Origin of the sequence: Citrobacter sp. CK194 (assembly GCF_030333395.1) — a bacterium.
In the GTDB taxonomy this organism is placed as follows: Bacteria; Pseudomonadota; Gammaproteobacteria; order Enterobacterales; family Enterobacteriaceae; genus Citrobacter_B; species Citrobacter_B koseri.
Genome location: NZ_JAOWGA010000013.1, coordinates 1 through 115,343 on the forward strand (window position 1 = coordinate 1; position 115,343 = coordinate 115,343).

Sequence of the window (115,343 nt, forward strand, 5' to 3'; positions counted from 1 at the left end):
GCTAACCGGTACTAATGAACCGTGAGGCTTAACCTTACAACGCCGAAGATGTTTTGGCGGACTGAGAGACGATTTTCAGCTTTGATTACAGATTAGTGTTTAATGCGAGAGGCATTAGACGAACAGAATTTGCCTGGCGGCCGTAGCGCGGTGGTCCCACCTGACCCCATGCCGAACTCAGAAGTGAAACGCCGTAGCGCCGATGGTAGTGTGGGGTCTCCCCATGCGAGAGTAGGGAACTGCCAGGCATCAAATTAAGCAGTAAGCTGGTGTGAAATCAGTGGATGTAGAGAAATTCGGTGGAGCGGTAGTTCAGTTGGTTAGAATACCTGCCTGTCACGCAGGGGGTCGCGGGTTCGAGTCCCGTCCGTTCCGCCACTTATTAAGAGCCCTGAGCTAACGCTCAGGGCTTTTTTCTTGCCTGCTGTTCCATTATTGCTTATTTCGCAAAAATCCTCTGCGTTCTACGATCTTTTTCCGCATAAAAACAACTGTGATAATCCTCCTCAGTTAACGACACAACAATTAATGAGGAATTCAATGACAATCCCTGCATTTGGTTTAGGTACTTTTCGCCTGAAAGACGATGTTGTTATCGCATCGGTCAAAACAGCGCTGGAACTGGGCTATCGTGCAATTGATACTGCACAAATCTATGATAATGAAGCGGCTGTTGGTCAGGCGATTGCCGAAAGTGGCATCCCGCGCGGCGAGCTGTACATCACCACCAAGATCTGGACTGAAAATCTCAGCAAAGAGAAGCTGATCCTGAGTCTGAAAGAAAGTCTGGAAAAACTGCGCACTGATTATGTGGATCTGGCATTGATCCACTGGCCGTCACCAAACGATGCGGTATCTGTCGAAGAGTTCATGCAGGCGCTGCTGGAAGCAAAAGAGCAGGGACTAACGCGCGAAATCGGTATTTCTAACTTTACTATCCCGTTGATGGAAAAAGCCATTGCCGCTGTCGGCGCAGAAAACATTGCGACTAACCAGATTGAACTGTCTCCGTATCTGCAAAACCGCAAGGTTGTGGATTGGGCAAAACAGCATGGAATTCACATCACCTCTTACATGACGTTGGCTTATGGTAAAGCACTGAAAGATGAAGTGATTTCCCGTATTGCCGCTAAGCACAATGCGACTCCGGCGCAGGTGATCCTTGCATGGGCAATGGGAGAAGGCTACTCCGTAATTCCTTCTTCTACTAGACGTGAAAATCTGGCAAGCAACCTGCTGGCGCTCGATCTGCATCTGGATGCCGAAGATAAAAAGGCGATTGCCGCACTGGATTGCAACGATCGCCTTGTCAGCCCGGAAGGTCTGGCGCCAGAGTGGGACTGATCGACTAACCCTCTCTCTGTATCCTTAACCCTCTTTTACAGCTCCTTCGGGGGCTGTTTTTACATGATCGCTGAGAAAATCGATAAATGCCCGAATGCGGGTACTGACCGCACGATCGCTGTAATAAACGGCACTGAAAGGCATCTCTACCGGTAGGCGCTTATCGGCCATCAGCTCCACAAGCTCTCCCCGCGCGATTTCTTTATCAATCATATAGTCAGACAGGCAGGCGATCCCGTTACCACTCAGACAAAGCTGCTTGAGCGTCTCACCGCTATTTGACGACAGACCGCTGCTGATTTCATGGAGTTGTCCGTCGCTGCATGCTACAGGCCATGTATTGAGCGAAGCCGGTTCAGTGAATCCGAGACATAGATGCTGTTTTAACTCTTCAATGGTTTCGGGTTTGCCAAAGCGGGCAATATAATCCGGCGACGCGATAATCTTTCGATAACTGGTAAAGAGCGGGCGGGCGCGCAGGCTTGAATCGGTCAGTGTCCCGGCACGTATGGCGACATCGACCTTTCGTTCAATCAGATTGATGAATGTTTCTGAGGAAACCAGTGATAGCGTCATTTCTGGATAACGCTCGCGAAAAGGCTTAACCAGCGGCATCAGAAAGTGCAGTATCACCGGCGTGGCGGCGTCGATACGCAACAGACCGCGTGGAGTGCTTCGCGTTTCCATCACCTCCGTTTCAGCGGCGGCCATGTCTTGTAGTATCGACTGCACGCGACGAAAATAACGTTCGCCTTCTTCCGTCAGACTCAACTGGCGTGTTGTGCGATTAAGCAGACTCACGCCCAGTTTCATTTCCAGCTTTTTGACCGCTCGGCTGACCGCAGAATTCGCCTGTCCAAGTTGCTCCGCAGCGCGGCTAAAGCTACCGCTTTCGACTACGGCAACAAATATCACGAGTTCTTCTGAAGTGGCTTTCATTTTTGCACCTGAAGCAAAATTACATTGATATTTTGGCTATTTTTTCATTAAAACATCCTGGGCTGTTGGTTTCAATCTGCGCGTGAGGTGTGGTGGCCGGAGCGCCTGTTCTGACGGCGTTAACCTGTGATCGGTTGGATAGGCCAGTTCGCGCTGTTCCTGGTTAAATTTACGGAGGTAAGCGCTTGCTTACAAAACAATATGTAACTGCTCGTTGAAAGTGTGAGCTAAAATCCCTATAACAGAATAACCAGTCCGTGCCCGGGCTGGTTGACGTTACAGAGGTTTTAAAGTCAAACGTGCGAAAAAATACTTATGCCATGCGCTATATTGCCGGACAACCCGCCGAGCGGATTTTACCGCCTGGGTCGTTTGCGAGTATTGGCCAGGCATTACCCGCTGGAGTGCCGTTAAGCAGTGAAGACCGCATTCGGATTCTGGTGTGGAATATCTTTAAACAGCAGCGGGCCGAATGGTTATCGGTGCTGAAAAACTTTGGCAAAGATGCGCACCTGGTTTTATTACAGGAAGCGCAAACCACGCCCGAACTGGTGCAGTTTGCGACCGCTAACTATCTTGCAGCCGATCAGGTTCCCGCTTTTGTGTTACCTCAGCATCCTTCGGGTGTTATGACGCTTTCTGCTGCTCATCCCGTCTACTGCTGCCCGCTGCGCGAACGTGAGCCTATCTTACGTCTGGCGAAGTCAGCGCTGGTGACTGTTTACCCTTTGCCTGATACGCGATTGTTGATGGTGGTAAACATTCACGCCGTTAACTTCAGTCTTGGGGTGGATGTGTATAGTAAGCAGTTACTTCCTATTGGCGATCAAATTGCACATCACAGCGGCCCGGTGATTATGGCCGGTGATTTTAATGCCTGGAGCCGACCACGAATGAACGCGCTGTATCGCTTTGCGCGCGAGATGTCCCTGCGGCAGGTGCGTTTTACTGACGATCAGCGCCGACGGGCGTTTGGCCGTCCTCTTGATTTTGTGTTTTATCGAGGTTTAAACGTTAGCGAGGCTTCCGTACTGGTCACGCGCGCGTCCGATCATAACCCGCTACTCGTTGAATTCAGTCCCGGCAAACCTGAGCAATAAGGTGTGTCAGGTCTGCCGTGGGGCAGACCTGAAGTGGTGCTGCCCTTTATTTTGCAAACAACCAAAGGACAACACGATGACAACACACTCCCACCATGACAACGTCGAAAAGCAGTTTGGCTCTCAGGCAAATGCCTATTTAACCAGTACCGTTCATGCTTCTGGTCGTGACTTACAGCGACTGGCGGAACGGCTGTCCTCTTTTCCGCATGCCAGCGTACTGGATATGGGATGTGGCGCCGGGCACGCCAGTTTTATTGCTGCGCAGAACGTAAAGCAGGTGGTGGCTTACGATTTGTCTTCGCAGATGCTTGAGGTCGTCGTACAGGCGGCGAAAGAGAAAGGTTTAGAAAATATCGCGACCCGACAGGGGTATGCTGAAAATCTGCCGTTTGAGGATCACGCTTTTGATGTTGTGATTAGCCGCTATTCTGCACATCACTGGCATGATGTTGGGCTGGCACTGCGTGAAGTCAACCGGGTTCTGAAAGCGGGTGGCGTGTTGATTATGATGGATGTGATGTCGCCTGGGCATCCGGTGCGCGATATCTGGTTACAGACTGTAGAAGCGTTACGCGACACTTCTCATGTACGTAACTACTCCAGCGGTGAGTGGCTGTCCCTGGTGAATGATGCGAATCTGATTGTCGATACGTTGTTAACGGACCGCTTACCGCTGGAGTTCAGTTCATGGGTAGCGAGAATGCGTACGCCTGCGGCGCTGGTTGAGGCTATTCGTTTGTATCAGAAGAGCGCATCCGCGGAGGTAAAAGCGTATTTCGCTTTGCAGGAGGACGGTTCGTTTACCAGCGATACGATTATGGTTGAGGCGCATAAAGCGGCATAAATAAAAAAGGCACTGGGGGGAAACCAGTGCCTTTTCTGAGTCATGCTATCAGGAGTCAGGTGTGCTGCTGTTCTTCACAAACAACGTTAGCTGATCGCCTGGTTGCAGATTTGCTGTATCGCTGTTCCAGCGCATCACATCTTTGATGTTCACCCCGTGACGTTTGGCGATACTCGAAAGCGAATCACCTTTCCGCACACGATAGGTAATGCTATCGCTGTTGTTGGCCAGACGCTGTGCGCTACTGCCTGCGCCAATCGTCAGACTTTGGCCCACTTTCAGGTTAGATCCGCGCAGACTATTCCACTGCTGCAAATCTTTCGTGCTCACGCCAAGGCGTGCCGCGATGCCGGAAAGCGTATCGCCAGAGCGAACTTTGTAGCTACGGCTGTTCAGCGGCGTATTGTCTGCGACCAGCGTAGACTGTACGGCAGCAATTTCGCCTGAAGCCAGAGACTCACGCAGTTGTTCTGCATGCTTCTTTGGCACCATCACGTACTGTGGGCCGCTAACGCCTAGCGTAGAGCCTTTCACGCCAGCATTAAACGCCTTCAGCTTGGTGACGGACATGCCCGCCATATCTGCAACTTGTGCCATCTCAACCGGGCTGCTCAAACGAACGCGCGCCAGCGCACGACTTTCGTCTGTGGTTGGCAGACGCACGCCATAGCGTTTGCTGTTTTTGAGAATATCACTCAATGCCAGCATTTTTGGCACGTACAGCTTCGTTTCCTGAGGTAACGAAAGCGACCAGAAGTCGGTGGCTTTGCCACGCGCCTTATTCGCTTTGATTGCCTTCATCACGCGACCTTCGCCGCTATTATAAGCTGCAACGGTCAACAGCCAGTCGCCATCAAACATCTTATTCAGACGCTGCATCATGTCTAACGCGGCCGTTGTGGAAGCCACAACGTCACGACGCGCATCATAATTGCGGGTCTGTTTCAAACCATAATTGCGCCCTGTGCTCGGAATGATCTGCCAGATGCCTGCGGCATTGGCGCCAGACGTTGCGTGTGGGTCAAAAGCGCTCTCCACTATGGGTAGTAGTACCAGTTCCATCGGCATGTTACGTTTCTTAACCTGCCCGGCTATCCAGTACATATACGGCTCTGCCCGTAAAGTTACATCGTGGAGATAGCTCTTATTGCGTAAATACTTCTGTTTCTGTTCGCGTATCCGGTTGTTCTCCGGAATTCCCATCTTTAGCTCGTCGCCAATGAAAGCCCACAAGTCTTGATCCGGCGCGAGAGACGTCCCATCGTCCATCCATCGTGCCTGACTCGTAAACTTTCCTGCTTCCCCTTGACCAGCTGCAGAAAGGCTCTGTGCGTGCTGTTGGACGTTGCCAGTGTTCTGAGACGACTGGCACCCCACAAGCAGGACAGAGGCGAGTAATATCGCTTTTGCCTTCATGTGTGTGTCAATAGTTGCTTAAAAGACGACCGATCATAACGGCGAAGTTCGCCAATGACAAGTAGGAATTGTCAGAAGCTGTCTTTCTTTGACCTTAACCAGGCAAAACGCTCTTCAGGTTGTTGCAACTTTGTTTCTTTGTTTATTTCATTAATTAAATCAGGATCTTTCGTTCTCAAAAAAATATTATTTTTCCGCTCATTTTTCAGAATTACGGGGAGTGTAATTTGGTTTTTTGCGCGTAACTCATTAACTTTACGATAATATTCATTTATGAACGAATCGTGCGGTAGGATGCTCAATGCAAACTTCATGTTTGCTAAAGTATACTCATGTGCGCAACAAATCAGCGTATCGTCAGGAAGGGCGCTGATTTTTTTAATTGATTGATACATCTGTGAGGCTGTACCTTCAAACAGGCGTCCACAACCTCCAGAGAAAAGGGTGTCGCCGCAGAAAAGGTAAGGGTGGCTAAAGTAACAGATATGTCCTAAAGTGTGACCCGGTGTGGCAAATATACTAAATTCATGCCCTAAAACGAGGGCGCTATCGCCATCTTTGACTACGCGCGTGGTTCCCTTATCTTGTGTTTCTGCCGGTCCGTAAACCACTACGTGCGGAAAATGTTGAAGAAGTTCTTTCACGCCGCCAACATGGTCGTGGTGATGGTGAGTGAGGAAAATCGCTTCCGGCTGCCAGTTCTTCTCTTTGATGGCGTTTAGCACGGGAGCCGCTTCGCCAGGATCAACGATCAGACAACGTCCTTCATTATTACTCAGAACCCAGATGTAATTGTCCTGAAATGCGGGAATACTGTTAAGATTCATAAATTACCTCTTAGTGCGTAGCGGAAGGTTGTGATGAAACCGGCAAGGATCCCTCAAACAGTCATAGCTCCCCATCGCTGGGGCGATTTGCCCTGGGGTGAATACTATCGTGAGGCGCTGGAGCATCAGCTTAACCCGTGGTTCGCCAAAATGTATGGTTTTCATTTGCTTAAAATTGGTAATTTAAGCGCAGAAATCAACTCTGAAGCGTGCGCCGTTTCTCATCAAGTCAATATTTCCCTGCAAGGCGCGCCCGTCCAGGTTCAGGCCGATCCCTTACATCTTCCCTTTGCCGATAAGTCTGTTGATGTTTGTCTGTTGGCGCATACGCTACCGTGGTGCGTCGACCCACATCGGTTACTGCGTGAAGCCGACCGGGTGTTAATTGATGATGGCTGGCTGGTTTTGAGTGGTTTTAACCCGATTAGCCTGATGGGCCTACGTAAGCTGGTGCCCGTCTTGCGTAAATCTTCACCTTATAACAGCCGGATGTTTACGCTGATGCGCCAACTGGACTGGCTCTCGTTATTGAATTTTGAAGTGCTGCACTACAGCCGTTTTCATGTTTTACCCTGGTCAAAGCAAGGGGGAAAGCTGCTGAGCACGCATATTCCGGCGCTGGGCTGCCTGCAACTGATTGTGGCGCGTAAGCGAACCATCCCGCTTACGCTTAACCCGATGAAACAAAATAAAAGCAAAGCGCGGATTCGCCAGGCCGTGGGCGCGACCCGGCAATACCGTAAGCCAGACGCTTAAGCCTCTGCCTGATAGCCAACGTCTTCCTGCGTAGGGTTCATCGCTGCCGCACGCGCCAGCTCATCGCAACGTTCGTTTTCAGGATGGCCGGCATGGCCTTTTACCCATTCCCATTTGATTTGATGTTGGCCCAGCGCGGTATCAAGGCGCTTCCAGAGATCGACATTCTTTACCGGCTTTTTCTCTGCTGTTTTCCAGCCGCGCTTTTTCCAGTTGTGGATCCATTGCGTAATTCCCTGACGGACATACTGGCTGTCCGTGCTTAATGTGACTTCACAATGTTCTTTTAACGCTTCCAGCGCGACGAGGGCCGCCATAAGCTCCATGCGATTGTTAGTTGTGAGGCTATATCCTTCGCTAAAGGTTTTTTCATGGCCGCGATAGCGTAAAATAGCGCCATAACCACCTGGACCTGGATTTCCCAGGCAAGAACCATCGGTGAAAATTTCTACCTGTTTAAGCATCTCTGGTAGACTTCCTGTAATTGAAATCGATCGTAAAACGACAAGTCTGACATAAATGACCGCTATGAGCACTGCAATTACACGACAGATCGTCCTCGATACCGAAACCACCGGTATGAACCAGATCGGCGCCCACTACGAAGGCCATAAGATCATTGAGATCGGTGCAGTCGAGGTCGTGAACCGCCGCCTTACCGGCAATAACTTCCACGTCTATCTAAAACCGGACCGACTGGTGGACCCGGAAGCGTTCGGCGTACACGGTATTGCAGATGAATTTCTGCTCGATAAACCCGTTTTTGCCGATGTGGTTGACGACTTCCTGGAGTATATCCGTGGCGCGGAACTGGTGATCCATAACGCATCGTTTGATATCGGCTTTATGGATTATGAGTTCGCCAAACTCAGTCGTGGTATTCCGAAAACAAGCGAGTTCTGCAAAATCACCGATAGCCTGGCGCTGGCGAGGAGGATGTTCCCCGGCAAGCGTAACAGCCTTGATGCGCTTTGTTCACGCTATGAGATAGATAACAGCAAACGTACGCTGCACGGCGCATTGCTCGATGCCCAGATTCTGGCCGATGTCTATCTGGCGATGACCGGCGGGCAAACGTCGATGGCCTTCTCAATGGAAGGGGAAACACAGCAGCAGCAGGGTGAAGCGACAATCCAGCGTATTGTCCGCCAGGCCAGCAAGTTACGCGTTGTTTTAGCGACTGATGAAGAGCTGATGGCGCATGAGTCGCGTCTCGACCTGGTGCAGAAGAAAGGCGGAAGTTGCCTCTGGCGGGCGTAATTCGGGGTTTTACGACGTAAAAATAGCCGTCCGGGTGATTTTTACAGCAAACGATTCAAAACGTGAGAAAAACCGTTGACGAGGTGCAAGGCAATCCGTAATATGCGCTTCGTTCCCAAGAGGAACACAACGTGGAGCGGTAGTTCAGTTGGTTAGAATACCTGCCTGTCACGCAGGGGGTCGCGGGTTCGAGTCCCGTCCGTTCCGCCACTATTCAGAAAGCCTGAATCAGAAATGATTCAGGCTTTCGTCGTTTTAGCCTTCAACAAAAATTATCCTTCTCTGTAGAAATGCCAGAATCGTTGCAGAGAAGGATGAACAATCATCAGCGTAACGTGAACGGGTCGGCGTCCTGCCATGCCGGAAATTTCTCGCGGTATTCCCGTAACGCCGTGAGCGACAGGTCTGCATCAATACGTGTCGCCTGATGTGGTTCGGCGGTGGCGATAATCTCTCCTTGCGGGTTAATCACCCGGCTGTCCCCACGGTAATGGTGCCCGTTGCCGTCAGTGCCAACACGGTTGCAGCCTGCTACATAGGCCTGGTTTTCAATCGCGCGTGCGGTGAGCAGCGCCTGCCAGTGTAGCGAACGTGGAGCAGGCCAGTTTGCTACATACAGCGCCAGGTCATAATCATTAAGATTGCGGGACCATACCGGAAAACGTAGGTCATAACACACTAACGGCAAAATACGCCAGCCGCGCCATTCAACGACAACACGTTTATCGCCCGCCTGGTAATGATGATGTTCATCCGCCATGCGGAACAGATGGCGTTTATCATAGCAATGAACGTTGCCGTCAGGCTCAACCAGTAAAAAACGGTTTACCGGGCCACGTTCGGTTTGCAACGCAGCGCTGCCCGCAATCAGGGCATCAGTCTGTTGTGCTTTGGCCAGCATCCAGTCGATCGCATCTTCTTGCGGGAGTGACTGAAGTGCGGCTTCCATCGCAAAACCGGTGGTAAACATTTCAGGTAAAACAATGACGTCACGTCCGGTGATGGTTTCCAGCAGTCTGTCAAAATGACGTAAATTGGCCGGACCGTCCATCCAGACCAGCGGTTGTTGCAACAGGGTAATTTTCAAACCAGGCACGATCGGGGCTCCTTGTTGAACAGCATTTTTACACTGTAGCATGAGCATCAACGAAAATGTGGCAATAAAAAGCCCCGCAGAAGCGGGGCTTTCAGGGGAGGTGAGGATTAAGCGGCTTCTACTTTACGCACTTGCTTCTCTGGCAACTTTACCGGCTGAGTCGCCAGCGCGTCGGCATCAAAATCATCAACGTTAATGCTGCGCAGACGGCTTTCTTCCGCTTTCACCAGAATAGCGGCTTCATCGTTATCAATCAGCCCTTTTGCCAGCGCGTTATGCGCCAGTTCATCCAGACGGGTAAACGGCAGATTTTTACCCAGCTCTTTGCAGATCCGCTGGTGGATAGGATCTGCCGCTATTACGTCCAGCAGCGCTTCTTCCAGCAAGCCGACCGGGTTATGCTCGCTCGGCGTCAGGTATTGACCACGACCGATACGTGAACGGGTTGCGCTCGGTACTTGTAGAATCTGCGCGACCTTATGATCCAGCTTGTCGGAAGGGGCAAGGTAGTGACGACCGGTTGGGAAGATCACCACGTTCAGCAGACCCGCAACAAAACGGTTCGGGAAGTTTTGCAGCAGTTCATCCATCGCTTGCTCCGCCTGATACAACGCATCCTGTACGCCCCAGTGCACCAGCGGCAAATCGGCTTCGTTACGGCCTTCATCGTCATAGCGTTTCAGCACGGCGGAGGCCAGATACAGCTGGCTTAAAATATCGCCCAGGCGTGCGGAGATACGTTCACGACGTTTCAGGCTACCGCCCAACACCGCCATTGAGACATCAGACAGCAGGGCCAGGTTGGCGCTCAGTCGGTTAAGGTGCTGGTAATAACGTTTCGTTGCGTCGCTGGTCGGGGTGTAGCTGGTCAGGCCGCGGGTCAGACCGAGCCAGAAGCTGCGTACTTTGTTACTACCGACATGGCCGATATGTTTAAACAGCAGATTGTCGAACGCATTCACATCGTTGCTTTGCGCGGCGGCCATCTCTTCCAGAACATACGGATGGCAGCGAATCGCCCCCTGACCGAAGATCATCATGCTGCGGGTCAGGATATTCGCACCTTCAACGGTGATGGCGATAGGCGCCCCCTGGTAAGAACGCGCCAGGAAGTTGCTTTCGCCGAGCATAATGCCTTTACCACCGGTAATGTCCATTGCGTCGATGATGGACTGCTGGCCGCGATGGGTACAGTGGTACTTGACGATAGCTGACAGCACCGCCGGTTTTTCACCCAGCATAATGCCGTAGGTAATCAGCGACGCTGCGGCGTCCATTACGTAGGCGTTACCGGCAATGCGCGCCAGCGCCTCTTCAATACCTTCCATCTTGCCGATAGAGATTTTGAACTGGCGACGAATATGGGCATATGCCCCGGTTGCCAGCGCGACAGATTTAACCCCGCCGGTCGAGTTGGACGGCAGCGTGATACCACGGCCTACCGACAGGCATTCCACCAGCATACGCCAGCCCTGGCCTGCCATCTTCGGCCCGCCAATGATGTAGTCGATTGGCACAAAAATATCTTTGCCGTGCGTAGGTCCGTTCTGGAACGGTACGTTCAGCGGGAAGTGACGGCGACCAATTTCTACGCCAGGCGTTGAGGTCGGGATCAGCGCACAGGTGATACCCAGCTCTTCTTCGCCACCCAGCAGTTTTTCCGGGTCAGAGAGTTTAAAGGCCAGACCCAGCACGGTCGCGATAGGGGCCAGTGTAATGTAACGTTTGTTCCAGGTCAGGCGCATACCCAGTACCTGCTGGCCTTGCCATTCGCCCATGCAGACGACGCCGGTATCAGGAATTGCGCCTGCATCGGAGCCCGCTTCCGGGCTGGTCAGCGCGAAGCAAGGGATCTCCTGACCACGCGCCAGACGCGGCAGGTAATGGTTTTTCTGCTCTTCAGTACCGTAGTGTTGCAGCAGTTCGCCTGGGCCTAATGAGTTAGGCACGCCCACGGTAATCGCCAGAATCCCGGAAACGCCGGAGAGTTTTTGCAGCACGCGAGACTGCGCATACGCCGAGAACTCCAGGCCGCCATACTCTTTCTTGATGATCATCGCGAAGAAGCGATGCTCTTTCAGGTAGTCCCACAGCTCCGGCGGCAGATCGGCTAATTCGTGCGTGATCTGGAAATCATTCGCCATACGGCAGGCTTCTTCTACCGGGCCATCCAGGAACGCCTGTTCTTCAGCGGTCAGATGCGGTTGTGGATAGTTGTGCAATTTTTTCCAGTCAGGTTTGCCCTGGAAGAGATCGCCTTCCCACCATGTTGTACCGGCATCAATGGCCTCTTTCTCCGTGCGCGACATCGGCGGCATCACTTTACGGAAGCTACGAAACGCTGGCGCAGAGATCATCGACTTACGCATTGGCGTAACGTTAAACGGTACGAGGATAATGGCCAGAGGAACCAGCACCCAGATAGACCACAGGCCAGCAACGCCCAGCGCGGCTGTCCATGCGAGTAAAATCAGGCTGCTGAGGAATAAGCTCACGCGGTGATAAAACAGCGCGCCGAGCAGAACAACCGTTGCGAGAATACTCAAAATCATCATAACGAAAAGCTCCCTTGCTTGTAGGAGGTCTGACCACTTGTGATGATATGGTTGTAGTGGATGTCATTTCTTTTAGCAATGTGTTTACAAAATAATTACAACGAAGCTCACATTGTTGCCGTTTTCACCGGCACAAAAAATCAAAAGCCAGCGGCATTCCTGTGGCTTGTGCTTCTCGCTTTCTGCGCTATCCGGTACACTGCATCTGTCAATTACATTCATGCTGAAGGATATCCTCATGTACCAGGATCTTATTCGTAACGAACTGAACGAAGCGGCGGAAACGCTGGCCAATTTTTTAAAAGATGAAGCCAATATTCACGCTATTCAGCGCGCGGCGGTCCTGCTGGCAGACAGTTTTAAAGCGGGTGGCAAGGTACTTTCCTGCGGTAACGGCGGCTCTCATTGCGACGCGATGCATTTTGCCGAAGAGCTGACCGGTCGCTACCGTGAAAACCGTCCAGGCTACCCGGCGATTGCTATTTCTGACGTCAGCCATATCTCCTGTGTCAGTAATGATTTTGGTTACGACTATGTTTTCTCTCGCTACGTTGAAGCGGTTGGCCGTGAAGGGGATGTGCTGTTAGGGATCTCAACTTCGGGCAACTCTGGTAACGTGATTAAAGCGATTGCCGCAGCACGCGAGAAGGGAATGAAAGTCATCACCCTGACCGGGAAAGATGGCGGTAAAATGGCAGGGACGGCGGATATTGAAATTCGCGTGCCGCATTTCGGTTATGCTGATCGTATTCAGGAAATCCATATCAAAGTGATTCATATCCTGATCCAATTGATCGAAAAAGAGATGGTTAAGTAAGCGGATAATTCTTTACTGTGTTTTTGCCGGATGATGACGTTAAAGCGTCTTATCCGGCCTACATTTGATTTGTCCAGGCCTGATAAGCGCAGCGCCATCAGGCGGTTCAGCGTTTTAAGGTAGGTGATGTATGTGCGAACTGCTCGGGATGAGCGCCAATGTGCCAACCGATATTTGCTTTAGTTTCACCGGGCTGGTTCAGCGTGGTGGAGGAACCGGGCCGCACAAAGACGGCTGGGGCATTACGTTTTATGAAGGTAAAGGGTGTCGCACATTTAAAGATCCGCAACCCAGTTTTAATTCGCCCATCGCCAGACTGGTGCAAGACTATCCCATTAAATCCTGTTCCGTCGTCGCCCATATTCGCCAGGCGAATCGTGGGGAAGTGGCGCTGGAAAATACGCATCCGTTTACCCGTGAGCTTTGGGGGCGTAACTGGACGTATGCGCATAACGGGCAGCTCAACGGCTACAAATCGCTTGAAACCGGTAATTTTCGCCCGGTTGGTGAGACGGACAGCGAAAAAGCGTTCTGCTGGCTGCTGCATAAGCTGACGCAGCGTTATCCGCGCACGCCGGGCAATATGATGGCGGTATTTAAATATATTGCGACGCTGGCAGAAGAACTCCGTAAGAAAGGTGTCTTCAACATGCTGCTGTCAGACGGGCGCTATGTCATGGCCTATTGCTCGACCAATTTATTCTGGATCACCCGCCGCGCGCCGTTTGGCGTCGCCACGCTGTTGGACCAGGATGTGGAAATCGACTTCAGTTCACAAACCACACCGAATGATGTGGTTACCGTGATTGCAACGCAGCCGCTGACGGGAAATGAAACCTGGCAAAAGATTATGCCAGGCGAATGGCGATTATTTTGTCTCGGGGAGCGTATAGTTTGACGCCAGCTGTGGCTGAACCACTTCATGGCTCAACGGTTTGCTGACCACGTAACGGCCATCAACAACGGAAACCGTTGGTGGCTTACGGGTTTGCTCAAAGTAGTCGTAGCCCGGTTTTAGCTGCGTCCAGAAATCTTTGTAATACGAATACTTATGGCGCTGCATATTTGCATCGGTCATGCGGAAGGGATAGATGCTCACCTGTACGCTGGATTGCCCGAATACCAGGGCGCCGGTTACAAACTGGAAAATCTCATCAATGCCGCTGTCGGTCATGGCATAGCAACCGACAGAGACGCAGGCGCCGTGGATCATCAGATACTTACCTTCATAACCGTGTGCGCGGTCATAGGCGTTCGGAAAACCGATATTAATGGCCTTATAGAAACGGCTGTCCGGTTTGAGCTGATTACGCTGGACGCTGTAAAAACCTTCCGGGCTTTTAAAGTCACCCTGGCGCTGTTTGGGGCCTAAGCCACCGGAATAGTTGCAAATTTTGTAGCTGTCGAGCAATTGATATTGCTCACCCATCTTGACGTACAGATCGAGCGTACGCTCTTCTTTAAAGATCTGAATATAGACAGGCGACCCCATCAACTGCTGCTTATATTCTTTACTGACTGGCGTGGTTGGGCTGCTACTGCTTAGCAAACCGGCAAATGAGACGCACGGGATCAGAAGCATCGCAAGAAAAAATGCGATTTTACGCATACTGCTTATTCCTTGATAAAACGGTTACACACGCCAGAACGGCAAACAGAGTCCCCAAATCAGACTAATCCGTATTTGGTGCGCTCACATTATCACCACGGCAGTTTTTCGCAAGCCCCAGGCGATGCGTTTACAATTTAGTTTCTCTTTATACTGAAATTTAGCCGTCAAGGCAGTCAGAACCCGGCGCATTCTGCCGCGGCTTAATTTCCACTCGCTTCTCACAATACAAAATGTACTGTATACTTAAACAGTATTACGGAGGTGAGCCATGCGCAAAATCATACATGTTGATATGGACTGTTTTTACGCGGCGGTTGAAATGCGCGATAACCCGGCCCTGCGTGATATTCCCATTGCTATCGGCGGCAGCCGCGAGCGCAGGGGCGTTATCAGTACGGCAAATTATCCCGCCCGCAAATTTGGCGTGCGCAGCGCGATGCCGACCGGTATGGCGCTTAAGCTTTGCCCGCACCTCACGCTATTGCCGGGGCGGTTTGAGGCGTATAAAGAAGCGTCGCAGCATATCCGTGAAATCTTCTCTCGTTATACCTCGCGTATAGAGCCGCTTTCGCTGGATGAAGCCTATCTGGACGTCACCGACAGCACTTATTGCCACGGCTCCGCCACGCTTATCGCTCAGGAAATCCGTCAGACGATTTTTAACGAACTCCAGCTCACCGCATCAGCAGGTATTGCTCCGGTTAAGTTTCTGGCAAAAATTGCGTCTGATCTTAATAAACCGAATGGGCAATATGTGATTACCCCCGCCGATGTTCCTGAGTTTCTCAAAACCTTACCGCTGGGGAAAATTCCGGGGGTGGGTAAAGTGTCTGCGGCCAGGCTGGAAACGATGGGGCTGCGTACCTGTGAAGACGTGCAAAAGTACGATCTGGCGATGTTACTCAAGCGCTTTGGTAAGTTTGGCCGCGTGTTATGGGAGCGTAGCCAGGGGATTGATGAGCGGGATGTGAACAATGAAAGACTGCGTAAATCGATAGGCGTTGAACGCACGCTGGCGGAGGATATTCACGAATGGGCGGAATGTGAGGCGATCATTGAGCGGTTATATCCAGAGCTGGAAAGGCGGCTGGCAAAAGTGAAGCCTGACCTGCTCATCGCCCGTCAGGGGGTTAAATTAAAATTTAACGATTTCCAGCTGACCACTCAGGAGCACGTCTGGCCGCGTTTAAGCAAGGACGATTTAATCACGACGGCGCGTAAAACCTGGAATGAGCGGCGGGGAGGGCGGGGCGTGCGGCTGGTAGGGTTACACGTTACGCTACTGGACCCGCAACTGGAAAGACAGCTTCTGCTGGGGCTGTGACTTTGATGTATTGCCGGATGGCGGCGTAAACGCCTTATCCGGCCTACAAATCAGCGTGTAGGCCGGATTAGTTGTAGGCCGGATAAGCGTAGCGCCATCCGGCATTTAGCGCAGAATTTTACTTCGCCGGAATAGACTTCAGCAGTTCAGTCAGAAGCCGCCAGTAGTGACCGACGCTTTCGATATGAACCTGCTCATCTGGAGAGTGCGGGCCGGTAATGGTTGGCCCGATAGAGACCATGTCCATATCCGGGTACGGTTTTTTGAACAGACCGCATTCCAGACCCGCGTGAATAATCTGGATGTTCGGCGTCTTATTGAACAGACGCTGGTAAGTTTCACGCACCAGGTGCATTACCGGCGAGTTCGCATCTGGCTGCCAGCCCGGATAGCCGCCTTTTGCTTCGGTTTTCGCGCCAGCCAGTTTACCCAGTGAATCCAGCATGCTCACCACGTAGTCTTTACCGCTGTCGATCAGCGAGCGGATCAGGCAGTGGATTTCCACGTTGTTGTCGGTCATGGTCACAACGCCCACGTTCAGGGACGTCTCAACCACGCCTTTCGCTACGTCGGAATTGCGAATCACGCCGTTTGGCGTGGCGTTCAGCAGACGGATAAAGCCATCGCGGGACGAGGCAGTCAGCGCCGCTTTGTCGTTAGCGGCTGCTTCCAGCAGAACCACCAGATTCTTCTCTTTCTCTGCCAGCTCGTTTTTCAGGATCTCCTGATAAGCGTTCACCCGCGTTTTCAGCGCATCGACGTTATCTGCCGCTACAGCAACGGTGGCGAAGGCTTCACGCGGGATAGCGTTACGCAGCGTACCGCCGTTGAAATCAACCAGACGCAGACCCAGTTCTTCAGCATGATCCGCCAGGAAGCGCACCAGCAGCTTGTTGGCATTGCCGAGACCGACGTGGATTTCGCCGCCGGAGTGGCCGCCTTTCAGGCCTTTCAGCGTCAGTTTAAAGCTCTGGAAGCCCGCCGGAATGGCTTCACGGGACAGCGGCAGGTTAGAGGTAAAATCGATACCGCCTGCACAGCCCATGTAGATCTCACCTTCTTCTTCGGAGTCGGTATTGATCAGAATATCGGCCTGTAGCCAGCCTGGCTGAAGGCCGAATGCGCCGTCCATACCGGCTTCTTCCGTCATGGTCAGCAACACTTCCAGCGGGCCGTGCGCGACGTTGTCGTCAGCCAGAACGGCCAGCGCGGAAGCCATACCAATGCCGTTATCCGCGCCCAGCGTGGTGCCGCGGGCTTTTACCCACTCGCCGTCAATATAAGGCTGGATCGGATCTTTGGTGAAGTCGTGTACGGTGTCGTTGTTTTTCTGCGGAACCATATCCAGGTGCGCCTGCAAAACCACTGGTTTGCGGTTTTCCATACCTGCGGTGGCAGGTTTACGAATCAGGATATTACCGACCCGATCGCGCTCAGCGTGGAAACCTTTCTCTTTGGCCCAGCCCATAATGTGTTCAGCGAGCTGCTCTTCATGGTAGGACGGATGAGGAATAGAACAGATTTTTGCAAAAATATCCCACAGCGGTTGTGGAGATAATTGAGACAGTTCAGACACGATAAGTCTCCTTGACGATGTCCTGCAAAACTTTCTTGCAGGCCACAGGGTTAGCAGATTGATTGTCACCACAAGTCGGGCTTGCGAGATGCGATTGAGAATACCACTTTCCTGGTCTTCGGGTAGTATAAAGCACGTAAAAAGAGGGCTGGATTCCGCGAAACACTGGTTTTTAGCGCGTCAGGTCTCTATAATCTCGCGCAACCTGGTTCACCCTCAATTTTTAAGCCGTAGATAAACAGGCTGGGACACTTCACATGAGCGAAAAATACGTCGTCACCTGGGACATGTTGCAGATTCACGCACGCAAACTGGCAAGCCGCCTGATGCCTTCTGAACAATGGAAAGGCATTATTGCCGTCAGCCGTGGTGGTCTGGTACCGGGCGCATTGCTGGCGCGTGAGTTGGGTATTCGCCATGTCGATACCGTTTGCATCTCCAGCTACGACCACGATAACCAGCGCGAACTGAAAGTGCTGAAACGTGCGGAAGGCGATGGTGAAGGTTTCATCGTGATCGACGATCTGGTCGATACCGGCGGTACTGCTGTTGCTATCCGCGAAATGTACCCTAAAGCTCATTTCGTCACTATCTTCGCTAAACCGGCTGGCCGCCCGCTGGTGGATGATTATGTGATTGATATCCCGCAGGACACCTGGATTGAGCAGCCGTGGGATATGGGCGTGGTATTCGTCCCGCCAATCTCTGGTCGCTAATCACTGAAATTTTCAACGCCTGGCAATGCCGGGCGTTGTTTTTTTTAGCCGCACACACGTTACAATAGGCCTCAGTAAGTACCCTTGGAGGCTGCACGAATGTCACAGGCTAACCTCAGCGAAACCCTGTTTAAACCCCGCTTCAAACATCCTGAAACGTCGACGCTTGTCCGGCGCTTCAATCACGGAACGCAGCCGTCCGTGCAGTCCACTCTGGATGGTAAAAACGTGCCGCACTGGTATCGCATGATCAACCGTCTGATGTGGATCTGGCGCGGTATCGATCCGCGAGAAATCCTTGATGTGCAGGCGCGTATCGTAATGAGCGAAGCCGAGCGAACCGACAAAGAGCTGTACGACACGGTGATTGGCTACCGTGGCGGTAACTGGATCTTTGAATGGTCGAAACAGGCGATGGAATGGCAGCAGAAAGCCTGCCAGGAAACAGACCCACAGCGCAGCGGGCGTCACTGGCTGCACGCTTCCTCGCTCTACAACATTGCGGCTTACCCGCATCTTAAAGGGGATGAGCTGGCGGAGCAGGCGCAGGCCCTGGCGAACCGCGCGTATGAAGAGGCCGCGCAACGCTTGCCGGGCTCGCTGCGTGAAATGGCGTTTGCGATCCCCGGCGGCGCGCCTGTCACTGCGTTTTTGCATATGCCGAAAGGGGATGGCCCGTTCCCGACCGTACTGATGTGCGGCGGCCTGGATTCCATGCAAACGGACTATTACACCCTGTTCGAACGTTACTTCGCGCCGCGCGGTATGGCGATGCTGACGCTGGACGTGCCGTCGGTTGGATTCTCGTCAAAATGGAAACTCACCCAGGACTCCAGTCTGCTGCATCAGCATGTGTTGAAAGCGCTGCCTGGGGTGCCGTGGGTTGATCATACCCGGGTTGCGGCGTTTGGTTTTCGTTTTGGCGCTAACGTTGCGGTACGTCTGGCCTACCTGGAAGCGCCGCGACTGAAAGCGGTAGCCTGTCTGGGGCCGGTGGTCCATGCGTTGTTAAGCGATTCACAACGTCAGGGGACGGTGCCGGAAATGTATCTTGACGTGCTGGCAAGCCGTCTGGGGATGCATGATGCGTCAGATGAAGCGCTGCGCGTTGAGCTAAATCGTTATTCACTGAAGGTGCAGGGGTTGCTCGGCAGACGCTGCCCAACGCCGATGTTATCTGGCTTCTGGAAAAACGATCCGTTTAGCCCGGAAGAGGAGTCCCGGCTCATCACCTCGTCATCTTCCGACGGTAAGCTGATGGAGATTCCGTTTAATCCGGTGTATCGCAATTTTGACACTGCGCTGAAAGAAATTACCGGTTGGATCAATCACAGATTGTGTTAATGGATTGCTAAATTTTATTGTTTTGGTAAAACAGTTGCTTCACCAAAGGAGATCGCAATGACGTTACCGAGTGGACACCCGAAAAGTAGATTGATCAAGAAATTCACTGCGCTTGGCCCGTATATACGCGAAGGGCAGTGCGAAGATAATCGTTTTTTTTTCGATTGCCTGGCTGTTTGCGTCAACGTGAAGCCAGCGCCTGAGAAACGTGAATTCTGGGGCTGGTGGATGGAACTGGAAGCGCAGGAAAAACGCTTTACCTACAGCTACCAGTTTGGCCTGTTTGACAAAGAAGGTAACTGGACCGCCGTGCCGATTAAAGAGGCCGAAGTGGTTGAACGCCTGGAGTACACCCTGCGCGAGTTTCATGAAAAATTGCGTGCACTGCTGACTTCGCTGAATCTGGCGCTGGAACCCGCCGATAATTTCAAAGAACCGGTGAAGTTAACGGCGTAACATAGAATAATGCCGGATGACGCTACGCTTATCCGGCCTGCAACAGTGCAAAAGAGTAGGCCGGATAAGACGCCTGAGCGTCGTCATCCGGCAAATTAAGACAATCAGAACTGGTACGTCATACCAATCGCGACGATATCATCGCTGCTTACGCCCAGCTTGTTATCATCGTCAATCTGGTTGATTTTATAATCAACGAACGCGGACATATTTTTATTGAAATAATATGTTGCGCCCACATCGATATATTTCACGATATCTTCATCACCGATACCTTCAATATCTTTGCCTTTAGACTGAACATAGCCCAGGGAAGGACGCAGACCGAAATCAAACTGATACTGGGCAACCGCTTCGAAGTTTTGCGCTTTATTGGCGAAACCACCGGAAATAGGCGCCATGTTGCGGGTTTCAGAATAGATAGTCGCCAGGTAAATGTTATTGGCGTCATATTTCAGACCCGTCGCCCAACCTTCCGCGTTTTTACCTTGTCCGCGAGATTGCAGGTTCTGCTCATTGGTGCGGTCTGAATTGGCGTATGCGCCGATGATGGCGAAGTCGCTGCCGCCGAAGTCATAGCTCAGAGATGTGCCGAAACCGTCGCCATTCTGCTTTTTGACGTCGCGGTTTTCGTTTTTACCCTGATATTGCAGGGTTAAGTTCAGACCATCGATAACGCCGAAGAAATCGGTGTTACGGTAAGTTGCCAGGCCACTGGCGCGTTTGGTCATAAAGTTGTCGGTCTGTGCAAGGCCGTCGCCGCCGAATTCAGGGAACATATCCGTCCACGCGGCAACGTCGTACAAGGCGCCCAGGTTACGACCATAATCTAACGAACCGAAATCGTTCAGCTTCAGACCCGCAAAAGCCAGACGGGTTTTCTGACCGCCTTCGCTTTCTGTTTTGTTACCGGCGAACTCAGCTTCCCAGCGACCGTAACCGGTCAGCTGATCGTTAATCTGCGTTTCGCCTTTAAAGCCAAAGCGGATATAAGTCTGGTCGCCATCTTTGCTGTCATCATCACTGATGTAGTGCATCGCTTTTACTTTGCCATACACGTCCAGTTTATTACTGTTTTTGTTATACACTTCTGCTGCCTGCACGGATGCCGATGCAACAATACCCATCACCACTAATGCCAGAGTGCTCTTTTTCATTTTCATTCCTGATTTAAAATTACGCGCTAATATTCGCTGGGAGTGATCCCCGTGAAAAACAGGATGGTTTTTAACGCTCTGCAATGAAGGTTTTATGACAAATTAAGAATATTTTTAAAAAAGGATGATTTATTATTGCGGTAATAAAATTGTCAGAAACTGCCGCTACGCTTGCTGATCCTGCGCAACAAAATTTCATGCTTTGTGCTCTGGTTGTTGGCAACCGGGGCCAGTCCTGCTAAAACGTTCGTTTGATATCATTTTCCCCTATTTTGAATGGCAGAGAATCATGAGTGACAGCCAGACGCTGGTGGTAAAACTCGGCACCAGTGTGCTAACGGGTGGATCGCGCCGCCTGAACCGTGCCCATATCGTAGAACTTGTTCGTCAATGCGCGCAGCTACATGCCGCAGGCCATCGTATTGTGATCGTCACGTCGGGCGCTATCGCCGCCGGGCGTGAGCATCTTGGCTACCCGGAACTCCCGGCGACCATAGCGTCTAAACAACTGTTGGCTGCGGTGGGGCAGAGTCGTCTGATTCAGCTTTGGGAACAGCTATTCTCTATCTACGGTATTCACATCGGGCAGATGCTGCTGACGCGTGCGGATATGGAAGACAGAGAGCGCTTCCTGAACGCGCGTGACACCCTGCGTGCGCTGCTGGACAACAATATTGTCCCTGTCATCAATGAAAACGATGCCGTGGCGACCGCTGAAATAAAAGTGGGCGATAACGACAATCTTTCCGCGCTGGCCGCCATTCTGGCGGGCGCCGACAAATTGTTGTTACTGACCGATCAGCAAGGGTTGTTTACCGCCGATCCGCGAACTAACCCGCAGGCTGAACTGATTAAAGACGTGTACGGCATTGATGATGCGTTGCGTGCGATTGCGGGCGACAGCGTCTCTGGCCTGGGAACCGGGGGAATGGGCACCAAATTGCAGGCTGCCGACGTTGCCTGTCGTGCCGGAATCGACACCATCATCGCTGCGGGCAGCAAGCCGGGCGTGATTGGCGATGTTATGGCAGGCATTTCTGCGGGAACCCGTTTCCATGCGCAAGCCTCCCCGCTGGAAAACCGCAAACGCTGGATCTTTGGCGCGCCGCCTGCCGGTGAAATCACGGTGGATGAAGGGGCGACATCTGCGATTCTGGAACGCGGTAGCTCATTATTGCCAAAAGGCATTAAAAGCGTGACAGGTAACTTCTCGCGTGGTGAAGTGATCCGCATCCGTAACCAGGAAGGGCGCGATATCGCCCACGGCGTCACCCGTTATAACAGCGACGCGCTGCGCCGTATTGCTGGTCACCACTCTCAGCAGATTGACGCGATTCTTGGCTATGAATATGGCCCGGTCGCTGTCCATCGCGATGACATGATTACCCGTTAAGGAGCCGACGTATGCTGGAACAAATGGGCATTGCTGCCAAAGCGGCGTCCTACAAACTGGCGCTACTCTCCAGTCGCGAGAAGAATCGCGTACTGGAAAAAATAGCGGACGAACTGGAAGCGCAAACTGAAAGCATCCTGAGCGCTAATGCTCAGGACGTTGCCGAGGCGCGCGAAAACGGCCTCAGCGAAGCGATGCTGGATCGTCTGGCATTGACGCCGGCGCGCCTGAAAGCGATTGCCGATGACGTCCGTCAGGTGTGTAACCTGGCCGACCCGGTCGGACAGGTGATTGATGGCGGTCTGCTGGACAGCGGGCTGCGTCTGGAACGTCGTCGTGTTCCGTTGGGCGTCATTGGCGTGATTTACGAAGCGCGTCCCAATGTGACCGTTGACGTCGCCTCGTTGTGCCTGAAAACCGGCAACGCGGCGATTCTGCGTGGCGGTAAAGAGACATATCGCACCAATGCGGCAACGGTTGCGGTGATTCAGCAAGCGCTGGAAGCCTGCGGCTTACCTGCTGGCGCAGTCCAGGCGATCGACAGCCCGGATCGCGCGCTGGTCAATGAAATGCTGCGTATGGATAAATACATCGACATGCTGATCCCTCGTGGCGGCGCGGGCCTGCACAAGCTGTGCCGTGAGCAGTCGACGATCCCGGTGATCACCGGCGGGATTGGCGTATGCCATATCTTTGTTGACGACAGCGCGGAGATCGAACCGGCGCTGAAGATCATCGTCAATGCGAAAACCCAGCGTCCAAGTACCTGCAACACGGTGGAAACGCTGCTGGTGCATCAGGATATCGCTGCGCGTTTTCTGCCTGCGCTGAGCAAGCAAATGGCGGAAAGCGGCGTCACGCTGCATGCTGACGATGCGGCGCTGGCCCAACTGAAATCAGGCCCGGCGAACGTGGTAGCGGTGAAAGCCGAAGAGTATGACGACGAGTTCCTGTCGTTGGATCTGAATGTGAAAATCGTGGCCGACCTGGATGATGCGATTGCGCATATTCGCGAACACGGCACTCAACATTCCGATGCGATCCTGACGCGTACTCTGCGCAACGCCGATCGTTTTGTGAATGAAGTGGATTCGTCCGCCGTTTACGTCAATGCTTCTACCCGATTTACCGATGGCGGACAATTTGGCCTTGGCGCGGAAGTGGCTGTCAGCACGCAAAAATTACACGCACGCGGCCCAATGGGGCTGGAAGCGCTGACCACCTACAAGTGGATCGGCATCGGTGACGATACCATTCGTGCGTAATTAAAACCGGAGTGATGCAAAATCAGCCACTTGATTCACAAGGCTATTGACGCATCACCCGGTTAGTTTTAACCTTCTACCCCGTGATTCACACTCGTGGTCATGTCCTTTCAGGGCCGATATAGCTCAGTTGGTAGAGCAGCGCATTCGTAATGCGAAGGTCGTAGGTTCGACTCCTATTATCGGCACCATTTCAACCTCTTCCCAGGTCTACCGAAATCAACTTAAAGCCCGTATAATGCGGTTTCTGGCCCGTATCTTATCTCCTGTTATCAACTGGACTCAACCGGAATCAAGTTACAGTTGGGGGCATAAGTGGGGGCATTCTGTGTTCGGTCCAGGGAGATGCCCCCAATGAAGCTAAATGCGCGACAGGTAGATGCAGCTAAACCCAGAGAGAAAGCCTATAAGCTGGCAGATGGTGCTGGTTTGTATCTTGAAGTCGTTCCCTCTGGTTCCCGATACTGGCGGATGAAATATCGCTTTAATGGGAAAGAGAAGCGTATGGCTTTTGGGGTCTATCCGGCAGTGTCCCTTGCACAAGCGAGGGCACTGCGTGATGAAGCCAAGAAAAAGCTGGCCGAGGGCATCGATCCGTCTTTCGCCAAGAAAGAAGAAAAGCTGGTTCGCGATGTGCAGCTCAATAATACGTTTCAGGCTGTGGCACTTGAATGGCACGGAACAAAGGTGAGCCGATGGTCAGAAGGTTATGCCTCCGATATCATCGAAGCATTCAATAAAGATATTTTCCCCTATATCGGCCAGCAGCCGGTAAATGAAATCAAACCGCTGGTTCTGCTTAATGTGCTGCGTCGAATGGAAAGCCGTGGCGCGACGGAAAAGGCCAAGAAGGTTCGCCAGCGTTGCAGCGAAGTCTTTCGTTACGCCATTGTTACCGGTCGTGCGGAATACAATCCTGCAGCGGATCTAACCAGCGCGATGTCAGGGCATGAATCAAAGCATTATCCCTTCCTGACTGTTGAGGAGTTACCTGATTTCTTCAAAGCTCTCTCAGGCTATACAGGAAGTCCGCTGGTTGTTCTTGCCGCTCGTCTGCTGATCCTTACAGGAGTTCGCACCGGTGAGCTTCGAGGTGCTTTCTGGAGTGAATTTGATCTTGAAAAAGCGGTGTGGGAAATTCCTGCTGACCGAATGAAGATGAAACGGCCTCACCTTGTTCCCCTCTCTACCCAAGCACTAGAGATCGTACAGCAGCTCAAAGTGATGTCTGGGCAATATCCTCTAATGTTTCCTGGGAGAAATGATCCCCGGAAAACAATGAGCGAAGCGAGTATTAATCAGGTGTTTAAGCGGATTGGATACACGGGGAAGGTAACGGGGCATGGTTTCCGTCACACGATGAGTACGATTTTGCATGAGGAAGGGTTTAATACGGCATGGATTGAAACCCAGCTTGCGCATGTCGATAAGAATGCGATTCGCGGGACATACAACCATGCGTTGTATCTGGAAGGGCGAAGGGAGATGATGCAGTGGTATGCAGATTACATTGATAACATTGGTAAATTTAATCTAATCATAGCATCATAATTTCACCTACAAACTTAGCTACTTATTCGTTAGATAAAGTGAAAATACAAGCAGGTCTCCTCCAAAACGGAGGAGTTCCATACCAGAAAATTTCTTTTTTTGCTGAGTTTCATTTCTGCTTTCTGGAGAAAAATTACATTTACTTCTGAAGATCTGCTTAGTTATGTAAGTTCAAACGATAGATACAAACGCAGGCTATAACGCTCTGTGAGGGATTCAGAAAGTCGATTGAATGTAGTGCCAATGGGGCACGGTAAGATATGTGAGTTTTACCTTTAAACTGACCATGCTAATGGAGGCATAATGGCTCGTATCGCTTGTCTTGGATGGGGTTCCTTAATTTGGGAGCCAAGAGGTTTACCTGTTCAGGGGAAATGGTCTGAGGATGGCCCACTTATATCCGTTGAATTCGCCAGACAGTCGCTAGATGGACGGATTACGCTTGTGCTAGTCGAAACTGATCGATTAGTGCCTTCCCTGTGGGCGATAATGGAATCAGTGGATCTTACCTCTAGTATTGAGGCTTTGCGTTGCCGTGAAGGTATCCCAATAAAAAATATTGAAAAGCATGTTTGCAGGTGGTCTGCTGGTCAGCCTTCTCCAAAACTGATCCCAGGATTGTCTGAATGGGCTGATACCAATAACGTGGACCATGTGGTATGGACCGGTCTCCCTCCAAAATTCAACGGTAAAGAAATCCTTCCAACAGCCGAAAAAATTGTGAAGTATTTAGAACAACTATCTGGAGAACAAAGAGATAGGGCGGAGCAATACATTCGTCGTGCACCGCGTCAGATCGACACCATGTATCGGCGTATTATTGAATCATCGCTCCAGTGGCATTCAACGGGCGGTGAATAGGCATCTGGTCAGACCTGTGTTGAGGGCTGACATTTTAGCATGTGTTTGAGCTGATTAAGAGGAGGCAGGCTAGGATTTCGCGGGGTGCGTATAAACAGAATAAGATACCTTAACTCAGACTCGAGGACGTCCGTCATAAATGTCAGCCCCAAAACTACTAATTGCGGTGGCAAGTATGCCGTAAATTACCCCACTGCAAACCAGTAATTGTTTACGAGGTTACTATCCCCCGTTTAATCTAATGTTTTGACAGCATTGTTACAGTAGTAATGGATTGCCGATCTTGTTTTAAGGTGAATGCCCAACAAAAGGAGCTGTTATGCTACCCGACCATTTAAAAGGTTTACATTTAAGGTCAGCAGGTTTGATAACCGTTGAAGGCCGGACCATAAATGTTTGGGAGTTCTCGCCCCCAACTGATCCGGCGATTCTTGACAGTTGGGCACTGCATTTTCGTCGGCAATACTGTACAGACCAGGAGCTTCCTGAGCTCTTGTACGGGACAGGAATGACGATAGAACAGTATCTAAATGCACATATTTTCCCCGACAAAGTCAAGGCTCCCGGGCCATCAATTCGTTCTGGTGATTTCGCTGAATTTCTCATTTCCGACTACTTGGAGTTCACGCTCAATCTGTGGGTGCCCCGAGGAAAATACGCTGACAAAGCCAGCAACAATGAGTCCGTCAAAGGCGTTGATATACTAGGCTTCCATCAGTTGGATATTGCTACTCCCAATCGAGGGGATGCCCTTTATGCCTTTGAAGTTAAAGCGTCTCTTTCAGGTGGTATATATGGTGGCCAGCTCCAAAATGCTGTTGACGATGGTTCTAACGATCAACACATAAGGCAAGCTTTCACGTTAAACGCCACTAAACGTAGGTACCTTCGTGAAGGAAAGACACTGGAAGTGAGCCGAATTGCACGGTTTCAGAATCCTGCAGATAACCCTTATACATATTACTCAGGTGCGGTTGCTGTTCTTTGCAACACAGCTTTCAATGAAGAAGAGCTTGCCAAGACACTGGCCAACACGCACTCAAATGAGGCAGCACTTTATCTGATGGTTGTGAGAGCCGATCTTCAGATGAAACTGGTTCATGAACTTTACGAGAGGGCCTGCAAATGAAGGCTGGATTCAATAGCAAACGCCTCTTTGGCATAACACGCTCGAAAGGTAAGATGTACGAGTTTGGTCTGGATGAGTCTCTGCATCTCAGAATGCCTGAAGGTTCAGATCCTCTGCAGCTGTTTATTATGACCGTAGCAACCTTGGGCGACGTTACCGGGGTGCTGGCTGAGCTGTCACTGCCTTTAGTTTCTCTTCCCCCTGAGCCGCAAGCGGAGCTGAATTTCTGCGCCAGCTTTTTTGACGCAGTTCTGGATTCAGGATTTGCACAAGGCCTCGAAAGCACAACATTACTATTAGCCTCTGCCGCCTATTATGTGGCTCGACGCCCGGGAAGTAGCTTAGTCCTTGCCCGTCGAATTGAACCTAAAGAAGAAGACAACAATGTTGAGCATTTGCTTCAATGGTTGCTCAAAGCGGACTGGAGGACTTACTGGCTTTTAGACGACAAACGTTATGGACCGCTGCTAACATCGTTTTCGCGTGCTGTTGCTAACCATTTTGCCGAAGGTACCCAGCTACAAGAGATTGATGTACTGATGAAACTCCTCAGGAATGAGGCTTATAAAATGGGCACTCCCGAGGAAGTGCTTTATGCAGATGTCGCCATATCGATTTGTCGTATGAGGCTTGCAGCATCTGCTTGGGTAACCCTCTCCCAATATTCAGGTTTATCAGTGGATCATTGGCGGCCGGTCATTCAGAGGGAACGCTTTCCTAAAGAACTCTGGCCTTCTCAGATTCTTTTAGGGGAAAGAGGGATATTCAGAGGTGACTCGGGCTTGATTCAGATGCCTACAAGTGCCGGGAAAACTAGGTCGATTGAGTTAGTTCTGCGCAGTGCATTCATGTCTGGGCGCACGAAGCTTGCGGTTGTGGTTGCACCCTTTCGGGCACTCTGCCATGAAATTGCCTTATCACTTCGGCAAGATTTGGCCGGCGATGACATTAAAGTCAATGAACTGACGGATGCCTTGCAGATTGACTTCGTTGAACAAATTGCTGACCTTCTGGGAAGTGCCCCGCCCTCAACATCGAACGTATTAGTCCTCACACCCGAAAAGTTTCTCTATGTGCTGCGTCAGTCCTCTCAGGCTTTGAAACACATTGGTCTTGTCGTTTACGACGAGGGGCACCAGTTTGATACTGGCGTGAGAGGTATAACCTATGAATTGTTGCTCACCGAAATCAGGGGATTGCTGCCTGATACAGCGCAGACTCTACTTATTTCAGCTGTGATGCAAAATCCACAGGCCATTGCTAGCTGGCTGATGGGTGAGGATAAGGCACAGGTTATTGACGGCGCAACGCTATTACCTACGAGCCGGTCTGTTGCCTTTGCAAGCTGGACAGAGTCGCTTGGACAGTTAATGTTTCATGAAAATGGATATGACAAAGAGGACTACTTTGTTCCGAGAATAATCGAAGCGGCACAGCTATCGGGAATTAAAGCAGACAGCTCGATATTTCCGACCCGGACGAAATCGAGCGACGTATCGCTCTATTTGGGTCTACGCGTTATTAGTAAGGGATCCGTAGCTATTTTCTGTGGGACAAAGTTGATTGCAAATGGTATAGCAAAAAGGGCTGTCCAGATTGCGGATGCAGGATATAACACGTTATGGCCTTCAACCTACGCTAATCCTGAAGAAGTCATGGCACTGAAAACTATTATTGAGGGTAATTTCGGTAGCAATTCCTTTCTTTTAAAAGCTGCAAAGCTGGGTATATACACGCATCACAGTAATACACCTCAGGGTATACGCTTAGCACTAGAACATGGTATGCAGAAAGGACTGATTAACTTTATTGCATGCACATCTACGCTTGCTCAAGGTGTAAACTTGCCTATTCGCTATCTTATCGTGCAGGGAGTATATCAGGGGGTAGGACGTGTCAAAGTTCGCGACTTCCAGAATCTTATTGGGCGTGCCGGTCGTGCAGGGATGCATACTGAGGGGGTTGTAATCTTCGCTGATGCAACAGTTTGGGACAGAAGGAAAAATTGGCAGGAAGGATGGAAATTTCAAAGCGCTGTGGAGCTTCTCTCTCCTGACCGCGCTGAAGGCGTTACCAGTTCACTCCTTTTATTGTTAAAACCTTTTGCACTCCCCCGTAACCAAGAATTGCCCTTTGCTGGGGGCGATTTGCTGGATTTTATGGATAAGGAGGTTGAGTGGGAAGGCTGGGCTAATCTGGTGGCGGATTCAGACCCTCGCCTCAGTAAGTCGAAAAAAGATGCTCTAGTAAAAGCGCTGTTGAGCTCCTTGGCAGAACGGAAAAAGATGACGCATACACTTGAAAGCTATCTAATGGCAAACTGTGCTGCGATGGATGCAACCGCCTTTGAACAGAGGGCCGGGGAACTTGCACGCGAGACATTGGCGTACTCGCTTGCCTCTGCCGAAGAGGCTGAGAAACTTGAAGAATACTTCAGATTGGTTGCCAGACGTATTGAGTCGGTTGAGAGCTCACCCTTAAAGCAGGCATTCTTCGGCAAGACATTGCTGGGCGCAAAGCAGACTAAATTTATTGAAGTATGGTCAGGCGAACATAGAGCAATGCTGCTAGCGCTGGATTCCTCTAATGGATGGCTCAATGCCGTCTGGCCACTACTGACCGAGCTCTGCGACAATCGTTTTTTCCGTAGCGTCGAGCCTGCAGGTGCAGGGTTCGAGATCGCCCTTTCGTGGATGTGCGGAATGAGTTACGGAGAAATCTTCAAGAAAGCATCCCAGATGCAGGTTAAAAAGAAAGCCGGTAAGCGTAAACAAAAAGTGAGTGACGACGATATTCTTAAGTTTTTGGAGAGCACACTGGCATTTGATTGTTCGCTCATTCTGGCAGCTCTTGCACAATTCCTTTTTAGTCCAGAGGAAATAATCGGAGAGCAAGGGGCATCGCTCGCTCATTTTCAGAAGAGCCTAAAAAATGGTCTCCCTGACGCGCTATCCATGAGTATATTTGAGGCGGGATTTGCTGACCGTTTTATTTCTCAAGCTATTCGCGACGCTCTCCTCCAGGATGGATATGGAGGCAGCTCATTTGATGAGGCTAGGCAAAATCATTTAAGCGTTATTGAGCAAGTTGTCAAAGGAACCCCTGCTTATTTCAATTACGTTTTAAGCTCATACTGATGTCTGGTGGACTCGTAGCACGGTGTATTATGCTGCATGGGTTCCACCACACGATGCGTACCATTTTGCATGAATAGAAATTTAACACTGTCTTGATTGAGTTACAGCTTGCTCACGTCGATAAAAACTAATCCGCGAAACGTATAACACGCTAGCGCTTAGGTGGGTTATATAGTGATATAGAGAACTATTGTTTACTTTTAAAATACTAAGAGCTATATATTCTTGAATCTAATTGTAGCAATCCTTTGCTACAATTAGATTATTCTTACATTTTAAGTAAGCGATTATATCTTAAGTTGAAGGCCTCTTTACCACCTTCCATTATCTCACAAACATTAAGTCTGACATCAGTGTCACATAAACCACCTGCAGATAGTAATTGCACCTGACCGCCGTTAAAATGCATAACATTTATGTACTCAGCATCTCCATTTACAACTATGTTTGGGTTGTGGGTAATGATTATAATTTGTCTTCTTCTTTTATTGCTATGTATTTGAGATACTATTAACTTATTGATTAGAGCATTATCTAAATCATCTTCTGGTTGATCGACTACTATTGGATTATCTCCATGACTTAACAGGAATGCGAGAATTGCAGCGGCTTTCTGTCCCGCAGAACCTCTGTCAATTGAGGCGAACTTCCCTTTTTCAACATCTCTTGCATATTCTACCAGTAAACGGTCTTGTGGAAGCCAATTAATTATTCTTTCTAATATTTCTGGCTGCGACTTTATTTTTTCACATAACGATGTTTTAAATCTGCCATCGACTCTATGTATAGTTACATCTTCACTTGCTGCAATTTTGAATATAGTATCCTTTATTTCTGAGATATATTTTATCGTTTTTCTTAAATCTCCACCATCATTTATTACTTTATAAAGTAAACTATCTTCACGATCATCTTGATAAATGGATGAATTGAACCCATTGCTATAACCTAGAATAGAACGGAAATCATTTTCAATATTATTTTTATCTCCAAATGGAATGATTGACATTTTAACATATTTATTATTCCCAATTACTGAACGGATGAATTTCTCTCGTTTTTTTTGTAGGCGTCTACGTAAGATGTAACTCAAGGAAATCGAACGATTAAAATCTGTTTTGTAAGAATCAAGTTTATTTTCTTCTTCTACGATTTCATCTAACTGTTTTTGTGTGTTATTTCTTTTTTCGATCCATTGTTCATATTCTTGAGGGTTCAGTTCATGCCCTTTGCTTTCGTAAGTTTGAACAACTTCCTTATACCGATCAATGATTTTTTTACTATTTTTTTTCCATTCAGAGTTATCGAGTGCTTGTACGGTTTGCTGTACAATGTTGTCAATCTTTGCTTTTGATGATTTGATATCAGATATGACTTTATCAATTTCAGCAGTGAAATTTTTATGAATTTCACTTACTTCATTTTCATTTTCTAACTCATGTCCTAAATTAGATAAATCAAGAGGGACTGTGTTAAAATCAATAATTGATTGTAATGCATTGCTCAAACTTTCTATTTGGAAACTATCTTCTATTTTTGTTTGTTTTTTTGATAGCGTTTGATAGTTATTAAAAACATCTTTATGTCCACCCTTTTCAAAGCTGGATATATCAGAGTTTAAGTCATCAATTTGTGCTTGAATAGAGGTTTTTTCAAGAGCGCTCAGCTCAATTTTTCTAATGCTTTTTGCTAAATTAATTGATGTAACTTGTTGGGAAGCTAATTTCTGTTTCCAGCTGGAAATATCTACTTGTGGTGTTCGATCAACTATGTTTAGTAAACTTTCAGGATTAGATGCTAAGGCATTGATTTGCTTTTGGCTATAAATGCTTATGTTGAATCTTTCCTCTGGTTTGCCCGGAGCATCTTGCCACTCTTCATTTTCAAATTTCTTTATTTCAATGTCATTATTTTTTGTCCATATAACATTAAATAAATCATCACGCCTCTTTATTCCTACGCTGACTTCGGTATCATCTCTAGTAACTCCATCAATAAAAGAATCTAGATCTCTTTTTATAGATTGTAAGCCGACTAACTCTTCAGATCTACCCATCGCAATTCGTAGTGATTCAACAAATGTTGATTTACCAGCGCCACGTCCACCAATTATAGCATTGAAGAGAGGGTGCAGTTTTATCTCAACAGGTTTTCCTGGGATAATTCCACAGTGGGTCATTTTTTTAATTGTTAGGTTGTTAATTGACAGGTTTGGTAGAGAATTAGGATCGTCAATTTCGTTACTTACGCAGAATTTATTATCGTATAATGCAAGCCTTAAACCATCAATTGTTGGTTTTCCCATCTTGATCCAAGAGGTATTAGCTCCTAGTCTAGACTTTTCATGAGCATCAGAACCTTTAACTCTACCTATATCTTGAAATGTCTTTTGTAGTTCTACATCTACGCTATCAAGGAAGTTTAAATCGACAAATTCTGCTGCAACAATTTTTTTTGCCCATGTACTTATTTCTGAGTTGTTGTTTTTTATTCCCTTTAATAGCCCTTTAGGACCATCAATATGCGCAGGAATAGCAATTCCATTTTCCTTGCTTATCAGCTCAATTACTTTATCAACAGATTCGGTAGCGCATGTTGACTCTGCATCTCCATGTCCTTCCGTAATCCCACACATGCCAAGCACACCATTAATTTTAGCTGTGCCACAAGAGGGGTCAAAAATTGATAATATATGAACCCTAGATTGCCCGGTGCTTACGGTTATTTCACATCCTGGGAATAAAATTAATGGGCGATATTCTTGATAGGATGTTTCAAGCGCTTTTAGCTCTTGCTTCAAGATATCAATCCATGCCCCACTAACATGGTCAGTTACTGCAACGCAGTCAACCTCTCTTTCCATCAGGGCAATGAGCCACTCTTTTGCTGTTTCTGCTGGCGCTTTGTAATCTGATGAGGCAGGAGTGTGTGTATGAAAATCAAATTTATACCAATAGCTTCCTACATTAGTGTACATATCAAAGTCCTACTAAGTTATTAAGCTGAAACGTTTTATTGTTTTAAAACATGATGTTAAATCATATTTCCTATTCACATTTTTTACTATTAAATTTTAAAAATTTTGAGTTTTGCTTTCATATATGAAAAAATGCATGTGATGTTGATCGTTTCATTTTTCCGCGTGATAATGAATGTTTCCGTCAGAGGAGAAATTCCTATGAAGCCCCTACAACTCTTCAAAAACCTCTCCGATGAAACCCGTCTAGGGATCGTACTGCTGCTCAGAGAGATGGGAGAGCTGTGCGTGTGCGATCTCTGTACAGCGCTGGATCAGTCGCAGCCCAAGATCTCCCGCCATCTGGCAATGCTCCGGGAAAGCGGTCTATTGCTGGATCGCAAGCAGGGGAAATGGGTTCATTATCGCTTATCCCCGCATATTCCATCCTGGGCTGCTCAGGTGATTGAGCAGGCCTGGTTAAGCCAACAGGACGACGTACAGGCCATCGCCCGTAAGCTGGCATCGGCAAACTGCTCTGGTAGCGGTAAGGCTGTTTGCATCTAAAAAATTTTCCTGAACATATATGTTTTTCCAAATGTGAGGTATTCAGAATGAAGACGTTAACGGTGTTTGACCCGGCAATGTGCTGCAGTACCGGCGTATGTGGCTCAGATGTCGATCAGGTTCTGGTTGATTTTTCTGCTGATGTGCAGTGGCTGAAAGGACGTGGTGTACAGGTTGAACGTTACAACCTGGCGCAGCAGCCCATGAGCTTTGTTCAGAATGAGAAAGCGAAAGCATTCCTCGAAGCATCTGGAGCAGAAGGTCTTCCGTTACTGCTATTGGACGGTGAAACGGTGATGGCAGGGCGATACCCAAAACGCGCTGAGCTGGCTCGCTGGTTCGGTATTCCGCTGGAGAAGGTAGGGTTAGCTCCCACCAGTTGCTGTGGTGGTAATACTTCCTGTTGCTGAATATGTCAGGAGGACATATGAAATTCTTACAGAATATCCCGCCTTACCTGTTTTTTACCGGCAAGGGTGGTGTAGGAAAAACTTCTATTTCCTGCGCGACGGCTATCCGCCTTGCTGAACAGGGTAAGCGGGTTTTGCTGGTCAGTACTGACCCAGCCTCCAATGTCGGTCAGGTGTTCGATCAGGCTATCGGTAATACCATTCGCCCTGTGGCAGCAGTTCCTGGACTTTCCGCTCTGGAAATCGACCCGCAGGAAGCCGCCAAACAATACCGCTCCAGAATCGTTGATCCTATCAAAGGTCTTTTGCCTGATGACGTTGTTAACAGTATCAGCGAGCAGCTTTCAGGAGCCTGTACCACTGAGATTGCGGCGTTTGATGAGTTCACCGGCTTATTGACAGACGCTTCCCTGCTGACCCGCTTCGATCGCATCATTTTTGATACAGCGCCGACGGGCCACACGATTCGCCTTCTCCAGCTTCCCGGTGCCTGGAGTAGCTTCATTGAAAGTAACCCGGATGGTGCTTCCTGTCTTGGCCCAATGGCCGGGCTGGAAAAGCAGCGTGAGCAGTATGCTCATGCGGTAGAGGCGTTATCCGATCCTGAACGTACCCGCCTGGTTCTGGTTGCGCGACTGCAAAAATCTACGCTACAGGAAGTCGCCCGCACCCATGAAGAACTCGCCGCAATTGGCCTGAAAAACCAATACCTAGTGATTAATGGTGTGCTGCCTAAAGCCGAAGCTGAACATGACGCCCTGGCCGCTGCGATATGGCAACGTGAGCAAGAGGCACTGGCAAATCTTCCTGCCGGTTTATCTGGGCTACCGACAGATACCCTATTACTACAGCCAGTCAATATGGTTGGTGTTTCAGCATTGAAGGGACTGCTGGATACCGGTTCTGAGGCATTACCGCTCCCGGTAACGAACATCCAGTACACGCCTAAAAACTTATCGCTCTCTGGCCTGGTCAATGATATCGCTCGCAGCGTACACGGCCTGATTATGCTGATGGGCAAAGGTGGCGTAGGGAAAACCACGATGGCTGCTGCCATCGCCGTCAGGCTGGCGGATATGGGATTTGACGTACATCTCACGACCTCTGATCCTGCTGCGCACCTGAGTACAACGCTGAACGGCAGCCTCAAAAACCTGCAGGTCAGCCGCATCAACCCTCACGATGAAACCGAACGCTATCGCCAGCATGTTCTTGAGACGAAGGGAAGAGATCTGGACGAAGCCGGGAAACGGCTGCTCGAAGAAGATTTACGCTCCCCTTGCACCGAAGAAATTGCCGTCTTTCAGGCCTTTTCAAGGGTAATTCGTGAAGCAGGTAAGCGCTTTGTGGTCATGGACACGGCACCTACCGGGCATACGTTATTACTGCTTGATGCTACCGGGGCTTATCACCGTGAGATTGCCAAGAAGATGGGGGATAAAGGTCATTTTACCACTCCGATGATGCAGCTTCAGGACCCGGAACGTACCAAAGTCCTGCTGGTCACTCTGCCTGAAACCACACCTGTACTGGAAGCTGCAAACCTGCAGTCCGATCTTGAGCGTGCGGGGATTCATCCCTGGGGCTGGATTATCAATAACAGCCTTTCGATTGCACAGACGCAATCGCCGCTGCTTTGCCAGCGCGCCCTACAAGAGCTTCCTCAAATCGAGGTTGTGAAAAACCAGCATGCAAGCCGCATAGCGTTAGTACCGGTAGTGGCTGCAGAGCCCACTGGCATCGAGAAACTCAGAGAGCTGGCCGTTTAATTTTTTTTGTATACACAGGGCGGCAGAGCCGTCCTGTCTGGAGGATTTATGTTACTGGCAGGCGCTATTTTTGTCCTGACCATCGTTTTGATTATCTGGCAACCGAAGGGATTAGGGATCGGCTGGAGTGCGACGCTGGGCGCGGTACTGGCGCTGATATCTGGCGTAGTCCATTTTGGTGATATCCCTGTAGTGTGGAATATCGTCTGGAATGCGACGGCGGCCTTTATTGCCGTGATTATTATCAGCCTTCTGCTCGATGAATCGGGCTTTTTCGAATGGGCAGCGCTGCACGTTTCCCGCTGGGGTAGCGGTCGTGGACGTTTGCTCTTTACGTATATCGTTCTGCTCGGTGCGGCGGTGGCGGCACTGTTTGCCAACGATGGTGCGGCACTTATTCTGACGCCGATAGTCATCGCCATGCTGTTGGCATTAGGGTTCAGCAAAGGCACCACGCTGGCATTCGTCATGGCTGCCGGTTTTATTGCCGATACGGCCAGCCTGCCGCTTATCGTGTCGAACCTGGTGAATATAGTCTCGGCGGACTTCTTTGGACTGGGCTTCACTGAGTATGCGTCGGTAATGGTGCCGGTGGATATTGCCGCTATTATCGCCACGCTGGTGATGCTGCATCTGTTCTTCCGCAAAGATATTCCACCGACTTACGACCTGGCTCTCCTGAAAGCACCGGCAAAGGCGATTAAAGATCTGGCAACCTTCAGAACTGGCTGGATAGTGTTGATCCTTCTTCTGGTTGGTTTTTTCGTCCTTGAGCCGTTGGGTATCCCGGTCAGCGCGATTGCGGCTGTAGGGGCTGTCATTCTGTTTGCGGTGGCGAAACGAGGCCATGCCATTAACACTGGCAAAGTGCTTCGCGGTGCGCCATGGCAGATCGTCATCTTCTCTCTGGGGATGTATCTGGTGGTCTATGGCCTGCGTAACGCCGGTCTAACAGAGTATCTCTCTGGCGTACTGAACGTGCTGGCAAATAAAGGTCTTTGGGCCGCGACCTTTGGTACTGGCTTCCTGACGGCTTTCCTGTCTTCCATCATGAACAACATGCCTACCGTGCTGGTTGGCGCTCTCTCTATTGATGGCAGCACCGCAACAGGTGTTATCAAAGAGGCGATGATTTATGCCAACGTGATTGGCTGCGATCTGGGACCGAAAATTACACCTATTGGTAGCCTGGCAACGCTGCTCTGGCTGCATGTCCTTTCACAGAAGAACATGACCATCACCTGGGGATACTATTTCCGCACCGGGATCGTCATGACTCTGCCTGTGCTGTTTGTAACGCTGGCCGCGCTGGCGCTACGTCTCTCTTTCACTTTGTAATGAGATACTGATATGAGCAACATCACCATTTATCACAACCCAGCCTGCGGCACGTCGCGTAATACGCTGGAGATGATCCGCAACAGCGGTATTGAGCCGACCGTTATTCTTTACCTTGAGACTCCACCTTCACGCGATGAGCTGGTCAAACTCATTGCGGATATGGGCATTTCCGTCCGTGCTTTGCTGCGTAAGAACGTCGAGCCGTATGAGGAACTGGGTCTTGCAGAAGATAAATTTACTGACGACCAGCTCATCGACTTTATGCTGCAGCATCCAATTCTGATCAACCGTCCGATCGTAGTGACGCCACTGGGAACTAAACTTTGCCGTCCTTCGGAGTTGGTTCTGGATATCATTCCGGAACGTCAGAAAGGAGCATTTACCAAAGAGGATGGTGAGAAAGTCATTGGCGAAACGGGGAAGCGTGTTAAGTAATCTGCCCACTTTAAAATATCGGACGCCTGTTAACGCTATGCGGGTGTCCACCTTTCGCTCATAGCAGACCTCGCAACGCTTCAGGCGGTCCGCTTTGTGCCAAAAGCGGACGTCATGATGTTTATTCAGCGAACGCCAGTTGAACGTTTCATAATGATATCTCTCTGCGGATCTGACCCAACCTGGAAGATATGCTCACCCACCTCGGTAAACCCAAGCTTATGATAAAAAGAAATTGCCCTTGGGTTATGTTCCCAGACGCCTAACCAGACAACATCCGATCCCTTTGCCTCAAATTCAGCAAAGCACATCCGCATAAGTTCTTGCGCAAATCCTCTACCATGATAGGGAGCATCAACATATAGACACAGGATTTCCCCGGCGTGAATGCTATTGACACAGGGAGGAAACTCTTCCCACCTCAGTTGGGCATACCCAATCAATTTGCTCTCGTGTTCACAGACTAATGTAACCCAGTCTTGTCTGAGGATCTCTTTCAACTGGATATGTGTTGAATAGCTTGCCTGGCAGTGAAGTTCCATATCCTCCTGAGTATTCCCATCCTGGAAAGTCTTTCTGAAGGTTCGTTCAGCTAAAATGGCAAGCTCTTCTGCATCAGAGGTATTTGCCCTGCGGATCAACATTTGTCTTTGCTTTCTGAAAAGTATTCTTAGTTTTTCCCGGGTTTACGATAAATGTCTGGTCGATTGATCTGCCAGACAAAATCTGGCCGGTTCAAAGGGTTATACCCCAGTTTCTGATATAGCCAAGGCGCACTGTCGGTTACCAGCATTATTCGTCGCAGACGTGACATCAATGGATGTGCGTGACAGCATTCAATCAGCCAACGACCAAGACCACTTTTCTGATAATCGTTTAACACGTAGACATCGCACAAATAACCAAAAGTAGCATAGTCTGTGACCAGACGGGCGAAGCCGATTTGCCTTGTTCCATCCAAAAGTGCAAAGCAAAGGCTGTTCTGGACGGATAACCTTACCGTTTCGGCATCAATGTCTGGAGCCCAGGACGATTGGGAGAGGTAATCGTGAATGGCTTCCAGCTGAAAAAAAGCGGGATCGGTTGTGACAGTAAATTTGTCTTTGGTAAATCGCAGGTGCTGATTATTCACTGAACTTCTCCTTCAGGACTGACTCGCGATGAGACAGCAGGGCTGACCACTAAACCGGGGAGCACTCAGGATGCTCTTTCATGTACTGTCATGATAAATACCAATGGGTTCTCCCCCCGATTTTCATAGAAATGAGGAACGTCTGTTCTGGCCGTTGCCGAGCAGCCAGCCTTCACCAGATACAGGTGATCATGTACGCCGAGTGTGAGAGTGCCAGTTTGTACATAAAACAATTCAAGCGTTCCTTCCGGGTGACCAGGTGAAGCAAATTTTTCCCCTGGCTGCATTTCCCACATCCAGAGCTCGGTCATATCAGGGCCACCGGATCCGGCAAGCAACCTTGCTCTTCCGCCTTTTTCGCCTTCCCACAATTGAGGGATCTCATCTTCAGCAATGAGATGTACGGTCGGTTTGGCGCTGACATCCACAAAGTCAGCCACCGAAACACCCATCGCGGCAGCGAGGCGGCATAACAGGGCAATGCTGGGGTTCGCCCGGCATCCCTCAATCTCAACCAGCGCGCCCTTGCTGACGCCCGCCCGACGGGAGAGTTCATCGAGGGATATTTTCTTTTGCTTGCGATACAGCTTAATCCGCTGAGAGACGGCTTCGTTTACGGTGCTGGCTATCGCATTAGCATCGGTCATTAAATTGACTTTCTTAGTCATCGGTCATTATCATGGAATAAATTGGTCATAACAGGATTATCACGTGTTAACAGTCTCTCCGTCAATTGCCCCAGAAATCTATCGTATCGCTCCCGGCTTTCGGGCACTCAGTATCTGCGTAAAAGCCGCGCCGATTCTGAACCCTGGTATAGGGGAAACGGTACTGCTGGAAGCCTGTGAAGCGGTTCTGGCCGGCGAACCTGAATGGGCTGAATCTCATCTGGTCGCCTGGGCTGAGGTTTTCCAGACGTTTGGTGCTAAACCGAAACGCACACCATGTTCAGCGGATGCCTTACGTAAGCGCGTATTACGTGACAGTACGATGCCCGCACTCGATCCCATCGTTGATCTCTATAACGCCGTTAGCCTCCGCTATGCCGTTCCTGTGGGGGGAGAGAATATCGCTGCCTATCAGGGTTCACCGCGTCTGGTTGTGGCAAAAGGAACCGAGCCTTTTGATACCGTCAAAGACGGTGAGACCGCCATTGAATACCCGTCGCAAGGTGAGGTTATCTGGTGCGATGATGCAGGCGTGACCTGCCGTCGCTGGAACTGGCGACAGGGGGTCAGAACCCGCCTGGATGTGGAAGCTCAGCAAATGTGGTTCATTCTGGAGAGTCTGCCGCAGATGCCACTGGAGAAGCTTCATGAAGCCGGGAAGATGCTGACCGATGGCCTTGAAAAAATGATGCCCGGTCTGTGGTTTGAGGTGGCTCTTATCGAAGAGCAATACCAGTAATATCATTCAGGAGAAACACAATGTTCACCGGCTTGTCTGCTTTTCCGCTAACTCCCGTCACCGCCAGCGGCGTCGACGAACAGGGGTTCAGTAAGATTCTGGCCCGCCTGACGGCGGCCCGTGTTGATTCTCTGGGCATTCTGGGTTCAACCGGAAGCTACGCGTATCTGACCCGGGAGCAGCGCAATCGCATCGCGACTCTGGCTAAACAGCTTGCTGGAGATATCCCTGTGATGGTGTGCGTGGGGGCAGTCAGCACCGATGCCATCCTGCATCTGGTTGATGATGCGCAGGCAGCAGGCGCAGATGCCCTGTTGCTCCCGGCGGTCAGTTACCAGTCACTCCGTGATGAAGAGGTCTTCGCGCTTTTTGAGGCGGTGACCCGGCATGCGTCTGTTCCGGTCTGTGTCTACGATAATCCGGGTACCACACATTTTACCTTTACGGATGAACTGCACGGTCGTCTCTCATCACTGGCGGGGGTTCGTTCGGTTAAGATCCCTGGCGTCCCGGATAGCCCGGCAGCGGCCGCTGAGCGGGTGAATGCGCTACGCCAACATCTTTGCCCGGGAGTGACAATCGGTATCAGTGGCGATATGTATGCCGGACTGGGATTAAATGCAGGCTGCGAGGTCTGGTACTCTGTGTGTGGCGGTCTGTTCCCGCAAACCGCAAAGCAGATCACCGAGGCAGCAGCAGCAGGGGATCACGCTCGTGTTATGGCATTGACAACCCGACTGGAACCGCTGTGGGCGCTGTTCCGTAAACATGGCGGGAGTATTCGTGTGATTGCCGCTGCCGCTGGTGTGCTTGGACTGACCGATACGGATTGCCTGCCTCGTCCTCTGCAACCGCTGTCAGCGGGCGATATCGCGGATATTGCCCGAGTGATCACCGCGCTGGAGCTGAAGTAACCCACCGACAGGACCGGCACTCTGGCGGTCCTCCTGAAACCTGGCCAGGCAATAATCTTCATGACGACCCTTCAGTGTACAAACGCGCCTGTTAAGGCAGGTCTTGTCCGCTATGCCTGTGCCGCGATGCTGGCACGCATTGCGGATGGCGGCGGGGTGCTGGCAGTGATCTTACTGTGCCAGTCATCTGAACAGTATTACACAGTGACGGGGTGGATGGCTGCCTGCATTACCCTCCCACATATGCTGGGGCCGTTTATTGCCCGCAGGATCGATACCGCCAGCGACGGGCGCAGGGTCATTGCGATGGCCTGCCTGGCGTATGCCTTTATTACAGGGATTATGACAGTGACTTTCGGCCACGTCCCTTTACTTTTGACGGCATTGCTTCTTATCGCCGCAGGACTCTGTGGCCCACTCCTGACAGGTGGGATCAGTGCTTTCCTGCCTGCCATGGCAGGGCCGGACCAGCGAAGTCAGCGCCGGGCTCAGGGTCTTGATGTGGCAACCTACGGTTTCGGTGGCACGCTGGGTCCCTCTGCTGTTGCCGCCATATCCGCCTGGGCTTCGCCTTCTGCGGCGTTTTACCTTCTGGCCGTTGGTACTGTTTTCGCTGCTTTCTTTATCATGCGGCTACCGGTTTCGCCGGTTACACACAGCGGCAAGCCTACAGAGGTTGCCGGTGCCATCACAACGATGAGTATGATGATCCGGCACACACCGCTGTGCAGGACACTGTACCTGACGATGGCCGTCGCCTTTGCTGTCGCCGTCCTGCCGGTTGTTGCGGTGAGTATGGCTGATGTTCTTGGTGTTCCAGCAGCCACAGCCGCTTTTCTTACCGTGGCCTACGGAGCGGGTAATCTGGCGGGATCGGTATGCCTGATGGTTATCCCACTGAGAGGTGAACCCGACAGGCTGATGCTGAGCTCCGGAGGGCTGATTGTCGCAGGCCTGCTTTCCATGCTGGTGGTCAGCAGTTTTTTACCCGTGTTTTTCTGCTTCTTCATAACCGGGGTGCTTAATGCCGCTTTTTTCGCCGCCACGCTTGCCGCACGCAGTGAATACTCCCCACCATCCTGCCGGGGGCAGGTCTTTGTCTGGGTGGGTGCAATGAAAATTACTGCGGGCTCACTTGGCACCGCAGCTGCGGGTCAGTTGATGATGTTGGGAGCTTATGCGCCACTGGTGTTAAGCCTGTGCACGCTGTCGACAGTACTGGTTATTTCTCTGTTGGCCCGTATCTGGCCATCGTTCAAATCTCATTGCTGATGGTTTAAGCAGGGATTCCATTTTATTCAGGCCGTAGCGGGACGACCCGTTACATCAGAGGCTTTCTTCGGGACGACCCGGACATATATTAAGAGGAGAAATTATGGCCTGGTTAATGCTGACGGCTGCGGGTTTGCTTGAAGTCGTATGGGCTTATGCGATGAAATTGTCTGACGGGTTTACCCGCCCACTGTACTCGATAGTGACTCTCGTCGGTATGATAGCGAGTTTTGCCTTACTCTCGGCAGCAATGCGCTCATTACCACTGGGCACGGCATATACCATCTGGACCGGGATAGGGGCAGTAGGCTCATTTGTTGCAGGCCTGTATTTTCTGGGGGAACCTGCCACACCGATGCGCATATTCGCTGCGGTGGTGATTGTAGCAGGCCTTATTATGATGAAACTGGCATCCTGAGGTATGTCTTGTGCCAGGATGGAGCAACCTGTCCTGGCAGGAGAGTAATTATCATCATATTTTTGACGCGACATATTTATGTCCGCTTTTCGCTCACAGCAGCCGCACCTGAGTGAAGTCCCCATAGGGAAACCTGTGGGGGCTTTTTCTCTTTTTTTGACGTCGCACTCTCATCTCCGAAAATTCAGGCGATGGCACTGAGAAATTCTGTCGGGCCTGGAGTCTTTTGCAGGCAGGGTACCGATGCGTTTATCCCAAGCCCTGCTTGGCCTAAGGTTTCTGCCATGGAACGTGCCAGGTGCTGCCATCTTCAGACGTAAAATTTCCTGCCTTATCATCCGTCCGGAAACACCGGGTGACTTTGCCGTCAACGTTGCAATTTCCCCAGTATAACGGGAAGCCCTCAGTCTCCTTATGTAGCTGCGCCAGCGTTGAGCGTCGCTCGTGTATCTCATCCAGTGAGGGAACAAGCGTCAGGATAAGCACAATGACCACACTGCACAGAACCCCCTGTGCAGCCAGAAACCAGAGCCAGCTTCGCCAACCAAGAGACCTGCAGGCTCGTTCATAGCGGTTAGTTGCACCGTCTGCGGCTCGATCGGCTTCGCGGAAATGGTCCGCCAGAAGTCGTGCAGACCTCTGAGCCGTTGAGTCGGCCATTGCTGTAACGGCACTGATAACATCATCTCTGACCTCTCTCATCTGTTTTTCATGAGATGTTGCGGAATGAATCAGTGCTGACGTTGCCCTGTCTGCTGTTTTTCCCTGCTGCTGTGCGGCCTGAAGGAGCCTGTCTGCGGCCTCAAAAAAGAGGCGTATGTCGTGTTCACTGACGGAATTTGTGTTTTTCATAGGCTCAGCTCAATCCCTCTGTCGTGGTCTAATGATTGCTCTCTCTCCAGCTTTGGCTGGCGATCTACTTCATGCCTGTACAGGAGCCATTTCTCATGTGTCATCGAAAGCTCCATCATATTCTTCAGCTCTGCATACCTCAGATTACCGCTGCCGTCACAAACGACGATAAGCGCGCCCGCGTTGCTCTCTGCGTCCACGCCCTGGCACCACCTGACCAGTTTCAGGTAGTCACTGACGGCAACCGGATCTTCGGCATTAACCTGAGTCGAAAAGATGCTACGGGTTGTCTGTGCAATAAAGTTCTCAAGGTTCAGGGGCTCAGCCTGACGGGGGGACCGAGAGAGGGCGATGAGATAGCTCGAAAAGTAGGTTTTCACACCCACCTGAACGTCAGGCGTTGTTTCAACATACCAGTGGATTCGGTGAGAGAGTGGCCTCAGCCTCACATCACTTCCTAGCGCGTGAGAGAGCTTTCTGAAACGGGCGGCCTCTTTACCAGAGCGGTTATCCGCAGATTTGAACTCAATTAGCCGTAGGGTGCCGGGAAAGGAAAGCAGGACATCAGCCAGCGCCTTGTCCTCAGGCGTCTGTTGGAGCAGATTGACAGATGCTGGCAATACATGCCCGCGAAGCTGTGCCCCTACAGAGACGCCCAGTCCGTACAGGAAATTACCAATAACCACGTTCTCATAAAGTTTCACTGTCTGCTTCCCCTCCTCAGTTCTTAGCGCGGCTCCGCACGTATATTTATCCACACGCCGGAGCTGGCATATTTATGACCGCTGTTTACCTATATCCATAGCGATTTATCGGCCTCTACTCTGAGAGGATGATTGTTTTCGAAGGAGATTTTTACATTACACTAAGCGCTGGAGCAAATGAGCCATTTAGAAAGAGCGGACCTTACCGGCCCTGTGTTCAAACTTTTTGGTGAAAGTGCTTTCCCGTCAGACAGCATTAATCATTCAGTAATGAGAAGCCGACGCAGTCACGGGCTGGCCGCTGCATATGCTGAGCTGCTCCGCCAACTACTTGTATCTGAGGCTACTGGCTTACCTTTGACTCTCACATCAGGCAGTGTCACATCCTAGCCATGCTTGTTCACTACGTCACGCCACTCACGAGCCATCGCCAGACGTATGCACCAGCTGCCCTGCGCGGGCATAGCGATGGGTTTATCTGTTAGGTCATCGCTGTAAAGTTAGGAGGATGTTGACGAGTTTGTGCTTATTGATAATCACAGGCAGGATGAATGGGACTATGAGCGATATTTCAACAACGGGTAACGTTTGTTTGCGAGAAGACATCACTGAACTCTTGGAAATAAAAATTAGCTTCTATAGGCCATAGCAGATATAGTTAATGGAAGATTAAATAAATGATATCGATAAAGTTTTGGACGAACATGCAGCTTCGAAAGAATTGAAATTAAAAGGATGGATATTATGACTTGGGTGGTTGGAGGGAACTGCTTTAATGGGTTTGTCTGCGTAGCCGATATTCAGGCAACAATAACATTGACTGGCGGGGAAGTTCGTTATTTTAATTGCATTCAAAAAATACACCAAATAGGAAGTAATTTATGCGTGGCTTTCAGTGGTGATATTAGGTCAGGATTCAAAATCATCGAGTTATTGAGGGAAAATATTCATCAAAACTTTCAGGATGGTGAATGCTTTGATATTGATGGCCAATCTAAGATATTGATAGGTTTTCTTAATTGCTGCTATGATTATATCAATCCGAACCATAAGCCTTATCTTGAATTAATGTTTCTATGGAATTCACAAGAAGGCGATGGACTTCTATATCGCCCATTTTGCATGAAATTTAAATCGCCAAACTTTACTATGAATTCAACCGCATTGCCTGGGGTTGCTCAATCAGGTAGTGGAATGACTAATAGCACTTTTCAGGCAATATCTTCTTTTTTAGAGGGAAAGGAAATTTCCACGCCGGAGTACAAAAAATTATTTTCTAACATTGAAGGTGCTCCAGATATTATCACTCTTAAAAATTTCAAAAACATAATTCTGAATGAAGCGTCAAAAGTTAATCAGCCGGGTATAAGTCGAACATTGATTTCTTTTGAATCAGAAATACCCTTTGACGAGATTTATAGTGAGCAACAAAACAAGAATTTAAAAGAAGCATTTATCACCCTAGGTTTAGGACCCACTGAAATGAAAACTGAAAATTACAGATTATTTCTTTCTGTGCTCTCAGTTCCTGATGTTCAGAAAAAATTAGATTATATCAAACGATATAATCCATTTTTGTATAACTCGATAAGGGATATATTGCAACAGGGGAAAAAGTCAATAAATATACAGCCAATAACAGAACTTCCGCCAATTGTTGTCGATCGTCATGTGAGTGATGAAGAAGAAATTCACTCTTATAAACTAATAACCACGTGGCCTGAACTTAAAGCATTTTTGGGCGAAAAGCGCATTAGCGTATCGGCTATGCAGGCAACAGCGTGAATTAGCTATCCTCTTTCAAACATTGCCACTTACTTAAGTTGTTCGCTCACATCGGACTTTTAGCCCGGTTAACGTGTCCGTTCCGTGGGAGGAGCGGACAACACCTAAATGCTCTTGTAGACTTGGCTAGTTCTTCATTGTTTCTGTTGTTTCGTACAAACGAGGGAAATTACAAAGATTACCTGTAACTTGCACCAGATCTAGATACGGGTATCTTTAGATAGCCATTCGACGCTAGTAACATCTCAATTTCATAATTATTTATTTCACATTTAGGGCCAAGAACAACTTCAAATAGAAGATTTTCTTTTGAGGAAAAATCATATTCGAAATACGATGTTATTCTATTTCCTGTAACTCTTTGCTTTGGCCTTGAAATTGAATGTAAGAAGTTAAATTCGCCACGCTCATTCCCTGTAACAAAGGGAAGGTGTACAATTCTCACTTCTTGCTCTTCTTCAAAGAATTTATTTTTAGTAAATAAGCATTTTGTTCTGACCTCAGTTGTTATATGATTATAGGTCATCCATCTATGAGAGTCATCAAGAAAAGATGATGCAATTACAACATTAGACATGCGGTCAGCAAACTCACGGATAACTTTAACATCATCATAAAAAACTTCATTGATGCCTATGGAATGAATATCAGACATACCCAAAACTGGGGCGACGTCAGAAAACCCAAAGGCTTCAGTATTAAAACCAATTGATACTCCACAGCCATCACTAGCATAGGCACGCCATTGACTTAAGAGATCTTTGTTTTTTGAAAAACTACAAATATAAGGATGTGGGAATGAGTTTTGAAAGCAAAGAAGGAACTCATCAATAACATAATTATTAGATGGATTTCTCTTTGAATCCAGAGCATCCAAGAAATAGTTTTTAGCATAATTTATTTCAGTATAATCATTTAGATTTCCAGCCGATGAAATCCAAAGTTTCTTATTATTTATAATGCTCAATAGTGCATTGAGATCACAATAGTGATAAACTTTACCCATCAAAGACACAACCTTCTTTATAATATAAAAATCCCCTTGCTTATCTCAAGAGGCTCCCGCGACTTAGCTAACGCCTGTCTTCCAACACTCATGCCTCTCAATGATTTAATCGCAGATGTATGAGTAGATATCGCATGATAATAAAATGAAGACTGAATCACCATATATTTAACCGATACCTTATTGCTATCCATAGATACTGTTTTATCGTTGTAGAAGGTAACTGCTACACCGATGACGTTACCCAAAACTAACTTCCGCTCCTCACTCACTATGGACCTTGCTGAGCGTGAGTTTCTTCGTGTTCGGGGGCGGAAGTGGCTAACAACAATCTGTGTGGTTCAACGGGGAACGGGTCAATACAGTGACTGAGAGATAAACCATATTCATTCATAACCTTCCTTGGGAGGATACGCTTCGCATGCAGCTAGATATTGCTAATCGATGAGCACAAGTTAACCCTGACCTATTAATGGGTAATGTTATCAAATAAGGAATAAAGTGTTGAGCCTTATGAGGAACTGGGCTTTGCAGATGAGAAATTTACTGACGCTCGGTTAATCGTTGTGACGCCGCTGGGAACCAAACTGTTTCGTCCTTCTGAAGTTGTTCTGGATATCCTTCCAGATGCTCAGAAAGCGGCTTTCACCAAGGAAGACGGTGAGAAGGTTATTGATGATGCAGGTAAACGGCTGAAATAAACATTAAGGGGGCAATTGCCCCCATATTTGTTAATTCTTCATACCCTTCCGAAAGTCTGTTCGAATCAGTTCATTATGATGATTACCATTGTTTATTCTGTATTTTACAATGGTATCATGGGGTTAATGGTATTTAAGTTTGCTTCATCTAGAGCACCATATCACGATGGTAATGAATTTATACCTTTCATTATGCAACAGCAGATAATGAAACCGATGTATCAAGCTGATCGACCATTTCGCAGATTTGCGATTGTTCATAGCTCAGGACCGGTCGTTGCTTAACCACACTTACTACAAGTGGTTTAATCAGCATATTGGCCGTTGCTCGGTCTTGCTCTTTTGCGGCGAAGATTACCTCCAGGGTTTTTTGGTCAATTACTGTTGCCAGATTCGCGTTCAGGTTTTCAAGTTCGTGTTCTGTAAGCATGAAACTTGTTGCAAGCCATGTAACCTGTTCCTGGATGAGAGCCAGCACTTTTACTCGGTCGTCTTCAACCAGTGCACCCGCTATTTTTTTGGAAATCGCTGTGGCAATCATACCGCCTAACAAGCCACCAGCTGCGCGTCCTGCTAAAGCACCGAAAGGACCTAATGGACTAAGCATCATTCCGCCAGCAATAGAACCAATTGCACCCCCAGCCACACCAGATGAAGTAACTGCCAGATTTTTTATAAACTGTGCCCCAGAAATACGACCTCGCACCATTTTGATCATATCCGGACCAGTGGTCACGGCGACCAGTGCGAAAGAGGTAACCAGTGTGCCACGCATCATCTTGTTAAGGGAGTTGAGATTGTTAGCTCCGACTCCCTGTTGAAGCGCATTACGAACTGTCGGGCTGGCAGCGGCAAAATCAATATTTTTAAGTAATCCCTGAACGGCACTGATACGGTGTAATTGCTGTACCGTCACATAAACTGTCAGTGTGCGGGTAAATGTTTTACCTGCCTGTATTGCTGCCGTTTGCAACGCAGCCTTACGATCGCCGGTATTGAGGTAGAAAATAGAAGCTGTCAGACCGAAGCTGATACCTCCAGCTGCGAGGCTGATGATAGATCCTTCCGCAATGTCGTAAGTGATAGATTCGAACGTGCCAAACTTAGTAATGTTTTGTGCCTGGCTATAAGTCAGGTGTCCCTGACGTACAAGTTTTGTGGCTTCTGCAGGATCGGTAACGCCGGGGACTTTGCCATCGCGAATTTTGTTCTCCATCGTTTCAAGCGCTTTCGAATACTGGTCTTTCGGAACCTCTAACTGCATTGGGGTTCCGTTACTGTCATAATAGCGATAATTACCGTTTTGTCCGTCAAAACCAGCACCGACGCTACGTGCAGCGGTTGCACAGTATTTGGTCTGAATCTCTGAACCGTTAACCAGCCTGTCTGCACCATTTTTCGCATTATCATCACCGAGAATATGTGCATCTTTTAGTTGGATTTTGTCAGTAAGATGATTTCCCCGTTCGGCTGCAAAACCATGTCCTTGTCCTCCCACTGCAAACATTTTTTCGTTAGTATTCCAGGCCTCCGGGAGTGTCATGAGAATCAAACCGTTTGTTGCTGCACTGGAAATAAATTCAGCCTGTGGTCGCTTGTGAATTTCAATGCAGAGTTTTTCCGTTTCCCGGCAAATATCTGAGCAATACCATTCTTGGCTCCCACCACCGCCTTGGTGTTTTGCGTTTTTAATTTCGCTCAAACCGCATGAAGTGCAGGTACAAAGCTCGTCGACATAGTGAAACGAGACAAATTTTCGACCATCCGAAAAAGAATAATAGTTCCCACCATCAAGATAACGGTTCAGGAGATCATCATTCGCAGCAGAGGGTAAATTCAGCCTATTACCAAAAAGGCTTCTTAGCTCATCTGATGAGTGTACTATTTTACTGTTTAACTGCTCATTAAATTCAGCCATCTTTCTTTCATACCAGGCATCATTTAAAAGCCAGTTTTCACCAGCCAGATCCTGCTCTCGAGTATCGCCCTGAAAAATATGCTGTGAGACCAACTTGAGATAGATAGTCTCTACGAATTCTGCTGAGAGGTTACTTCCTTCTTTTAGTTCCGTCAGCCAAAGTTTGTTATTGATCGCTTTTTGCTCATTTAACCCTGTATTGATGGCATTAGTTAACTTCTTGAGTTCCTGAATTTGGTTTGCCGCATAGAACTGTGTCAGTAAGGCTGCTATCCAGTATAGCAATCCTGTCCACCACATCAGTGAAGATGAGATATTATATTGCCAGGCTATAAACGGTGTAGCCGCAGAGCAGGCCATCAAAAAGTAAGACGTATAAAAACAGCAATAATACTCTTTAAGTTTGGCATTGATATCGGCTGGTATAAGCCCGTTTTGTAGAATAGCCTTGGTTTGTACAGGTACTGCAAGCAGGCCACTGGCAAATGCAGCGGTTAAAATAAACTTCATTGAATCAAATGAATAAGCTTCGTAGGCAATATGTTTACCATCAAGTCCCCACATAAAGCTAATCACCATTCCTGCTATGGCAAGAGGTACACCCAGCAGCCAACGTGAGTGAAGCGCATAGGTTACGCGCTCTACAATATAGCCCGCCAATAAAGGCGGGCCTGCAACAATCAATGCACCCAATCCTAATATCACACCTAGAATATTGAGAGATGCCTTAAACAACGCTTTTATAATAACAAAACCGATTACCAGTAAAATTAACGCACCAATTATCTGTAGCATTGTGGTTTTATCCTTGCTGTAATTTTTATTCGAGTGCTACGCCATCATAAATGTGTCAAGATCATCCGCATTTTTGATTATCTTCGTCTCTTCAACACCGTGGGCCTGGGCAAGCGTGATGCTTGCTTCCAGCAACCGGCGATTGTTTTCCACGCTAAATGCAGCTGCGGTAAGCTCACCCAGCGCCGCGAACTCGTTCAAAATTCGGTTGAGTGCTTTCTGCTCAATCTCACTTAAGCGACATGTAAATTGCTCCATTTTTTTCGCCAGCAATTGGCGTGCTTTACTGTCCAGATTTTTAGCTACGGTAACCATAAACTTCCCTGAGATAGAACCAACCAATGCCCCCAAAACAGGCACAGGGATGATTGCCTGACCTGCGACAGACATTGCGCCAACGATGGCAGATTCCGCGCAGATGATAAGGCCAAGATCGGTAAATTCATCAGCATTAATCTCACCGCGCTGATAGGAGAGAGCAAGATTGCTTACACCTTTAGCGGCAGTGACCAGCGCGCTGGCGAACGGTGCTCCCAGAGAGGCATAATTGGTCAGGGTATAAATTGCTCCGGCGGATACACCGCCAATAGCGGCACCTTTCAATGTATCTAAGCCGACATCCTGCCAGTCCTGTCTGTTGAAATCTCCACGAAATATATTTTTACCGTCACGGTATTTGCTATATATACCTGTTACAAGAGCAAAGGTTCCACCGAAAGCGGCTCCCATTGCGGTTGCACGCATGCCTTCACTTAGGGAGGGTTGGTGATCGTCAATAATTTCTGCTTTTTTTGCCTCGTTCTGTTCCGCTAATTCCTGATCATGTTTATCAAGCGTTTCGTCAATTTTTCCCCACTGAACATCTTTGTAATCAGAAACTCCAGGACGCACGACATCATTAAAGGATCTTCCCGTTGTACTTTCAATTTCTGTAACTTTATCCCTGATAGCCTGTATTGTTTTTTCGCTCAAGCCCTCCACCGGCTTCCCATCAATAACATCCTGAATCGTTTGCCAGGAGTCTTTGGGGATATGGTAAAAGGATTCTCCTTGGGTGAAATTGGGATAGGTTTCCATGTGCTGAAGGACATGGTTCAGGTTATTATTAACTCCGTTGATAAACTTTGACTGCACGTCAACGCCATCTATCATATAATCCGCCGGAGCGGTTCGACCCACTCCGTCAAACGTGGCGCTAAGATCAGAGGCATCCTGAACCCTTTCTTCTATTGCCTGGCGAGCATTGCGCACGCCAACTTCTACCTGCTCAGCAATTTCACCGTGTTTGGTGCTCATTGAGCCCAGGATGTTAGCCGGTGACGCGATGAAATCACGCACCTTTTGCATTTGTTCGCCAGCCAACTCAAATGCACGATCCTGCTGCGATAGTTTTAACAGTTCATTATCAATGCGGGTCTGATTAATGGCGTTAACCGCGCTGCCGATAAGCTGGTCGCCAACTGTATTATGGTTAATGCTCATTACTGGATTTTCTTGTTGATCAGTTTTGATAATGCATTGATATGGTTAATCAATGCCCCTAATTGATCTTTCTGCTGGGTATTAAACTGGCAATAGTCTTGAGGCGCAGCCTTTTCCAGCACATCAATAATGCTTTCAGTACCATGATAGTGCTCGGATGTGAGCATCTTGAGTTCTTGCGCACCACGTTCCATCACGCGAAGTTCGCTGGTTTTTGCGCGAACCTGGCGCTCTTCCTGTTGTGCTTCATCAATGATTTTACCGTTTTTGCGACGGGCTAGTAAGGTTCCGCCAGCGATGCCTACAGCACCAATCCCCCAGCCTATTGGACCCGCCAGAGCCAGTAGTGCGCTTCCTGCTGACATGCCACCGCCACCCGCAGCCAGTGCGCCGCCGCCGAGCCATGCCAGGGCTGCATTTGTTGCGGCAGCTCCGCTTAACGTAGCAATAGCGGTACCCGTGGATGCTGTACCAAAAGTTGTTGCGACCGCCAGCGCAGCCGTAGGGGCAAATGCGGCGACCCCCGCCCCAACGGCAACCCCCGCAGCAGCCGTTCCTTTACCAATATGTGATGCGCGGTATTCTTCTTCCAGTTTTTCCACCACGTTATCAAATTCAGCGATTTCCGCTTTCAATTCGCTCCAGGATTTATCAAACTCTTTCGGTGTATTCGCCAGTCGATTAACAAAATTTTCACCACGGGCAATCAGGTCCTTACTGCATTTCTGGCGTAACAGAAAGAGGGCAGTGATCTCATCTTGGGTGTCTTTAGCCTGTACTTCATAACGGTTAGTTGCACTTTTGAGACTGGCTAATGCTTCTTTTCTTTCTGAACCACGTAACATTTTTTACTCCTGCTGTATGTTGTCAAAAATAATTTCACTGCAATGGGTTTTTCATTTCTATTATCTGCTGGTTGAGCTTCTGATAAAAAAGTTGTTGTAGGCTAACCGGGGAAATAATAGTGAGATTTGGTAACCAATAACGTAATAATGGAAATAGCTGGTTTTCGTGTGCCATTTTGGTTTGCACGATCAAGTCGCCATTAGGTTCCTGACGAATTAACTTTTGGGCAGGCAGAACATTTCGACGTTTAAAAAAATGGCTTACGTCGGCTGAAATTTTAAGGAGTACAATCTGCTTATCCAAAGAAAACCAGACATCATCTTCTTCAGCAAAGTATTGTGTGATATGGGGTTGTGGTGTGAAGTGCTCTGATTTAAATTTCAGCCAATGAATTTTGGTGAGCTGGAATCCTTTAACCTTTTCATTCTCTACCGCACCGAGATACCAGACGCTCTTTATGTTAATAAGCTTATAAGGCGCGACGGTCCGATGTTTCCCTTTATAATGAAATTCACAAAGGCTATTTTCACGAATCGCTTTATCGAACACACTATAGTTATTCTCAAGTACGCGTTTCGCTTCTGGATCTCCGGGCAGCGATCTGATGATCAGTGAAGTCATGTCAGGCTGGGAGAAGATTTTTTTTACAGGGAATAACTCTGCCATCCCTAGGGCATTGATGAGATTTTGTTGTTCTTTTAGAGCCTGAGGTTTAGCGTAAGCGGGAGCCAGCCTGTAAATACCATCACCATCGGGGACGATTCTGTCGCCCAGACGATTAAGATCACGATACAAAGTACGCTCACTGATGTTGAATTCGTCCATCATCTTCTTACGTGATACAAAACCGTACTGGTAAAGTTCTGCAATAATAGCGGTTATTCTTTGTACCATTACCTCATGCCCGCTCATGCGCGTTCTCCTTGTGATTTTTCCTTGAGATTACCAGTCGCTACTGACAGGGCATGTCAGTAGCGACTGGGGGATCATGTTTTCATATCGGCAAATTTCTCACATAACTTAAGGAGATTAAGTCGAAAAGTCAGTTAATGGCTTTTGCGGTCAATAACATAATCAGTCTCCTGCAGGCAGTCGCGAGTAGCCACTCAGAGGTGAAAGAACAACTGACGTGTCAAGGCTTCAAAAGCGGAGTATGCTGAGATTCAGTCGATTAGAGCCAGGCTGAAAAAATCTTTATAGACTTAGTTTGTTTTGCCTCAGGACTGGCTGCAGCCAAATGAGCGTTCATTCCGGCTGTATGACTTGGTGCGCTCCTTCGCAAAATAACTCAGCCTGAAAGTGAGTTTATCGTAAACCGTTTTGTAGTCTAAATTATTGACGTCCAGGTAATACAATGGGTTGTCCGGGATATGTACCAGCGTTCGATATCCGGGGGGAGAGCTCAACTGTAAGGCACTCAGCCAGGCTGCCTGTATCAGGCTGGCTAACCCAGTTCCATCTTCACCGTACACCCCTAACCCGTTGAAAGTATCTTTATTCACAAAGAGTACCATGTGGTAATGAGACTTCTTGTTTACTTCTCCAACCTCCCGGACCCAGGCGTAACGTAAATGACATGGGTAGCATCGAATACCCTGCTTTAGTTTGCTTCGATATCGTGCTTCAATCTTTGCATTAAGCGATTCTATAAATCGAGAGATAAGACCAGCCTTACATTCATCGTGGTTATCAGGAAGTCGTAGGTCTACACGGACAACCATTGTTCGTGGGTATTGTGCTGTAGCGTTATTAATCACGCGAAGCATCCGTTGCAGATACATTGTATTGAATGGGGCATGACGTTGATCAAGATAAATATCATTAAGCATCATAAATTCCTGTTGTCTGTATAGTATCTAGGGTTGTGTCTTACCTTGGGTTGATGAGGTAATTAAATGGTGATTTATGGTTTTGATTTGAATGTTTGTTAGTTTGATTTGTGGGAGCGTGTATATGTGCAGAGTGTATTGACTATTGTTGTTTATATACTTGCAATGGATGAGTGTGTTGATGGTTGGATGTGTAGTATATTGTTGTATATATTACCAATCCGGGGTGTTAATTTTAATGCGTGTCATGCAAGGTGTGATTTTATTAGCTGGTGATCATTTATTTTTACTCCGAAGTTAACATGTGGGTTATATAATGATATTTATGATATAAACATGCAGTCCGATTGGGGGCATGGGCGTAATTTCATTTCAGCTTCGCGATGCTTTAACTCGTTCTCGTAACCAATTTTCAACTTCACTCTGTAACCAGCGAGAACTTCTCCCTAGCTTAATAGGTTTTGGAAATTCACCATCTTTAATTAATTTATAGAACCACTTGTCAGTTAATCCAGTTAGGGTGGTGATAAATAACATGTCAACTAATTTGTCTTCAGTTAATAGTGTTTCAGTTATCATATTAGATTCTCCGGTTGTTATTAGTGTGGCAGAGCTCAATTTGGAATTGAGTTCGCGTTCAGGCATAACAACCGGTTGTTATGTAAAAATTATAATGAGCCTTTTAAGTGATTCTGGAAATTGAAATGTCCCACTTCATGCATATAAAGCAGTAAGGTTTTTTATAATTCGTTATGGCTATTTCAATCTGTTTATATTTGCGCTTAGAGTTTTATATCCCTTTGTAATCCAGGACCCAAACAGTTCTTTTACTTCTTCCCCTCTGCTATCCCCCAGTCCTCAAGAAGCCAAATTTTCGTGACCGTATACACGTTATCAACAATAACTCATTGAGTTAATGTGCAAAAATGGGCATTTTTGTACCTATAATCACGTAGTGACAAGGGGGTAGTGGTGGTTTCATTTTATGATGAAAGGAATCTCATTTTATTTTTGTACTTTAAATTAAAGAAATTCGAGGTTGATATTCCTCCTGAGTCGTCCGAAGCAAATCTTGCAAACTATGAAAAGAGAGTGCGCAATTTATTATTGAGTGGGAATAAAGGTTCCGAAAGAGAAGTAGATACTTTTATCAATAACACCCGGGTTGAGGCTAAAAAAGAGATTCCATGTGAAGATGAGCTTGAATGGTTCACCACAGACTCCAGGGCTAGTTATTGGTTACTTTGTAAAACAGATCAAGATCACGTTACCGCGGGTTATGCACCCTATACAAACACTTTCCCTGTTCAGGCAGGAAATTCTCTGTTAAATGAACCATTCACTTTAGGATTCGATATTCCGCCGGTCCATAATCTTCGGGTGCGGCTTATCAAAGATAAAGTTGTAAGAAGCATTTCTGAAGGAAATACCAGACAATACATCCTAAAATTACATAATGAGTGGAATGAATTAATCACAAAGAGAAATTTATTTTCTGATGTTAATGGGAAGGCAGGGGTGACCATTGACTGGTTGCTGAACTATTTGCAGGAAAACAATATTACCTTGCAAAAGTATCGGCATGCTGAAGGAACAGAAGAAAAAATCGCATACTGTTATGCGTCATATTTTATCTGGCGTGAGGATGTTTTTAGAACTGAAGCAGAAAGAGAACTATTCATAAGGAAATTTAAAAGTGCATTGAGCACACAGAAAAGCCGAGAGAAGAAGCGTGCAGATAAAAATAAAGCCCTTAACGTGATCATTTCTCAGGAGACTCATGATAAGCTTCGTGATATATCTGTGAGAGAAGGGATCTCAAATGCCAGAGTTATTGAATATGCTGTTCATCTGGCATGGAGGCAAAAATTGAATCCACGCTGAATGTTTTTTTGGATATATATCATCCCCATGAAGGATTCAAAAAGGCAGCCATGTAAGCTGCCTTTTTATTATCAATAAGAGGGGGGGGTTATGAAAAATAAATACGGTTATTCTTCTTTGCTAAAGCCGGTATCTGGATTACCTGAATGGGTTACTGAGCATTTATTGCAACAAATAAGACAGATAACTGAGTATGAACCGGTTATAGGTATTATGGGTAAAACGGGAGCAGGCAAAAGTAGCCTTTGCAATGCCCTGTTTGCTGGTGAGGTATCTCCTGTCAGCGATGTGGTAGCCTGCACCCGGGAACCTCTGCGCTTTCGCCTTCAGGTTGGCGAGCGCGTTATGACGTTGGTAGACTTGCCCGGCGTAGGGGAAAGTAGTGCACGCGATAGCGAGTATGACGGGCTGTACCGTGATCAGCTTCCCCGGCTCGACCTGGTGCTGTGGCTGATCAAGGCCGATGATCGGGCGCTGGCGGTGGATGAGCATTTTTATCATCAGATAATTGGTGAGTCGTACCGGCATAAGGTGCTGTTTGTTATTAGTCAGTCGGACAAGACCGAACCCACTAGCGGTGGCGGTTACTTATCCACAGAGCAGAAGCAAAACATTAGCCGTAAAATTTGCCTGCTGCATGAATTGTTCCAGCCTGTTCATCCTGTATGTGCCGTATCGGTCCGGGCTAAGTGGGGATTACGAACAATGGCGGAGAGAATGATTCGCTGCCTGCCGCGCGAGGCCAGCAGCCCGGTGGTCGCGCAACTGCAGTCTCCCTTTCGCACAACAGTAGTCCAGGAAAAAGCGCGCGTTGATTTTGGTGAAACTATCGGTGCGGTGCTGGATACGGTGAGTACTTTCCCGCTGATACCGACTCCGGTGCGGACCATCATTCAGGCCATGCGCACCACCGTGGTATCAGTGGCCCGTGCTGTCTGGGATTTCTTCTTCTGAGCGTTTAATTCCAACCTGTTATTCCATGAGCCCTGTCGCCTGTGCGGCAGGGCTTTCTATTATTGTTTTCCGTTATGAGGAGTCTGCTTATGACCCGTCTGGCTTCGCGCTTTGGCGCAGCAAATCTTATCCGTCGTGACCGTCCGTTAACCCGCGAAGAACTGTTTCGTGTGGTGCCCAGCGTTTTCAGCCAGGACAAACACGAATCCCGCAGCGAACGTTATACCTATATTCCAACTATCTCCCTGCTGGACAGCCTGCAGCGCGAAGGTTTTCAGCCATTCTTTGCCTGTCAGACCCGCGTGCGTGACCCGGGGCGTCGGGAACACACCAGGCACATGCTTCGCCTGCGGCGGGAGGGGCAAATTACAGGTAAACAGGTGCCGGAAATCATTCTGCTTAACTCTCATGATGGCACCAGTTCGTATCAAATGCTGCCGGGATTATTTCGTGCGGTGTGTCAGAACGGGCTTGTCTGCGGTGAGTCGTTTGGTGAGGTGCGGGTACCACATAAAGGTGATGTGGTGAGTCAGGTGATTGAAGGGGCTTATGAAGTGCTTGGGATTTTTGATCGGGTGGAAGAGAAAAGCGATGCCATGCAGTCTCTGATGCTACCGCCACCTGCGCAGCAGGCACTTGCGAAAGCAGCGCTTACGTATCGCTTTGGTGAGGACCACCAGCCTGTTACTGAATCGCAGATACTCTCCCCACGCCGCTGGCAGGATGAGAGCAATGATCTGTGGACCACTTATCAGCGTGTACAGGAAAACCTGATTAAGGGCGGGCTTAGTGGACGCAATGCTAAAGGCGGACGAACGCATACCCGTGCGGTGCGTGGCATTGACGGGGACGTAAAACTCAACCGTGCGCTGTGGGTGATGGCGGAAACGATGTTGTCACAGTTTCAGTCTGTTTAAATTCAGGTTCTGCATCTGAAAAGTTAATGCCTCGTTAAAGAATGACATGCCCTGTCAATTCACCTCTTCTTGTGTTGCTGATTAATTGAACAAAAACCCCAGCTTACCCAGTGATCAGTGGCTTCCTGTCCATCGAAAAATAGTTATTGCCCCGGACATACCCTGTCAGACCCCTTCTTTAGAATCATAACCCTTTCAGTCAGTTAACTCGTATGGAGAAATGATAATGACACAGACAGAGCGCCGCCACGACAGGCTGGCGATCAGGCTGTCGCTGATTATCAGTCGCCTCGTCGCAGGTGAAACGCTGGATATGCGCAGGCTGACCGCAGAGTTTGGTGTATCTGCACGTACTCTGTACCGCGATTTTCGTGAACGGCTGATGTATCTGGATCTTGAATGTAGCAACGGTTGTTACCGCCTGCGGACGGGGGTGAGTGGTGCGCAGGCCGAGCTGGATGTGCTGACCTTCGCCCACCGTACAGGTGTAGCCGATCTGTTTCCGGGGCTGGACCGTCGACTGGTCAGCCTGCTGCTGAACTGCAACGACGCGCCCTGTCTGGCGGGTGAAGCTGTGGGTATAACCAGCCCGTCAGCGTCACTGTCATTCTATCGTCTGGTCAAAGCCATTACCGCCTGCTATCGCGTCACGCTGCTTGCTGACGGACAGCGTTGCGAACGGCTGGCACCGTATCGGCTGATGATGCAGGAAGGTCACTGGTACCTGATCGCTGAATATCAGGAGCGCCCGGCTGTTTTCACCCTGAATGAAATCCATGTGGTACAGCCCACAACGGAGATATTTAGACGTAACGAGAGGCTCTGGCGGATGGCAGAGAATACCGGTTTTGCCCGGGCTCTGCCGCATTTCCGCTGCATCCAGCAGTCGCTGAATGCATTTACCTCACCCTGAAGTTTTTCACCAGCCAGCATCCACGGAGAGTGGATGCTGGCTTTTTTATTTACACACAACAAGGTTAATACGATGAAGCGAAATCTGAATACCAGCTATCGGCTGGTCTGGAACGAAGTTCTTGGCGCATTTGTGGTTGTTTCAGAACTGGCAAAAGCAAAAGGAAAGCGTACTGGCGCAGTACTCGCACTAGCCGTTGCCGGACTGACCTCTGGTACAGCACTGGCGGCAGAGACCTCTGTACCTGTCGGGGAGACGACTGACGGGGTGGTTATCAGCAATAACGACACGCAGCTGGTTTACGGGCAGGCGAATAACACCACCATTAACACTGGGCTTGAGTACGGCAGCGATGATGAAGATAACAATCAGGGCGGCCAGTTCGTACAGGATGGTGGCGTAGCAAACCACACCACCATAAACAGTAACGGTCTTCAGGCGGTGCTTGCAGGCGGCAGTGCCAGCGATACAACGATAAATACCGGTGGTGGTCAGAGCGTACACGGTCAGTCTTCCGGTACGGTACTGAACGGTGGCGAGCAATGGGTACATTCCGGCGGGATTGCCAGCGGTACCGTCATTAATGAAGGCGGCTACATGGTAGTTAAAGGGGGGGCTCAGGCAATTGGCACCGTTGTGAATACCGGCGCACAGGGTGGTCCGGATTCGGAAAACAGCGACGGGATGTTTGTTTCTGGTACCGCAACAAATACAACCATCAATGAAAATGGCCGCCAGGTCGTTTTCGAGCAAGGGACCGTCGTCGCTACGACGGTGAATGCTGGCGGTGACCAGAGCGTTCATGGCAGTGCAGAAAATACCACGCTAAATGGCGGCTATCAGTACGTTCATTCCGGTGCGGCAGCAACGGATACCGTCATCAACAACGGTGGCTGGCAGGTAGTTAAGGACGGCGCTCAGGTCAGCGATACCACGGTCAATAACAGCGGCAGACTCAGCGTGGTGGCGGGTGGCAAAGCCTCAGATGTCATTATCAATGCCGGTGGCGCACTGGTGACAAATACGGCTGCGGATGTGTCCGGCACCAACCGGCTAGGCAGCTTCAGTGTTGATTCGGTTTCCGGTAACGCAAGCAATGTGGTGCTGGAAAATGGGGGGCGACTGGATGTCCTCACTGACAATGCCGCAGACACAACAATGGTCGATAAGGGCGGTGTGCTGGCGGTTAACAACGGCGGAACGGCGACAAACGTGACTATAAATGAGGGCGGTGCCCTGATTGCCGACAGCGGTTCAACGGTCAGCGGTACAAACGCGCATGGTGAATTCAGTATTGATGCTGCATCTGGCAAAGCCAGTGGGCTCTGGTTGGAAAACGGCGGTCACTTTAGCGTTAAATCCGGTGCGATAGCGGAAAATACAGCCGTTGGCAGCGGCGGCGAGCTGAGTGTGGGAAATGGCGGTGGGCTGGCCGGAACCACCAGCCTGGCTGAGCATGCAAACCTGACGATTACGGGGGATGTCATCAGTACCGGCACCATTGAAAATGCCGGTACGATAACCTTCGCGCCTGAGCAAAGCGATGCCGCCAGAACTCGCCTGTTTGCTGCTTCCTCTGATATTACCTTTACTCCCCGCAAGCTCACCACGACAAACATTGTCGGCCAGGGTGGCACCATTAACATGAGCATTAATCTGGCTAACCCAGACTTCCCGGCTGATATGCTGGTTATTGATGGTGGGCAGGCAACGGGTAAAACCTGGCTGAATTTCACCAATGCCGGTGATGCCGGGCTGGGCCTCGCCACCACGGGGAACGGCATCAAAGTAGTGGATGCGATTAACGGTGCCACGACGGATGCCGGGGCCTTTGCACTTGGCAGCAAACTGCAGGCTGGTGCGTATAACTACATCCTGAACCACGGTGCTGCGGATGAAAACTGGTATCTGACCAGCGAAGCTGGCTATCGTGCTGAAGTTGCTCTTTATGCTTCGCTGTTTGCGCAGAGCATGGACTATGACCGCGCACTGGCAGGCAGTTACAACCAGCGCAGCGCGGTCAAAGGTGACAGCGGAGTCTGGGGACGCATCCAGGGCGGTCACATGGGACATGATAATAACGGCGGAATTGCACAGGGTGCGACACCGGAAAGCAGCGGCAGCTACGGCTTCGTACAGCTGGGTGGTGACATGTTGAGTACGCCATCACTGAAAGCCGGTGTGTACGGTGCAGCAGGACATTCTTCTGTTGATGTAAAAGACGATGACCGCTCCCGCGCCGGGACTGCCCGTGACGATGTGTACAGCCTGGGCGGTTACCTGACCGCCGTGCATGCCGCCAGCGGCCTGTGGGCGGATGTGGTGGCTCAGGGCTCCCGTCATAACCTGAAAGCGACGTCTGATGCAGACAGTTTCGCTACCCACGGCTGGGGCTGGCTGGGCTCGCTGGAAACGGGCCTGTCGTTCAGTGTGACCAGTGGCCTGATACTGGAGCCGCAGCTTCAGTATGTCTGGCAGGGGCTGTCCCTGAATAACGGCTATGACAATGGCGGCTACGTGAACCTCGGTGACGGTAGCGTACAGCATATTCGTGCCGGTGTTCGCTTCGGCAGCCAGTCAGAGATGGCCTTCGGTAACGGTACTTCCACACAGGCTGGTTTTGGCGACAGCATGAAACGCAGCGTAAGCGAACTGCCGGTGAACTGGTGGGCGCGTCCGTCTTTTATTCGTACCTTCAGCTCAGATGGTGATTTGAGCATGGGAACGGCCACGGCGGGAAGCAATGTTACCTTTACCCCGTCTCAGGATGGCACAGCGGTTGATCTCCAGGCGGGTATCGATGCCCTTATCCGCCAGAACGTGACGCTGGGTATTCAAGGCGGCTATACCCGTAGTGTCAGCGGTAACAGCGCTGACGGTTACAACGGGCAGGCCACGCTGAAAGTCGCCTTCTGATAGCACAGCCCCACTAAAACAGAGATAACCACTCTCATCCGGCCCCTGTTGCTTATGCAGCAGGGGCTTTTTGTTTTTAACGTTATGTAATCGACTTCACGCCAGCACACAGTCGCTGGCTTTTTATTTCGGAGAAACATCATGAACGCATTCAATAGCAATAGCGTTACGCCCTTTCAGGAACAATCGCCAGCGACAGGTATTACCGCCTCTGTTGTGCCCGATCGTCAGCGGCTCTCATTCTGGCCGACACACTTTGGTTCCATTCCGCAGTGGATAATCCTGAAGCCCCGCATTTTCGCCTGGATGGACCGCTTCTGTGATGAGTACAGCGGTGGTATCTGGTCCTTTTACATGCTCAGCAATGGCGGAGCGTTTATGGCTCCCGATGCTGACAGTGACGATAAATGGCATCTGTTCAACGGCATGAATGGCAATGGTGCGGAAATGAGCGCGGAAGCCGCAGGTATCGCTGTCTGCCTGATTGAATACAGCCATCACGCCTGTCGCACCGAATGCTATGCCATGACCGCGCACTATTACCGCCTGCGGGACTATGCCCTGCAGCATCCCGAAGCTCACGCCATTCTGAGCATTATCGATTGAGGATACTCATGATGGAACAGTCACTTACCCCACAGGCTCCGGTGCTCCCACTGAGCGCTCAACGCACTGTGCAACATGCCCTGGCCCTGCTTGACCGCCACCTGCGCGAAACTGGCGTGGCGTTCACCTCCATACAGGCCGCCCGCGACTGGCTGCGGTTGAAAATGGCCGGGCTTGAGCGAGAGGAGTTTATGGTGCTTTATCTCAATCAGCAGAACCGGTTGATTGCCCACGAAACCCTGTTTGCCGGTTCCATTAGCAGCACCGAGGTACATCCCCGTGAGGTGGTCAAGCGGGCCCTGTACTTTAATGCGGCAGCAGTGTTATTTGCGCACAACCACCCTTCCGGTGACACCACACCCAGTCAGGCCGATAAAGCTGTCACGCAGCGTCTGGTGCAGGCGCTCCAGCTCGTTGATATCCGTGTGCCTGACCACCTTATCGTCGGTGGCACGCAGATATTGTCGTTCGCTGAACACGGTCTGCTTTGAGGTATTACATGAAAATTATCAGTAAACGCCGGGCGATGACGATTTACCGTCAGCATCCGGCCTCCCGTATTTTTCGCTACTGCACCGGCAGATACCAGTGGCGCGGCAGTGTCTGTCATTACACCGGTCAGGTAGTTCCTGACATTCCCGGCGTGCTGGCGGTATACGCCGAACGTCGCCAGGACCGCAACGGGCCGTATGCCTGCCTGATGAGTATTACCCTGAACTGACAATAAAGGAGGCTATAAATGAGTAACATGACATGGGGCCTGCAGCGGGACATTACGCCACGCCTGGGAGCCCGTCTGGTGCAGGAGGGGAACCGGCTGCACTATCTGGCTGAGCGGGCAAATATCACCGATAAGTTTAGTGATGCCGAGTGTATGAAGTTGGATGTCGCATTCTCGCATTTTATCAGTCAGATGGAATCAATGCTGACCACTGGTGAAATGAATCCTCGCCATGCCCACTGTGTCACCCTGTACCACAATGGTTTCACCTGCGAAGCCGATACCCTTGGTAGTTGCGGCTACGTATATATCGCCATTTATCCCACTCAACGCTAACGAATTTCACGAGAGCAAACATGAAAACTCTACCTGCTACAATTTCGCGGGCGGCGAAGCCCTGGCTGTCGCCCGTTGCAGTCTGGCAAATGCTACTTACACGCCTGCTGGAAAAACACTATGGTCTGACCCTGAACGATACGCCGTTTTGTGATGAAACCGTTATACAGGAACATATCGATGCCGGTATCACTCTGGCTAATGCCGTTAACTTTCTGGTAAAGAAATATGAGTTAGTTCGTATCGATCGCAATGGATTCACCTTACAGGAACGAACGCCATATTTGACTGTGACAGATATCCTTCATGCCAGGAGAGCATGCGGATTAATGAACAGTTGTTCGTATCGGGAAGTAAGTAATATTGTTCTTAGCCGATCGCGGCAGTGAGAAAGCCTTCAAGAGCCGAGAAGATTTGTACGGTCTGTGAAAAAATTGGTGATATTGGCGACTCGGTGAAAGGCTCATCGAGTCGCATGAAAAACAAGGTGGGGGCACAAAAGGGGGCATTTATAAAGATGAAACGAGAAAATATGTATGTTTATCAATGGCTATGTGGGGTATGTTATGTTCCTATTATCGCACCATTTCAAATTCCTCTCAGATCTACCGAAATCAACTTATAGCCCGTATCTTATTAACAGAGTCATTTAGCCGAAAGTTCTCTTCGGATGATTTCTGCGCCTGCGCTTAGGGCATCGAGCTTACCTCTGGCTACCTGACGAGATAAGGGAGCCATACCACAGTTGGTAGAAGGATAGAGCTTGTCGGCATCGACAAACTGAAGCGCTTTGCGTAACGTACTGGCGACTTCTTCTGGTGTCTCAATGGTATTGGTTGCCACGTCAATGGCCCCTACCATGACTTTTTTACCGCGAATCAGTTCAAGCAGATCCATTGGAACATGCGAGTTATGACATTCCAGTGAGATGATATCGATATTAGACGTTTGCAGTTTGGGAAAAGCTTCTTCATATTGTCTCCACTCTGACCCCAGCGTCTTTTTCCAGTCGGTATTGGCTTTGATGCCATATCCATAGCAGATATGCACAGCGGTCTCGCATTTTAGCCCTTCAATGGCTTTTTCTAACGCGGCGATCCCCCAGTCATTCACTTCATCAAAAAACACATTAAATGCGGGCTCATCAAACTGGATAATATCGACGCCGGCAGCTTCTAACTCTCTGGCTTCCTGATTGAGAATTTTTGCAAATTCCCAGGCCAGCTTTTCGCGGCTTTTATAGTGGGCATCGTAGAGCGTATCGATCATCGTCATAGGCCCTGGCAGCGCCCATTTAATTGGCTGACGAGTGAGCTGGCGTAAATACTTTGCATCTTCAACAAAAACGGGTTTTTGACGCGCTACCGCATCAACAACGGTCGGTACGCTCGCATCATAGCGATTACGAATTTTAACAATCTGACGTTTCTCAAAATCAACGCCGCTGAGGTGTTCAATAAACGTGGTGACAAAGTGTTGGCGCGTTTGCTCACCATCACTAACAATATCAATACCTGCCTGTAGTTGATCATCCAGGGATAAACGTAGCGCATCTTGTTTTCCCTCGATTAATTCCTCATTTTGCAATTTCCAGGGCGACCAAAGCGTCTCAGGTTGAGCAAGCCAGGAAGGTTTAGGTAAACTGCCAGCCGTTGAAGTGGGTAGTAATATTTTCATAATCGATGACCTTTTATTTTCGGTTAATCAAAGAGCGTAGTGAGCAGACCATTTTTCAAGAATATCTTTGTATGGTTTGATGAAGTGCTCTTCTGTAAACTTTCCTTGCTCAATAGCCAGCTGGCTGCGTTCTTCCCGATCATAAACAATTTTTGTTAATGAATGATCCTGGTGGTTCAGATTTGGTTGATAGCATTGACCTGCTGCGGCGTTGGCATTGTAAATTTCAGGTCGGTAAATCTTCTGGAACGTCTCCATCGTGCTGATGGTGCTGATAAGCTCAAGATTCGTGTAATCACTAAGTAAATCACCAGAAAAATAAAAGGCCAAAGGTGCAACGCTATTTTTTGGCATAAAATAGCGAACCTGCAAATCCATTTTATTGAAGTATTTCTCAGTTAACGAAGATCCACCTGGCTGGTATTCGATACCCAATACAGGATGCTGATTCCCAGTCCGATGATAGATATCGTTACTTGACACGCTGAGACATATCACAGGTGGTTTTTTGAAATGCTCTTTGTATTCATTTGAGTTTATGAAATGTTTAAATATGTTCCCATGCAAATCACCAAAATTATCTGGAATGCTAAACTCAGGTTTGTTTTTGTTATGCTCTGGCAGTAATACGCTAAAGTCATAATCTCGCACGTAAGAGGAGAAATTATTCCCGACAATACCTTCAAAACGTTCGTTGTTCTTTTTGTCAATAATATTGGTTTTTAATATTTCAATTGCAGGGAACGTATCGCTGCTGCTATCAACGTTAATATTCATCGCAACAGAAATGATATCAAGTTCCACAGAATAACGATCGCTTTTGGGGTTATCCCAATACGCCAGTGTATTGAAGCGATTGTCAATCATCACTAACGTGTTGCGTAAGTTTTCCTGGCGGTTCTTTCCTCTGGCCAGATTCGCAAAGTTGGTAGTAATACGCGTATTTTCCGAAGGGTTATAATGTTCATCAAAGCGACTGCTTTTGATCGTAAATGTAAAATCGTTATTCATCGTGATCCTGCATCCTAAGTCATGATATGAAAACTGAATTAATTTATTGATTTTACAGAGTTACCTGACTTTATTATTTAGCAGTATTCATGTTATCAATAAGTGAGTAAGGTCTCTTTTATGCCAGAGTCACTGGATGAGTGAAAGAGACTTAATTTCATTACAACATGAGTCATATTCATGGTCTGCTGTATGGTCAAACCCGGTCATGCTTGTAATCGATTAAGTTGAATAGTGATTCTTCCACCTGACCGGTTCACCTGGCTCTGTTATTCAAGCGCAGCTGGCAGGAGGCTGTGCAGCAGAACATTAGCGCCTTTTTCTGCCCATTCCGGCTGAATATTTTCTGCCTCGTTATGGCTGATGCCTTTTTCGCAGGGGATAAAAATCATGCTGGCGGGCGCGATTTTGCTGATATAACAGGTATCGTGACCGGCGCCGGACACCATCCGTTTGCTGCTGTATCCCAGTGCCTGGGCCGCGTTTGCGCTGCGCTGTAGACAGGTCTCGTCAAATGCGATGGGGGCGTAATCGAAGATACGTTCCACGTCGAGCTGAATGCCGCGCTGATTCAGATCGGCGGTTGCCTTGCGAAGCGCCGTTTCCATTGCCTGGAGGACGGTAGTCTGTGGATGACGAAACTCCACGCTGCAATGTACTTCCCCTGGCACTACGTTACGCGATCCCGGTGAAATCTGCGCCATGCCGATTGTCGCTCTGCCGTCTGGTTCGTGCTGATTGCCAATGTCTTCCACCGCCAGCGCCAGACGGGCGAAGGCGGTCAACGCATCGCGGCGGCTGGCCATTGGCGTGGTGCCGGCATGGGCGGCAAATCCGCGAATTACAACGTTGAACCAGCGCTGGCCCATAGCGGCATGCACCAGGCCGATATCAATACCTTCCTCTTCGAGAATCGGGCCTTGCTCGATATGTAGCTCGTAACAGGTGTAGACAGGGAAGGCGACGGCGGGCTGGTCGCCACGGTAACCGATGGCCTCAAGCGCTTCGCCGACGCTGATGCCATCCTGATCTTCACGCGCCCATGCGTATTGTTGTGTGAACTGCCCGCTCCAGACGCCGGAGGCCAGCATTGCTGGCGCGAAGCGCGCGCCTTCTTCATTGGTCCAGTTGACCAGTACAATATCGCGTTCGGTCTCAATGTTCTGATCGTTTAACGTACGCAGCACTTCCAGCCCGGCCAGAACGCCGTAAATTCCATCATATCGCCCACCCAGCGGCTGAGAATCAACGTGTGAACCGGTCATCACCGGCGCAAGCTGTGGTTTTTTACCGGCGCGGCGAATAAACATGTTGCCCATGCTATCGATTTCGCAGCGAAACCCGGCTTCCTGCGCCCAGTCGCGCAGTAAATCACGAGCGAGGCGATCCTCATTGCTTAATGCCAGTCGGGTGACGCCACCGGCTGGCGTGCCGCCGATTTGCGCCATTATCTCAAGCGTTGACCATAAACGCTCTGCATTCACGCGGATCATACGTCTTCCTTTTTGGTGCGATAGCGAAAGTCACAGCATGCGCCACCCTGCATGATGGTGGTCGTACGGGTCAGCTCCACGTCGGGCGCGTAGCCGACGATAAATTTCTCATCGCGGGCGCAGGAGAGCAGGTGGCCAATCTCACCGAGGCCCATCTCGTGGTACATCTCGGCATAACGGCAGCGGGTGACGTTATAGTTGTACTGCTTGTCGTCGGCGTCGATCACTTTGACATCCAGCGCGTTATCCTTCTCCCACAGGTATTGCAGGGCGATAAAACTCTTCACGTCTGTGCCATTCGGCTCCTTGCGCGCAAATTCTTTACCGGCATCGATCGCCGCCTGCTCAATGGCTTCGCCAATGACCGCCTGGGCGCGGGCTTTCCCTATCTCGCGCACCAGGATTTCATAGATTGGTTTAATAATCTCTGCTTCTATTTTGCGGCGGGCGAGAATGCCCAGCTCATTATTATCACTCATCACATTGCCTCACTGCGTTACTTCGTTTTGGCGCCGCCCAGTACCGTTTGCGGCTGCCATTTACCATCCACGACTTTGTAGACGGTGAAAGACGGCGATTTCAGGTTGCCTTCATTATCAAAAGCGATCTGCCCGGTAACGCCGGAATAGCTTATTGCGCGCAGAACCGGCAAATACTCAGCCGGATCGACAGAGTCGGCTTTTTCCATCGCGGCAACCAGAACGCGGGTGGCGTCATAGGCGAATGGGGCGTGGAGTTCAATATGGGTGTGGTAGCGAGACTGATACTCTTGCTCGAACGCCTTACCGCCCGGCATCTGCTCAACCGGCAGGCCCGGCTCCAGCGCCACGACGCCTTCACCTTCTTTCTGGGCCAGTTGCAGGAAGGTCTGGCTGACGAAGCCGCCTGCGCCCATCAGCGTGGCGTTCATACCCAGCTGTTTGATACGACGCGCCAGCGGCGCGGCCTGGCTATCCACACCGCCGAAGAAGATCAGGTCAGCGTTTTTGCTACGAATGGCGGTCAGCACGGCGCTGAAATCCACGGTTTTGTCGTCAACGTACTGGCGGTCAACAATCTTCACGCCCTGCGCTTCAAGTGATTTTATAAACTCGTCAGCCAGCCCCTGACCGAATGCGGTACGGTCGTCGATCACGGCAATACGTTTTGCCTTCAGGGTATTCACCGCATACTGACCGGCAAACTGGCCGCCGTCATCGTCATGCCCCATCACACGGAAGCTGGTATCAAAGCCCTGTCTGGTATAGGCATGGCCGGTGGCAACGGGCGCGACCTGGGCGATACCCGCATCGTGATAAACGCGTGCCGCCGGAATACTGGTGCCGGTATTCCAGTGGCCGACTACGCCCGCCACGCCGCTATCGACCAGACGCTGCGCCACAGCCACGGCAGTGCGCGGGTCGGACTGATCGTCTTCAGATTGCAGCCTGAAGGTCACCGCTTTACCACCGATGGTCGGGTGCTGCTTGTTGATATCGTCAATCGCCAGTTGGGCGCCGTTCTCCAGATCTTTACCAATACGGGCAGACGGGCCGGTAAGCGGGCCCGCAAGACCGATGGTCACGGTTTCGCTTTTAGCTGACCATGCACCTGTAGAGGCAAAACTACTGAGCAGAATAGCGGCGCTGAGCGCACTGATTTTTACTGTTTTCATTGTTTTTCCCTGCTGTTGGTGAGTGTGTTAAACAGGCATTTCGCCCAAATAAATCTGTGCAATTTGATCGTCATTAAGCATCGCTTTCGACTCGCCGTGATGCACAATGCTGCCGCTGTCCATCACCCAGGCGCTGTCGGTTACTTCCAGCGCCAGTCGGGCGTTTTGTTCAATGAGCAGCAGGGCGACGCCGCGTGCGCGCAGCCCGGCGATCACGGTAAAAATGTTTTCCACCATCCTGGGGGCTAACCCCATAGACGGCTCGTCGAGGATCAGCAAACGCGGGCGGCTCAGCAGGGCGCGGTTGAGCGCCAACAGCTGCTGCTCGCCGCCAGAGAGCAGTCCTGCAAGCTGGTGCTGGCGTTCGCCAAGACGCGGGAAACGCTCAAAAATCTCTGCCATTTCGCGCTTAACGCGGGCGGCGTCACGCCTTAACCATGCCCCCATCTGCAAATTTTCAAGCACCGTCATGCGGGCAAAGATGCCGCGACCTTCCGGCACCATCACCAGCCCGTTGCGCAGCAGCGTCTCCGGTTTCTGTTTGCGTACGGCTTTGCCATTGAACTCAATGTTGCCGTTAAAACTTTCCAGCCCGGTGATGGCGCGCACGGTGGAACTTTTACCCGCGCCGTTGGCGCCAATCAGCGTGGCTTGTTCACCCTCATGCAGGGTAAAGGAGATATCGCGAACGGCCTGAATACCGCCGTAATGCACATCCAGGCGTTCCACCTTCAGTAACTCAGACATGCTTATTGCCTCCAAGCCAGGCTGCGATAACTGCCGGGTCGCGACGCACGCTATCCGGCGTGCCGCAGGCCAGCGTTTTGCCGTAATCGAGCACCGTCAGGCGGTCGCAGATGTTCATCACCAGCTTGACGTCGTGCTCGATCATCAGCAGGGTTTTGCCATCTTCACGAATACGGATTAACAGCTCGCCAAGCGCGACCTTCTCGGCGGCATTCATCCCCGCAGCAGGTTCGTCAAGCGCCAGAAGCAGCGGATCTGTAGCCAGCGCGCGGGCGATCTCAAGACGACGCTGGTGGCCATAGGCCAGATCGCAGGCGCGGTAATGGGCAAACTTTGCAATGCCGGTGTACTCCAGCCAGCGCCAGGCCTGTTCGCGGGTTTGCGCTTCTTCCTTACGGGCGCGTTTATGGCGGCTCAGTGCAGCCCATAGCCCATTACGGGTACGAACGTGGCGACCGACCATCACGTTTTCCAGCACCGACATCTCGTTGAACAGACGCACGTTTTGAAAAGTGCGTGCAATCCCGGCGGCGGTGACTTTCTCTATCTGTTTTGGGTAATAGGGTTGGTCTGCAATAAAAAACGCCCCCCTGTCTGCCGGGTAAAGCCCGGTAATTAGGTTAAAACAGGTGGTTTTTCCGGCTCCGTTGGGGCCGATCAGACCGTAGATCTCGCCTTTATTGATGGAAAGCGAAACATCGTCCACGGCGGTCAGGCCGCCAAAGCGTTTGGACATATTGCTCACGGTTAACAGGCTCATGCTTTCACCTCTTTGTGGCGAACCGGCCAGATACCGGATGGGCGAACCAGCATCACCAGCACCAGTGCAAGGCCGTAGAAGAGCTGACGCAAAATTTCCGGGTCAATCAGTACCGTGCCGAACAACATCTGTTGAACAGGGGCCGCCTGGCTACGGAGCAGTTCCGGCAGGGCGGTCAGGAGTACCGCACCGAGGATCACTCCGGGGATATGGCCCATACCGCCCAGCACCACCATCGCCAGCACGGCAATGGACTCTTGCAAGGTGAAGGATTCCGGGGAGACAAATCCCTGAAACGCGCCAAACAGTGCGCCAGCGACGCCGCCAAACGAGGCGCCCATAGCAAAAGCCAGCAGCTTATAGTTGCGCACGTTAATGCCCATCGCGCGGGCCACGTCTTCGTCCTCACGAATCGCGTGCCAGGCGCGGCCGATACGTGAGTGTTGCAGGCGCAGGCAGACAAAAATGATCGCCACAATGACCAGCATCAGCAGGTAGTACCACAGCCACAACGCGGGTACTTTAAAGCCGAGCCAGTGATAAACACCGCTGAACTTCAGGCCAAACAGATTAAGCGTATCCACGCCGGTGATGCCTTTGGCACCGTTGGTGATATTCAGCGGGCGATCGAGGTTGCGCATCAGAATGCGGATAATTTCGCCAAAGCCCAGCGTAACAATTGCCAGATAATCCCCGCGCAGCTTCAGCGTCGGTGCGCCAAGCAAAATGCCGCATACGGCAGCGACCAGTGCCGCAGCCGGAACGATCAGCAGATACGAGGTATGTAGCCCGTCCGGGAACCAGACGGTGAGGATTGGGAACACCTCAGACAGATGGGGAGAGGCCAGCAGAGCGGCCAGATAAGCCCCAACGGCATAAAAGGCAATAAACCCCATATCCAGCAGGCCGGTATAGCCCACGACGATATTGAGCCCCAGCGCCAGCATGATGTAGAGCAGGGCGAAATCGATCACGCGGACCCAGTAGTTACCGCCAAGCTGACTGGCAACGACAGGAGCGATCAGCAATGCGATGCAGAACAAGGTCATGCCTGACCAGAATTTGCGCGTCGTGGCTGGAGCTTGCAGTTGTACGGTTGTCATTGATTTTCCCTTACGCTCTGTGCGCCACGCGCTCGCCCAACAAACCTGCCGGACGGAATACCAGCACCAGGATCAACACGATGAAGGCAAACACGTCCTGGTAATTACTGCCAAAGACGCCGTTAGTGAGCTCACCGAGATAGCCCGCACCCAGCGCTTCTATGACGCCCAGTAAAATCCCGCCGATCATCGCGCCGCGAATATTGCCAATGCCGCCAAGCACGGCGGCGGTGAACGCTTTAATTCCGGGGAGAAAGCCCATTGAGAAGCTGGCGTTACCGTAGTTGCTCGCCATCATCACGCCGGCCAGCGCCGCAAAAATGCCGCCGATAGCAAACGTCAGGGTGATGATGGCGTTTGGGTTAACGCCCATCAGCGTGGCGACCCGCGGATTCTCAGCCACTGCGCGCATGCCTCGCCCGAGGCGAGTGTATTCAACCAGCAGCCACAGACCGGTCATGACCGCCAGCGCCAGCCCGACGGTGACAATGCCGGTGAGAGTGATAATCGCGGGTGGATGAGTTTCGCCACCGGAGGTCACGGCGATCGGGGCCATTGACAGGATCTGCGGGAACATCAGCGGGTTGCGGGTCCAGACGATCATCGCCACGGTTTGCAGTAATACGGAAACGCCGATACCGGAGATCAGCGGAGCCAGTCGTGGGGCGTTACGCAGCCTGCGATAGGCGAAACGTTCTACCGCCATTGCCAGCAGGGCGCAGACGGCCATCGCAATGAGCAGCGCTACACCGAGTTGCAATAACTGCGGCATAGCAGGGAAGGTATGATTCAGGACATTGATGGCGGAGAGCGTAGTAAGCGCGCCAACCATCAGGATATCGCCGTGAGCAAAGTTAATAATACGCAAAATACCATACACCATGGTATAGCCCAGCGCGATCAGCGCGTAGATGCTGCCCAGCATCACACCGTTTATCAGTTGTTGTATGAGTGTGTCCAACGTTTGTACCCGACAAATTGCTCTTTCAGTGGGTACCATCCAATAATTGAATAAAATTGTAAAATACACATATATTATTTCTTATGATAAACAGATATTTTTATATCTTAATGATTAATATGATTATTTTATTAATCACAAAACAAGGTTATAGCCTAAAGAAATCAATATATGAATAAAACAGAACAATTGACGACATTGCCCTCCTTTGCGGAGAGTCGCCTTGCCAACGATCCTCCGTTGCGGGCGGTGCGCGCCTTTGAAGCCATTGCCCGGTTAGGAAGCGTGACGCAAGCCGCGAGGGAACTGGCGATTTCTCCATCTGCGGTTAGCCATCAGCTCAAGTTACTTGAGGGATATCTGCAAATCGCGCTCACCGAACGGCATGGGCGACGACTGGCGCTGAGCCAGCAAGGGCGTGAATATTATCGTTCGATCCGTGCGGCGTTTAACGTTTTGCGTCAGGCGACGGAGCATCTGGTGGAGCAGGAGCAGACCCGGCAGGTAACGATTAGCCTGATTCCGCTTTTTGGGATGGGCTGGTTTATTCCTCGCCTGCCGATGTTTATGCGCGCGAATCCGCATACCGAGATTAACGTGGTGTATGCCAATCACCGCAACTATCTGAGTGACGCTTCAGACATGTCGATCCGCTTCGGCAATGGCAACTGGGCGGGATACCAGAGTGAAAAACTGATTTCCGGGCGCATGGTGCCGGTATGCAGCCAGGCGTTTTTGCGACTGCATGGTCATATTGATACCCCGGAGCAACTGATGCAGATGCCGCTGCTGCATGATGAAGAACGAACCACCTGGCATCAATGGTTTATTCAGCAGGGCGTGAAGCGTTCCCCGCCGCGCAGCGGCCCCTTGTTTGAGGACGGTCTGCTGACGCTGGCGGGCGTACAGGCAGGACTGGGATGCGCCCTGATGCGCGAACCCCTCATTATGCCGTACCTGGATAAAGGCGAGCTGGTGAAGATTTTCGATCTGCCAATAGATGACGGGCGCGACTACTATTTGTGCGTCCGCCAGGATAGTGAAATGACGCAGGATGGCAAACTATTACAGAACTGGTTAAGGCGCGAAGCGGCTACCGTATAACGATATCACCGCATATGAAGCGAATAAGGGGCGACATAATGAAATGCCGTTTTCAGCGCAGCGTTGCATAGCCTCTGGAGAACGCAATTTCTTCCCGGTCGCAGACGACTTGCCAGGCGTCTGCTGACGGGGTGATAAATCCCCGCAGCCCCAGAGGCCGTAATAGCGTGGCGTCGCGTTCTGTGTTCAGCGTCAGCAGCGCCGTTTGCAGCGCCGTAATGGCCTGTGGATTAACGGTATCGCTTGCCACCAGTAAAGGCATCGGTGCGGGAACGCTGCGCGTCAGTATGCGCACATGGCGCGTTAATTCCGGCTCATACCGGCACAGAAGCGACCAGGCATAGCTGTCCAACGGGCCGACATCCGCTTCGCCCGCCGCCAGCGCTTCCACCACGCGTCGCGGGGTGATTAGCGGCCCGACAAGCGTGCGATAGAGCGTCTTTCGCGTCTCGTTAATGTATGCCGACAGATGATAGCGTACCGCGTTATAGCCGGAGTGCGACTCCGGGTTGGTATACGCCAGCCGCCCGCCGAACGTCTCTTCCAGACATCTGGCGGTAGACGATGTCGGCACCATAAATAGGGTGCGGTAGTGCCCTGGAATCCCTTCCCTGGCGGCCTCTTCCGTAACCGGCGCGGCCACCGGGCGTACCGGAAAGCGCCGCTGCGCGAAGGGCCAGCCGCACATGAATACCGCCAGCAGATCGGAACGAGCCCATAGCCCCTCCAGTCTGGCCGGGGCCGGGTAGTCAACAATCTCTGCCGTCAGCCCGGCGCGGCGCACGGCTTCGGGCAGGAGTCTTTTCCACCCCTCCGCCGCTGCCGGAGTTACCGAGTACATTCTTGCGTTAACAATCATCGGTAACGTAGCTCCTGACCAATACCCAGCGCACGCGCTTTCTTCAGCATCGTATGCCCCAGTGCAATATCGCTTAGCGACAGCCCCCGGTGCCAGAAGAGGATGGTTTCATCATCATTTTCACGGCCTGGCTTCGTGCCCGCGACAATGTCGCCCAGCTCGGCATGCAGGGTATGCTCACTTAATTTTCCCGCTTCTACGTGGGCTCGCAGTGAACCAAACATGCCGCCTTTGCACTGCCCCCAGTCGTCCACCACCAGCTTGTCCATCATGTCGGTGAGCGACAGCTCCACGGCGCTCATGGTGCCGTAGGGCACAACAAAGGTGCCGGGCTTTATCCATTCTGTTTTTAACAGCGGCGTCGGCGCATTAAGACGCGAGGCTTCGACCACAATATCCGCGCCGCGCACGCAGCTTTCCCAGTCATCGGTAACGATGATTTTTTTGCCGAGATCCTGCTCCAGACGGCGGGCAAATGCGGTACGGCTTTCCGGGCGACGCGAATGAATGCGGATTTCATCAAAATCATAAATGCTGTTGAGCAGACGAACGTTCCACCAGGCGGTTCCCCGCGCGCCGATATGTCCCAGCACTTTACTGTTGCGGCGGGCAAGGTGGCGTGCGCCCAGCGCGGTAAGCGCGCCGGTGCGCATATCGGTGATCGCTGACGCGTCCAGAATGGCGACCGGCATCCCGGTGCGCGGATCGAACAGGTTCAGCAGCGCCATTTCCGAGGGCAGCCCGAGCGTATAGTTATTGACGTAATCGCCGACGATTTTTACCCCGGCGAGTCCCAGCGGTTCGATATAACCGCGCAGCACGTTAAAGTGGCCGTTAAACGCTTTATCGGGAATTAAATGCATGCGCGGTTCAATGACTGTTTTTTTCTCTCCCTGTGCCCGCAGCCCGTCCTCCACCGCCGTGAGGATTTCTGTATCCGTGAGCTTCAGTTGGTCAACGTCGGGGCCGTTTAGCCAGGTTAAATGGATGGGTTGAGTCATAAATTTCTCTCACTGGTAGCATGGTTCGCATCGGGTCGTACGTGGGTGAAAAGCCGCTGGCGAGTTAATACGCCAACGGGCGCGCCGCATTTGGTGACGGTGATGCTGTCGGCGCGCCGGGAAAGCATCAGCGCCAGCGCATCTTTCAGAGTAGCGTTGACGTCAAGCCGTTGTGGATGGTCAGCGCTCAGAGACGTTTCCATCGCCTGGGCTACCGGGGTAATAGCAAGAAGTTTCAGTGCCGCATCGCTGCCGACAAAAGCCGCGACGAACTCATCTGCCGGGGCTGAGAGCACTTCAGCGGGCGGGGCATACTGGCACAGGCGTCCTTCGCGCATAATGGCGATGCGATCGCCCATTTTGATGGCCTCATCAAGATCGTGAGTGACGATAATCACCGTCTTTTTCACGCGTTGCAGAATCTGCTTAAACTCGGTCTGTAATCGCCCGCGAACCAGCGGATCGATGGCGCCGAACGGTTCATCCATCAGCATGACCGGCGGGTCCGCCGCCAGTGCGCGGGCAACGCCGACCCGTTGCCGCTGACCACCGGAAAGCGCGGCAGGAAATCGGCTGGCGTATTGCCGGGCATCCAGCCCGACCAGTTCCAGTAATGTTTCCACTCGCGCCTGAATACGCGAGGCGCTCCAGCCCAGCAGGCGCGGCACCGTGGCAATGTTGTCCGCGACGGTCATATGCGGGAACAGTCCGACGTTCTGAATAACGTAGCCGATATGCCGACGCAGCATCACCGGATCTTCCGTTGCGACGTCGCGCCCATTTACCCGGACACGCCCGGAAGTGGGTTGTTCCAGCCGGTTGATTAAGCGCATGGTGGTGGTTTTACCGCAGCCGGAAGGGCCAATCAGGGCCGTGGTGGTTCCCTCTTCAAACGTCATGGAGAGATCGTCAAGCGCTTTACGCGGCGATCCAGGATAAATTTTGCTAATATTTTCCAGTGTAATCATTGTATTAGCCCTTTACGCCGGCTGAGAAAACAGGCGCTCAAGCAGGGAGAAAAGCGCTTCGATAGCCATAGCGAGCAGAATAATCGGCACCGCGCCGACCAGCAGGCGCGACATGTCCATGATGGCAATGCCGGTGGTGACAAAATCCCCCAGACCGCCGCCACCGATAAATGACGCCAGAGCCGCGCCGCCGACAACCTGTACGGCGGCGGTACGGCAGCCGGCGAGAATGCCGGGAGCCGCCAGAGGCAGTACGATTTTGCCTGTGACCTGCCAGGGCGTGAGGCCCATGCCGTGCGCCGCTGAGAGCGTATCCGGGTTCACGGACTGAATGCTGGTGCAGGTGTTGAGCAAAATCGGCGGCACGGCCAGCACCACCAGCGCGACGACTGAAGGCAGCAGGCCAATACCGAGAAACGGCATGACCGCCGCAAGGATCGCCAGACTTGGGATCGTCCGCAGCGTGCTGGCGCCGCTGGTGATGATAAAAGCGAGGCGAGGGATGTTCGCGATCAGCACGCCCGTCGGGATAGCAATAATCAGGGCGATGCTGAGCGCCAGCCCGCACATCATCAGATGCTGCCACACTGCCTGCCAGAACAGCGGCTGGTTATCCAGCACCCATAGCCATGCCTGGATTATCATTGGTCTCTCCCCTGTAAAACGCGCCGCTGTAGCCGGACAAAAAACAGATCCGCGCCGATCGCCAGCAGCGACGTCAGGCCGCCGCCGATAAATATTTTCTCTGGATAGCGCTGATCCAGCCCGGCGAGAATAATTGCGCCAAGTCCACCGGCGTTGATATATGCCGCGACCGTAGCGATGCCGATAAGCGTGGTAGTGGCAATGCGCAGTCCGGTGATGATGAACGGTAGCGCCAGCGGCAGTTCCACTTCGCGCAGATTGCGCCAGGCGCCATATCCCATTCCGCGCGCCGCTTCGCGGACGTCCAGCGGAATGGCATGAAAACCGGTGGCAATATTGCGGGTCAGGATCATCAGCGCATAGGCTGTCAGCCCGACAATCGCCGGGAGCATTCCGATGCCGAGCCACGGGATGAGCAGTGCGAATAGCGCCAGCCCTAGAATGGAAAAAATCATGCCGGTGACCGCCATCACCAGCGCATACAGTCGCGGGCGGCGGGCGGTGGTAATGCCGAGAAACAGTGAAATAGTGAACGCCATCAGCATTGCGGCGCCGACCAGTACCAGATGCTGCCAGAGCGCCAGCAGAATGTCGTCATAGTGTCGCGTCGCCCAGCGCATCAGGAGGTCTCCAGCAATACGGTCTGGCCTGCAAGCCATTCCGGCTGCATTATCGCGTCGGCCAGAACGGAAATATCGCCAGCGCTGGCGCGATCTTCATCCAGCGGCGCCACCCGAGCGCGAATCTTGTCGTGTAATGCCGTTGCATAGCGTCCTGGCCGTGGCGACGCCTGAAGATCCAGCGCCTGCGCGGCGACCAACAGTTCAATGGCCACCAGATAGTGCAGGCTTTCCAGTAGTCGTGTGGTTTTGGCGACCACCCCCATTGCCTGCGAGGCGTAATCTTCAATCCGATCGGCTACCGGCATCGTCAGCGGGGAGAGCGGCTGGGCATGATGGGCGATATCGCTGACCAGCGCGGAAACCGTCTTTTGCAGCGTGGCGAAGCCTGTCTGCCCGGCGTGGCGGGTGAGAAAACGCGGCAGGCCGCTGGCGGCGGGTGACATCAGTTTCATGATGCGTTCGCCGCTGCATGCGGCATGGCGGGCGAGAGCCAGCCCGAGGCTTTCCAGTGCCAGTGCCAGATGCGTGGCATCAAAATTGGCATTTGCCAGGACCTGTTCAGACTCAGCCAGCAGGCCGGGATTGTCGTCGGCGCTGTTGAGTTCCAGTTCCACCGCCGCGCGGGCATTCAACCAGGCATGGCAAACGCAGGCCAGCACCGGCGCGACGCAGCGGAAGCTGAGCGGGTCCTGCAACGAACGCGCGCTGCCGGGCTGGAGTAGCGGGCTGCCTTCCAGCAGCGCCAGCAGATACGCGGCGGTCTTAGCCTGTTGTGGTGCGGGGCGCATCCGCGCCGCCCAGGGCGTCAGCGGCGAGATATTAGCGCGAAACGCTTCAAACGAGAGCGCGATAGCGCCCGCGTGGGCGTTCATAAGCCGGGCGGCGTCGTGCAGCAGCAGCGCGGCGAGGCCGACGCTGGCGGCGTTAGACGACACCAGCGCCAGCCCGTCTTTTCCACGCAGCGGCGCAGGCGTCAGACCCGTCTGGTTCAGCAGTGCGGAGACCGGCGCCACCGTACCCTGATATTCCGCTTCGCCATCGCCGATGAGCGCGCGTCCGATATGCGCCAGCGGCGCGAGATCCGCTTCGCCAATAGATCCGATAAGCGGAACGCGCGGATGGATGCCTTCGTTGATAAAGGCCAGCAGCGTCTGCGCCACGGGCAGAGAAATACCCGATGCGCCCTGCACGAAACCCGCAAGACGCGCCAGCATGATCGCGCGAACCTGTGCGGGCGTTGCCTGCTGGCCGACGCCGACCGCCCGCGCCAGCGGGATTCGTCGCTGAATCGCCTGTAGCAGATCCTCATCGTGACGGTCATTTTGCGTGTGCAGCAGCGTCGTATCGACATTAGCGCCAAGCCCGGTGGTGACGCCATAGATATGTTTTCCGGCGCTGATGCTGTGCAGCAGAAAATCAAAGGACGCGCTGATGGCCTGCTGCGCCTGCGCCCCCAGCGCGACAGTCTGGCCGCAGCCAGCGACAGCTCGCATGTCATCAAGCGTGAGCGGCGCGTCGCCCAGAAAAAGTGTCGTTGTCACGGTCGTACCCTATTTAATTACGCCTTTTGCGCGCAAAAAGTCTTCCGCCACATCGCGCGGTTCTTCTTTATTCTTTTCCACTTCCGCATTCAGTTTTTGCATCGTGGCGTTATCAAGCAACTGGCTGATGTTATTTAAAATGTCGCGAACCTGAGGATGTGCCTGTAGTGCTGTATCGCGCACGACCGGCGCAACTTCGTAGGGAGGGAAGAGTTGTTTGTCGTCTTCCAGTGCGACATACTGGTTTTCCGCGATTTGCCAGTCGGTTGCGAAGCCGTTTGCGACGTCTATTTGCCCGGCAGCAAGGGCGTCGTAGCGCAGGCCGACTTTGGCAAACTGGCGGAAGGCTTTAAATTTAATGCCGTAGGTCTGCTCCAGCCCTTTCAGGCCGTCCTGACGGTCGCCAAACTCCGCACCTGCGCCGATGGTCAGTTCCGGCGCGGCTTTGGCGAGATCGGAGAGCGTTTTCAGGTGGTATTTCTCTGCGGTTTGTTTGCTCACCAGCAGTGCGTAGCCGTTGTTCACGCGGGCTGGTTGCAGCCAGGTGAGATGATATTGCTGCTGGTAGGCGTCGCTGACCTGCTTAAACACCTGTGCGGCATCGGAGGAGGGCTTTCCTTTGACCACTGCGCTGAGCGCCGTACCGGTATATTCCGGGTACATATCAATTTCGCCTTTCAGCAGCGCGGCGTGGGCGATTAGCGTCCCGCCCAGGTTTGTTTTGCGTTCAACGGAAAGACCGGATTGCTCCAGTGCCTGGGCATAGATTTCCGCCAGAATATATTGTTCGGTAAAGTTTTTGCTGCCCACAACGAAATCCGCTGCCTGCGCCTGCGCTGCGAACAACCCCAGCGCCAGCCAGGAGGCTGCCAGTTTGTTTTTTATGCTCATCCCCGTTTCCCCGCAAAGAAATGCATGAATTTACTTGTATATACAAACCAGCGAAGCTAGCAGCATATTGACGGCGCATGAAATAGGGATTCGTTCTTTCTTATAACGAAACTTTAAATGTTTACTATTTGGCTGACTTCTCCTCGTACCAGCATCGCCAGACAAGTTTCAGACGGGGCTCAGTGCCGTTGAATGGTCTTAACGGCGGAGAGTGCCGGGTGGATACATAAGTAATTTTGGCTGCTCAGTAATCCCATCTTTTTTAATGCCGACCTCTTGTAGTAAGAGACCGTTTTTTCAGAGATGTTTATTGCGCTGTACATTCGTTTCACATTCCCGGCGCGGACTAACTCACTGAGAATAAAAAACTCTTTGTCAGTGATGGTGTTACTTTCCGTATTTTTTCTATTTGAAATAGCTATCAGAATATCGTTTAATTCTGATAATGTTTTGTTTTTATTGAAGTAATATACACCGTACTGGCAAAAGAAATGGCGACGGGAATGCAGGCCTGACGGTGATATGCACAGCGTAACCTTACTAAAGAAAAAGGTTATTAACCTGTCGAGTAAACCCGGCTCTCTGACGGAGAGCAACACAACGGTATCTTTTGATAGCGAAAAAGAGGTGGTTAGCGTGAAACGTTCAAACTCGCCAGCATCGCTTAAAAAAATGCTCTCAACACGCGTACCTGACTCTTTCATCCCTTTCGATATACCCGTCAGATAATAGACGTCATCAGACACTATCACTATTTTCGACTTCATTTGAATCCCTTTTTTATATTTGAAATATGCTGGTTTCCTTAATATTTAAATCGTTATTACGAATGATTCTCGCTCATCAACGGGCCAGAGAAACCCCTGGGCATAATGTACGTCGCTCTCCGAAATAAAGCGGTGCTGGTATTCGTTTTCAACGCCCTCCACCAGAACATGATCCGTCAGATATTCCACCTGTTTTATCAGCGTTGTCATTGCTGAGGTATCCTGTTCAGCGGATATTCTCCAGAGTTCATGTTTATCAATTTTAATCCCATCAAATCGAAAGGGGAGTTGCGCAATTAACGGAATATGCCTGACATAGAGATCGTCCAGCCAAAGTTGAGTATTAAAAGCGCGCATTAGGGTCAGAATTGCATCAATATGCGGCACAAGTCGCGGAAAATAAGACTCGCTTTGCTGGCAATCAATTTCAATGACCTTTGGGCCGGGTAACATGGCAAGAATCGATCTGAGCCACACCAGATTTATAAGCAATGGAATCGTAATATTCAAAAATAAAATGCCATTGCGATCGTGCTGATTTGCTACTCCCGTGCATATCTGTTCCTGAACAATATGTGACAGGAGTTCTGGCGAAACAGAGCGGAAAAATAGCTCTGGATCTGCCCCTTCCGGCTGGCAGAGCACCTCACCGCCAATCCGTCTACCGGTCTGGACATGAATGATAGGTTCGATACGGCACATGAGTTTCATAATAATGGCATATCCTTTTTAATTATAAACGGTGCATCAGGCTTTTCTGGGATTAATTAAATCGGTCGCGATAAGATATGCTTGCACTTTTTAGTGGATTACTGTTTATCGCTTTCAGCATTTTTATGTGTTCATTTTTAGTGCTTAGATGCAGCTTTTTATTGATCTTTTTGATGTAGTAAAAAAGCGTGTGATAGCGTTTATTTATTATTTTTGCGATGTCATGGGTAGGCGTGCTGTGGGCCAGTTCGGTCAGCACGGTCCATTCAATGTCGTCAAAAGAATCCGGCTGTTCTATTTCAGCCATGAGATCGTTAATGTACTGGCTGTAAAAAGCCTCATCCAGCCAGCAGGCATGAACGGCATGATTAAGCTCGGACATGGGTTCATACTTAGAAACGATATTGATATAATGAAAACTTCGCAAAACCTGAAGCAGGTAACTGTTACGCGTAAAAGTAAACACCGTTAAGCGAATGCCAGGATAGTTTATCTGCATATCATAAATGAAATTAAGCGCCTCCAGCGCACTCTCCTCCAGCGTAAAAACTTCCATGACGACATTATCAATAATATGGTTTTCTATTTTGTATTTTGCTTCTCTGAATGTCGGGCTGGTGTGTAATACCAAAGGGTTGATCAGATGTTTGCAAAGAAAATTAATCATATAGTTATCGGTATCAATAATTAACGTTGAATGGAGCGGCTGCGTAACGCTATTTAATGACTTGACAGAGTTTTCTATCATGACTAAATCAAATCTTGCAGTGGAAGGATTACAGGGGGAGTCCTCACTGCTGAGATAAAGAAATTGATCGTTCTGTAGTGTACGCATTATATTTTTCGATCCGCATATCGTTTACAATAATGACAAGATGTAAAATTTAACTGTAACTATTTATAAAATAAGAAAATAATAGTGATGCTATTAAAACACACCATGATAAGGCGTTGATATACACTTCATCCTTCAGACTGCCTCTTTGTTGGCTGCGCTCATTCACCCCGGTCACGTACTACGTGTACGCTCCTGGGGGCTCATTCACTTGCCGCCTCGATGCTTCTCAAATGATTTTGTGTATAAATATTTTTCTTTTTTTGTTGAGGCTTCTGATTATTTCAGTAGATGACTATTCTGTTTCTCGCCTTTTATCATGGGTAAATGATATTTACTTTCGCCGTGGTCTGTATTCTGCCTTCCGTCGGTTTTGCACCATAGATGTAATAATATGCTCTCAGTGGAATATCAAAATTACTTCCCCACTGCGCAATCTTATAGAGCTCATACTCGCTGGTAATATTACCTGCGGTAAGCTCTGTCTGGCTGATGGCAATTTTTTTACTGGTATCGGCACGCATAATTCGTACCCCAATATTCCTTGCCGTTCCCTGGGTGTTTTTCAGGGTGTATTTATCCGTATCGACGCTGGCGCTACTGAGATAAAACTGAATGGTGCGTGTACTCATGCCTTCTAACAGGTCGCTGCATTCGGCATGCAGAGTGAAGTTTTCATAAAACTGCGCTTCCTTTCCTGCGGATATCAGGCTGGTAAGATCGGTTTCCGGTAGCGTGACCGTCGTATCCGGGATGCTACAGGTGCTGACATGAGGACGATAATTGATCGTGATATTCTGGTAGAACAGGCGTTTCTCTTCGTCAGAACCGATAAGGCCTAATATCCATTTAATGAATTCGGCTAAATTAACGCCGGGAAACCAGAAATCGATACCTGAAGCATCAACAACGGATATAGCGTGAGCAAGAGTAATACTGGTTGCGTCCGGGCCAACGTTATAGACATAGGCCGGGTTGGCGCCGCTCGGTACGCTTTTGAGTAACTTAGCCTTATAGGTATAGACCACGTTATTCAGCGAAGTACCGGGAATATGACTTTCTCCAGAGCGACTATAGTCTTTTTTCGTGGGTACAATATTGCCGATGGTGAATTGCAATACATAGTTACCATAATTGATATAGGCCGTGCTGTTGGCCATTTCAGAGATAATGGCAACACGGTTAGCATAACCAATCCATTCGCCGGTACAGCTAAACGTACCGGATGACAGCGACAGGTTCTGCGAACCTGTGGTTTCGCTGCTGAGGGAAAGTGAATCCAGGTTGAGCACCAGATTGCTCTCTTTTTGCGCGCCGGAATCGCTTTTACAGGAGGCCTGTACGCCATAGCTTATCGATCCCAGTAGCCAGGCAAGAATTAACGTTATTGTACGCATAGTGATTTTCATCCTCTGCTCCTGCCATTAGCGGCAAATATTTATCTGACCATCGTGGGTCGGCTGGCTAATAACACAGCTTTGGCGGCCGTCACTGCTGGTTTTGATATGTAAACGTGACGGGAGCTGTTCCGTTTTCAGGTACAACATTCCTCCCTGGGCGACATATCCGACGCTGGCGCCAGTATCGTCAAAAATTTCGGTGCCGAAGGGGAGAGGGCGCCCGTTAACGGCCCGTGCTGGCAACATGAACTGCCGCCGTTGGTCGGTATCGAAGCGCACATAGGTGACGGAACCCGCATAAGGCACCACTTCCTGGATATTGCCTTTCAGCTCAACGCCTTCCTTCATATGGGTGGTATCTAACTGGATTCGGTTTTTACGGTACGGGGACAGGTAAGGAACCAGCGCTTTCCCGGCGGTATTCGTGGTGCGTGTGCCGTCGCCGCCCAGCGTGGCCCCTTGAGCGCCTGGCGCGTCGATAATCGCGAAGGTATCGCCCAACTGGCTGGACGTCAGCAGGCCGCCCCGATAAGCCACCAGACTACCGCTGGCTCCCGCGCCGATCTGACGATAGTCTCCTGACTCGCTATAGCTGCCGTTTAAGGTGGTAAACGCAGTGCGATAGCTCAGGCTGCTGCTGGCCGAGTTATTCCCACCGCGGCGGTTGCTGCCGCTGACGCTATAGGTCGCCTGATTAAATTCGCCAGCGGTTCCGCTGATCCCCACGTTCGTGTCGGAATAGCCGTCACGATTAAATGTAACGCTGCTGTTGAGGAAAACGGGCCGTTCAAAGAGACTCAGGGGCACCGAGAACGTGAGGTAATAACGTCGTTCTTCGCGCTGATTATCGTTACGCATGCTACTGGCTGAGAGGGTATAACTTACGGCGCCAACGTGGTTGGAATACCCCAGTTGATACTCTTTTGTTGTGCCATGACCATTCCAGTAGTCCCGCCAGGTTCCTGATAAGTAAAGGGAACCCAGTTCCTCACCCAGAGACTGGCTCAGGTTGATATTAAAGGTGTTTTTCTGGCGCATATATCTGGCATTAGGGCTGTCAGCGTTCTCTTTTTGCCAGTTATGCAAAGCGATTGCATCATTGAAGCTGTAATAGTTTTTCGTGGAATAGCGATACGCCGCCAGCGCAAAGTTCGTCCCGGTGACATTAAAGAAACGGCTAAAGGCGACTTTGTAACTTTGCCCGCGGACTTTTTTATCTGCCGGAATTTGCGTTTGTGACTGTGTGACGTCAAAAGACAGCGCGCCAAACGGGAGATTAAGGCCGCTCCCGAGAAGAAACGCGTTATAGTCTTCGCTGTAAATTACCCCGGTATAACCGGTGATCAGGTTATTGATCCCGTATTGATAGCTGCCCTGGGCAAACTGGGGGCGATAGCGGCTTTCTTCCGTGCGCGCTTCCCCCAGCAACAGACCATATTTCCCAATCCCTTCTTGCAGCATGTTTGGCACCGAAGAAAAGGGGACGATGAAACTGCTGGTGCGCCCGTCTGCTTCAATGACTTCGACATTCAGATCGCCGCCTGAGCCGGTAGGAAGGATATCCGCAATTTCAAATGGGCCAGGCGACACGTTTTTCTGATAAATAACCTGCCCGTTCTGACTAATTTTAACCAGCGCGTTAGACTGTGCGACGCCGCGTACAATCGGGGAAAAGCCCTGCTGAGAATCGGGTAACATGCGCATATCCGTGCCCATGCTGACGCCGCGAAAACGCAAAGAGTCAAAAAGATCGTTGCTGGAATAGCTGTCACCCATGCGGATGATCGATTTAAGCGCAGCGATCCCGCGCTCAACGTAGCGTGTATTGTTTGTCCATGATCCTTCCACGCCCTTGCTTTTGTTATAGCTGGAGCTATCGCGAAATTGCCAGCCAAACGCATTCAGCCCGCTGTTTAACTGGAAATAGGCGTTTTCCTGATTGCGTCCGCCGCCTTTGGCTTCGTTGTAGTTATAGTTGGCATTGTATCCCAGCATCAGCGCCGGAATGCCTTCATCCCAAAAGACGGGATCGACATAACCGCGCAGCGTCTGGCGAATATACGCCTGGGGAATGGTCAGACGCAGCGACATATCGGCCGCATTGACTTTCATACTGCCTCCGTGCAGTAACGTATTCACATCCACTCGCTCGCTGGCGCTATTTGCGGCAGGGACTATTGAGGAAAGAAGCCCAAGCTGGGCAATATTTTCATGCTGGAAAAACGTTCCTTCATCCGTGATATAAACGGGAAGGCGGCCTTTCCACTCCTCGTTAATAAAAACATCAAACGGGTATTCACCAGGAGGAAGCGCAGAGGCACGATAAAAACGCGACATATCGGCATTTTTAGAGTCACCGGCTAAAAAGTCAGTATTGAAAGCCACGGCATACGCCCGACTATAAATAGACATCATCGCCAGTATTGGCAATAAACATATGTATTGACTCTTTTTACCAGCCATTGCCATCCCCATTCATTTGGACATTATTATTTTGTGGTGAATGAATATTTTTGATATGAACCGTAATCATCAACTAACAGAATATCCAAAGCCTGCCCCGATAAAACCGCCCCTGTCGTGGGTATTGTCAGTGTCGACAATGGCGCAATCATTTTCGGTTCGCCAGTAAGAGATTTACCTCGTGAACTCATTGTGGCAATCGATGCGAAATAAGGAGCCCGGTTTGTGGCGACAAGTTGATTACCCTGCGCGCTAAACGATAAATACTTATGTAAATCGCTGGCCGGAATCGTGAGTTCGGTCGGGCGATAAAATAATTTGATGCGTGACTTAATGGCGATTTGCATCGTGTTTTTGCCATCAAGATTTTCCTGTTTTGGCGGAATATCCAGCACATTCAGGTAATAAACGGACTCCCTGTCCTGAGGCAGCGCGTTGGCTGAACCGGTATAGCGAATGCGCAGCTGCTGGCCGCTACCGCCTTCAACTTTCACCACTGGCGGCGTCAGCAAAAAGGGAACCTGAGCGGTTTCTGGCGTAGAGTCTGGATTACCTTCGTCTATCCAGGCCTGAATTAACGCCGGACTGTTGCCACGGTTAATCAGCTGAACCGTTGTTTCTTTTTGTTCTTCAGGATAGATAACCCTGGTATTGCTAATAATAACATTCGCCAGACTGCTAAAGCTGAAGGCAATAAGCGTTAGAAAAATGAGAGAACGTTTCATATTAACCTGAAAAAAGAGAGCCTAATCTAATCAATATACCTGGTCGCGTTTATTTTCTCTCTTCCCTCCTGAATTGCAGGTATAAGAATACCTCACCAGAAGGTGAAAATAATTCGCGAATACAATAAGTCAATAATGACGGATCAGGCTCTTTATTTATATGAGTAAATTAACCCGTTGCTTATAAATACGCGACGGTATAAGTCAGCATGGTGTTAACGGTACCGGTATCGGCAGCGTCTGAACCGACTTTATAGTAGTTCGCATACAGATCGACAGTGGCGCTATCACCTTCAACATTCGTATCAAGGTTAGTATGCAGGTTCAGCGGCGTCTGGCTATTGGCCAGCGTGCTGAGTGCGATACCCACGTTTTTCTTCGTGCCGTCGGTTCTCAACTGTGTGTTGTTCAGATACAGACCATCGTTAGAAATACTGTCTGAACTCAGGATCAGATTCAGGGTATTTTTATTTCCCGCGCCATCGTCCTGCCCCAGGGAAGCAGAAGTACAGCCGGTAAATTCCAGAGTAAATTGTTTACGGTTTTTCTGGATCAGACCTGCGGTAGATGCATCGCTAACGGCGATGGGATCTAATGGAATCGTCAGGTCAGCAGAGTTTCCGCCGTTAATTGTACAGGTTGTATCAGTAACCTGGCCGGTAAAGGTGATAGTACCGCCAGAAGCCTCGGTTGCAGCGCTGACATTAAAGGCTGCGAAGGATGACGCGATAACAAAAGAAGAGATAGCGAGCTTTTTCATTGATATTAACTCCAGTATGTTTGCTCCCGTCCTGGGGACGAACATTTCATGTCACAAAACCGTCCTGGTCTTGCTGTCTACATCCGTAAAATCCCTGAAAACGGAAAAATGGAGCCTGCATCATTATTTCCATCAGGTTAGGTGATGATCCTAATTGATGTAACACAATCTTAAAATATCAGTTTAAGAATTTACTTAAATTAAGTGTATAAGTCTGCTGTTTTGGTTTTTTTTCTTGTTTATCAGCATATGGCACTGATCGTGTAACTGAGATGTAACTTTAAATTTTAAAATTCTTATAAAACGAAAGGCAAAATGGAAAAAATCTGATGCTTACATTCAGTAATATTGATTTACACAATCAGGTAACGACAAAAAAAGAGAATATTTTGCTCGCTAATGTTATATTTATAAATAAATATAGTTAAATGTTCTTTATTTGTTTTGTTTTTGTTTCATTGTTCGGGGTGAATTATTTTAATTAATAAGATTTATTAAAATGAAAGTGGGTGAAGAGGATGAGCAAAAGGGATAAAAACGCCCTGGCATGCAATATAAAATGGCGTTTTAATAAAAAGTAGAGAAGAGGGGGATTGCTGCTTATTCTTGCAGGTACGCACTGACGCTAACTAAATAGCGCAATGGCAGGGGAGCAGAGTGTACGGCTTTGCCATATGGGGACTGTTATATACCGTAAACTCCGTATTTTTATAGGCGGGGCTGCGTTCTGTCGTTGCATTCCGGCCTTTATCTGTCCCTTAATTCGCTCCCGATCACCGCAGACTTCCCAGCATTTTATCTTCTTCGGCGCCGCTGATTAACCGGGTTAATTCCTGACAGGCAGCAATACGGCCATTTTCTAATGTGAAACAGGCAAAGACTTCGGTTTGTGCCTGTTCGCCGTTCGTTTTGATGACGGTCACCAGGTGATGGGTCAGAACGTGATTGCCCTGCTGAGCGATGGCCAGAATGTTCACCTTCATGGTACGAGTAACCTGTTTTAATTTTGCCATGTGCGTGACGAAGTTATCGTAATCAAGGTCGATGCCATTTACCGTCTGGCGATAATCGGGCGTGAAAAATAATTCGATAGTGTGTTCATCGTGCCCAGGTCGGGAAATAACGGCATCAAGCGCCTGAGCAACGCGTTGCATCATATTTTCCAATGTTCTCTTCCTCATCGTGATTGCGTACAGGGAAGATTACCCTCAGACTGAAGCGGCAAAGTAACCGTAGTAAGACAATAAATACGTTAAATCGGCCATGATGATAGAAAGCATTCAACCTTTACATCACTCCTCTAAGCATATGACTCAGTGGCACCATCACCCTGGCGGGCAGTTGTACTGGATCACGCGTGGCATGGTGATGGTCGAAACGGAACAAGGGCAGTGGGCGTTGACGCCCGGTTCGGTAGGGTGGATTCCGCCGTCGTTACCCCATTGCGCGTGGATGCCGGTGAGTGCATATGGCGCCAGTCTGCACTTCAGCGCGGAATTTTGCGGGGTCTTTCCCTCCTCACCGTGCGTTCGGGCAGCGTCGCCTTTTTTACTGCTGTTGCTTGAGAAAATTTGTGGGGAGGGAACCATCGGAGAGCCTTCAGAGCGGCTGGCCCACCTGTTGCAGGTTATGGTCGATGAGATTCGCTATGCTGATGTGCTCTCTTCACAATTGATCCTTCCCGACGACAGAAGGGTCAGACAGATTGCGCAAAAAATACTGGCCGACAGGGCCTGTACGCGGAGTCAGGCAGAGCTGGCGAAACAGGCCGGGCTGAGCGTCAGGACGTTGAGCCGCCTTTTTATACAGCAGACGGGATTAACATTCGGTCAGTGGAAGCAAAAAGCGAAAGTCATTTTGTCGCTGGAATATTTACTGCGCGGAGAGTCTGTCAGCCTTGTCGCGCAATTAGCGGGTTATGAGAATGTGAGTGCATTTATTGCCGTGTTCAGGCGTTTTATGGGAATGACGCCAGGGCAGTTCTATCTGCGTTTCGGTCATGGTACGAATGTGGTTTAAAAAAAGGTCGCATAAATAGAGTCACTTATGCGACAAGGCACACGGAGTCAGACATCCCTGCCTGTATAATAGAATCTTATGATTTGTTCTTCGTTTTCTCCAGAATGACGCCTTCCAGAAAAATAATTCTGTTTTCCAGCAGATTAATATAATCCTTCATCAGGACATTTTCTTGTCGCAACGTTTTAAAGACATTAATTTTTAAGTTAAGGTCGTAGTCTATTTTATTTCTTCCTGTTTTTTTTATGTTTAACAGTTCCCTTTTCATAAATATTCCTTATGCTTATAAGGTTATGCCTTTATTTCTTATTGCTCATATTTATGCTGTGTAATTATCTTGTCAAGATTATTATTTTTTCTCATTGGATTTAAGATGCAAGGACAATGTACCGGAGAGAATAAATGAGACTCTGGACTCAGGCGTGTTCTGTTTACATTGATGTATTACGCTTTTATCAGTGTTGACATGTTATCAGTTAGTTGTTTATATAACATATATTTTACAGGGAAAAGTTCATAATTGTGATATGGTCACTTGAACTCTTTTTTATTGGATTGCATGTCTTTCATTTTTTTGCTTATTTAGCACGCTCATACAGATCTTTTCTAAACTTTACCTGATGTGCGCCTGTCTTCTTCTTCCTGAAAAGACGTATAATTGTGAAACACAATTCGTACAAGGATAATAATTATGCCGAAAATCATTCAGTCTTTATTATTATTTATTGCACTAAGTAATATCTCAATGGCATCGACGCAGGAAACGGCGTTTTTGGCTGAACGCGGGCTGGCGGGAAAATCGGTTGAGCAAATGGTGGATGCTATCGATCAAAACCCTCAGGCTCGTCCTTTACCGTATACCGCTTCTGTGACCAGCACGGATCTGAAACTGTCGGCGAATGGCGAAACGTACACCTTTCCGCTGGGTGAGAAATTTTATCTCTCGCTGGCGCCTTATGAATATCAAACCCATCCCTGTTTTAACCACAGTCTTTCAGGTTGCCAGGGAGAAATGCCGGACACCTGGTTTGATGTGAACGTGACAGATCGGAACGGTACGGTGTTGATACATAAGAAAATGAAAAGTTATCAGAATGGCTTTATCGGGTTATGGCTGCCGCGTCACACTGAGGGGATGATTGAAATCAGTCATGAGGGGAAAAAAGCGGCTTATTCGTTTAAAACCGCGAATGACAGTCAGACTTGCCTGACCGACCTGCAATTACGCGCTGCCTCGTAAAGAGATAAACAGCCTGAAGAGATGACTGACGATGTGCTGCATTCTTCGCCAGTCTCTATCTTCAGGGCGATTCCCTTGCCGGTGACTTAGCCCCGCATCGGGTGCGAATAACGTATTATGTAATGGTGACTTCTTTTCGGATTTTGTTTTGAAATTCCGTAGACAGCGATTTAAATTGCGCTCGCTTTTCTGTCAGTGTGGTAATGACTTTATTGCTGCTGGTACATCTGCCGTAGATAAAGTCAAAATAGATAGAGCAGTTTGAAACTTTACACAGCGTATTATAATCATCCTGTAGATGCGGAAAGTAAATAGATATTAATGCTTTTATTTTGGAGTAAAGTTTGCTGTCGCCGCTTATTGTCGGTTGTGTTATCGGCGTTTCTGTGGCGCTTTTACTCTTCACTTTTGTAATGAAAAACTCAATGGTAGATATTCGATACGTATGCCATTCGATTTCCATTGCTAACAGCTCCTCATATTTTTGCAGAATTTTATTATTCTGATCCTCTTTCCTTTTGAGTTCCAGCCCATCCATTATTTTTTGTTCTATTTTAGCTTCGGCTTTCAGAATGAGTATCCATCCTCCAGACAGTGCCAGGATGCAGCCAATTATGATTAAGGAGATAATAAATATTATGTCCATACATCAGACTCCTTCATTTGTTATTTTGCTCAAATTGCCTGAGTACCATTGCGACACAATCCGGCCTGTACTTAAATCTTATGTTGTATGATTGCTATAAATTCTGTTGATATTTTAAAAAATAGATGCAGAGTTAGCTGATATGTTTCATTAAGTCAAATCAGATCGCCTTGTCAATGTGTAAATAAAGTATTTGTTTTCTGTTCAAGCGTAAGGTTTTTGATTTTTCTTATTTCTGTTAGACATGAGGCAGAGTATTAGTAATTCTCTTAGGGCGTTAATGGACGAACATACAACAAAAGGAGTTTGTTATGGAGTGGAGCGTCGAAAATAACCTGGTGTGCCCGACAACGGGAACCGCCTTTGCGCTGACCAGCGGAGCGGAAAATCTTAAGTTCATTCTGTGGTATAAGGGCGATTATTTTTTACGCACAGGTTCCATTATCTCCCCGGAGGATTCAGGCGTCCTGGCGAACGGGAAAAAAAGAAACATCAAAATCCTGCACGTTTTCCCCTACAGCAATGCGTTATGGGCCTCTTTTCATAACCGAATTGATTGCCCGGGAAATGGCGTTGTTACCATCAATCACTGTGCGCGACAGCAGCGGTGCGTATTCACGCTTTGTCCGTATGGCGCGAGGACTGTCACCGGATAAAATAATTTATGGCGTGACTATTCTGGCATCGCAGAACGTCGTCGTTACATGCAAATTGGGTATCCATCCTTTTTATTGCTGTCATTTAAGACGGGCCGGTTTTGTGTCGCCTGAATACAGAGTGCCCTGAGTAGAAAAGAAGCGACCTGATATGTCTTTAAGGTTTATAACAAAATCAGATAAAAGAATCCTTACAGCTTCTGTCTTTCTGTTTTTTCTGGTATTTGCCAGCGTGCTGTGGCTGGAGTTAACGAGCGTACAGCAAAGTAAGCAGGCGCTGCTGCAATCTGAGGTCAAAAGTCTGGCTTTTGTCGTCGATAAAGTATTAGGCGATGCCCGACTGGCGATTGCGCAGGCGCAACCGTTACTGGGTCAGCCCTGTAATACGACACTGGAAAAAAAGCTCAATATTATCCCCACACGCTACCCGCATCTTCAGTCGCTTAACTTTACGCAGGGCAATACGATTTATTGTTCCTCGCTACTCTACAACAAAGGGTACACCCTGAGTCCTGCTCTCTCTTTACAGCAGGGCATAAGGGTTGATCGGGTGATCACCTCTCCGCATGATTTCATCATGATGCTTTATGTTTCTTATCCGGCGGGAAGAATATTTGCGGCTTCTGATGTGCGCATTATTGTTGAGCGCATCAAAAATATGGCGTTCAGCGATCGTATTGTTTTACGCATGAACGATAAAATTTTAACCGCCTCTGGCGTTAAACCGGGGAGTTTGCAGGAGTCGCATTTTTCACACTATATAAAAGCGGAAAGTAATAACAAACTTTATACGATTGCCTGGCGAAAAACCGAACTGGGGGATGCGTTGGTCGTGATCGCCCACTCATGGCGCTATATTGCGATGATTATCGCCAGCGCGCTCGTATCATCCATATTGCTCTGGTTACTGTTATCGCATCGGGCATCATTACCTCATCACCTTGCGGTAGCCATCAGAAGAAATGAAATCCAGCCTTACTACCAGCCGATTGTATGCGCCAAAACAAACCGCGTGATTGGCGCGGAAGTTCTGGCCCGCTGGCAACATTGTGAAGCGGGTTCTGTTTCTCCCGATATCTTTATCCCGGTGGCAGAACGTGCCGGGTTGATTGCCGACCTGACGAAAGGATTACTGGATCTGGTGGTCATCGATATTCAACGCTCGGTCACGGTATTTAAACCGGGTTTTAAATTTAACCTGAACATCAGCCATGCTCATCTGGTGAAGGACTCTTTTTATTCATTCATCGGAACGTATTCAGGTGTGTTTCGCGAACAGAACCTGCAACTTGTTTTTGAAATCACCGAGCGTGGAGAGATCGAAGTGAATGATGATATCTCCAATAAAATTGATTATATGAAGATTCATAATGTCGGGCTGTCGCTGGATGACTTTGGCACGGGATTTTCTAACCTGTCTTATATCACTGACCTGCGGCCAGAGAATATTAAAATAGGTCGCATGTTTATTAATCTGATTTCGGAAGGGAAAAATACGCCGCTTGTTGATTGTGTGGTCGAGATGGCACAAAGAATGCGTATTCAAACGACTGCGGAAGGGGTGGAGCATAAGTACCAGGTTGATTATCTTCGATCTAAAAATGTTGATTTCTTCCAGGGCTATTTCTTCTCCCGGCCACTTTCATTCGCGAATTTTATCCGCTTTATCAGAGGTTATCAGGTTGTCACGTAACATACTGATTATAGGAATTATATCCTGAAGGACTCTGCGCGGGGGAGGGGGCGTGATATGAACGATAAGCTATCTCAAGTGCGTGACAGATTACCGCTCATAATAATTATGCTGTATAGCGATGATTCAGACTGGCGTCTCTTTACCTAAATCATACTGAATTAACTGCCATTGCACGGGCGAGCCCTGATAATAAGGCATCATTTCCCCTTTTTTTAGGTTCACTACAGCCGATACCGCGGTGCTGGACAATTGCCAGTAGCCGCTTTGTGGACTGGCCTGCCCGCTGTTACGCGTGATGCCGAGAGGTTTGCGACTGGCATCGTTTTGTGACGAACCTGAGGAGAGTGTCGAAAGCATGTAATTACTACTGTCTATCTTCATAACCTAACAATCCATGAGGAACACATATTGTTATCAAGCGACATTTACCGGCAACAACTTAAATCAGGGAGGTGATTATTCATAATGTGAATAAAATCTTGTGACTTATTGCAAATAAAACATAATTTAGCCAAAATAAGCCCCTGTATTGGTTAAAGATTATTCATAATGATTGGTCGCCTGATTAACTGTCTGATACTCCTTGTGTCATTCTCCGCTGCCAGCGCTTATGCGGTTAACTGTCAGCGTGCTTCTATGCCTTTAGAAAACACCATTTGTAACAACGACAATCTTCATTGGCTGGACAGCACAATGACGGTTATCTATCACACGATGTTGGTCAGAAACCCTTCTCAACAGGTTCACAAGAAGTACCAGGAATGGGAAAAGTCGCTACAGGCGTGTACCTCCGACAGCTGCATTGAGCGCGCCTACTATCAGGGCATCAGTTCTATTTCAGACGTTGCCCCGGATTTTGACTGGGAAGGGCTGTGGTGGAACACCAGTGTGTCCAATTTAAGTGGCGGAATGATCCAGTTCAGCCGGAGCGCGGAATGGTCAGTCACGACGGATATTCGCGTCTGGTCGGGATTGAATAAAGATGAGTTTACGGCCGAAGCCCGAAAACTGTACGGCATGGCGCTGGTCGAACGTATTGCCGATACCAGTAATTGCAAACTGCTGTTTATCCCCCGTAAAAGCGGCGCGCTTCAGGTCTACAGCAACGCGGACTGGGGATGCCGGATTTCGATGCCGACGGGGGCATTTATTGATGGGCGCTATCTGCGCTCGGATCACGATCCCCGCCCGAAGGCGACGCTGTACTCGCTGGGAATTTTCTCCGACCCCAAAATGGATGAGCGCTTCCGCGCGCTGGTGGGGGATGATTACCAGAAGTTTGTGGATACCGCCAACGTTTACATTTATCAGGATGATATAGATAACATCGGCGCAACGGTCGTCTCTATGTGGGTGCGTGGCGCGGCGAACAACCATACGGCCATTATTATGTACACGCAAAGCAATATCTGGGCGGCGAGGGTAGAACGCGACAGCGCCGGAAAAATGCAGTTGTACTACTTCAGCACCAGAGGTAACGATATCAAGAAAATGCCGCGTACGCTCGCTGGCTGGAAACTGCGTTACCTGGATCAATAAAACCTGTCGTTATGGGAAAGGAGATCGTCATCGCGATCTCCTTTGTCGATCTCCTGCCGGTTATGCCAGCGTCCCTACGACGTTCAGATCCGCGTCATCCGGTACTTCATTATAAGAAAGAATATGCAGCCCGCTGGCGAACAGTCGGCCATAGCGGGAGATCACCGGACGTAGCTGCGGCGTTACCAGCAGCAGCGGCGGCAGCCCTTTCGCCTTCATCTGCTCGTAAATCATCGGCATTGTCGTCTGCAACTGGGTCAGAATGTTCGGATCGACAGGGAAGCTATCCAGCGCCACTTTTCCGGCCTGCTGCGCCTGGTTGAGCGCGCCCAGCAGCATATTCTCCAGCTGGCTGTCGATGGTGTAGGCCGCGAGTTGTTGACGATCGCCGTTAATGGTGTGAACGATGGCGCGGCGCAGAGCATAGCGCACGTCGGAGGTCAGCAGAACGGGATCTTTCGTCACGGTGACGCTTTCCAGCAATGTGGACGCGATGGTGACGATATCCTTCAGTGAAATCTGCTCCAGCAATAACTGGCGATAAATGCGCAGCAGCAGACTGTAGCTAAACGCGGCATTTAAATCCTCCGCCAGCTTTGGTGCCTGGAGCGCCAGGCGCGCATGCAGGTGGGTAATATCGTCATAGTTAAACAGATCTGGCAGATGTTCGCGGGCGACCTTGTTGACGTGCGTCGCCACCACGCTCGCGCAGTCAACCACCTGATAACCAAGATTCAGCGCTTTCGCCTTTTGTTCCGGGTCGATCCAGACAATTGCCATGCCGTAAGCGGGGTCGGTATCCAGTATGCCGTTGATCTCCCCGTACAATTCAGTGCCGGGAATCGCCATCAGTTTTTCAGCCTGGACTTCGCCGATCGCGGTACGAATGCCGTTGATATGAATCGCGTATTGCGCCGGTTTCAGGCGGAAGTTTTCCCGGATGCGGATCTCCGGCAGCAGTACGCCGCAGTGCTCGGAAATGACCTGGCGAACGCCGCGTATACGTTGTGACAACGGACTGCCCTTCGACTCATCCACCAGCGTGACCAGTTTATAGCCGAGATTCAGGCCAATGGGCTCCACCAATGGAATGCTTTCCCAGGAAACGCCTGGCGTCGCATCCGGCGCGATGGCTTCGGTGATGGCCTCCATATCCGTCTCTTCCTGGGCGGGCTGCACCGCTTTGCTCTGCCGCCAGGCGGCAAACAGCAGCAGGGCGGTGAAGCTCAGGAAGGCAATGTGCGGCATTCCCGGCACAATCGCGAGAATAAACATCACGAAAGCGGCGGTATAGAGCACCTTCGGGCGAGAGAGAAGCTGGATTTTTATCTCATCGCTGACGTCATTGCCTTCGCTGACGCGGGTCACGATAATCGCTGCGGCAGTCGCCAGCAGCAGCGACGGGATCTGGGCGACCAGACCGTCACCAATAGTCAGCAGTACGTACTGGCGGAACGCGTGGCTGGCATCGAGATCGTATTTAAAAATACCGATACAGATACCGCCGATCACGTTGATGATCAGCACCATGATCCCGGCGATGGCGTCACCGCGAACAAACTTCGACGCGCCGTCCATCGCACCGTAGAAGTCTGCTTCTTTCGATACTTCCTGTCGGCGGTTTCGGGCCTGCTGCTGGTTAATCAGACCCGCGTTCAGATCGGCGTCGATAGCCATCTGTTTGCCCGGCAACGCATCCAGGGTAAAGCGCGCGGAAACCTCGGAAATACGTTCCGCCCCTTTGGTGACCACCACGAAGTTGATGATCATCAGGATGATAAACACCACGAAACCGACGACGAAATCGCCGCCGATGACCACCTGACCAAAGGCTTCAATGACCTTACCCGCCGCGCCTTCGCCTTCATGACCGTGCAGCAACACCACGCGGGTAGAGGCGACGTTCAGCGTCAGACGCATTAACGTCGTGATCAGCAACAGCGTCGGGAAAATCGCAAAGTCCAGCGGACGCTGCATATTCACCGATACCAGCAGCACGATGACCGCCAGGACGATATTAAAGGTAAACAGAATATCCAGCATCAGCGGCGACAACGGCAAAATAACCATTGCCAGCACACAGAGAAGCAGAATAGGCACGCCGACTTGCCCCTGACGGAGCACGCTCAGCGCGTTGCGCAATTTACTGTTCGCCATTGGCTTTCAGTACCTCTTGAGGAATGTTGATTTGCCTGTTCAGGCGGGGCTTTTGTTCCACGTTGCCTTCGCGCCAGGATTTTAATTGCATGACGTAGGTCAGTACGTGGGCAATCGCGCGGAAAAGCTGCGTGGGAATCTGTTGGTTAACGCGGGTGGTGTAATAAACTGCCCGCGCCAGCGGCGGAAATTCCACCACCTCGATATTGTGATTAGCGCCCACTTCACGGATCCAGAGCGCAACATCGTCGATTCCTTTAGCAACGATGTAAGGGGCTTCGGCACGCTGTGGATCATATTTCAGCGCAACGGCGTAATGCGTCGGGTTGGTGATGATAACGTCTGCCGTTGGTACGGTTCGTGCGATTTGCCCCATCGCCATCTGACGCTGAAGCTGGCGGATGCGTCCTTTAATCTGTGGATTACCGTCATTGTTTTTATACTCTTCTTTCACTTCCTGTTTGGTCATGCGCATTTTTTTGGTGAACATGAACTTACTGAGCGGTACATCCAGCAGGGCGAAAATGACAATAACGGCGATGAAGTAGCTGAAGACGTGACGAAAAATGGCAAACCCTTGTCCGATCGCCTGACGAAGATAAAGCTGTTGCAGGTGCAGCAGAGCGTGCATGGAGTCATGAACCATCATGTACAACACGGTAAGAATAATGCCGCACTTGAGCAGCATCTTGCCGACTTCCGTGTAGTGGCTGGCGGAAAACATCCGCTTGACGCCGCTAATGGGGCTGAGCTTTTTAAAATCCGGCTTCAGTTTTGTGGGGGTAAAAATCCAGCCGCCAGGCACCAGGCTTGCCACTATGCAGCACAGCGGAATCGGAATCAGCGTTGCGATAAAGCGCAGTACAACCCAGACGTTCAGTAGCATAAACTGATTTAGCGCCGTGGGATCGTCGAGCCTGCCCGCCATTTCACCGACAGCGGCAAACGATTCACGGATTAACTGCTGGTAATAGGGCAGAAATGCGGCGAGGGTGAAAAACGACGCCAGCAGTCCCGCCGCCATCGTCAGATCTTTTGAGCGCGGGAGGTCGCCTTTTTCACGCGCTTTGCGCAGTTTTCCGGGGGTGGGTTTTTCGCTTTTGTCGCCGCTGGAGGACATTACGACACCCTTATGGCGTCGAGCTTCGCCAGTATTTCATTGGTGAGATTGAGATAGTGATCAGGAATGTTGGTCACCATCATCGAGATACAGAGCAACCCAAACAGCATACTGATCGGAAAACCCAGCGAGAAAAGGTTCAGCGTCGGTGAAACGCGGTTTAACAGGCCAAATCCGCCCTGCACAATCAGCATGACGAACGTCGTCGGCAGCGCGATAAGCGTCGCGGATGCCATAATCCAGCCCAGTCCCTGAACAATCAGCGTCAGCGTTGGCTGGTTAATCGCCTGACCAATAGGCCAGTAGCTAAAGCCTTTGAACAGAATCGTGACCAGCAGCAGGTGCCCATCCATGATGAAAAAGAGCAGTGCGCAGAAAACATAAATGATCTGCGAAATCACCGTAGTGGAGCTGCCGTTGACCGGGTCGTTCATCATCGCCATCCCCAGCCCCATGTTCATCGACAGAATATGCCCGGCGGTTTGCAGCGTGACAAAGACGAGCTGGAGCGCCATGCCGAACAGGAATCCCCACAGGAGCTGCTCGCCGATCAGCAAGACGGTGCGCATCGAAAGCAGTTCGCTGAGCACAACATTATTGGGCAGCATAGGGGTGATAATGATCGACAGCGCCAGCGCTGCGGCAATCTTAATGCGACGGGAAAAAGCCCGGTTGTCCAGCACGGGCGCGAACTGCAAAAACGCCAGGATGCGGAAAAAGGGCAGCACCAGAGCCATCAGCGGCGTGAACAGCGCCTGTATATCGATTCCCATCGCCGCTTAACCGACCAGCGCCGCCGCCTGGTGAAAGATCTGGATCGTAAAATCCACCAGTTGCGTCAGCATCCACTTACCGGCGAAGATCAGCACGCCCAGGGTGACGACCAGTCGCGGCAGAAAGCTCAGCGTCTGTTCGTTAATTTGCGTGGTGGCCTGAAAAATACTGACGCACAGCCCGACAATCAGGCTGGGAATAATGGCGACGGCGGAAATCAGCAGCACCAGATGGATGCCGGTCGCCATGATGTCGCCTGCCGTGTCCATGTTCATCATCGCTAAAGACCCTGAACGCTGGAGGCCAGCGTACCGACGATCAATGTCCAGCCATCGCACAGGACGAACAGCATCAGCTTAAAGGGCAGCGAGACGATCAGCGGCGAGAGCATCATCATCCCCATCGCCATCAGGATACTGGCGACAATCAGGTCGATCACCAGGAAGGGGATATAGATCATAAAGCCGATCTGGAAGGCGGTTTTCAGTTCGCTCAGCAGATAGGCCGGAGTCACGATCGTGAGATCCTGCTCGCGCGCATCGCCCTCGATCCCGGCGATGCTCATCATTTGCGCCATCGCTTTATTGTTCGTCTGGGCCAGCATGTAGTTCTTCAGCGGCACTTCCGCCTTCGCCAGCGCCTGTTTCAGCGTGATTTCATCTTTTTGAAAAGGGTCAATGGCGTCAGTATAAATCGTGGTCCAGACCGGGCGCATCACCAGCAATGTCAGCGCCAGCGCAATCCCGGTAAGAATTTTATTGGGTGGACTTTGTTGCAGCCCGAGCGCCTGGCGCAGAATCGCCAGAACGATAATGAAGCGGGTGAAACAGGTCATCATCAGCACCATGATCGGCAATAAGCCGAGCAGGGTCATCAGGATCAGGATCTCAATTTTAACGTTGTAATCCTGACCTGCGCCGTTGGCGGCGGTGCTAAAGAGGGTAATGTCGCCATTTGCAGCCAGTGCCGGTTGTGCGACAAGCAGACCCAGGAGCAGCAGAGCGATGCCGCTTCTGTTAAACAAGCGGTTCATCGCGTGAGCTCACCGAGTTCTTTGGCGTTGAATTCAATGATTCGCAGGCCGTATTTATCGTTGAGCACCACCACTTCTGCTTTACCAAACAGAATGCCGTTCACTTTAATGTCCAGCGGCTCGCCCGCCATCTTGTCCAGTTCGACCACCGAATCGCTGTTGACTGACATTAATTCAGCAAGCGAGATATTTACGGAAGCGACTTCCAGCGTCAGCGTCACGGGAATGCGGCTAAACAGCGCCATTTTACGGATATCCGTCATCGCGGTGTTGCGCGTTTCAGGCTGCAAATCCAGGCGGATATTCCCTTCGACGGTGTCTTCCTGCGTCATATCGCTAAGGTTCAGGTCATCCAGGTCAAGAGACTGGCTTAGCTCGTGTTGCAAATCACTCATATTGCTTCTCGGTTGTCTTATCATAGATATCGCACAAAAACAGCTTGCTACGATCTTCAACGATAGCAGCCTCAAAAATCTGTTCTTTGCCGATAAATACCGGTAAAGGTTCGTTAATGGCGATGGGGATGATATCCCCGGGTTTAATATCGGAAATCTGGGCGACGGTCAGGTTCAGGCTGGCCAGACGCCCGCTCAGTTTTAACGGCAGACTGTCGAACAACCGTTCTATCTGCGCAGGGCTCAGCGGCACGCTTTTCACGGCGCGGCTATCGGCCGCATCTGGCGAACGGAGTATCGCCAGCATCTGATCAACATGGTGGTGATCGAGCAGAATGGTAAAAGAGCCGTGATCGTACCCTTCGAGGGTAAAGGTAATGCACCAGGACCAGTGGCTAATGACCGTTGAATAATCGACCTTAATATCGAGATTTTCGCCAAAGGTTTCTTTGCAAATCACCAGTTGCGTGAGTTCCTGACCCAGTTTACTTCTCAGGCGCTCTTCTGTTTTTGTCACACGCAACGATTCATCTGGCGCAACATGGCTGCTGTCTTTACTTAAACCGTAATAATCATGAAGGATGTTCAGCAATAAGATGCGATCAATAACAAAGGCGACATTTCCGTAAGGCGTCGAAAAAACCTGCGCATTCTTATATTGCTGGTCGATTGCGAAGGTCATCGACTTCAACGCGGCATTAACACGGAGTTTCTTCAGAAAATAAATGCTCAGGCGTGCATCAAGTATGTCAAAACTGTCATTCATCAACTTGGGTAACTTGTGCCACGGCCGACCGAGTTTACTGGTGTCGAGCTTTACCAGAGAAGGTAAATCCTTTCTCTGATGAATTCTGACTCGCTGTGATGCAGGGTTCATGATTATTCCGGGTTACCAAAAGTTTAGATGAAAAATAACGCCACTTTTTGGTTGTTGTGTAGCGTGAACCGTAAAATTTCCTGGAGGTATTTGAGTTTTAAAAATTATGTGTCGCTCTTGAACAACACAGAAGAAACGTCGCTGTCGAAAACTCTCACACATTACGTCAGGATGTAGATTAGACAATCTTAACCCTGCTATTGCAAGCATCCAGGGGTTATTAATCCATTATTTCTCTAGGAATTTTCTCATTAATAACTTTTTTAATTTATTGATTTTTATAGATTAATATTTTAATACCCATTAAAAACAAGACAATTCCTATTCGCTACGTATACTGCCTTTACTTTATGAAAGTTGCCTGATTCATGAGTTAAAAAAACTGTTTATTTTTATTAACATCTTATAAAAACCCATTAACAAACTGGGTTTGTGATGTTTTTAAAAGATGCTTTGAATAATGGCTGAACAGCATATTTCTTATTTTGTTTTTTCTGTTGGTACACCTAAATGAGTATTATCATTGAATGCGAAGATCGTAATAGAAATGGCTTTATCGCCGTTTCTCCTGCCAGCGTTAGCGTAATGTCGTTAGCGCGTCGCGTTGCTAAGTATAATGTATCAGTACTGATTACGGGCGAAACGGGAACAGGGAAAGAGTGTATCGCCAAATACATTCACGAGAATGCCTGCGGCAGTGACGCCCCGTATGTCGGCGTTAACTGTGCAGCTATTCCAGAGAGTATGCTGGAAGCCATTTTATTTGGTTACGAGAAAGGCGCGTTTACCGGCGCTGTTGCGAGCGTTGCCGGTAAATTTGAGCAGGCTAATGGCGGCACGCTGCTGCTTGATGAGATTGGCGATATGCCGTTGGCGTTGCAGGCAAAATTACTGCGCGTATTGCAAGAGCAGGAAGTTGAACGTCTGGGAAGCCATAAGCGTATTCCGTTGGATATTCGCCTGATCGCTTCTACAAATAAAGATTTGCAGCAGGAAATTGCCGAAGGCCGTTTCCGCCAGGATCTTTTCTACCGTATTTCCGTCGTGCCTATTCATATTACGCCGCTGCGTGAACGCAGGCAGGACATCCTGCCGTTGGCCCAGCGTTTTATCACTAAATACCGCGCTTTTCATAAAGGCGATCTGCGTCTGAGCGATGAGGCGCGTACCGTCCTGCTCAGATACGACTGGCCGGGTAATGTCCGTGAACTGGAGAATGTGATTCAGCGCGGCATGATTTTGTGCAACGGCGAAGAGATTCACGCCGCCGACTTTGGCCTGGCCGTTCGCGCTTCCCAGCCTGAAGCGCCGGTTATCGAAATGATGCCTGCCTATCGCGAGCAGGAGACGGGCAACCCGTCGATCCGCGATGTCAAACTGCACGGACGGCTGGCGGAATACCAGTACATCATCGATCTGCTTAAACGCCATAAAGGCAACAAATCCAAAACCGCAGAGTTTTTAGGCATCACCCCACGCGCTCTACGTTATCGTCTCGCCTCCATGCGCGACGAGGGTATTGATATTGAATGTTATTCCTGAGGCCAGGAAGGATTGATGAATGGATAAGATTACTGCCGCAGGCATTAACACGACACACCAGGCGTTGCTGAACAGAATGCAGCAAACCGCTTCATTAGCGTCAGCCGGTTCGGTTGACGCCTCTTTAACTATCGCTCCCGCCAGCAACGCGTTTGGCGTCAGTGAACCGATTTCCTTTGCGGGCGCGCTGAATAACGCTATCGATAACGTCGATACGATTCAACACAGCGCAGGCGCAAAGCAAAAAGCGATTGATATGGGGCTGAGCGACGACTTAGCCGGTGCGATGATCGAAAGTCAGAAAGCCAGCGTGGCTTTTTCGGCCATGATGCAGGTGCGTAATAAGCTCACCACGGCACTGGACGAAGTAATGAATATTCCGCTCTAAGGTTTTAACCGTGCTTACTAAGATTAAAAGTCGTCTCCCTTCCGTGTCGGTGCCATCCGGTCTGAATAAGCCCCAGCTCATGGCGATTGTGGGCGGCGTGGTGCTGGCGGCCGCGATTATTCTGTCGCTGTGGAACCGCAATCAGGGTTATGTCGCGCTCTATGGTTCGCAGGAACATCTGCCGGTGTCACAGGTGGTGGACGTTCTGGGGGCAGAAAACATCGCTTACCGCATTAACCCGGACAATGGCCAGATTCTGGTGAGCGAAAGCAAACTGCCGCAGGCGCGAATGGCGCTGGCGGCAAAAGGCATCAGCGCGGCGACGCCCGATGGCTACGAATTGATGGACAAAGAAGAGATGCTCGGCAGCAGCCAGTTTATTCAGAATGTCCGTTACAAACGCAGCCTGGAAGGGGAACTGGCGAAGAGCATCATGGCGCTGGACCCCGTGGAAAACGCGCGCGTCCATCTTGGGCTTAACGAGTCCAGCTCCTTTGTATTGACCAACAAACCGACCAGCAGCGCATCGGTCATGGTGCAACTGCACTATGGCAGAAAACTGGATGAGCAGCAGGTCGCTTCTGTCATTCAACTGGTGGCCGGAAGCGTACCGGGTATGCAGCCTGGCGCGGTGCGGGTGGTCGATCAGAGCGGTAATTTGTTGTCTGACGGCATCGAAGGCCCGGATGGCGGCATGACGAGCAAGCGCATGGGCGATGACGTCATGCAGCGCATTCGCGAGGATACCACGAAAAATATCACCAGCCTGCTGACGTCGTTAGTGGGGCCGGGCAACTTCCGTATCAGTGTCGCGCCGACCGTAGATTTAAGCCGTGTGGAAGAGACTCAGGAACGGCTGGGTAAAGATCCGCGCGTCAGCGATGAACAACTGAGCCAGGAAAACACCACCAATGAAATGGCGTTTGGCATTCCCGGCTCGCTGAGTAACCGTCCGGTCAACCCGACGCCGCAGGCTCCCGCCAACCCGGCGGAGGGCAATCCGCCCACTGAAAACGCTGCAAACGCCGCGAATAACACCGACCCGCGCTCGCTTTCCAGCCGCAGTCAGGAACAGCGTAAGTACGCGTTTGATCGCGATATTCGCCATATCCGCCACCCGGGTTACAAGCTGGAAAAACTGAGTGTCGCGGTGGTGCTGAACCAGGCCGCTCCTGCGCTGGCGAAAATTACGCCGGAACAACTGACGTCGATGACGCGCCTGGTGGAAAGCGCGGCGGGTATCGAAAAAGCGCGCGGCGATGCCTTAACGCTGGATGTTCTGACCTTCACGGCCCCGGCAGACGATGTCATGCCAGACCTGAAATGGTGGCAAGACCCTTCCATGCAGTACTGGGGACAGAATGGCGGAATTGGGCTGCTGGCCTTGCTGACATTGCTGTTTGGCGTTCGCCCGCTGGTACAGCGCTTTGGACGTCGCGACCCGATCACTCTTGATGGCGAGGCGACGAAGAAAGAGCTGGAAGCGCCTGACAATGGGGTGGTGATGAACGATGACGAGTTCGCCAGCCTGTCGAAAGCGGCGTTCAACAATAATGAAGATCTGCTGCCGCCGCAAAGCTCCGGCCTGGAAGCCAAAGTGGAATTCCTCCAGCTGTTGGCCCAGAGCGAAACCGAGCGCGTAGCAGAAGTACTGAAACAATGGATCAACAGCAATGACCGAAGCAACAGTAAGCCGGAATGATAAAAACCACTCAGCCTCAGCCGGGCGCAGCCGTCTGGAGCAGGCGGCGATCCTGCTGATGAGCGTAGGCGAAGAGGCCGCCGCGCAGGTGATGCAGAAGCTGAACCGCGAAGAGGTTATGTTGTTGAGCGAAACGATGGCGCGTCTCCATGATGTGAAGGTGCATCAGGCGCGTCTGGCAATGAACAATTTTTTCTCTGATTACCGCGAACAAAGCGGGATCAACGGCGCCTCACGCACGTATCTGCGCAGCATTCTGGAAAAAGCGTTGGGCGGTGAGATTGCCCGCAGCGTGATCAACGGTATCTACGGCGATGAAATTCGCTACCGTATGGCACGCCTGCAATGGGTCGATATCCCACAGCTGGCGGCATTGATTGAGCAGGAACATCTCCAGCTCCAGGCCGTTTTTCTCGCCTTCCTGCCGCCGGATATTGCCGCCAGCGTGTTAAGCGTTCTGCCGCAAGAACGGCAGGATGAAATTATCTATCGCGTCGCGCGTCTGGACGACATCAACCGTGACGTTATCGACGAACTGGACAGACTGATCGATCGCGGCGTCGCGGTGCTTTCCGAGCATGGTTCAAAAGTGATTGGCCTCAAACATGCCGCCAACATCGTTAACCGTATCCCCAGCAATCAGCAACAGCTGCTGGATCAACTGCGCGAGCGCGACGAGAAAGTGGTCGAAGATCTGAAAGACGAGATGTACGAGTTCTACATTCTCAGTCGTCAGACGCCGGTGACGTTGCAGCGTCTGATGGATGAAATCCCGATCGAAGAGTGGGCGGTAGCCCTGAAAGGGACGGAGCCGGTTCTGCGTCAGGCCATCTTTAACGTGATGCCGAAACGCCAGGTCACGCTGCTGCAAAGCACCACGACCCGCCTGGGGCCAGTGCCGATTAGCCGTATAGAGCAGGTGCGCAAAGAGATCATGCAGGTTGTGCGCCAGCTGGCTGAAGAAGGTGAAATTCAGGTGCAACTGTTTGCCGAGCAGACGGTGGAGTAAACCATGTTCAAGAAACGGAGTTTACCGCTGGATGCCCTGACTGCCAGCCGCCAGGCGGTGGTTAAGCCGCGCTTATACCGCTTCCCGCCCCTGCGTAATCGCAGGATGCCTGCCGGTGTTGTCGCTGACGAAGACGCCGCACCGACGCTGGACCCCGCCGACTACCAGTTACAGGTAAAAGAGGGGTTCCAGGAAGGGATGAACCGGGGGTTTGCCCAGGGGATGGAAGAAGGCCGGGAAGAGGGCTACCAGGAAGGCATTCGTCTTGGTTTTGACGAAGGGATGCGCAAAGGGCTGATTGAAGGTAAACAGCAGGCGCGTCAACAGTTCCTGGACGCCGCCGCCCCGTTTGAGCGCCTGACCGCAGAGGTGCAGAACTACCTGGAGCGTTACGAGCAGCGTCGCCGCGAAGAGTTGCTGCAACTGGTGGAAAAAGTGACCCGCCAGGTGATCCGCTGTGAACTGGCGTTGCACCCGACGCAACTACTGGCGCTGGTGGAAGAGGCGTTGACCAGCCTGCCGCATCAGCCGGAGCAGGTACGTGTTCAGCTGAACAGCGAAGAATTTATGCGCATCAGCGAGGCCGAACCGGAGAAAGCGCGTGAGTGGGGACTGGTTGCCGATCCTTCTCTGGAGCCGGGAGAGTGCCGCGTTATCACCGATACCACGGAGATGGATGTGGGCTGTCAGCACCGTCTCGATCAGTGCGTAGATGTACTGAAAAATAGTTTGCTGCCGGAATCGCCGCATGAGCAGCCTTGATTTTGAAGAGGCGCTGCGCTCTATCGAGCAGATCGATCTGGCGCGCGTCGCCGGGCGGTTGGTCAGGGTCAACGGCATTCTGCTGGAGTGCGTTGGTTGTCGTCTGGCGGTAGGGCAGATGTGCCATGTTGAAAGCGTCGATCAGGAGATGATGGATGCGCAGGTGGTTGGCTTTGATCGTGACGTGACCTACCTGATGCCCTTCAAGCATCCCTCTGGCCTGATCGCTGGCGCACGCGTGTTTCCCGCAGGCAAAACTGAAGGGGTTATGATCGGCGATCAGTGGCTGGGACGCGTGGTAAACGGTCTTGGCGAACCTCTTGATAATAAAGGAAAGCTCGGTGGCGATACGCTGTTAGCACAGCAGCTTCCGCAGGTGCATCCGCTTAAGCGTCAGCCTGTTCATGCGCCGCTGGACGTTGGCGTTCGCGCCATCAACGGCTTGCTGACTATCGGTAAAGGCCAGCGCGTCGGGCTGATGGCGGGCAGCGGCGTCGGTAAAAGCGTTCTGCTCGGCATGATCACGCGTTACACCCGGGCGGAAGTCGTGGTGGTAGGACTGATCGGTGAGCGAGGCCGTGAAGTCAAAGAGTTTATTGAAAATGCTTTGCAGGCTGAAGGGCTGGCGAAGTCGGTGATTGTCGCCGCGCCAGCGGATGAATCGCCGCTGATGCGCATTAAAGCCACCGAGTTATGCCACACCATTGCCGGCTATTACCGCGATAAAGGGAAAGACGTTCTGCTGCTGGTGGATTCCCTCACGCGTTACGCGATGGCGCAGCGCGAAATCGCCCTGTCGCTTGGCGAACCGCCTGCGACCAAAGGCTATCCGCCGTCGGCGTTTGGGATGATCCCGCGGCTGGTTGAAAGCGCCGGAAACAGCGAAAGCGAGGGATCGATGACCGCGATCTATACGGTGCTGGCGGAAGGGGACGATCAGCAAGATCCGATTGTGGACTGCGCCCGCGCGGTGCTTGACGGGCATATCGTGCTTTCGCGCCACCTTGCCGAGGCCGGGCATTATCCGGCGATTGATGTCGGCCAGTCTATCAGCCGCTGTATGAGTCAGGTGACGGAGCGTGAGCACCAGCTCGCCGCCCGCACGCTGAAACAGCTGTATGCCGAATACCAAAGTATTAAACCGCTGATCCCGCTGGGGGGATACGTTGCAGGCGCCGATCCGCTGGCAGACAGAGCGGTACGCCTTTCGCCCGCGATCAATCAATTCTTACAACAGGAAGTCCAGGATGCCGCGCTGCTTGAGCCGACAATCAGCGATCTGTGTGCCCTGGCGCAGGCAGGGTAATGCACGATGAGCAAACTGATTTCTACGCTTGAGCAACTTCACCTGCTGCGCACCCGCGCGGTAGAAGACTTAAGCACGAAGCTGGCATCGCAAAACCAGCTGTGCCAACGGTTTGAGAAAAATATCGATACGCTGACGTCACTTGCTGCGGGTCTGGTGTCCCAGAGCGCCAACAGTGCGGCCATGATGATTAACCAGTCGAAATATAAACATAACATTCAACGCATTATCGACTGGCAAAAACAGGAGCAGGCGCTGGCGCACCTGGAAGCGCAAAAAATTCAGGGCAACCTGCTGGCGGAGGCGAAGCGGGAAAAAAGCATTGAGCTGGTTCTCGACGCTAAACGCGCTGACCGGCAGGCTGAAATCAACCGTCGGGAACAGAAAATGACCGATTCGCTCTCTGCCCAGTGCTGGCTGCGTCAACAACGTCTGATTCGTCAACGATAAGCGCTATGAAAAGAAACAAACCGGGTTTCCCGCAAACGTCTTCGCGTTCTCTGATGGGGACGCTGATTCACCGTCAGCAGACGGCACGCGTTCACAGCACGCCGTTCGTTAGCGTCGTCTGCCCGACGTATAACCGACGCGAGTTCCTGCCGTATCTGCTGTATATCTGGCAGTACCAGGACTATCCGGCCGACAAACGCGAACTGATTATTCTGGATGATTCTCCGGTCAGCAATGCCGATCTGATTGAGATGATGACGGACCCGTCGCAGCCCAACGTGCGTTATGTCCACAGTGAAGCGCGCCTGGTACTGGGGCAAAAACGTAACATGCTCAATGCGATGGCGCAGGGAGAGTACATCCTGTGTTTTGACGATGACGATTATTACCCGCCGGATAAAATTTCCTGGCAGGTGGCGCAGATGCAGGCCAGCAACGCGCTGTTCTCCGGCAGCGATCAGATTTATATCTGGTACAGCCATCTGGACAAAATCTATATCACGCACCCTTTCGGGCCGAGACATGCGCTGAACGGCACTTTTGGGTATCACCGCAATTTGTTGAAAAAAAATCGTTATGACGACGATGCGACAAAAGCGGAAGAGACGGGATTCCTGAAAGGCTTTACCACGCCGGTTCACCAGATAGATCCGAAGCGCGCCATTCTTTGTATTTCGCACAGCAGCAATACCTATGACAAAGATTTCATCATGGGCAGCTCCACGCCGGTGGATCTGACGCTGGAAGACATTGTCAATGACGCGAACTTGCTGGCGCACTACCGTCGACTGAGTCATGCGCCGCTGAATGTTCAGGTGAACTGGCAGGCTTTTGAAAAGGTGGCGGTGCTCTACGACCCGGCAAAAGAGGCGGAGCTGGCCCGTCGCTGCGAGGCTTTACTGGATTTTGGCCTGCGTGGCGAACAGATCTGGCCGGTAGCGAAAAACGCGGAGGCGTCGGCGGAACGGGCGGAACTGGCAACGCACTGCCAGGTGTTTGAGCGGGCGCAGAAAGAAGGCTGGAAAAATGTGCTGCTGCTGGATGCCGACGTGCAGTTCGTCAAAAAAGAGAACGCCGTTAACGACATCAACAAGCTGCTGAATGGCCTGAACCAGCTTAACTGGCAGGTGCTTCTGCTCGGCGGGCGCTATGAAAACTTTACGCTCACCCAGTCATTGAAGGGTGTGGCGCGGATCTATAACGCGGGTTGCGGCTGCGCGTATGCCGTTAACGCAGGTTATTACGATGCCCTGCTGGACGCCTATCGCCAGGCGATGGACTATCCGGCAAGCCTGGATCGCTGCTGGGCGGCATTAATGAATAAGGGGGATTTGTGGCTGGGATTCAGCCCGAGCTTTGCCTTCCTGCAACATCACCCGGACCCTAAAAGTGGCGAAATCATCGATTGTACGCACTGGTTTTTCCGTAAACACCGCTAACCGCAGGCCAGAATACGCCTGGAGAGAGCAAACATGGAACTGATAGAACATTACCAACCTGAATTTGTGTCACGCTTTGATGCGCGAGAAACCCCGTGCCAGTGCCCGGCTTGCCAGCATGCGCAGCAAAACTGGCCGCGTATTAGCGTGAAGCTGAAAAACCAGCAGCGTGAAAGTCTGGATATCACCTGTGAAGCGGCGGCCAGAGAGATGCTGCTTAACCCGGAGGCCTTTATCCTGCACACCTCGCAAGGGGAGGCGCAGGGCGAAGATGAGTTATCCGCCTGGAGCGAAACCCTGAACCAGCAATGTATTAACCTGGCGGTACATCCTGCGCTGTCGCTGGAAGGCAGCCTGTATGCGATCGGCGTTTTGCTGAGTAAGGCGCAGCAGTATCTGGACGGCGGCGAGCACGATCCGGCCCTGCTGTCCTCTATGGGAGAGCAACTGGCGATGCTGGCAGAGCAGGGCGTGCTGACACAGCAGTTTGCGCTGTTGCCTCCGATTGCTGAAAACCGCATTGCCGCGCTAAAAGAGATGGGCCGGGTACGCCTGAATCTGAATCTGCCGCTGACTGAAAAAATGAGTGTGGCGCTGAAAATGAGCGAGCTGTCGGTGATGCAGCCGGCGCGGCTGGCGGATCGTCTTCAGCAACTGGAATCGCTCTGGTCAACCATTCCGCTGTTTGATGAACAGCCGCACATCCTGCGTAATGCGCTGATTTATCAACTGTATAACGATGTATTCCCCGGCATTCAATGCACCAACTACGGTGAGGCGCTACTGGGGCTGGCCAACCAGTTCTTCCAGATCAAAATGCTGTGCGCAATCCGCTGCGAACAGGGAGCGCTGACGCAGGATGATGTCGTGCTGCTGATTAACGCGCTGAAGGGGTGGCAGCAGCAGAATCCGTTCTCCGCGAATGCGGCGCATACCTCTGACTACAGCCTGCTGTGCGGGTTGTCGCTGTTGTAATAAATCATATGGATACTGTTTATTTACATCTTAATGCTGCAATGGGAGATACCCTGTATCTCCTGGCAGCGTGCAGAGCCATCAAAAATAAAACAGGCGCGAGCATCATTATGTTGAGCCAGCCGCACTTTAGCGCGCTGGCGCGGGCATGCCCGCATATCAGCGAGGTCTGGCCGGTGGACTCTCTTAGTGCGGAGCAGCATCAATGCATTCAGCGGGCGCAGGCACAAGGGCGACTCTTTGACTTTACGCATTGGGCCCATGCGCTCAGACCGCGACATATGATCGATGCTTTTCTCGCGCAGGCAGGGCTTGAGGCGTCCGCAGCAGATAAACACCTCGATTTGGTCATTCCAGAATCTGCCCACAGTGCCGTTGACGCGTTCTGGCAGCAACATAAATTAGAGAACGCGCCGGTGTTATTAATGCACCCTAATATTGGGCACCCAAACCGGACCTGGCCGCAAAATAACTGGCATGAGCTGGCGCAAATGTGGCTGCAAACGGGGTGGCAAGTTGTGTTCATTGGGAGCAATAACAACTCTGAGGCGGGAAAATCGATGGCGGAAGCGTATCCGGCCGGGGTTATCTATGCTATTGACCGCTTTTCAGCGCTGGAAACGGTTGCGCTTATGCAGCGAGCGAACATGCTGGTTTCCTGTGATTCAGGGCCGGTCATGCTTGCGGCGGCAACAGATATCCCTGTGGTAGCCCTCTATTCAACCGTAGCTGCGGAACACCGGTTGCCGTTTCGCCGTGGGGAAGCGGGCTGGCGTTGTATGGGAATTGATCTCGCCTGTAGTCATGGGCCATGTGCGCGTTTGCTGATGAACGATGTCATTTTCACCACCGTGCTTAAACGCCCTTTTGATGTGCCGACGACTCAGGAATTTGCAAACTGGTGCGTTCATAAAACCCCTTTCCGTTGTCTGCGACAATATGAACCGGCGATGCTGTATACCCAAATGGTCAGTTTTGTTTTATCGCTCCAGGAATAACGTTATTTCTTGTCGTGCCGGTTCCTGAAGGAATATCTGGTAAAAGCGATTGGCTATGCGGCATAGCCAATCGTATTGCTAAATAGCGTGGTATGAAGACTAAAAACCTTCGGCTAATATTCTTCTTTTGTTCTTTATCGCCAGTTCAATTCTGCCTGATAGCGCGATGAATTCGCTCTCATCAATAATATTGCTGTCGCGAGCAATTTGGTTAATCAAGGCATGCAGCAACACAAGCCCATTCTCTGTTGGCGTGTCTACATACAGTTCATGAAAAATGGATGCCAGATAGTGAATCATCTTCTGTGCGGAAAATAAAGGCAGCGTTTCGGGAAAATTACGGATTATCGCATCCTGATATAGCATACCCGTATATCGGTTTAAACATTGTACGGTTTGGGGATTGCTGATATTTCCGGCCCGGGGAAGCAGCAGTCGGAAGGTATCAAGGATAGCCAGCGCGCGTTTTGCTTTGCTGCTGGAAGTGGTGATTGAGCCGTTACGAATGGTATGGAAATACAGTCTGTCGGCAAGGCACCTTACTTTTGCGTCGGGCACGCTGAGCAGCAATTCGGTGGTGAAGTATTCATCCTCAAAAAACGGTGTCTTAAACCGCATATGAGCATACGTTTTTCGCCGCCAGGCATATCCCCAGACCACAACGGAGTAACCGTGTCCTGTTCGGGCGCGTTCGGTAATGCAGTGATTAAAGAACGTTTCGGCATGAAATGTTTTATTAATCAGATTACGCGGCCGTTGATAATACCCGGAAACCATATTGTTGCTGATATGGTGCAGGTGAAATTCCAGATGGGTGGAGAAAAACAGGACATCCAGGTGGTGCTTTTCCATTTCGCACACAATGGTTTCGATACCATCCGAAGCGATATGGTCGTCAGAGTCCAGGCAATAAATATATTCACCTGATGCGCTTGCTAACGCGGCGTTGCGGGCCTCGGCGAGTCCTCTGTTTTCCTGGTCAACAATACGCATACCCGGCAGACGGTTCTGATAACGCGCCAGAATATCCCGGGAGTTATCTGTCGAACCGTCATTAACCGCGATAATTTCCAGATGCCGCCAGGTCTGCGCAACGAGTGAATCAAGGCAGCGCTCAAGGTATGCACTGACATTGTAGACCGGCAAAATAATCGATACGACAGGGTGATTCATTGGCTACTCTCCCTGTTGCTATGATTTCAGCTTTTGGATGATTATCTCAATTGCGGATTCAGCAAACGCCGTCCGCGTTTGATCGAATCGAGGCATACCTTTTAAATGGCTATGATTCAGCCTCTCTATTTTCTCAATGCTGAAGTTCCCTGGCAGGGTTTGTAGTAACGATAATACGTTGACGGAAACAGGCGACCAGCTCCGATGCTTAAAGGGCGTAAAAGTATGTTTATGATCGTCGTTGAAGGTTGAAGGCCAAACGCCTTGCTCGTATAAATCTTCATCTGGAATGGTTAAAACCAGATGACCGCCGGGTTTTACGACCCTTAACCAATGAGGCAGCGCGACATAGGGGTCCATAACATGCTCCAGGCAATGCCCTGAATAAACGAAATCAAATTCGTTATCCGGTACTCTGGCTAAATACTGCGCGTCACCTTGTTGAAGATCGAATACGGTTATTGATTGGATTAAAGGAAACAGA

At 50.4% G+C, this 115,343-nt stretch carries 110 protein-coding genes, 3 tRNA genes, 1 rRNA gene and 3 pseudogenes (1 of these 117 running past the window's edge); 58 read left to right on the top strand and 59 right to left on the bottom strand.

Annotation, left to right across the window (positions count from 1 at the left end; translation table 11 throughout):
- Positions 1-132 precede the first annotated feature (132 nt).
- The 3 genes from rrf (at position 133) to dkgB (ending at position 1,344) form a co-directional block, all read left to right on the top strand.
- Positions 133-248 (top strand): 5S ribosomal RNA (gene rrf / locus OGX80_RS02770).
- 53 nt (positions 249-301) lie between these two features.
- A tRNA-Asp gene (locus tag OGX80_RS02775) sits at positions 302-378 on the top strand.
- A gap of 162 nt (positions 379-540) precedes the next feature.
- Entirely contained in the window at positions 541-1,344 is an 804-nt protein-coding gene (dkgB, locus tag OGX80_RS02780) for a 2,5-didehydrogluconate reductase DkgB (protein ID WP_110494657.1), read from the top strand.
- Between the two features lie 24 nt (positions 1,345-1,368).
- Here dkgB and yafC read toward each other — a convergent pair whose 3' ends face one another.
- Positions 1,369-2,283 (bottom strand): DNA-binding transcriptional regulator YafC, encoded by a 915-nt coding sequence (gene yafC, locus OGX80_RS02785; RefSeq protein ID WP_012133790.1) that lies wholly within the window; start codon positions 2,281-2,283, stop codon positions 1,369-1,371.
- 299 nt (positions 2,284-2,582) lie between these two features.
- On the opposite strand from yafC, the gene OGX80_RS02790 reads away from it, so the two are divergent.
- Both OGX80_RS02790 and OGX80_RS02795 read left to right on the top strand, forming a co-directional pair.
- A complete protein-coding gene (locus tag OGX80_RS02790; protein WP_024130650.1) occupies positions 2,583-3,383 on the top strand; it encodes an endonuclease/exonuclease/phosphatase family protein in 801 nt (266 codons plus the stop codon).
- Positions 3,384-3,459: 76 nt separating this feature from the next.
- Positions 3,460-4,230, top strand: a complete 771-nt coding sequence (locus OGX80_RS02795; RefSeq protein ID WP_071260099.1) for a class I SAM-dependent methyltransferase — start codon at positions 3,460-3,462, stop codon at positions 4,228-4,230.
- Positions 4,231-4,278: 48 nt separating this feature from the next.
- Here OGX80_RS02795 and mltD read toward each other — a convergent pair whose 3' ends face one another.
- Together mltD and gloB are read right to left on the bottom strand one after the other, a co-directional pair.
- Complete coding sequence (mltD, locus tag OGX80_RS02800) at positions 4,279-5,646, bottom strand: murein transglycosylase D (RefSeq protein ID WP_047458772.1); 1,368 nt, start codon at positions 5,644-5,646, stop codon at positions 4,279-4,281.
- 71 nt (positions 5,647-5,717) lie between these two features.
- Entirely contained in the window at positions 5,718-6,473 is a 756-nt protein-coding gene (gloB, locus tag OGX80_RS02805) for a hydroxyacylglutathione hydrolase (protein ID WP_115181969.1), read from the bottom strand.
- A gap of 33 nt (positions 6,474-6,506) precedes the next feature.
- Between gloB and OGX80_RS02810 the strand changes: the two genes are divergently transcribed.
- Positions 6,507-7,229 carry a class I SAM-dependent methyltransferase gene (locus OGX80_RS02810; RefSeq protein ID WP_012133785.1) on the top strand — a complete coding sequence of 241 codons (723 nt, stop codon included), beginning with the start codon at positions 6,507-6,509 and terminating at the stop codon, positions 7,227-7,229.
- Here the strand turns inward: OGX80_RS02810 and rnhA are convergent.
- Complete coding sequence (rnhA, locus tag OGX80_RS02815) at positions 7,226-7,693, bottom strand: ribonuclease HI (RefSeq protein ID WP_233644142.1); 468 nt, start codon at positions 7,691-7,693, stop codon at positions 7,226-7,228. The two genes, OGX80_RS02810 and rnhA, sit on opposite strands and share 4 nt — an antisense overlap.
- 64 nt (positions 7,694-7,757) lie before the next feature.
- On the opposite strand from rnhA, the gene dnaQ reads away from it, so the two are divergent.
- Positions 7,758-8,489, top strand: a complete 732-nt coding sequence (gene dnaQ / locus OGX80_RS02820; protein WP_024130648.1) for a DNA polymerase III subunit epsilon — start codon at positions 7,758-7,760, stop codon at positions 8,487-8,489.
- 133 nt (positions 8,490-8,622) lie between these two features.
- Positions 8,623-8,699, top strand: a tRNA-Asp gene (locus OGX80_RS02825).
- A 115-nt stretch (positions 8,700-8,814) separates the two neighbouring features.
- On the opposite strand, the gene OGX80_RS02830 is transcribed toward OGX80_RS02825, so the two are convergent.
- Complete coding sequence (locus OGX80_RS02830; RefSeq protein ID WP_024130647.1) at positions 8,815-9,585, bottom strand: amidohydrolase; 771 nt, start codon at positions 9,583-9,585, stop codon at positions 8,815-8,817.
- Between the two features lie 107 nt (positions 9,586-9,692).
- Entirely contained in the window at positions 9,693-12,140 is a 2,448-nt protein-coding gene (gene fadE / locus OGX80_RS02835; RefSeq protein ID WP_047458764.1) for an acyl-CoA dehydrogenase FadE, read from the bottom strand.
- Between the two features lie 238 nt (positions 12,141-12,378).
- On the opposite strand from fadE, the gene lpcA reads away from it, so the two are divergent.
- Together lpcA and OGX80_RS02845 are read left to right on the top strand one after the other, a co-directional pair.
- On the top strand, positions 12,379-12,957 hold the full coding sequence (gene lpcA, locus OGX80_RS02840) for a D-sedoheptulose 7-phosphate isomerase (protein WP_024130646.1): 579 nt from the start codon (positions 12,379-12,381) through the stop codon (positions 12,955-12,957).
- A gap of 130 nt (positions 12,958-13,087) precedes the next feature.
- Positions 13,088-13,855, top strand: coding sequence for a class II glutamine amidotransferase (locus OGX80_RS02845; protein ID WP_012133779.1), 768 nt, complete (start codon positions 13,088-13,090; stop codon positions 13,853-13,855).
- On the opposite strand, the gene dpaA is transcribed toward OGX80_RS02845, so the two are convergent.
- Positions 13,826-14,566 (bottom strand): peptidoglycan meso-diaminopimelic acid protein amidase, encoded by a 741-nt coding sequence (dpaA, locus tag OGX80_RS02850; RefSeq protein ID WP_012133778.1) that lies wholly within the window; start codon positions 14,564-14,566, stop codon positions 13,826-13,828. The genes OGX80_RS02845 and dpaA overlap by 30 nt on opposite strands.
- 271 nt (positions 14,567-14,837) lie before the next feature.
- On the opposite strand from dpaA, the gene dinB reads away from it, so the two are divergent.
- Positions 14,838-15,893 (top strand): DNA polymerase IV, encoded by a 1,056-nt coding sequence (gene dinB, locus OGX80_RS02855; protein ID WP_012133777.1) that lies wholly within the window; start codon positions 14,838-14,840, stop codon positions 15,891-15,893.
- Here dinB and OGX80_RS22385 read toward each other — a convergent pair.
- Positions 15,849-15,998, bottom strand: a pseudogene (locus OGX80_RS22385) (hypothetical protein); the annotation flags it as partial. The gene dinB and the pseudogene OGX80_RS22385 sit on opposite strands and share 45 nt — an antisense overlap.
- A gap of 13 nt (positions 15,999-16,011) precedes the next feature.
- The gene (pepD, locus tag OGX80_RS02860; RefSeq protein WP_049011679.1) at positions 16,012-17,469 is read right to left on the bottom strand and encodes a cytosol nonspecific dipeptidase; all 1,458 of its coding nucleotides are present in this window, start codon (positions 17,467-17,469) and stop codon (positions 16,012-16,014) included.
- A gap of 257 nt (positions 17,470-17,726) precedes the next feature.
- Here pepD and gpt point away from each other — a divergent pair, with 257 nt between their 5' ends.
- The 3 genes from gpt to crl all read left to right on the top strand — a co-directional run bounded on the left by gpt (position 17,727) and on the right by crl (position 19,985).
- Positions 17,727-18,185, top strand: a complete 459-nt coding sequence (gene gpt / locus OGX80_RS02865) for a xanthine phosphoribosyltransferase (protein ID WP_006685917.1) — start codon at positions 17,727-17,729, stop codon at positions 18,183-18,185.
- Between the two features lie 99 nt (positions 18,186-18,284).
- Positions 18,285-19,529 (top strand): esterase FrsA, encoded by a 1,245-nt coding sequence (gene frsA, locus OGX80_RS02870; RefSeq protein WP_286471093.1) that lies wholly within the window; start codon positions 18,285-18,287, stop codon positions 19,527-19,529.
- Between the two features lie 57 nt (positions 19,530-19,586).
- Positions 19,587-19,985 carry a sigma factor-binding protein Crl gene (crl, locus tag OGX80_RS02875; RefSeq protein ID WP_049011678.1) on the top strand — a complete coding sequence of 133 codons (399 nt, stop codon included), beginning with the start codon at positions 19,587-19,589 and terminating at the stop codon, positions 19,983-19,985.
- A gap of 104 nt (positions 19,986-20,089) precedes the next feature.
- Here the strand turns inward: crl and phoE are convergent, their stop codons facing one another.
- Positions 20,090-21,142 (bottom strand): phosphoporin PhoE, encoded by a 1,053-nt coding sequence (gene phoE, locus OGX80_RS02880; protein ID WP_024130644.1) that lies wholly within the window; start codon positions 21,140-21,142, stop codon positions 20,090-20,092.
- 289 nt (positions 21,143-21,431) lie between these two features.
- Here phoE and proB point away from each other — a divergent pair, with 289 nt between their 5' ends.
- The 7 genes from proB to OGX80_RS02915 all read left to right on the top strand — a co-directional run bounded on the left by proB (position 21,432) and on the right by OGX80_RS02915 (position 30,478).
- Positions 21,432-22,535, top strand: a complete 1,104-nt coding sequence (proB, locus tag OGX80_RS02885; RefSeq protein ID WP_012133771.1) for a glutamate 5-kinase — start codon at positions 21,432-21,434, stop codon at positions 22,533-22,535.
- Positions 22,536-22,546: 11 nt separating this feature from the next.
- Positions 22,547-23,800, top strand: a complete 1,254-nt coding sequence (gene proA, locus OGX80_RS02890) for a glutamate-5-semialdehyde dehydrogenase (RefSeq protein ID WP_115181967.1) — start codon at positions 22,547-22,549, stop codon at positions 23,798-23,800.
- Between the two features lie 115 nt (positions 23,801-23,915).
- Positions 23,916-23,991 (top strand) — tRNA-Thr (locus OGX80_RS02895).
- A gap of 163 nt (positions 23,992-24,154) precedes the next feature.
- The gene (locus tag OGX80_RS02900) at positions 24,155-25,351 is read left to right on the top strand and encodes a tyrosine-type recombinase/integrase (protein ID WP_101743952.1); all 1,197 of its coding nucleotides are present in this window, start codon (positions 24,155-24,157) and stop codon (positions 25,349-25,351) included.
- A 303-nt stretch (positions 25,352-25,654) separates the two neighbouring features.
- The gene (locus OGX80_RS02905; RefSeq protein WP_071994603.1) at positions 25,655-26,212 is read left to right on the top strand and encodes a hypothetical protein; all 558 of its coding nucleotides are present in this window, start codon (positions 25,655-25,657) and stop codon (positions 26,210-26,212) included.
- Between the two features lie 319 nt (positions 26,213-26,531).
- The gene (locus OGX80_RS02910; RefSeq protein WP_233644141.1) at positions 26,532-27,341 is read left to right on the top strand and encodes a Hachiman antiphage defense system protein HamA; all 810 of its coding nucleotides are present in this window, start codon (positions 26,532-26,534) and stop codon (positions 27,339-27,341) included.
- Entirely contained in the window at positions 27,338-30,478 is a 3,141-nt protein-coding gene (locus OGX80_RS02915) for a DEAD/DEAH box helicase (protein WP_233644140.1), read from the top strand. Before OGX80_RS02910 ends, OGX80_RS02915 begins: the two co-directional genes overlap by 4 nt.
- A gap of 268 nt (positions 30,479-30,746) precedes the next feature.
- Here the strand turns inward: OGX80_RS02915 and OGX80_RS02920 are convergent, their stop codons facing one another.
- The gene (locus OGX80_RS02920; protein ID WP_101743949.1) at positions 30,747-33,455 is read right to left on the bottom strand and encodes a TrlF family AAA-like ATPase; all 2,709 of its coding nucleotides are present in this window, start codon (positions 33,453-33,455) and stop codon (positions 30,747-30,749) included.
- Between the two features lie 201 nt (positions 33,456-33,656).
- Between OGX80_RS02920 and arsR the strand changes: the two genes are divergently transcribed.
- The 5 genes from arsR to arsC are packed head-to-tail and all read left to right on the top strand — an operon-like array spanning position 33,657 to position 37,956.
- On the top strand, positions 33,657-34,001 hold the full coding sequence (gene arsR, locus OGX80_RS02925) for an As(III)-sensing metalloregulatory transcriptional repressor ArsR (protein ID WP_096875271.1): 345 nt from the start codon (positions 33,657-33,659) through the stop codon (positions 33,999-34,001).
- A 47-nt stretch (positions 34,002-34,048) separates the two neighbouring features.
- A complete protein-coding gene (gene arsD, locus OGX80_RS02930) occupies positions 34,049-34,411 on the top strand; it encodes an arsenite efflux transporter metallochaperone ArsD (protein WP_000855179.1) in 363 nt (120 codons plus the stop codon).
- A 17-nt stretch (positions 34,412-34,428) separates the two neighbouring features.
- Positions 34,429-36,180 carry an arsenite efflux transporter ATPase subunit ArsA gene (gene arsA, locus OGX80_RS02935; RefSeq protein WP_233644139.1) on the top strand — a complete coding sequence of 584 codons (1,752 nt, stop codon included), beginning with the start codon at positions 34,429-34,431 and terminating at the stop codon, positions 36,178-36,180.
- Positions 36,181-36,228: 48 nt separating this feature from the next.
- Positions 36,229-37,518 carry an arsenite efflux transporter membrane subunit ArsB gene (gene arsB / locus OGX80_RS02940; RefSeq protein WP_060571116.1) on the top strand — a complete coding sequence of 430 codons (1,290 nt, stop codon included), beginning with the start codon at positions 36,229-36,231 and terminating at the stop codon, positions 37,516-37,518.
- A 12-nt stretch (positions 37,519-37,530) separates the two neighbouring features.
- Entirely contained in the window at positions 37,531-37,956 is a 426-nt protein-coding gene (gene arsC, locus OGX80_RS02945; protein WP_060571117.1) for a glutaredoxin-dependent arsenate reductase, read from the top strand.
- Between the two features lie 125 nt (positions 37,957-38,081).
- On the opposite strand, the gene OGX80_RS02950 is transcribed toward arsC, so the two are convergent.
- The 3 genes from OGX80_RS02950 to OGX80_RS02960 all read right to left on the bottom strand — a co-directional run bounded on the left by OGX80_RS02950 (position 38,082) and on the right by OGX80_RS02960 (position 39,756).
- On the bottom strand, positions 38,082-38,600 hold the full coding sequence (locus OGX80_RS02950) for a GNAT family N-acetyltransferase (protein ID WP_058688860.1): 519 nt from the start codon (positions 38,598-38,600) through the stop codon (positions 38,082-38,084).
- Positions 38,601-38,626: 26 nt separating this feature from the next.
- Complete coding sequence (locus OGX80_RS02955) at positions 38,627-39,088, bottom strand: GNAT family N-acetyltransferase (protein ID WP_048229285.1); 462 nt, start codon at positions 39,086-39,088, stop codon at positions 38,627-38,629.
- 65 nt (positions 39,089-39,153) lie between these two features.
- Entirely contained in the window at positions 39,154-39,756 is a 603-nt protein-coding gene (locus OGX80_RS02960) for a helix-turn-helix domain-containing protein (protein WP_048229287.1), read from the bottom strand.
- Between the two features lie 43 nt (positions 39,757-39,799).
- On the opposite strand from OGX80_RS02960, the gene OGX80_RS02965 reads away from it, so the two are divergent.
- The 4 genes from OGX80_RS02965 to OGX80_RS02980 all read left to right on the top strand — a co-directional run bounded on the left by OGX80_RS02965 (position 39,800) and on the right by OGX80_RS02980 (position 43,099).
- Complete coding sequence (locus OGX80_RS02965) at positions 39,800-40,495, top strand: B3/B4 domain-containing protein (protein WP_048229289.1); 696 nt, start codon at positions 39,800-39,802, stop codon at positions 40,493-40,495.
- A 20-nt stretch (positions 40,496-40,515) separates the two neighbouring features.
- Positions 40,516-41,409: a dihydrodipicolinate synthase family protein gene (locus OGX80_RS02970; RefSeq protein ID WP_048229290.1), complete on the top strand. Its 894-nt coding sequence runs from the start codon at positions 40,516-40,518 to the stop codon at positions 41,407-41,409.
- Positions 41,410-41,469: 60 nt separating this feature from the next.
- A complete protein-coding gene (locus tag OGX80_RS02975) occupies positions 41,470-42,681 on the top strand; it encodes an MFS transporter (protein WP_233644137.1) in 1,212 nt (403 codons plus the stop codon).
- A 103-nt stretch (positions 42,682-42,784) separates the two neighbouring features.
- A complete protein-coding gene (locus OGX80_RS02980) occupies positions 42,785-43,099 on the top strand; it encodes a DMT family transporter (protein ID WP_063135111.1) in 315 nt (104 codons plus the stop codon).
- 848 nt (positions 43,100-43,947) lie between these two features.
- Here the strand turns inward: OGX80_RS02980 and OGX80_RS02985 are convergent.
- The gene (locus tag OGX80_RS02985; RefSeq protein ID WP_047738102.1) at positions 43,948-44,655 is read right to left on the bottom strand and encodes a hypothetical protein; all 708 of its coding nucleotides are present in this window, start codon (positions 44,653-44,655) and stop codon (positions 43,948-43,950) included.
- Between the two features lie 389 nt (positions 44,656-45,044).
- A pseudogene (locus tag OGX80_RS02990) lies at positions 45,045-45,155 on the bottom strand (alpha/beta hydrolase); the annotation flags it as partial.
- 244 nt (positions 45,156-45,399) lie between these two features.
- Here OGX80_RS02990 and OGX80_RS02995 point away from each other — a divergent pair.
- Positions 45,400-46,440: an Ntn hydrolase family protein gene (locus tag OGX80_RS02995; protein WP_180961886.1), complete on the top strand. Its 1,041-nt coding sequence runs from the start codon at positions 45,400-45,402 to the stop codon at positions 46,438-46,440.
- A gap of 178 nt (positions 46,441-46,618) precedes the next feature.
- On the opposite strand, the gene OGX80_RS03000 is transcribed toward OGX80_RS02995, so the two are convergent.
- Positions 46,619-47,446: a DUF2971 domain-containing protein gene (locus tag OGX80_RS03000; protein WP_072197166.1), complete on the bottom strand. Its 828-nt coding sequence runs from the start codon at positions 47,444-47,446 to the stop codon at positions 46,619-46,621.
- A gap of 500 nt (positions 47,447-47,946) precedes the next feature.
- On the opposite strand from OGX80_RS03000, the pseudogene OGX80_RS03005 reads away from it, so the two are divergent.
- Positions 47,947-48,147, top strand: a pseudogene (locus OGX80_RS03005) (thioredoxin domain-containing protein); the annotation flags it as partial.
- Between the two features lie 190 nt (positions 48,148-48,337).
- Here the strand turns inward: OGX80_RS03005 and OGX80_RS03010 are convergent.
- The 6 genes from OGX80_RS03010 to OGX80_RS03035 all read right to left on the bottom strand — a co-directional run bounded on the left by OGX80_RS03010 (position 48,338) and on the right by OGX80_RS03035 (position 55,596).
- Entirely contained in the window at positions 48,338-50,860 is a 2,523-nt protein-coding gene (locus OGX80_RS03010) for a YeeR family protein (RefSeq protein WP_233644136.1), read from the bottom strand.
- A 36-nt stretch (positions 50,861-50,896) separates the two neighbouring features.
- Entirely contained in the window at positions 50,897-52,342 is a 1,446-nt protein-coding gene (locus tag OGX80_RS03015; protein WP_233644135.1) for a hypothetical protein, read from the bottom strand.
- On the bottom strand, positions 52,342-53,187 hold the full coding sequence (locus OGX80_RS03020) for a hypothetical protein (RefSeq protein ID WP_101743944.1): 846 nt from the start codon (positions 53,185-53,187) through the stop codon (positions 52,342-52,344). The genes OGX80_RS03015 and OGX80_RS03020 overlap by 1 nt, the downstream gene beginning before the upstream one ends.
- 34 nt (positions 53,188-53,221) lie before the next feature.
- A complete protein-coding gene (locus tag OGX80_RS03025; RefSeq protein ID WP_101743943.1) occupies positions 53,222-54,100 on the bottom strand; it encodes a helix-turn-helix transcriptional regulator in 879 nt (292 codons plus the stop codon).
- A 305-nt stretch (positions 54,101-54,405) separates the two neighbouring features.
- A complete protein-coding gene (locus OGX80_RS03030; protein ID WP_101743942.1) occupies positions 54,406-55,017 on the bottom strand; it encodes an inovirus Gp2 family protein in 612 nt (203 codons plus the stop codon).
- 372 nt (positions 55,018-55,389) lie between these two features.
- On the bottom strand, positions 55,390-55,596 hold the full coding sequence (locus OGX80_RS03035) for a helix-turn-helix transcriptional regulator (protein ID WP_072197167.1): 207 nt from the start codon (positions 55,594-55,596) through the stop codon (positions 55,390-55,392).
- Positions 55,597-55,989: 393 nt separating this feature from the next.
- Between OGX80_RS03035 and OGX80_RS03040 the strand changes: the two genes are divergently transcribed.
- The 10 genes from OGX80_RS03040 to OGX80_RS03085 all read left to right on the top strand — a co-directional run bounded on the left by OGX80_RS03040 (position 55,990) and on the right by OGX80_RS03085 (position 64,653).
- Positions 55,990-56,901, top strand: coding sequence for a hypothetical protein (locus OGX80_RS03040; protein WP_233644134.1), 912 nt, complete (start codon positions 55,990-55,992; stop codon positions 56,899-56,901).
- A 90-nt stretch (positions 56,902-56,991) separates the two neighbouring features.
- On the top strand, positions 56,992-57,855 hold the full coding sequence (locus OGX80_RS03045; protein ID WP_101743940.1) for a GTPase family protein: 864 nt from the start codon (positions 56,992-56,994) through the stop codon (positions 57,853-57,855).
- 89 nt (positions 57,856-57,944) lie between these two features.
- On the top strand, positions 57,945-58,772 hold the full coding sequence (locus OGX80_RS03050) for a DUF932 domain-containing protein (RefSeq protein WP_101743939.1): 828 nt from the start codon (positions 57,945-57,947) through the stop codon (positions 58,770-58,772).
- A 226-nt stretch (positions 58,773-58,998) separates the two neighbouring features.
- Complete coding sequence (locus tag OGX80_RS03055; protein ID WP_047738081.1) at positions 58,999-59,685, top strand: WYL domain-containing protein; 687 nt, start codon at positions 58,999-59,001, stop codon at positions 59,683-59,685.
- 72 nt (positions 59,686-59,757) lie between these two features.
- Positions 59,758-62,601, top strand: coding sequence for an Ag43/Cah family autotransporter adhesin (locus OGX80_RS03060; protein WP_192466320.1), 2,844 nt, complete (start codon positions 59,758-59,760; stop codon positions 62,599-62,601).
- A gap of 141 nt (positions 62,602-62,742) precedes the next feature.
- Positions 62,743-63,207, top strand: coding sequence for an antirestriction protein (locus tag OGX80_RS03065; RefSeq protein ID WP_060571128.1), 465 nt, complete (start codon positions 62,743-62,745; stop codon positions 63,205-63,207).
- An 8-nt stretch (positions 63,208-63,215) separates the two neighbouring features.
- On the top strand, positions 63,216-63,698 hold the full coding sequence (locus OGX80_RS03070) for a JAB domain-containing protein (RefSeq protein WP_060571129.1): 483 nt from the start codon (positions 63,216-63,218) through the stop codon (positions 63,696-63,698).
- An 8-nt stretch (positions 63,699-63,706) separates the two neighbouring features.
- Positions 63,707-63,928, top strand: coding sequence for a DUF987 domain-containing protein (locus tag OGX80_RS03075; RefSeq protein WP_008783823.1), 222 nt, complete (start codon positions 63,707-63,709; stop codon positions 63,926-63,928).
- A gap of 18 nt (positions 63,929-63,946) precedes the next feature.
- Complete coding sequence (locus OGX80_RS03080) at positions 63,947-64,264, top strand: type IV toxin-antitoxin system YeeU family antitoxin (protein ID WP_060571130.1); 318 nt, start codon at positions 63,947-63,949, stop codon at positions 64,262-64,264.
- A gap of 20 nt (positions 64,265-64,284) precedes the next feature.
- Entirely contained in the window at positions 64,285-64,653 is a 369-nt protein-coding gene (locus OGX80_RS03085; RefSeq protein ID WP_072197168.1) for a TA system toxin CbtA family protein, read from the top strand.
- Between the two features lie 256 nt (positions 64,654-64,909).
- On the opposite strand, the gene OGX80_RS03090 is transcribed toward OGX80_RS03085, so the two are convergent.
- From OGX80_RS03090 to OGX80_RS03130, 9 genes are all read right to left on the bottom strand, one after another.
- Positions 64,910-65,941, bottom strand: coding sequence for a methionine synthase (locus OGX80_RS03090; protein ID WP_071260041.1), 1,032 nt, complete (start codon positions 65,939-65,941; stop codon positions 64,910-64,912).
- 27 nt (positions 65,942-65,968) lie between these two features.
- Positions 65,969-66,952: a DUF1852 domain-containing protein gene (locus OGX80_RS03095; protein ID WP_071260039.1), complete on the bottom strand. Its 984-nt coding sequence runs from the start codon at positions 66,950-66,952 to the stop codon at positions 65,969-65,971.
- A 269-nt stretch (positions 66,953-67,221) separates the two neighbouring features.
- A complete protein-coding gene (locus OGX80_RS03100; protein ID WP_071260037.1) occupies positions 67,222-68,445 on the bottom strand; it encodes a Zn-dependent hydrolase in 1,224 nt (407 codons plus the stop codon).
- On the bottom strand, positions 68,442-68,924 hold the full coding sequence (locus tag OGX80_RS03105; RefSeq protein WP_012133757.1) for an L-2-amino-thiazoline-4-carboxylic acid hydrolase: 483 nt from the start codon (positions 68,922-68,924) through the stop codon (positions 68,442-68,444). Before OGX80_RS03105 ends, OGX80_RS03100 begins: the two co-directional genes overlap by 4 nt.
- 17 nt (positions 68,925-68,941) lie before the next feature.
- Complete coding sequence (locus OGX80_RS03110) at positions 68,942-70,099, bottom strand: branched-chain amino acid ABC transporter substrate-binding protein (protein WP_047458708.1); 1,158 nt, start codon at positions 70,097-70,099, stop codon at positions 68,942-68,944.
- Between the two features lie 27 nt (positions 70,100-70,126).
- Positions 70,127-70,846 carry an ABC transporter ATP-binding protein gene (locus OGX80_RS03115; RefSeq protein WP_071260035.1) on the bottom strand — a complete coding sequence of 240 codons (720 nt, stop codon included), beginning with the start codon at positions 70,844-70,846 and terminating at the stop codon, positions 70,127-70,129.
- A complete protein-coding gene (locus OGX80_RS03120; RefSeq protein ID WP_058668649.1) occupies positions 70,839-71,606 on the bottom strand; it encodes an ABC transporter ATP-binding protein in 768 nt (255 codons plus the stop codon). Before OGX80_RS03120 ends, OGX80_RS03115 begins: the two co-directional genes overlap by 8 nt.
- Positions 71,603-72,709 carry a branched-chain amino acid ABC transporter permease gene (locus tag OGX80_RS03125; RefSeq protein ID WP_115181955.1) on the bottom strand — a complete coding sequence of 369 codons (1,107 nt, stop codon included), beginning with the start codon at positions 72,707-72,709 and terminating at the stop codon, positions 71,603-71,605. Before OGX80_RS03125 ends, OGX80_RS03120 begins: the two co-directional genes overlap by 4 nt.
- A gap of 10 nt (positions 72,710-72,719) precedes the next feature.
- A complete protein-coding gene (locus tag OGX80_RS03130; protein ID WP_024130638.1) occupies positions 72,720-73,670 on the bottom strand; it encodes a branched-chain amino acid ABC transporter permease in 951 nt (316 codons plus the stop codon).
- 171 nt (positions 73,671-73,841) lie between these two features.
- On the opposite strand from OGX80_RS03130, the gene OGX80_RS03135 reads away from it, so the two are divergent.
- Entirely contained in the window at positions 73,842-74,774 is a 933-nt protein-coding gene (locus OGX80_RS03135; RefSeq protein WP_047458702.1) for a LysR substrate-binding domain-containing protein, read from the top strand.
- 52 nt (positions 74,775-74,826) lie between these two features.
- Here the strand turns inward: OGX80_RS03135 and OGX80_RS03140 are convergent, their stop codons facing one another.
- From OGX80_RS03140 to OGX80_RS03210, 15 genes are all read right to left on the bottom strand, one after another.
- On the bottom strand, positions 74,827-75,633 hold the full coding sequence (locus OGX80_RS03140; RefSeq protein WP_071260031.1) for a phosphate/phosphite/phosphonate ABC transporter substrate-binding protein: 807 nt from the start codon (positions 75,631-75,633) through the stop codon (positions 74,827-74,829).
- On the bottom strand, positions 75,630-76,634 hold the full coding sequence (locus OGX80_RS03145) for an ornithine cyclodeaminase family protein (protein ID WP_071260029.1): 1,005 nt from the start codon (positions 76,632-76,634) through the stop codon (positions 75,630-75,632). Before OGX80_RS03145 ends, OGX80_RS03140 begins: the two co-directional genes overlap by 4 nt.
- Positions 76,631-77,602: an ABC transporter ATP-binding protein gene (locus tag OGX80_RS03150; protein ID WP_071260027.1), complete on the bottom strand. Its 972-nt coding sequence runs from the start codon at positions 77,600-77,602 to the stop codon at positions 76,631-76,633. The genes OGX80_RS03145 and OGX80_RS03150 overlap by 4 nt, the downstream gene beginning before the upstream one ends.
- Before the next feature lie 12 nt (positions 77,603-77,614).
- Positions 77,615-78,247 carry an ABC transporter permease gene (locus tag OGX80_RS03155; protein ID WP_071260025.1) on the bottom strand — a complete coding sequence of 211 codons (633 nt, stop codon included), beginning with the start codon at positions 78,245-78,247 and terminating at the stop codon, positions 77,615-77,617.
- Positions 78,244-78,867, bottom strand: a complete 624-nt coding sequence (locus OGX80_RS03160; RefSeq protein WP_286471097.1) for an ABC transporter permease — start codon at positions 78,865-78,867, stop codon at positions 78,244-78,246. The genes OGX80_RS03155 and OGX80_RS03160 overlap by 4 nt, the downstream gene beginning before the upstream one ends.
- Positions 78,867-80,411 (bottom strand): HAL/PAL/TAL family ammonia-lyase, encoded by a 1,545-nt coding sequence (locus OGX80_RS03165; RefSeq protein WP_081353226.1) that lies wholly within the window; start codon positions 80,409-80,411, stop codon positions 78,867-78,869. Before OGX80_RS03165 ends, OGX80_RS03160 begins: the two co-directional genes overlap by 1 nt.
- Before the next feature lie 9 nt (positions 80,412-80,420).
- Positions 80,421-81,302, bottom strand: a complete 882-nt coding sequence (locus OGX80_RS03170) for a glycine betaine ABC transporter substrate-binding protein (RefSeq protein ID WP_071260020.1) — start codon at positions 81,300-81,302, stop codon at positions 80,421-80,423.
- Between the two features lie 179 nt (positions 81,303-81,481).
- The gene (locus OGX80_RS03175; protein ID WP_110494629.1) at positions 81,482-82,069 is read right to left on the bottom strand and encodes a LuxR C-terminal-related transcriptional regulator; all 588 of its coding nucleotides are present in this window, start codon (positions 82,067-82,069) and stop codon (positions 81,482-81,484) included.
- Between the two features lie 45 nt (positions 82,070-82,114).
- Positions 82,115-82,780 carry an EAL domain-containing protein gene (locus OGX80_RS03180; protein WP_115181954.1) on the bottom strand — a complete coding sequence of 222 codons (666 nt, stop codon included), beginning with the start codon at positions 82,778-82,780 and terminating at the stop codon, positions 82,115-82,117.
- A gap of 52 nt (positions 82,781-82,832) precedes the next feature.
- Positions 82,833-83,615: a hypothetical protein gene (locus OGX80_RS03185; protein WP_123907353.1), complete on the bottom strand. Its 783-nt coding sequence runs from the start codon at positions 83,613-83,615 to the stop codon at positions 82,833-82,835.
- Positions 83,616-83,932: 317 nt separating this feature from the next.
- Complete coding sequence (locus tag OGX80_RS03190) at positions 83,933-85,024, bottom strand: fimbrial protein (RefSeq protein ID WP_115181953.1); 1,092 nt, start codon at positions 85,022-85,024, stop codon at positions 83,933-83,935.
- 15 nt (positions 85,025-85,039) lie between these two features.
- Entirely contained in the window at positions 85,040-87,400 is a 2,361-nt protein-coding gene (locus OGX80_RS03195) for a fimbria/pilus outer membrane usher protein (protein ID WP_233644133.1), read from the bottom strand.
- 104 nt (positions 87,401-87,504) lie between these two features.
- Entirely contained in the window at positions 87,505-88,203 is a 699-nt protein-coding gene (locus tag OGX80_RS03200; protein ID WP_049009526.1) for a fimbrial biogenesis chaperone, read from the bottom strand.
- 181 nt (positions 88,204-88,384) lie between these two features.
- Positions 88,385-88,963 carry a fimbrial protein gene (locus tag OGX80_RS03205; protein WP_142757161.1) on the bottom strand — a complete coding sequence of 193 codons (579 nt, stop codon included), beginning with the start codon at positions 88,961-88,963 and terminating at the stop codon, positions 88,385-88,387.
- Between the two features lie 773 nt (positions 88,964-89,736).
- Complete coding sequence (locus OGX80_RS03210) at positions 89,737-90,120, bottom strand: nuclear transport factor 2 family protein (RefSeq protein WP_232103868.1); 384 nt, start codon at positions 90,118-90,120, stop codon at positions 89,737-89,739.
- A gap of 106 nt (positions 90,121-90,226) precedes the next feature.
- On the opposite strand from OGX80_RS03210, the gene OGX80_RS03215 reads away from it, so the two are divergent.
- Positions 90,227-90,982 carry an AraC family transcriptional regulator gene (locus OGX80_RS03215; protein WP_115181949.1) on the top strand — a complete coding sequence of 252 codons (756 nt, stop codon included), beginning with the start codon at positions 90,227-90,229 and terminating at the stop codon, positions 90,980-90,982.
- A 76-nt stretch (positions 90,983-91,058) separates the two neighbouring features.
- Here the strand turns inward: OGX80_RS03215 and OGX80_RS03220 are convergent, their stop codons facing one another.
- Complete coding sequence (locus tag OGX80_RS03220; RefSeq protein ID WP_115181948.1) at positions 91,059-91,250, bottom strand: hypothetical protein; 192 nt, start codon at positions 91,248-91,250, stop codon at positions 91,059-91,061.
- Positions 91,251-91,673: 423 nt separating this feature from the next.
- Here OGX80_RS03220 and cueP point away from each other — a divergent pair, with 423 nt between their 5' ends.
- Positions 91,674-92,222 carry a copper-binding periplasmic metallochaperone CueP gene (gene cueP, locus OGX80_RS03225; protein WP_115181947.1) on the top strand — a complete coding sequence of 183 codons (549 nt, stop codon included), beginning with the start codon at positions 91,674-91,676 and terminating at the stop codon, positions 92,220-92,222.
- A 115-nt stretch (positions 92,223-92,337) separates the two neighbouring features.
- Here cueP and OGX80_RS03230 read toward each other — a convergent pair whose 3' ends face one another.
- Positions 92,338-92,868, bottom strand: a complete 531-nt coding sequence (locus OGX80_RS03230; RefSeq protein ID WP_012133729.1) for a hypothetical protein — start codon at positions 92,866-92,868, stop codon at positions 92,338-92,340.
- A gap of 311 nt (positions 92,869-93,179) precedes the next feature.
- Between OGX80_RS03230 and OGX80_RS03235 the strand changes: the two genes are divergently transcribed.
- Both OGX80_RS03235 and OGX80_RS03240 read left to right on the top strand, forming a co-directional pair.
- Positions 93,180-93,524 carry an anti-adapter protein IraM gene (locus tag OGX80_RS03235; protein ID WP_115181946.1) on the top strand — a complete coding sequence of 115 codons (345 nt, stop codon included), beginning with the start codon at positions 93,180-93,182 and terminating at the stop codon, positions 93,522-93,524.
- A 232-nt stretch (positions 93,525-93,756) separates the two neighbouring features.
- Positions 93,757-95,217, top strand: a complete 1,461-nt coding sequence (locus OGX80_RS03240) for an EAL domain-containing protein (RefSeq protein WP_175479754.1) — start codon at positions 93,757-93,759, stop codon at positions 95,215-95,217.
- Positions 95,218-95,343: 126 nt separating this feature from the next.
- Here the strand turns inward: OGX80_RS03240 and OGX80_RS03245 are convergent, their stop codons facing one another.
- Positions 95,344-95,601, bottom strand: a complete 258-nt coding sequence (locus OGX80_RS03245) for a hypothetical protein (RefSeq protein WP_024130634.1) — start codon at positions 95,599-95,601, stop codon at positions 95,344-95,346.
- 168 nt (positions 95,602-95,769) lie between these two features.
- On the opposite strand from OGX80_RS03245, the gene OGX80_RS03250 reads away from it, so the two are divergent.
- Positions 95,770-96,759, top strand: coding sequence for a lysozyme inhibitor LprI family protein (locus OGX80_RS03250; protein ID WP_012133726.1), 990 nt, complete (start codon positions 95,770-95,772; stop codon positions 96,757-96,759).
- A gap of 60 nt (positions 96,760-96,819) precedes the next feature.
- Here the strand turns inward: OGX80_RS03250 and OGX80_RS03255 are convergent, their stop codons facing one another.
- From OGX80_RS03255 to OGX80_RS03285, 7 genes are read right to left on the bottom strand one after another with little or no spacing between them, the layout of a single operon-like run.
- Positions 96,820-98,916 carry a flagellar biosynthesis protein FlhA gene (locus OGX80_RS03255; protein WP_047458653.1) on the bottom strand — a complete coding sequence of 699 codons (2,097 nt, stop codon included), beginning with the start codon at positions 98,914-98,916 and terminating at the stop codon, positions 96,820-96,822.
- Entirely contained in the window at positions 98,903-100,036 is a 1,134-nt protein-coding gene (flhB, locus tag OGX80_RS03260; protein ID WP_115181945.1) for a flagellar biosynthesis protein FlhB, read from the bottom strand. The genes OGX80_RS03255 and flhB overlap by 14 nt, the downstream gene beginning before the upstream one ends.
- The gene (gene fliR, locus OGX80_RS03265; RefSeq protein WP_012133723.1) at positions 100,036-100,809 is read right to left on the bottom strand and encodes a flagellar biosynthetic protein FliR; all 774 of its coding nucleotides are present in this window, start codon (positions 100,807-100,809) and stop codon (positions 100,036-100,038) included. Before fliR ends, flhB begins: the two co-directional genes overlap by 1 nt.
- Positions 100,810-100,815: 6 nt before the next feature.
- Positions 100,816-101,088, bottom strand: a complete 273-nt coding sequence (fliQ, locus tag OGX80_RS03270; protein ID WP_012133722.1) for a flagellar biosynthesis protein FliQ — start codon at positions 101,086-101,088, stop codon at positions 100,816-100,818.
- Between the two features lie 2 nt (positions 101,089-101,090).
- Positions 101,091-101,843 carry a flagellar type III secretion system pore protein FliP gene (gene fliP, locus OGX80_RS03275; protein WP_047458650.1) on the bottom strand — a complete coding sequence of 251 codons (753 nt, stop codon included), beginning with the start codon at positions 101,841-101,843 and terminating at the stop codon, positions 101,091-101,093.
- Positions 101,840-102,238, bottom strand: a complete 399-nt coding sequence (fliN, locus tag OGX80_RS03280; RefSeq protein ID WP_012133720.1) for a flagellar motor switch protein FliN — start codon at positions 102,236-102,238, stop codon at positions 101,840-101,842. The genes fliP and fliN overlap by 4 nt, the downstream gene beginning before the upstream one ends.
- On the bottom strand, positions 102,231-103,115 hold the full coding sequence (locus OGX80_RS03285) for a FliM/FliN family flagellar motor switch protein (protein ID WP_047458648.1): 885 nt from the start codon (positions 103,113-103,115) through the stop codon (positions 102,231-102,233). The genes fliN and OGX80_RS03285 overlap by 8 nt, the downstream gene beginning before the upstream one ends.
- Positions 103,116-103,625: 510 nt before the next feature.
- Between OGX80_RS03285 and OGX80_RS03290 the strand changes: the two genes are divergently transcribed.
- The 10 genes from OGX80_RS03290 (at position 103,626) to OGX80_RS03335 (ending at position 113,686) form a co-directional block, all read left to right on the top strand.
- Positions 103,626-104,657 (top strand): sigma-54 interaction domain-containing protein, encoded by a 1,032-nt coding sequence (locus OGX80_RS03290; RefSeq protein WP_101743927.1) that lies wholly within the window; start codon positions 103,626-103,628, stop codon positions 104,655-104,657.
- 19 nt (positions 104,658-104,676) lie between these two features.
- A complete protein-coding gene (fliE, locus tag OGX80_RS03295) occupies positions 104,677-105,045 on the top strand; it encodes a flagellar hook-basal body complex protein FliE (protein ID WP_115181944.1) in 369 nt (122 codons plus the stop codon).
- Positions 105,046-105,055: 10 nt separating this feature from the next.
- Positions 105,056-106,747, top strand: coding sequence for a flagellar basal-body MS-ring/collar protein FliF (gene fliF, locus OGX80_RS03300; protein ID WP_115181943.1), 1,692 nt, complete (start codon positions 105,056-105,058; stop codon positions 106,745-106,747).
- Positions 106,719-107,756, top strand: a complete 1,038-nt coding sequence (locus tag OGX80_RS03305; RefSeq protein WP_012133715.1) for a flagellar motor switch protein FliG — start codon at positions 106,719-106,721, stop codon at positions 107,754-107,756. The genes fliF and OGX80_RS03305 overlap by 29 nt, the downstream gene beginning before the upstream one ends.
- A gap of 3 nt (positions 107,757-107,759) precedes the next feature.
- Positions 107,760-108,518 (top strand): flagellar assembly protein FliH, encoded by a 759-nt coding sequence (gene fliH / locus OGX80_RS03310; RefSeq protein WP_049009546.1) that lies wholly within the window; start codon positions 107,760-107,762, stop codon positions 108,516-108,518.
- Positions 108,505-109,824 carry a flagellar protein export ATPase FliI gene (gene fliI, locus OGX80_RS03315; RefSeq protein ID WP_058668664.1) on the top strand — a complete coding sequence of 440 codons (1,320 nt, stop codon included), beginning with the start codon at positions 108,505-108,507 and terminating at the stop codon, positions 109,822-109,824. The genes fliH and fliI overlap by 14 nt, the downstream gene beginning before the upstream one ends.
- Positions 109,825-109,830: 6 nt before the next feature.
- A complete protein-coding gene (gene fliJ / locus OGX80_RS03320) occupies positions 109,831-110,274 on the top strand; it encodes a flagellar export protein FliJ (protein WP_012133712.1) in 444 nt (147 codons plus the stop codon).
- A gap of 5 nt (positions 110,275-110,279) precedes the next feature.
- On the top strand, positions 110,280-111,713 hold the full coding sequence (locus tag OGX80_RS03325) for a glycosyltransferase family 2 protein (RefSeq protein ID WP_233644131.1): 1,434 nt from the start codon (positions 110,280-110,282) through the stop codon (positions 111,711-111,713).
- Between the two features lie 33 nt (positions 111,714-111,746).
- Complete coding sequence (locus tag OGX80_RS03330; protein ID WP_012133710.1) at positions 111,747-112,688, top strand: hypothetical protein; 942 nt, start codon at positions 111,747-111,749, stop codon at positions 112,686-112,688.
- 110 nt (positions 112,689-112,798) lie between these two features.
- Complete coding sequence (locus tag OGX80_RS03335; RefSeq protein ID WP_181899089.1) at positions 112,799-113,686, top strand: glycosyltransferase family 9 protein; 888 nt, start codon at positions 112,799-112,801, stop codon at positions 113,684-113,686.
- A 99-nt stretch (positions 113,687-113,785) separates the two neighbouring features.
- On the opposite strand, the gene OGX80_RS03340 is transcribed toward OGX80_RS03335, so the two are convergent.
- Together OGX80_RS03340 and OGX80_RS03345 are read right to left on the bottom strand one after the other, a co-directional pair.
- Positions 113,786-114,859, bottom strand: a complete 1,074-nt coding sequence (locus OGX80_RS03340; protein WP_115181941.1) for a glycosyltransferase family 2 protein — start codon at positions 114,857-114,859, stop codon at positions 113,786-113,788.
- 18 nt (positions 114,860-114,877) lie between these two features.
- A protein-coding gene (locus OGX80_RS03345) for a class I SAM-dependent methyltransferase (protein WP_172958462.1) crosses the window boundary here: on the bottom strand, positions 114,878-115,343 show its final stretch. It continues 782 nt past the right edge of the window; 466 of the gene's 1,248 nt are visible here — the last part of the coding sequence; the start codon falls outside the window, past its right edge; it ends in the stop codon at positions 114,878-114,880.

Coding starts and splice junctions, on each gene's coding strand:
- dnaQ (WP_024130648.1), top strand. CDS start 7,758: ATGAGCACTGCAATTACACGACAGATCGTCCTCGATACCGAAACCACC.
- OGX80_RS03175 (WP_110494629.1), bottom strand. CDS start 82,069: ATGAAGTCGAAAATAGTGATAGTGTCTGATGACGTCTATTATCTGACG.
- OGX80_RS03235 (WP_115181946.1), top strand. CDS start 93,180: ATGGAGTGGAGCGTCGAAAATAACCTGGTGTGCCCGACAACGGGAACC.
- lpcA (WP_024130646.1), top strand. CDS start 12,379: ATGTACCAGGATCTTATTCGTAACGAACTGAACGAAGCGGCGGAAACG.
- OGX80_RS02810 (WP_012133785.1), top strand. CDS start 6,507: ATGAAACCGGCAAGGATCCCTCAAACAGTCATAGCTCCCCATCGCTGG.
- OGX80_RS02920 (WP_101743949.1), bottom strand. CDS start 33,455: ATGTACACTAATGTAGGAAGCTATTGGTATAAATTTGATTTTCATACA.
- OGX80_RS02900 (WP_101743952.1), top strand. CDS start 24,155: ATGAAGCTAAATGCGCGACAGGTAGATGCAGCTAAACCCAGAGAGAAA.
- yafC (WP_012133790.1), bottom strand. CDS start 2,283: ATGAAAGCCACTTCAGAAGAACTCGTGATATTTGTTGCCGTAGTCGAA.
- OGX80_RS03325 (WP_233644131.1), top strand. CDS start 110,280: ATGAAAAGAAACAAACCGGGTTTCCCGCAAACGTCTTCGCGTTCTCTG.
- OGX80_RS03010 (WP_233644136.1), bottom strand. CDS start 50,860: ATGCTACAGATAATTGGTGCGTTAATTTTACTGGTAATCGGTTTTGTT.
- gloB (WP_115181969.1), bottom strand. CDS start 6,473: ATGAATCTTAACAGTATTCCCGCATTTCAGGACAATTACATCTGGGTT.
- arsD (WP_000855179.1), top strand. CDS start 34,049: ATGAAGACGTTAACGGTGTTTGACCCGGCAATGTGCTGCAGTACCGGC.
- OGX80_RS03080 (WP_060571130.1), top strand. CDS start 63,947: ATGAGTAACATGACATGGGGCCTGCAGCGGGACATTACGCCACGCCTG.
- OGX80_RS03045 (WP_101743940.1), top strand. CDS start 56,992: ATGAAAAATAAATACGGTTATTCTTCTTTGCTAAAGCCGGTATCTGGA.
- mltD (WP_047458772.1), bottom strand. CDS start 5,646: ATGAAGGCAAAAGCGATATTACTCGCCTCTGTCCTGCTTGTGGGGTGC.
- OGX80_RS03140 (WP_071260031.1), bottom strand. CDS start 75,633: ATGATTGTTAACGCAAGAATGTACTCGGTAACTCCGGCAGCGGCGGAG.
- OGX80_RS03115 (WP_071260035.1), bottom strand. CDS start 70,846: ATGTCTGAGTTACTGAAGGTGGAACGCCTGGATGTGCATTACGGCGGT.
- OGX80_RS03255 (WP_047458653.1), bottom strand. CDS start 98,916: ATGGCGAACAGTAAATTGCGCAACGCGCTGAGCGTGCTCCGTCAGGGG.
- frsA (WP_286471093.1), top strand. CDS start 18,285: ATGTCACAGGCTAACCTCAGCGAAACCCTGTTTAAACCCCGCTTCAAA.
- proA (WP_115181967.1), top strand. CDS start 22,547: ATGCTGGAACAAATGGGCATTGCTGCCAAAGCGGCGTCCTACAAACTG.
- OGX80_RS03330 (WP_012133710.1), top strand. CDS start 111,747: ATGGAACTGATAGAACATTACCAACCTGAATTTGTGTCACGCTTTGAT.
- OGX80_RS03030 (WP_101743942.1), bottom strand. CDS start 55,017: ATGCTTAATGATATTTATCTTGATCAACGTCATGCCCCATTCAATACA.
- OGX80_RS03050 (WP_101743939.1), top strand. CDS start 57,945: ATGACCCGTCTGGCTTCGCGCTTTGGCGCAGCAAATCTTATCCGTCGT.
- OGX80_RS03290 (WP_101743927.1), top strand. CDS start 103,626: ATGAGTATTATCATTGAATGCGAAGATCGTAATAGAAATGGCTTTATC.
- OGX80_RS03025 (WP_101743943.1), bottom strand. CDS start 54,100: ATGAGCGGGCATGAGGTAATGGTACAAAGAATAACCGCTATTATTGCA.
- OGX80_RS03155 (WP_071260025.1), bottom strand. CDS start 78,247: ATGATAATCCAGGCATGGCTATGGGTGCTGGATAACCAGCCGCTGTTC.
- OGX80_RS03190 (WP_115181953.1), bottom strand. CDS start 85,024: ATGAAAATCACTATGCGTACAATAACGTTAATTCTTGCCTGGCTACTG.
- fliH (WP_049009546.1), top strand. CDS start 107,760: ATGTTCAAGAAACGGAGTTTACCGCTGGATGCCCTGACTGCCAGCCGC.
- OGX80_RS03020 (WP_101743944.1), bottom strand. CDS start 53,187: ATGTTACGTGGTTCAGAAAGAAAAGAAGCATTAGCCAGTCTCAAAAGT.
- OGX80_RS03200 (WP_049009526.1), bottom strand. CDS start 88,203: ATGAAACGTTCTCTCATTTTTCTAACGCTTATTGCCTTCAGCTTTAGC.
- OGX80_RS03070 (WP_060571129.1), top strand. CDS start 63,216: ATGATGGAACAGTCACTTACCCCACAGGCTCCGGTGCTCCCACTGAGC.
- OGX80_RS03120 (WP_058668649.1), bottom strand. CDS start 71,606: ATGAGCCTGTTAACCGTGAGCAATATGTCCAAACGCTTTGGCGGCCTG.
- OGX80_RS03335 (WP_181899089.1), top strand. CDS start 112,799: ATGTTGAGCCAGCCGCACTTTAGCGCGCTGGCGCGGGCATGCCCGCAT.
- OGX80_RS02980 (WP_063135111.1), top strand. CDS start 42,785: ATGGCCTGGTTAATGCTGACGGCTGCGGGTTTGCTTGAAGTCGTATGG.
- OGX80_RS02915 (WP_233644140.1), top strand. CDS start 27,338: ATGAAGGCTGGATTCAATAGCAAACGCCTCTTTGGCATAACACGCTCG.
- OGX80_RS03150 (WP_071260027.1), bottom strand. CDS start 77,602: ATGATTACACTGGAAAATATTAGCAAAATTTATCCTGGATCGCCGCGT.
- arsC (WP_060571117.1), top strand. CDS start 37,531: ATGAGCAACATCACCATTTATCACAACCCAGCCTGCGGCACGTCGCGT.
- fliR (WP_012133723.1), bottom strand. CDS start 100,809: ATGGGAATCGATATACAGGCGCTGTTCACGCCGCTGATGGCTCTGGTG.
- OGX80_RS03215 (WP_115181949.1), top strand. CDS start 90,227: ATGATGATAGAAAGCATTCAACCTTTACATCACTCCTCTAAGCATATG.
- fliJ (WP_012133712.1), top strand. CDS start 109,831: ATGAGCAAACTGATTTCTACGCTTGAGCAACTTCACCTGCTGCGCACC.
- OGX80_RS03145 (WP_071260029.1), bottom strand. CDS start 76,634: ATGACTCAACCCATCCATTTAACCTGGCTAAACGGCCCCGACGTTGAC.
- OGX80_RS03180 (WP_115181954.1), bottom strand. CDS start 82,780: ATGAAACTCATGTGCCGTATCGAACCTATCATTCATGTCCAGACCGGT.
- OGX80_RS03170 (WP_071260020.1), bottom strand. CDS start 81,302: ATGAGCATAAAAAACAAACTGGCAGCCTCCTGGCTGGCGCTGGGGTTG.
- OGX80_RS03285 (WP_047458648.1), bottom strand. CDS start 103,115: ATGAACCCTGCATCACAGCGAGTCAGAATTCATCAGAGAAAGGATTTA.
- OGX80_RS02845 (WP_012133779.1), top strand. CDS start 13,088: ATGTGCGAACTGCTCGGGATGAGCGCCAATGTGCCAACCGATATTTGC.
- OGX80_RS02975 (WP_233644137.1), top strand. CDS start 41,470: ATGACGACCCTTCAGTGTACAAACGCGCCTGTTAAGGCAGGTCTTGTC.
- OGX80_RS02910 (WP_233644141.1), top strand. CDS start 26,532: ATGCTACCCGACCATTTAAAAGGTTTACATTTAAGGTCAGCAGGTTTG.
- OGX80_RS03055 (WP_047738081.1), top strand. CDS start 58,999: ATGACACAGACAGAGCGCCGCCACGACAGGCTGGCGATCAGGCTGTCG.
- cueP (WP_115181947.1), top strand. CDS start 91,674: ATGCCGAAAATCATTCAGTCTTTATTATTATTTATTGCACTAAGTAAT.
- OGX80_RS03015 (WP_233644135.1), bottom strand. CDS start 52,342: ATGAGCATTAACCATAATACAGTTGGCGACCAGCTTATCGGCAGCGCG.
- OGX80_RS03135 (WP_047458702.1), top strand. CDS start 73,842: ATGAATAAAACAGAACAATTGACGACATTGCCCTCCTTTGCGGAGAGT.
- OGX80_RS03035 (WP_072197167.1), bottom strand. CDS start 55,596: ATGATAACTGAAACACTATTAACTGAAGACAAATTAGTTGACATGTTA.
- OGX80_RS02995 (WP_180961886.1), top strand. CDS start 45,400: ATGACTTGGGTGGTTGGAGGGAACTGCTTTAATGGGTTTGTCTGCGTA.
- OGX80_RS03210 (WP_232103868.1), bottom strand. CDS start 90,120: ATGATGCAACGCGTTGCTCAGGCGCTTGATGCCGTTATTTCCCGACCT.
- fadE (WP_047458764.1), bottom strand. CDS start 12,140: ATGATGATTTTGAGTATTCTCGCAACGGTTGTTCTGCTCGGCGCGCTG.
- fliN (WP_012133720.1), bottom strand. CDS start 102,238: ATGAGTGATTTGCAACACGAGCTAAGCCAGTCTCTTGACCTGGATGAC.
- OGX80_RS03000 (WP_072197166.1), bottom strand. CDS start 47,446: ATGGGTAAAGTTTATCACTATTGTGATCTCAATGCACTATTGAGCATT.
- OGX80_RS03075 (WP_008783823.1), top strand. CDS start 63,707: ATGAAAATTATCAGTAAACGCCGGGCGATGACGATTTACCGTCAGCAT.
- OGX80_RS03250 (WP_012133726.1), top strand. CDS start 95,770: ATGATTGGTCGCCTGATTAACTGTCTGATACTCCTTGTGTCATTCTCC.
- OGX80_RS03230 (WP_012133729.1), bottom strand. CDS start 92,868: ATGGACATAATATTTATTATCTCCTTAATCATAATTGGCTGCATCCTG.
- OGX80_RS03100 (WP_071260037.1), bottom strand. CDS start 68,445: ATGATCCGCGTGAATGCAGAGCGTTTATGGTCAACGCTTGAGATAATG.
- OGX80_RS03090 (WP_071260041.1), bottom strand. CDS start 65,941: ATGAAAATATTACTACCCACTTCAACGGCTGGCAGTTTACCTAAACCT.
- gpt (WP_006685917.1), top strand. CDS start 17,727: ATGAGCGAAAAATACGTCGTCACCTGGGACATGTTGCAGATTCACGCA.
- dinB (WP_012133777.1), top strand. CDS start 14,838: ATGCGCAAAATCATACATGTTGATATGGACTGTTTTTACGCGGCGGTT.
- fliI (WP_058668664.1), top strand. CDS start 108,505: ATGAGCAGCCTTGATTTTGAAGAGGCGCTGCGCTCTATCGAGCAGATC.
- dpaA (WP_012133778.1), bottom strand. CDS start 14,566: ATGCGTAAAATCGCATTTTTTCTTGCGATGCTTCTGATCCCGTGCGTC.
- OGX80_RS03185 (WP_123907353.1), bottom strand. CDS start 83,615: ATGCGTACACTACAGAACGATCAATTTCTTTATCTCAGCAGTGAGGAC.
- OGX80_RS03085 (WP_072197168.1), top strand. CDS start 64,285: ATGAAAACTCTACCTGCTACAATTTCGCGGGCGGCGAAGCCCTGGCTG.
- OGX80_RS03105 (WP_012133757.1), bottom strand. CDS start 68,924: ATGAGTGATAATAATGAGCTGGGCATTCTCGCCCGCCGCAAAATAGAA.
- OGX80_RS03205 (WP_142757161.1), bottom strand. CDS start 88,963: ATGAAAAAGCTCGCTATCTCTTCTTTTGTTATCGCGTCATCCTTCGCA.
- OGX80_RS03125 (WP_115181955.1), bottom strand. CDS start 72,709: ATGACAACCGTACAACTGCAAGCTCCAGCCACGACGCGCAAATTCTGG.
- rnhA (WP_233644142.1), bottom strand. CDS start 7,693: ATGCTTAAACAGGTAGAAATTTTCACCGATGGTTCTTGCCTGGGAAAT.
- fliQ (WP_012133722.1), bottom strand. CDS start 101,088: ATGATGAACATGGACACGGCAGGCGACATCATGGCGACCGGCATCCAT.
- OGX80_RS03160 (WP_286471097.1), bottom strand. CDS start 78,867: ATGCGCTGGGCGACGCGACACTATGACGACATTCTGCTGGCGCTCTGG.
- OGX80_RS03095 (WP_071260039.1), bottom strand. CDS start 66,952: ATGAATAACGATTTTACATTTACGATCAAAAGCAGTCGCTTTGATGAA.
- OGX80_RS02905 (WP_071994603.1), top strand. CDS start 25,655: ATGGCTCGTATCGCTTGTCTTGGATGGGGTTCCTTAATTTGGGAGCCA.
- arsR (WP_096875271.1), top strand. CDS start 33,657: ATGAAGCCCCTACAACTCTTCAAAAACCTCTCCGATGAAACCCGTCTA.
- flhB (WP_115181945.1), bottom strand. CDS start 100,036: ATGTCCTCCAGCGGCGACAAAAGCGAAAAACCCACCCCCGGAAAACTG.
- OGX80_RS03110 (WP_047458708.1), bottom strand. CDS start 70,099: ATGAAAACAGTAAAAATCAGTGCGCTCAGCGCCGCTATTCTGCTCAGT.
- phoE (WP_024130644.1), bottom strand. CDS start 21,142: ATGAAAAAGAGCACTCTGGCATTAGTGGTGATGGGTATTGTTGCATCG.
- crl (WP_049011678.1), top strand. CDS start 19,587: ATGACGTTACCGAGTGGACACCCGAAAAGTAGATTGATCAAGAAATTC.
- OGX80_RS03245 (WP_024130634.1), bottom strand. CDS start 95,601: ATGAAGATAGACAGTAGTAATTACATGCTTTCGACACTCTCCTCAGGT.
- OGX80_RS03065 (WP_060571128.1), top strand. CDS start 62,743: ATGAACGCATTCAATAGCAATAGCGTTACGCCCTTTCAGGAACAATCG.
- OGX80_RS03060 (WP_192466320.1), top strand. CDS start 59,758: ATGAAGCGAAATCTGAATACCAGCTATCGGCTGGTCTGGAACGAAGTT.
- OGX80_RS02950 (WP_058688860.1), bottom strand. CDS start 38,600: ATGTTGATCCGCAGGGCAAATACCTCTGATGCAGAAGAGCTTGCCATT.
- arsA (WP_233644139.1), top strand. CDS start 34,429: ATGAAATTCTTACAGAATATCCCGCCTTACCTGTTTTTTACCGGCAAG.
- OGX80_RS03305 (WP_012133715.1), top strand. CDS start 106,719: ATGACCGAAGCAACAGTAAGCCGGAATGATAAAAACCACTCAGCCTCA.
- fliP (WP_047458650.1), bottom strand. CDS start 101,843: ATGAACCGCTTGTTTAACAGAAGCGGCATCGCTCTGCTGCTCCTGGGT.
- OGX80_RS02970 (WP_048229290.1), top strand. CDS start 40,516: ATGTTCACCGGCTTGTCTGCTTTTCCGCTAACTCCCGTCACCGCCAGC.
- dkgB (WP_110494657.1), top strand. CDS start 541: ATGACAATCCCTGCATTTGGTTTAGGTACTTTTCGCCTGAAAGACGAT.
- arsB (WP_060571116.1), top strand. CDS start 36,229: ATGTTACTGGCAGGCGCTATTTTTGTCCTGACCATCGTTTTGATTATC.
- fliE (WP_115181944.1), top strand. CDS start 104,677: ATGGATAAGATTACTGCCGCAGGCATTAACACGACACACCAGGCGTTG.
- proB (WP_012133771.1), top strand. CDS start 21,432: ATGAGTGACAGCCAGACGCTGGTGGTAAAACTCGGCACCAGTGTGCTA.
- OGX80_RS03220 (WP_115181948.1), bottom strand. CDS start 91,250: ATGAAAAGGGAACTGTTAAACATAAAAAAAACAGGAAGAAATAAAATA.
- OGX80_RS02960 (WP_048229287.1), bottom strand. CDS start 39,756: ATGACTAAGAAAGTCAATTTAATGACCGATGCTAATGCGATAGCCAGC.
- OGX80_RS03340 (WP_115181941.1), bottom strand. CDS start 114,859: ATGAATCACCCTGTCGTATCGATTATTTTGCCGGTCTACAATGTCAGT.
- OGX80_RS02795 (WP_071260099.1), top strand. CDS start 3,460: ATGACAACACACTCCCACCATGACAACGTCGAAAAGCAGTTTGGCTCT.